This is a genomic window from Enterobacter sp. JBIWA005 (assembly GCF_019968805.1).
GTDB classification, from domain to species: domain Bacteria; phylum Pseudomonadota; class Gammaproteobacteria; order Enterobacterales; family Enterobacteriaceae; genus Enterobacter; species Enterobacter vonholyi.
Genome location: NZ_CP074159.1, coordinates 1211104 through 1326446, shown reverse-complemented (window position 1 = coordinate 1326446; position 115343 = coordinate 1211104). Strand labels below are relative to the sequence as shown.

At 56.5% G+C, this 115343-nt stretch carries 106 protein-coding genes, 7 tRNA genes and 1 pseudogene (2 of these 114 only partly in view); 72 read left to right on the top strand and 42 right to left on the bottom strand.

Annotation, left to right across the window (positions count from 1 at the left end):
• From nei to KGP22_RS06220, 7 genes are all read right to left on the bottom strand, one after another.
• Positions 1 to 180: the start of an endonuclease VIII gene (nei, locus tag KGP22_RS06250; RefSeq protein ID WP_223581620.1), read on the bottom strand. It extends 612 nt beyond the left edge of the window; the window shows 180 of its 792 coding nt (coding positions 1–180); its start codon is at positions 178 to 180; its stop codon lies off the left edge, out of view.
• Positions 181 to 198: 18 nt separating this feature from the next.
• Entirely contained in the window at positions 199 to 939 is a 741-nt protein-coding gene (pxpA, locus tag KGP22_RS06245; RefSeq protein ID WP_223581617.1) for a 5-oxoprolinase subunit PxpA, read from the bottom strand.
• A complete protein-coding gene (pxpC, locus tag KGP22_RS06240) occupies positions 926 to 1858 on the bottom strand; it encodes a 5-oxoprolinase subunit PxpC (RefSeq protein WP_111964371.1) in 933 nt (310 codons plus the stop codon). The genes pxpA and pxpC overlap by 14 nt, the downstream gene beginning before the upstream one ends.
• The gene (pxpB, locus tag KGP22_RS06235; RefSeq protein WP_223581615.1) at positions 1852 to 2508 is read right to left on the bottom strand and encodes a 5-oxoprolinase subunit PxpB; all 657 of its coding nucleotides are present in this window, start codon (positions 2506 to 2508) and stop codon (positions 1852 to 1854) included. Before pxpB ends, pxpC begins: the two co-directional genes overlap by 7 nt.
• 14 nt (positions 2509 to 2522) lie before the next feature.
• Positions 2523 to 3266 (bottom strand): type 2 GTP cyclohydrolase I, encoded by a 744-nt coding sequence (locus KGP22_RS06230; RefSeq protein WP_045909572.1) that lies wholly within the window; start codon positions 3264 to 3266, stop codon positions 2523 to 2525.
• A gap of 10 nt (positions 3267 to 3276) precedes the next feature.
• Complete coding sequence (gene phrB, locus KGP22_RS06225; protein WP_223581607.1) at positions 3277 to 4689, bottom strand: deoxyribodipyrimidine photo-lyase; 1413 nt, start codon at positions 4687 to 4689, stop codon at positions 3277 to 3279.
• 597 nt (positions 4690 to 5286) lie between these two features.
• The gene (locus tag KGP22_RS06220; RefSeq protein WP_008501079.1) at positions 5287 to 5493 is read right to left on the bottom strand and encodes a YbfA family protein; all 207 of its coding nucleotides are present in this window, start codon (positions 5491 to 5493) and stop codon (positions 5287 to 5289) included.
• A gap of 309 nt (positions 5494 to 5802) precedes the next feature.
• Between KGP22_RS06220 and kdpF the strand changes: the two genes are divergently transcribed.
• The 9 genes from kdpF to potE all read left to right on the top strand — a co-directional run bounded on the left by kdpF (position 5803) and on the right by potE (position 17735).
• On the top strand, positions 5803 to 5892 hold the full coding sequence (gene kdpF, locus KGP22_RS06215) for a K(+)-transporting ATPase subunit F (RefSeq protein ID WP_014069365.1): 90 nt from the start codon (positions 5803 to 5805) through the stop codon (positions 5890 to 5892).
• A complete protein-coding gene (gene kdpA, locus KGP22_RS06210; RefSeq protein ID WP_223581604.1) occupies positions 5892 to 7571 on the top strand; it encodes a potassium-transporting ATPase subunit KdpA in 1680 nt (559 codons plus the stop codon). Before kdpF ends, kdpA begins: the two co-directional genes overlap by 1 nt.
• An 18-nt stretch (positions 7572 to 7589) precedes the next feature.
• A complete protein-coding gene (gene kdpB, locus KGP22_RS06205; protein WP_047073918.1) occupies positions 7590 to 9638 on the top strand; it encodes a potassium-transporting ATPase subunit KdpB in 2049 nt (682 codons plus the stop codon).
• A gap of 12 nt (positions 9639 to 9650) precedes the next feature.
• Complete coding sequence (gene kdpC, locus KGP22_RS06200; protein ID WP_223581602.1) at positions 9651 to 10226, top strand: potassium-transporting ATPase subunit KdpC; 576 nt, start codon at positions 9651 to 9653, stop codon at positions 10224 to 10226.
• Positions 10227 to 12914 carry a two-component system sensor histidine kinase KdpD gene (gene kdpD, locus KGP22_RS06195; RefSeq protein ID WP_149366023.1) on the top strand — a complete coding sequence of 896 codons (2688 nt, stop codon included), beginning with the start codon at positions 10227 to 10229 and terminating at the stop codon, positions 12912 to 12914. It abuts the gene before it with no gap.
• Positions 12911 to 13588, top strand: coding sequence for a two-component system response regulator KdpE (kdpE, locus tag KGP22_RS06190; RefSeq protein ID WP_111964377.1), 678 nt, complete (start codon positions 12911 to 12913; stop codon positions 13586 to 13588). The genes kdpD and kdpE overlap by 4 nt, the downstream gene beginning before the upstream one ends.
• 279 nt (positions 13589 to 13867) lie before the next feature.
• Entirely contained in the window at positions 13868 to 13972 is a 105-nt protein-coding gene (speFL, locus tag KGP22_RS06185) for a leader peptide SpeFL (RefSeq protein ID WP_003858645.1), read from the top strand.
• Between the two features lie 254 nt (positions 13973 to 14226).
• Positions 14227 to 16425: an ornithine decarboxylase SpeF gene (gene speF, locus KGP22_RS06180; protein WP_223581600.1), complete on the top strand. Its 2199-nt coding sequence runs from the start codon at positions 14227 to 14229 to the stop codon at positions 16423 to 16425.
• The gene (gene potE / locus KGP22_RS06175; protein WP_008501072.1) at positions 16422 to 17735 is read left to right on the top strand and encodes a putrescine-ornithine antiporter; all 1314 of its coding nucleotides are present in this window, start codon (positions 16422 to 16424) and stop codon (positions 17733 to 17735) included. Before speF ends, potE begins: the two co-directional genes overlap by 4 nt.
• A gap of 104 nt (positions 17736 to 17839) precedes the next feature.
• Here potE and pgm read toward each other — a convergent pair whose 3' ends face one another.
• Together pgm and seqA are read right to left on the bottom strand one after the other, a co-directional pair.
• Positions 17840 to 19480, bottom strand: coding sequence for a phosphoglucomutase (alpha-D-glucose-1,6-bisphosphate-dependent) (gene pgm, locus KGP22_RS06170; protein ID WP_111964379.1), 1641 nt, complete (start codon positions 19478 to 19480; stop codon positions 17840 to 17842).
• A 24-nt stretch (positions 19481 to 19504) separates the two neighbouring features.
• Positions 19505 to 20053: a replication initiation negative regulator SeqA gene (gene seqA / locus KGP22_RS06165; protein WP_008501070.1), complete on the bottom strand. Its 549-nt coding sequence runs from the start codon at positions 20051 to 20053 to the stop codon at positions 19505 to 19507.
• Between the two features lie 183 nt (positions 20054 to 20236).
• On the opposite strand from seqA, the gene ybfF reads away from it, so the two are divergent.
• The 4 genes from ybfF to fur all read left to right on the top strand — a co-directional run bounded on the left by ybfF (position 20237) and on the right by fur (position 22850).
• Complete coding sequence (gene ybfF, locus KGP22_RS06160; RefSeq protein ID WP_223581598.1) at positions 20237 to 21010, top strand: esterase; 774 nt, start codon at positions 20237 to 20239, stop codon at positions 21008 to 21010.
• Positions 21011 to 21138: 128 nt separating this feature from the next.
• Entirely contained in the window at positions 21139 to 21426 is a 288-nt protein-coding gene (gene ybfE / locus KGP22_RS06155) for a LexA regulated protein (protein WP_023334913.1), read from the top strand.
• Positions 21427 to 21581: 155 nt separating this feature from the next.
• On the top strand, positions 21582 to 22112 hold the full coding sequence (fldA, locus tag KGP22_RS06150; RefSeq protein ID WP_008501067.1) for a flavodoxin FldA: 531 nt from the start codon (positions 21582 to 21584) through the stop codon (positions 22110 to 22112).
• Positions 22113 to 22403: 291 nt separating this feature from the next.
• Positions 22404 to 22850 (top strand): ferric iron uptake transcriptional regulator, encoded by a 447-nt coding sequence (fur, locus tag KGP22_RS06145; RefSeq protein WP_014169146.1) that lies wholly within the window; start codon positions 22404 to 22406, stop codon positions 22848 to 22850.
• A gap of 92 nt (positions 22851 to 22942) precedes the next feature.
• Here fur and chiQ read toward each other — a convergent pair whose 3' ends face one another.
• From chiQ to nagE, 4 genes are all read right to left on the bottom strand, one after another.
• Complete coding sequence (chiQ, locus tag KGP22_RS06140; RefSeq protein WP_223582401.1) at positions 22943 to 23269, bottom strand: ChiQ/YbfN family lipoprotein; 327 nt, start codon at positions 23267 to 23269, stop codon at positions 22943 to 22945.
• Between the two features lie 47 nt (positions 23270 to 23316).
• Entirely contained in the window at positions 23317 to 24714 is a 1398-nt protein-coding gene (gene chiP, locus KGP22_RS06135) for a chitoporin (RefSeq protein WP_223581596.1), read from the bottom strand.
• Between the two features lie 446 nt (positions 24715 to 25160).
• Positions 25161 to 26828, bottom strand: coding sequence for a glutamine--tRNA ligase (gene glnS / locus KGP22_RS06130; RefSeq protein ID WP_223581594.1), 1668 nt, complete (start codon positions 26826 to 26828; stop codon positions 25161 to 25163).
• Positions 26829 to 26997: 169 nt separating this feature from the next.
• Positions 26998 to 29019, bottom strand: a complete 2022-nt coding sequence (nagE, locus tag KGP22_RS06125) for an N-acetylglucosamine-specific PTS transporter subunit IIBC (protein WP_111964384.1) — start codon at positions 29017 to 29019, stop codon at positions 26998 to 27000.
• Between the two features lie 328 nt (positions 29020 to 29347).
• On the opposite strand from nagE, the gene nagB reads away from it, so the two are divergent.
• From nagB to KGP22_RS06065, 12 genes are all read left to right on the top strand, one after another.
• Positions 29348 to 30148, top strand: a complete 801-nt coding sequence (gene nagB / locus KGP22_RS06120) for a glucosamine-6-phosphate deaminase (protein WP_013097568.1) — start codon at positions 29348 to 29350, stop codon at positions 30146 to 30148.
• A gap of 55 nt (positions 30149 to 30203) precedes the next feature.
• Positions 30204 to 31352 (top strand): N-acetylglucosamine-6-phosphate deacetylase, encoded by a 1149-nt coding sequence (gene nagA, locus KGP22_RS06115; protein WP_223581592.1) that lies wholly within the window; start codon positions 30204 to 30206, stop codon positions 31350 to 31352.
• Between the two features lie 8 nt (positions 31353 to 31360).
• The gene (locus KGP22_RS06110) at positions 31361 to 32581 is read left to right on the top strand and encodes an N-acetylglucosamine repressor (protein WP_021242995.1); all 1221 of its coding nucleotides are present in this window, start codon (positions 31361 to 31363) and stop codon (positions 32579 to 32581) included.
• 45 nt (positions 32582 to 32626) lie between these two features.
• The gene (gene nagD, locus KGP22_RS06105) at positions 32627 to 33379 is read left to right on the top strand and encodes a ribonucleotide monophosphatase NagD (protein ID WP_023310763.1); all 753 of its coding nucleotides are present in this window, start codon (positions 32627 to 32629) and stop codon (positions 33377 to 33379) included.
• Between the two features lie 249 nt (positions 33380 to 33628).
• Positions 33629 to 35293, top strand: coding sequence for an asparagine synthase B (gene asnB / locus KGP22_RS06100; RefSeq protein ID WP_010428626.1), 1665 nt, complete (start codon positions 33629 to 33631; stop codon positions 35291 to 35293).
• Between the two features lie 226 nt (positions 35294 to 35519).
• Positions 35520 to 35596, top strand: a tRNA-Met gene (locus KGP22_RS06095).
• An 8-nt stretch (positions 35597 to 35604) separates the two neighbouring features.
• Positions 35605 to 35689 (top strand) — tRNA-Leu (locus KGP22_RS06090).
• A 23-nt stretch (positions 35690 to 35712) separates the two neighbouring features.
• Positions 35713 to 35787 (top strand) — tRNA-Gln (locus KGP22_RS06085).
• Positions 35788 to 35819: 32 nt separating this feature from the next.
• Positions 35820 to 35894: transfer RNA gene (locus tag KGP22_RS06080), tRNA-Gln, on the top strand.
• 17 nt (positions 35895 to 35911) lie between these two features.
• A tRNA-Met gene (locus tag KGP22_RS06075) sits at positions 35912 to 35988 on the top strand.
• A 40-nt stretch (positions 35989 to 36028) separates the two neighbouring features.
• Positions 36029 to 36103: transfer RNA gene (locus KGP22_RS06070), tRNA-Gln, on the top strand.
• 36 nt (positions 36104 to 36139) lie between these two features.
• Positions 36140 to 36214: transfer RNA gene (locus tag KGP22_RS06065), tRNA-Gln, on the top strand.
• A gap of 98 nt (positions 36215 to 36312) precedes the next feature.
• On the opposite strand, the gene ubiF is transcribed toward KGP22_RS06065, so the two are convergent.
• A complete protein-coding gene (gene ubiF / locus KGP22_RS06060; RefSeq protein ID WP_223581590.1) occupies positions 36313 to 37488 on the bottom strand; it encodes a 3-demethoxyubiquinol 3-hydroxylase in 1176 nt (391 codons plus the stop codon).
• A 135-nt stretch (positions 37489 to 37623) separates the two neighbouring features.
• Here ubiF and miaB point away from each other — a divergent pair, with 135 nt between their 5' ends.
• The 10 genes from miaB to rihA all read left to right on the top strand — a co-directional run bounded on the left by miaB (position 37624) and on the right by rihA (position 47848).
• Positions 37624 to 39048, top strand: a complete 1425-nt coding sequence (miaB, locus tag KGP22_RS06055) for a tRNA (N6-isopentenyl adenosine(37)-C2)-methylthiotransferase MiaB (protein ID WP_111964387.1) — start codon at positions 37624 to 37626, stop codon at positions 39046 to 39048.
• Between the two features lie 163 nt (positions 39049 to 39211).
• Positions 39212 to 40258: a PhoH family protein gene (locus KGP22_RS06050; RefSeq protein ID WP_008501053.1), complete on the top strand. Its 1047-nt coding sequence runs from the start codon at positions 39212 to 39214 to the stop codon at positions 40256 to 40258.
• Positions 40255 to 40722 carry an rRNA maturation RNase YbeY gene (gene ybeY / locus KGP22_RS06045; RefSeq protein ID WP_008501052.1) on the top strand — a complete coding sequence of 156 codons (468 nt, stop codon included), beginning with the start codon at positions 40255 to 40257 and terminating at the stop codon, positions 40720 to 40722. Before KGP22_RS06050 ends, ybeY begins: the two co-directional genes overlap by 4 nt.
• An 89-nt stretch (positions 40723 to 40811) precedes the next feature.
• The gene (gene corC / locus KGP22_RS06040) at positions 40812 to 41690 is read left to right on the top strand and encodes a CNNM family magnesium/cobalt transport protein CorC (RefSeq protein WP_021242574.1); all 879 of its coding nucleotides are present in this window, start codon (positions 40812 to 40814) and stop codon (positions 41688 to 41690) included.
• Positions 41691 to 41695: 5 nt separating this feature from the next.
• A complete protein-coding gene (gene lnt / locus KGP22_RS06035) occupies positions 41696 to 43234 on the top strand; it encodes an apolipoprotein N-acyltransferase (protein ID WP_111964389.1) in 1539 nt (512 codons plus the stop codon).
• Between the two features lie 354 nt (positions 43235 to 43588).
• Positions 43589 to 44494, top strand: coding sequence for an amino acid ABC transporter substrate-binding protein (locus KGP22_RS06030; RefSeq protein WP_008501049.1), 906 nt, complete (start codon positions 43589 to 43591; stop codon positions 44492 to 44494).
• 155 nt (positions 44495 to 44649) lie between these two features.
• Positions 44650 to 45390, top strand: a complete 741-nt coding sequence (gltJ, locus tag KGP22_RS06025) for a glutamate/aspartate ABC transporter permease GltJ (protein ID WP_008501048.1) — start codon at positions 44650 to 44652, stop codon at positions 45388 to 45390.
• Complete coding sequence (gltK, locus tag KGP22_RS06020) at positions 45390 to 46064, top strand: glutamate/aspartate ABC transporter permease GltK (protein WP_111964391.1); 675 nt, start codon at positions 45390 to 45392, stop codon at positions 46062 to 46064. Before gltJ ends, gltK begins: the two co-directional genes overlap by 1 nt.
• Positions 46064 to 46789 carry an amino acid ABC transporter ATP-binding protein gene (locus KGP22_RS06015; protein WP_014883001.1) on the top strand — a complete coding sequence of 242 codons (726 nt, stop codon included), beginning with the start codon at positions 46064 to 46066 and terminating at the stop codon, positions 46787 to 46789. Before gltK ends, KGP22_RS06015 begins: the two co-directional genes overlap by 1 nt.
• Before the next feature lie 120 nt (positions 46790 to 46909).
• The gene (gene rihA / locus KGP22_RS06010) at positions 46910 to 47848 is read left to right on the top strand and encodes a pyrimidine-specific ribonucleoside hydrolase RihA (RefSeq protein ID WP_223581588.1); all 939 of its coding nucleotides are present in this window, start codon (positions 46910 to 46912) and stop codon (positions 47846 to 47848) included.
• A gap of 63 nt (positions 47849 to 47911) precedes the next feature.
• Here the strand turns inward: rihA and KGP22_RS06005 are convergent, their stop codons facing one another.
• Entirely contained in the window at positions 47912 to 48394 is a 483-nt protein-coding gene (locus KGP22_RS06005) for a zinc ribbon-containing protein (protein WP_111964474.1), read from the bottom strand.
• Between the two features lie 214 nt (positions 48395 to 48608).
• On the opposite strand from KGP22_RS06005, the gene leuS reads away from it, so the two are divergent.
• The 14 genes from leuS (at position 48609) to lipA (ending at position 63571) form a co-directional block, all read left to right on the top strand.
• A complete protein-coding gene (leuS, locus tag KGP22_RS06000) occupies positions 48609 to 51191 on the top strand; it encodes a leucine--tRNA ligase (RefSeq protein WP_146749031.1) in 2583 nt (860 codons plus the stop codon).
• A gap of 14 nt (positions 51192 to 51205) precedes the next feature.
• Positions 51206 to 51775 carry an LPS assembly lipoprotein LptE gene (gene lptE / locus KGP22_RS05995; protein WP_111964394.1) on the top strand — a complete coding sequence of 190 codons (570 nt, stop codon included), beginning with the start codon at positions 51206 to 51208 and terminating at the stop codon, positions 51773 to 51775.
• A complete protein-coding gene (gene holA / locus KGP22_RS05990; RefSeq protein ID WP_223582399.1) occupies positions 51775 to 52806 on the top strand; it encodes a DNA polymerase III subunit delta in 1032 nt (343 codons plus the stop codon). The genes lptE and holA overlap by 1 nt, the downstream gene beginning before the upstream one ends.
• Positions 52799 to 53464 (top strand): nicotinate-nucleotide adenylyltransferase, encoded by a 666-nt coding sequence (gene nadD, locus KGP22_RS05985; RefSeq protein ID WP_136195347.1) that lies wholly within the window; start codon positions 52799 to 52801, stop codon positions 53462 to 53464. The genes holA and nadD overlap by 8 nt, the downstream gene beginning before the upstream one ends.
• Before the next feature lie 269 nt (positions 53465 to 53733).
• On the top strand, positions 53734 to 54051 hold the full coding sequence (gene rsfS, locus KGP22_RS05980) for a ribosome silencing factor (protein WP_023334893.1): 318 nt from the start codon (positions 53734 to 53736) through the stop codon (positions 54049 to 54051).
• 3 nt (positions 54052 to 54054) lie between these two features.
• Positions 54055 to 54522: a 23S rRNA (pseudouridine(1915)-N(3))-methyltransferase RlmH gene (gene rlmH / locus KGP22_RS05975; protein ID WP_003858701.1), complete on the top strand. Its 468-nt coding sequence runs from the start codon at positions 54055 to 54057 to the stop codon at positions 54520 to 54522.
• 28 nt (positions 54523 to 54550) lie between these two features.
• Positions 54551 to 56452 carry a peptidoglycan DD-transpeptidase MrdA gene (gene mrdA, locus KGP22_RS05970; protein ID WP_008501038.1) on the top strand — a complete coding sequence of 634 codons (1902 nt, stop codon included), beginning with the start codon at positions 54551 to 54553 and terminating at the stop codon, positions 56450 to 56452.
• Positions 56453 to 56454: 2 nt separating this feature from the next.
• Positions 56455 to 57567 carry a peptidoglycan glycosyltransferase MrdB gene (gene mrdB / locus KGP22_RS05965; RefSeq protein ID WP_023310746.1) on the top strand — a complete coding sequence of 371 codons (1113 nt, stop codon included), beginning with the start codon at positions 56455 to 56457 and terminating at the stop codon, positions 57565 to 57567.
• Between the two features lie 16 nt (positions 57568 to 57583).
• Positions 57584 to 58696, top strand: coding sequence for an endolytic peptidoglycan transglycosylase RlpA (gene rlpA / locus KGP22_RS05960; protein WP_111964397.1), 1113 nt, complete (start codon positions 57584 to 57586; stop codon positions 58694 to 58696).
• A 139-nt stretch (positions 58697 to 58835) separates the two neighbouring features.
• Positions 58836 to 60047, top strand: a complete 1212-nt coding sequence (gene dacA, locus KGP22_RS05955; protein ID WP_136195346.1) for a D-alanyl-D-alanine carboxypeptidase DacA — start codon at positions 58836 to 58838, stop codon at positions 60045 to 60047.
• Between the two features lie 106 nt (positions 60048 to 60153).
• The gene (ybeD, locus tag KGP22_RS05950; RefSeq protein WP_006177135.1) at positions 60154 to 60417 is read left to right on the top strand and encodes a DUF493 family protein YbeD; all 264 of its coding nucleotides are present in this window, start codon (positions 60154 to 60156) and stop codon (positions 60415 to 60417) included.
• Positions 60418 to 60511: 94 nt separating this feature from the next.
• A complete protein-coding gene (lipB, locus tag KGP22_RS05945) occupies positions 60512 to 61153 on the top strand; it encodes a lipoyl(octanoyl) transferase LipB (protein WP_223581585.1) in 642 nt (213 codons plus the stop codon).
• A 291-nt stretch (positions 61154 to 61444) separates the two neighbouring features.
• Positions 61445 to 62398: a YbeF family transcriptional regulator gene (locus KGP22_RS05940; protein ID WP_223581583.1), complete on the top strand. Its 954-nt coding sequence runs from the start codon at positions 61445 to 61447 to the stop codon at positions 62396 to 62398.
• Positions 62399 to 62605: 207 nt separating this feature from the next.
• Positions 62606 to 63571, top strand: a complete 966-nt coding sequence (gene lipA, locus KGP22_RS05935) for a lipoyl synthase (protein ID WP_028019480.1) — start codon at positions 62606 to 62608, stop codon at positions 63569 to 63571.
• 81 nt (positions 63572 to 63652) lie between these two features.
• Here the strand turns inward: lipA and tatE are convergent, their stop codons facing one another.
• On the bottom strand, positions 63653 to 63856 hold the full coding sequence (gene tatE, locus KGP22_RS05930; RefSeq protein WP_023310742.1) for a twin-arginine translocase subunit TatE: 204 nt from the start codon (positions 63854 to 63856) through the stop codon (positions 63653 to 63655).
• A 125-nt stretch (positions 63857 to 63981) separates the two neighbouring features.
• The gene (locus KGP22_RS05925) at positions 63982 to 64770 is read right to left on the bottom strand and encodes a deaminated glutathione amidase (RefSeq protein ID WP_223581581.1); all 789 of its coding nucleotides are present in this window, start codon (positions 64768 to 64770) and stop codon (positions 63982 to 63984) included.
• 67 nt (positions 64771 to 64837) lie between these two features.
• Here KGP22_RS05925 and crcB point away from each other — a divergent pair, with 67 nt between their 5' ends.
• Positions 64838 to 65221, top strand: coding sequence for a fluoride efflux transporter CrcB (crcB, locus tag KGP22_RS05920; RefSeq protein ID WP_008501029.1), 384 nt, complete (start codon positions 64838 to 64840; stop codon positions 65219 to 65221).
• A 219-nt stretch (positions 65222 to 65440) separates the two neighbouring features.
• On the opposite strand, the gene cspE is transcribed toward crcB, so the two are convergent.
• Positions 65441 to 65650, bottom strand: coding sequence for a transcription antiterminator/RNA stability regulator CspE (cspE, locus tag KGP22_RS05915; RefSeq protein WP_002439184.1), 210 nt, complete (start codon positions 65648 to 65650; stop codon positions 65441 to 65443).
• Between the two features lie 190 nt (positions 65651 to 65840).
• The gene (gene pagP / locus KGP22_RS05910) at positions 65841 to 66458 is read right to left on the bottom strand and encodes a lipid IV(A) palmitoyltransferase PagP (RefSeq protein ID WP_249429395.1); all 618 of its coding nucleotides are present in this window, start codon (positions 66456 to 66458) and stop codon (positions 65841 to 65843) included.
• Between the two features lie 393 nt (positions 66459 to 66851).
• Here pagP and dcuC point away from each other — a divergent pair, with 393 nt between their 5' ends.
• Both dcuC and rna read left to right on the top strand, forming a co-directional pair.
• On the top strand, positions 66852 to 68219 hold the full coding sequence (dcuC, locus tag KGP22_RS05905; RefSeq protein WP_223581579.1) for an anaerobic C4-dicarboxylate transporter DcuC: 1368 nt from the start codon (positions 66852 to 66854) through the stop codon (positions 68217 to 68219).
• A 94-nt stretch (positions 68220 to 68313) separates the two neighbouring features.
• The gene (gene rna, locus KGP22_RS05900) at positions 68314 to 69123 is read left to right on the top strand and encodes a ribonuclease I (protein WP_149366033.1); all 810 of its coding nucleotides are present in this window, start codon (positions 68314 to 68316) and stop codon (positions 69121 to 69123) included.
• Here the strand turns inward: rna and KGP22_RS05895 are convergent.
• On the bottom strand, positions 69117 to 69734 hold the full coding sequence (locus tag KGP22_RS05895; protein WP_111964405.1) for a flavin reductase family protein: 618 nt from the start codon (positions 69732 to 69734) through the stop codon (positions 69117 to 69119). The two genes, rna and KGP22_RS05895, sit on opposite strands and share 7 nt — an antisense overlap.
• A 246-nt stretch (positions 69735 to 69980) precedes the next feature.
• Between KGP22_RS05895 and rnk the strand changes: the two genes are divergently transcribed.
• Both rnk and yldA read left to right on the top strand, forming a co-directional pair.
• Positions 69981 to 70391: a nucleoside diphosphate kinase regulator gene (gene rnk, locus KGP22_RS05890; RefSeq protein WP_033144918.1), complete on the top strand. Its 411-nt coding sequence runs from the start codon at positions 69981 to 69983 to the stop codon at positions 70389 to 70391.
• Positions 70392 to 70530: 139 nt separating this feature from the next.
• The gene (yldA, locus tag KGP22_RS24225; RefSeq protein ID WP_271367125.1) at positions 70531 to 70620 is read left to right on the top strand and encodes a small membrane protein YldA; all 90 of its coding nucleotides are present in this window, start codon (positions 70531 to 70533) and stop codon (positions 70618 to 70620) included.
• Positions 70621 to 70628: 8 nt separating this feature from the next.
• Here the strand turns inward: yldA and KGP22_RS05885 are convergent, their stop codons facing one another.
• Complete coding sequence (locus KGP22_RS05885; protein ID WP_223581577.1) at positions 70629 to 71867, bottom strand: zinc-dependent alcohol dehydrogenase; 1239 nt, start codon at positions 71865 to 71867, stop codon at positions 70629 to 70631.
• A gap of 180 nt (positions 71868 to 72047) precedes the next feature.
• Between KGP22_RS05885 and uspG the strand changes: the two genes are divergently transcribed.
• A complete protein-coding gene (gene uspG, locus KGP22_RS05880) occupies positions 72048 to 72476 on the top strand; it encodes a universal stress protein UspG (protein ID WP_023310731.1) in 429 nt (142 codons plus the stop codon).
• Between the two features lie 61 nt (positions 72477 to 72537).
• Here uspG and ahpF read toward each other — a convergent pair whose 3' ends face one another.
• Positions 72538 to 74103, bottom strand: a complete 1566-nt coding sequence (gene ahpF / locus KGP22_RS05875) for an alkyl hydroperoxide reductase subunit F (protein ID WP_223581575.1) — start codon at positions 74101 to 74103, stop codon at positions 72538 to 72540.
• 126 nt (positions 74104 to 74229) lie between these two features.
• Complete coding sequence (gene ahpC / locus KGP22_RS05870) at positions 74230 to 74793, bottom strand: alkyl hydroperoxide reductase subunit C (protein ID WP_014882974.1); 564 nt, start codon at positions 74791 to 74793, stop codon at positions 74230 to 74232.
• Between the two features lie 622 nt (positions 74794 to 75415).
• On the opposite strand from ahpC, the gene KGP22_RS05865 reads away from it, so the two are divergent.
• The 3 genes from KGP22_RS05865 (at position 75416) to KGP22_RS05855 (ending at position 78320) form a co-directional block, all read left to right on the top strand.
• Entirely contained in the window at positions 75416 to 76315 is a 900-nt protein-coding gene (locus tag KGP22_RS05865) for a LysR family transcriptional regulator (RefSeq protein ID WP_223581573.1), read from the top strand.
• A gap of 170 nt (positions 76316 to 76485) precedes the next feature.
• A complete protein-coding gene (locus KGP22_RS05860; protein ID WP_223581571.1) occupies positions 76486 to 77709 on the top strand; it encodes a phosphoadenosine phosphosulfate reductase in 1224 nt (407 codons plus the stop codon).
• Entirely contained in the window at positions 77694 to 78320 is a 627-nt protein-coding gene (locus KGP22_RS05855; protein ID WP_111964409.1) for a ParB/RepB/Spo0J family partition protein, read from the top strand. Before KGP22_RS05860 ends, KGP22_RS05855 begins: the two co-directional genes overlap by 16 nt.
• On the opposite strand, the gene KGP22_RS05850 is transcribed toward KGP22_RS05855, so the two are convergent.
• Positions 78321 to 79481 carry a pyridoxal phosphate-dependent aminotransferase gene (locus KGP22_RS05850; RefSeq protein WP_223581569.1) on the bottom strand — a complete coding sequence of 387 codons (1161 nt, stop codon included), beginning with the start codon at positions 79479 to 79481 and terminating at the stop codon, positions 78321 to 78323. It lies immediately after the preceding gene.
• Positions 79482 to 79603: 122 nt separating this feature from the next.
• Between KGP22_RS05850 and KGP22_RS05845 the strand changes: the two genes are divergently transcribed.
• From KGP22_RS05845 to KGP22_RS05835, 3 genes are read left to right on the top strand one after another with little or no spacing between them, the layout of a single operon-like run.
• Positions 79604 to 80218 (top strand): methylthioribulose 1-phosphate dehydratase, encoded by a 615-nt coding sequence (locus KGP22_RS05845; RefSeq protein WP_223581567.1) that lies wholly within the window; start codon positions 79604 to 79606, stop codon positions 80216 to 80218.
• Entirely contained in the window at positions 80215 to 80904 is a 690-nt protein-coding gene (mtnC, locus tag KGP22_RS05840) for an acireductone synthase (protein ID WP_149366036.1), read from the top strand. The genes KGP22_RS05845 and mtnC overlap by 4 nt, the downstream gene beginning before the upstream one ends.
• On the top strand, positions 80901 to 81443 hold the full coding sequence (locus KGP22_RS05835) for an acireductone dioxygenase (RefSeq protein ID WP_023293046.1): 543 nt from the start codon (positions 80901 to 80903) through the stop codon (positions 81441 to 81443). The genes mtnC and KGP22_RS05835 overlap by 4 nt, the downstream gene beginning before the upstream one ends.
• A 53-nt stretch (positions 81444 to 81496) precedes the next feature.
• Here the strand turns inward: KGP22_RS05835 and KGP22_RS05830 are convergent, their stop codons facing one another.
• Both KGP22_RS05830 and mtnA read right to left on the bottom strand, forming a co-directional pair.
• A complete protein-coding gene (locus KGP22_RS05830; protein WP_127730001.1) occupies positions 81497 to 81967 on the bottom strand; it encodes an SRPBCC family protein in 471 nt (156 codons plus the stop codon).
• A 42-nt stretch (positions 81968 to 82009) separates the two neighbouring features.
• A complete protein-coding gene (gene mtnA / locus KGP22_RS05825) occupies positions 82010 to 83026 on the bottom strand; it encodes an S-methyl-5-thioribose-1-phosphate isomerase (protein ID WP_223581565.1) in 1017 nt (338 codons plus the stop codon).
• 104 nt (positions 83027 to 83130) lie between these two features.
• Here mtnA and mtnK point away from each other — a divergent pair, with 104 nt between their 5' ends.
• A complete protein-coding gene (mtnK, locus tag KGP22_RS05820; RefSeq protein ID WP_223581563.1) occupies positions 83131 to 84330 on the top strand; it encodes an S-methyl-5-thioribose kinase in 1200 nt (399 codons plus the stop codon).
• Between the two features lie 54 nt (positions 84331 to 84384).
• Here mtnK and KGP22_RS05815 read toward each other — a convergent pair whose 3' ends face one another.
• From KGP22_RS05815 to KGP22_RS05800, 4 genes are read right to left on the bottom strand one after another with little or no spacing between them, the layout of a single operon-like run.
• Positions 84385 to 85626, bottom strand: a complete 1242-nt coding sequence (locus KGP22_RS05815; RefSeq protein ID WP_223581561.1) for an LVIVD repeat-containing protein — start codon at positions 85624 to 85626, stop codon at positions 84385 to 84387.
• Positions 85623 to 86687, bottom strand: a complete 1065-nt coding sequence (locus KGP22_RS05810) for a sugar ABC transporter substrate-binding protein (RefSeq protein ID WP_223581559.1) — start codon at positions 86685 to 86687, stop codon at positions 85623 to 85625. The genes KGP22_RS05815 and KGP22_RS05810 overlap by 4 nt, the downstream gene beginning before the upstream one ends.
• 19 nt (positions 86688 to 86706) lie before the next feature.
• Positions 86707 to 87702 carry an ABC transporter permease gene (locus tag KGP22_RS05805; protein ID WP_223581557.1) on the bottom strand — a complete coding sequence of 332 codons (996 nt, stop codon included), beginning with the start codon at positions 87700 to 87702 and terminating at the stop codon, positions 86707 to 86709.
• Positions 87699 to 89201 (bottom strand): sugar ABC transporter ATP-binding protein, encoded by a 1503-nt coding sequence (locus KGP22_RS05800; RefSeq protein ID WP_223581555.1) that lies wholly within the window; start codon positions 89199 to 89201, stop codon positions 87699 to 87701. The genes KGP22_RS05805 and KGP22_RS05800 overlap by 4 nt, the downstream gene beginning before the upstream one ends.
• A 158-nt stretch (positions 89202 to 89359) precedes the next feature.
• On the opposite strand from KGP22_RS05800, the gene KGP22_RS05795 reads away from it, so the two are divergent.
• The 4 genes and pseudogenes from KGP22_RS05795 to KGP22_RS05780 all read left to right on the top strand — a co-directional run bounded on the left by KGP22_RS05795 (position 89360) and on the right by KGP22_RS05780 (position 92113).
• Positions 89360 to 90448, top strand: coding sequence for an oxidoreductase (locus KGP22_RS05795; RefSeq protein ID WP_223581553.1), 1089 nt, complete (start codon positions 89360 to 89362; stop codon positions 90446 to 90448).
• A gap of 57 nt (positions 90449 to 90505) precedes the next feature.
• Positions 90506 to 91249, top strand: a complete 744-nt coding sequence (locus KGP22_RS05790) for a 3-oxoacyl-ACP reductase family protein (RefSeq protein ID WP_223581551.1) — start codon at positions 90506 to 90508, stop codon at positions 91247 to 91249.
• A 183-nt stretch (positions 91250 to 91432) separates the two neighbouring features.
• Positions 91433 to 91728 (top strand): annotated as a pseudogene (locus tag KGP22_RS05785) (type II toxin-antitoxin system RelE/ParE family toxin).
• Entirely contained in the window at positions 91709 to 92113 is a 405-nt protein-coding gene (locus KGP22_RS05780) for a helix-turn-helix transcriptional regulator (protein ID WP_111964421.1), read from the top strand. Before KGP22_RS05785 ends, KGP22_RS05780 begins: the two are co-directional and overlap by 20 nt.
• Here the strand turns inward: KGP22_RS05780 and KGP22_RS05775 are convergent.
• From KGP22_RS05775 to entC, 7 genes are all read right to left on the bottom strand, one after another.
• Positions 92110 to 92307, bottom strand: a complete 198-nt coding sequence (locus KGP22_RS05775) for a YbdD/YjiX family protein (protein ID WP_006809671.1) — start codon at positions 92305 to 92307, stop codon at positions 92110 to 92112. The genes KGP22_RS05780 and KGP22_RS05775 overlap by 4 nt on opposite strands.
• Positions 92308 to 92411: 104 nt before the next feature.
• Positions 92412 to 94517 carry a pyruvate/proton symporter CstA gene (gene cstA / locus KGP22_RS05770; protein WP_223581549.1) on the bottom strand — a complete coding sequence of 702 codons (2106 nt, stop codon included), beginning with the start codon at positions 94515 to 94517 and terminating at the stop codon, positions 92412 to 92414.
• Positions 94518 to 94666: 149 nt separating this feature from the next.
• Complete coding sequence (entH, locus tag KGP22_RS05765; RefSeq protein WP_136195332.1) at positions 94667 to 95080, bottom strand: proofreading thioesterase EntH; 414 nt, start codon at positions 95078 to 95080, stop codon at positions 94667 to 94669.
• Positions 95081 to 95836 (bottom strand): 2,3-dihydro-2,3-dihydroxybenzoate dehydrogenase EntA, encoded by a 756-nt coding sequence (gene entA / locus KGP22_RS05760; RefSeq protein WP_111964424.1) that lies wholly within the window; start codon positions 95834 to 95836, stop codon positions 95081 to 95083.
• A complete protein-coding gene (locus KGP22_RS05755) occupies positions 95836 to 96690 on the bottom strand; it encodes an isochorismatase (RefSeq protein WP_223581547.1) in 855 nt (284 codons plus the stop codon). Before KGP22_RS05755 ends, entA begins: the two co-directional genes overlap by 1 nt.
• Positions 96691 to 96700: 10 nt before the next feature.
• The gene (gene entE / locus KGP22_RS05750; protein ID WP_223581545.1) at positions 96701 to 98311 is read right to left on the bottom strand and encodes a (2,3-dihydroxybenzoyl)adenylate synthase EntE; all 1611 of its coding nucleotides are present in this window, start codon (positions 98309 to 98311) and stop codon (positions 96701 to 96703) included.
• A gap of 9 nt (positions 98312 to 98320) precedes the next feature.
• Positions 98321 to 99496 (bottom strand): isochorismate synthase EntC, encoded by a 1176-nt coding sequence (entC, locus tag KGP22_RS05745; protein WP_223581543.1) that lies wholly within the window; start codon positions 99494 to 99496, stop codon positions 98321 to 98323.
• Between the two features lie 188 nt (positions 99497 to 99684).
• On the opposite strand from entC, the gene fepB reads away from it, so the two are divergent.
• A complete protein-coding gene (fepB, locus tag KGP22_RS05740; protein WP_223581541.1) occupies positions 99685 to 100644 on the top strand; it encodes a Fe2+-enterobactin ABC transporter substrate-binding protein in 960 nt (319 codons plus the stop codon).
• A 46-nt stretch (positions 100645 to 100690) separates the two neighbouring features.
• On the opposite strand, the gene entS is transcribed toward fepB, so the two are convergent.
• Positions 100691 to 101938, bottom strand: a complete 1248-nt coding sequence (gene entS, locus KGP22_RS05735) for an enterobactin transporter EntS (RefSeq protein WP_223581539.1) — start codon at positions 101936 to 101938, stop codon at positions 100691 to 100693.
• Positions 101939 to 102046: 108 nt separating this feature from the next.
• On the opposite strand from entS, the gene fepD reads away from it, so the two are divergent.
• Genes fepD through fepC form a run of 3 tightly spaced genes read left to right on the top strand, consistent with a single transcriptional unit; the run spans position 102047 to position 104831 of the window.
• Complete coding sequence (gene fepD, locus KGP22_RS05730; RefSeq protein WP_223581537.1) at positions 102047 to 103051, top strand: Fe(3+)-siderophore ABC transporter permease; 1005 nt, start codon at positions 102047 to 102049, stop codon at positions 103049 to 103051.
• Positions 103051 to 104040: an iron-enterobactin ABC transporter permease gene (fepG, locus tag KGP22_RS05725; protein ID WP_127732739.1), complete on the top strand. Its 990-nt coding sequence runs from the start codon at positions 103051 to 103053 to the stop codon at positions 104038 to 104040. Before fepD ends, fepG begins: the two co-directional genes overlap by 1 nt.
• Complete coding sequence (gene fepC / locus KGP22_RS05720; RefSeq protein WP_223581535.1) at positions 104037 to 104831, top strand: iron-enterobactin ABC transporter ATP-binding protein; 795 nt, start codon at positions 104037 to 104039, stop codon at positions 104829 to 104831. Before fepG ends, fepC begins: the two co-directional genes overlap by 4 nt.
• A gap of 87 nt (positions 104832 to 104918) precedes the next feature.
• Here the strand turns inward: fepC and entF are convergent, their stop codons facing one another.
• The 3 genes from entF to fes are packed head-to-tail and all read right to left on the bottom strand — an operon-like array spanning position 104919 to position 110195.
• Positions 104919 to 108776, bottom strand: a complete 3858-nt coding sequence (gene entF, locus KGP22_RS05715; protein WP_223581533.1) for an enterobactin non-ribosomal peptide synthetase EntF — start codon at positions 108774 to 108776, stop codon at positions 104919 to 104921.
• Positions 108773 to 108985: an MbtH family NRPS accessory protein gene (locus KGP22_RS05710; protein WP_149366052.1), complete on the bottom strand. Its 213-nt coding sequence runs from the start codon at positions 108983 to 108985 to the stop codon at positions 108773 to 108775. The genes entF and KGP22_RS05710 overlap by 4 nt, the downstream gene beginning before the upstream one ends.
• 10 nt (positions 108986 to 108995) lie before the next feature.
• On the bottom strand, positions 108996 to 110195 hold the full coding sequence (fes, locus tag KGP22_RS05705) for an enterochelin esterase (protein WP_223581532.1): 1200 nt from the start codon (positions 110193 to 110195) through the stop codon (positions 108996 to 108998).
• Between the two features lie 144 nt (positions 110196 to 110339).
• Here fes and KGP22_RS05700 point away from each other — a divergent pair, with 144 nt between their 5' ends.
• The gene (locus KGP22_RS05700) at positions 110340 to 112589 is read left to right on the top strand and encodes a TonB-dependent siderophore receptor (protein ID WP_115874453.1); all 2250 of its coding nucleotides are present in this window, start codon (positions 110340 to 110342) and stop codon (positions 112587 to 112589) included.
• Between the two features lie 85 nt (positions 112590 to 112674).
• Complete coding sequence (entD, locus tag KGP22_RS05695; RefSeq protein ID WP_149366054.1) at positions 112675 to 113322, top strand: enterobactin synthase subunit EntD; 648 nt, start codon at positions 112675 to 112677, stop codon at positions 113320 to 113322.
• A gap of 111 nt (positions 113323 to 113433) precedes the next feature.
• Here entD and betT read toward each other — a convergent pair whose 3' ends face one another.
• Positions 113434 to 115343, bottom strand: the 3' portion of a protein-coding gene (betT, locus tag KGP22_RS05690; RefSeq protein ID WP_029741651.1) for a choline BCCT transporter BetT. Its footprint extends 124 nt past the window's final position; only the last 1910 of its 2034 coding nucleotides appear in the window; its start codon lies off the right edge, out of view; it ends in the stop codon at positions 113434 to 113436.

Genomic DNA, 115343 nt, shown 5'->3' with positions numbered 1-115343 from the left:
GGAAAAATGCGTGAGCAATGCTTTGCCGCGCGTTTCAATATGCGTTACCGACTGCCCCACCAGCTGTGATTCAAACGGTTTCAGTTGAGGAAAAGCAAACCAGGCCTCCGTCAGCGGTTTGCCCTTTATCGCCGCCTCGAGGCTATCCGCCGCGCGGCGGATCTCCGGGCCTTCTGGCATTTTTCTGTCCTTTTATGATTAATCTGCGCTGACAAGAATGCCCTCTTCAGCGAACGCGGCCCGCAGGCGGCGCGCGAACTGGAGCGCATGCTCGCCGTCGCCGTGTAAACATACCGTATCAGCCTGAACGTGCGCCGTTGTGCCATCCACGGCGGTCACTCGCCCGTAGCGCACCATCTCCAGCGTCTGGGCCAGCGCTTTCGCTTCATCGATAATCAGCGCACCGGCTTGCGTGCGCGGAACCAGACTGCCGTCCGGCATGTATCCCCGATCGGCAAACACCTCCTGCCGTGTGGTCAGCCCCAGCCGTTCTCCGGCACGAATAAGCTCGCTGCCCGCCAGGCCGATCAGAATCAGCTGCGGATTAGAGTCCCGCACCGCACGGGCTATAGCGTCCGCCAGCGCCGGATCTTTTGCCGCCTGGTTATAGAGCATGCCGTGCGGCTTCACGTGGCGCAGCACACCGTTCTCAGCGCGCACCATCGCCTCCAGCGCGCCGATCTGGTAGAGCACCTGTGCGTAGACCGTTTCAGGCGGCAGGTCCATCGCGGTGCGGCCAAAGTTTTCCCGGTCAGGGAAGCTCGGATGTGCGCCTATCGCGACGCCGTTTTTGATGGCGTTACGCACGCTCTCCAGCATGGTTTGCGCATCGCCCGCGTGAAAGCCGCAGGCGATATTGACCGAGGAGACCAGCGTCATCAGCGCCGCATCGGCGCTGCCGCCCTCGCCCAGATCGGCGTTTAAATCAATCTTTACCATCGAGCCTCCACGCCAGCTGTTCGAGATAGCGCTGCTGATCCTGCCGCGCCTTTAGCGCCTCCTCCAGCGAACATTGAACGAAGTGAATCGGCTGTCCGAGGGGAATTTGCGCCAGATGGTAGCGATCGGCTTCAATGATGCAGGCAATTCGCGGGTAGCCTCCCGTCGTCTGCGCGTCGTTCATTAAGACGATCGGTTGCCCGTTGCCCGGAACCTGAATAACCCCTGGCAGTAAACCGTGGGAGAGCAGTTCTCTGTCGGTCGTCCGGATCAGCGGCTGCCCCTGCAGACGATAACCCATACGGTTACTCTGCGGACTGAGCTTCCACGGCGAGCGCCAGAAGGACTCTTTTGAGGCCTCGTCGAACTCATGATATTCCGGCCCCGGTAAGGCGCGGATCTGGTTTCCCCAGAGGAGTTGTTTTACCCCCTGAGCCGTCGAGAAGTGACGCGAAGAGGGCTTAATCGCCAGGCGATCGCCGTCGCGCAATAACCGTCCTTCGTGACCGCCAATCCCGGCTTTCTGATCGGTACTGGATGAGCCCAGCACGTCAGGCACATCAATGCCGCCAGCCACCGCAAGATAGCTACGCACGCCGTGCAGAGGACGCTTTAAGGTCAGACGCTGTCCGGCTTTAGCCCGCAGACGCCAGCCGGTCCACACCGCTTTGCCGTCCAGCGTGGCATCACAGCCTGCGCCGGTGAGCGCGAACCAGGTCTCCTGACCAAACTCAATGACACACTGGCCGAGCGTAATTTCGAGCGCCGCCGTGCTGCCGGGGTTGCCCACCAGCACGTTAGCGATCTCCAGCGCTGGACGGTCCAGCGCACCACAATAGCTCACGCCGGACTGACGCATGCCAAAGCGCCCGGCATCCTGTACGGAGGTGTAAAGCCCGGCGCGAATAAGCGTTAACATACCCCCTCCTTCTGCGGGATAAAGCGAAGGGTGTCGCCGGGCCGCAGGAGTATCGGCGTCTCCAGCCCGGGTTCAAATAACGGGGTGGCGGTATGCCCGATAAGCTGCCATCCACCGGGCGATGTCAGCGGATAAACGCCGGTCTGCTCGCCACCAATCGCGACCGTCCCCGCCGGTACGCTCAGGCGCGGCTCAGCGCGGCGCGGCGTATGCAACCGGGGAGATAATCCCCCCAGATACGGGAATCCGGGCTGGAATCCCAGGAACCAGACGACGTAGTCAACCGAACTGTGCAACTCAACAACCTGCTTTTCCGTGAGTCCGCAGTGGTCTGCGACCACACCAAGATCCGGTCCCCCCGTACCGCCATAAACGACCGGGATCTCAATAGCACGCGATTCCGGCTCCAGCGCCTCGCTCTCTTCCCACCAGCGCTGTAAACGTTCAATGGCATCCAGCGCCAGCGTATGCGGACTACGCAGCACCACCGTGATGTTATTCATCCCCGGAATGGCTTCAACCACGTCCGGCAGTTCGACCAGACGCTGGGTTAGCCGCCAGATACGCTTTTGCGTGGCAAGGGTCACCGGCGGCTCGAGTTCCAGAACCACTGCAGTTTCTCCCAGAAGATAACAACGCGCTCGCTGCACTCAGGCACCTCTCATCAGGCCGGGTTAGGAATATCAATAAAGGTCACATCCAGATCGGTATTTTCCGTCAGCCACTCGCTGAGGGCGCGAATGCCGCCGCGCTCGGTGGCATGATGGCCTGCCGCGTAAAAATGCAGCCCCTGTTCACGCGCCGAGTGAATGGTCTGCTCGGAAACCTCGCCGGTGATAAAGGCATCAACACCGAAGCGCGCGGCGCTGTCGATAAAGCCCTGCCCGCCTCCGGTGCACCAGGCAACACGCTTCACCGTATCCGGACCGGTATCGCCGCTCCACAGCGGACGACGCCCCAGGCGCGCTTCAATCCAGGAAGCCAGTTCCAGCCCCGGAACCGGCATCGCCAGCTCGCCCCACGGCACCAGCGGCTCGATTTCGCCCATTACGGTAATCCCCAACAGTCGGGCAAGCTGAACGTTGTTACCAAGCTCCGGATGTGCGTCCAGCGGCAGGTGGTAACCGTACAGGTTGATGTCATTTGCCAGCAACGTTTTCAGGCGGTTGCGCTTCATGCCGCGAATAATCGGTGATTCGTTTTTCCAGAAATAACCGTGATGGACAATCACCGCATCGGCCTCCTGACGGACAGCCTCGTCGAGCAGCGCCTGGCTTGCCGTGACGCCGGTGATAATTTTCTGTACCGTTTCGCGCCCTTCTACCTGCAGGCCATTAGGACCGTAGTCGCTAAAGGAGGCGGTATTGAGTTTTTCGTTAATCAGGCGTTCCAGTTCACTGTTTTTCATCTTTATGCTCTCAAACTTTTCTGGCGGCTTCGTACGCTGCCAGCGTGGCGACACGCGCCTGTTTATGGTCAACAATCGGGCGGGGATAATCGAGCTTTACGCCCTGTTTATCCGCCCATGCCCACGGGTCGTGGATCGCTTTCGCAGGAACGTTCCTGAGCGCGGGCAACCAGCGGCGGATAAAGTCGCCGTTGGCATCAAATTTTTGTCCCTGAGTGGTTGGATTAAAAATCCGGAAATAGGGAGCCGCATCGGTGCCCGTAGAGGCAGCCCACTGCCAGCCGCCGTTATTCGCGGCGAGATCGCCATCGATCAGCTGAGAGATAAAATAGCGCTCTCCGATACGCCAGTCGATAAGCAGATCCTTCACCAGAAAGCTGGCGGTAATCATTCGCAGGCGGTTGTGCATCCACCCCGTCTCATTCAGTTGGCGCATGGCGGCATCAACAATCGGATAGCCCGTTTCCCCTTTTTGCCAGGCCTGTAAAAGTGCCTCATCGTGCTGCCATTTTACGTTGTCGGTCCATGGAATGAACGGACGATGCTTACAGAGAGCGGGATGATACGTCATCAGATGCCGATAAAATTCACGCCAGATAAGTTCGTTCAGCCACACCGAACCCGCTCCACCGTCCATCGCCTGCGGCTGCTCGGCCAGAAGACGGTGTAGACACTGACGAGGAGAGAGCACGCCCAGCGCCAGGCTTGCCGATAAGCGGCTTGTCCCTTCAATCGCCGGGAAATCCCTGCGCGCCTCGTACTCTCCCGCGCCCTGTTTGCAAAACTGGCGCAGCTTCGCAATTGCTGCCTTCTCGTTTGCGGGGAACAGAAGCTCATCGAATGTCTGTTGGGGATAGTTAAACGTTAATTCAGGCAGCGTGGTTATGGCTTCCTCTCTGGCTGCGGGTGCGGGTACGCACTCCGGCAGCGCCTCTTTCAGACGTTTAACAAAAGCATTTTTAAACGGCGTGAACACTTTATACATTTCATTGCCGCCGGTCATGACGCTGCCCGGTGCCAGCATTACGCTGTCATCAAATCCTTCACAAACCACCTCGCCCAGAATGTTCTCCAGTTGGCGATCCCGCAGCCGTTCGTTCAGCTCGTACTGGTAGTTATAAAAAAGATGCGTGACGCCGTTCTGCTGACATACCTCCCGCAACATCTTAAGCTGCGCGGCAAAGTCACTGACCTCTTTGTAGATCAGGGGGATACCTTTTTCAGCAAGTGAGTGTTGCAGATCGTTCAGATGCGATCTGAGGTAAGCGGCCTGACGCGGGGCCATATCATGCTGCTGCCACTGTTCAGGCGTAGCGATAAATAGCGCCAGCACGCTGGCGTCATCGGAACGGCAGGCTGCCGCGAGTGCGAAGTTGTCATGTACGCGCAGGTCCGCGCGAAACCAAACCAGATGGGTGGGCATAAAACTCCAGGCAAATATCCATTATGTCCGTAAGGGCACGCCACCAAAGGAAAAAGCGGCGCGCTTTTACTGTACTTTGCCATGAAGTGTAGACCGGATGAAATAAAAAAGGCCGCCCAAGGCGGCCTTAACGCTACTTGTCCTGCGCTATCGTGGTAAATGCAACAAACCCGATCGGTTCATCACTTTTAACAACGAGTACGCTGGCGACAATGAACGCGATGCAAAAATAGCGTTTCATTATGCGGTCCCTGCTGCTAACCGCTCCACCGTTCACCACCGGTGATAAGTCGGTGGACACAAGCTCTGACGAGAGCCTGACTTACGGTTGTGGTCACACCTTTCCCGGGACCGGTGCCCATGTGCGAGATGGCGGAAAGGGACGCTGCATAGTAGTTGGCCCTGGCGTAAAACGTAATCCACTGAAAAGGTTTTTAAGAATATATTTAGGGAGTTGCAGTTTGATTACTTAAGGACCCGAGATATTCTTTTAAGTCTCTGACGAGGGCTTGAAAACCACCCAACGGACCGCGAATCCGGAGGGACAAAAAAACCGCCACATTGCTGTTGGCGGTTTTTTTATTGCTGTGTGTAGTCTTAGTAAAAGTCGCAGGTCGCTTTCTCGGCCTGATCCATCCACACCGGCTTCTCGCTGGTTTTCGCCCAGACGCGGTGCAGATAGCTATAAAAACGTGCACGATCTTTCCAGAACAGCATCACCGGCAGAGCCAGCACGCCAGCCACTACGGCGAAAGCGCGGCGCATGAACACGATATGAGCCGGAAACTCTTTATAAAGATCCATATTTTTCTCCCCTATAGTTGGCCGGAAACGTCATCCGGAAAATTCAAAATCTGTGATCTGGCTAAAATAATATCGCTTTGTTTGTAATTTTACTACTCATCCGACCACTTATTTTCGTCCGTTTAGCGAAAATTTACATTCACGCCGTAATTAAGTTACAAAAAAGTTAACGATTTACTTATCAATAGTTAATTTGTGGGATTTGCCATTTTTATACTTTTTTTACACCCGCCCTTCTCATTTTTGCGAAATCTTTGCGCCATAAATCCTACCGTTAGCACAACAACAAAAGTCACCCGGAGGTGGATTGTGAGTGCAGGTCTTATTGCCGGCATCGTGCTGGTGTTCCTGTTATTGGGTTATCTGGTTTATGCCCTGATTAACGCGGAGGCATTCTGATGGCTGCTCAGGCGTTTTTGCTTATTGCCAGTTTCTTAGTGGTGTTGTTCGTTCTGGCAAGGCCACTGGGCTCTGGGCTGGCACGGCTAATCAATAACGTTCCCCTGCCCGGAACGGGAAGCGTTGAAAAAGGGATCTGGCGCGTACTGGGTATAGACGATCGGGAGATGAACTGGCGTGAATATTTGATCGCCATTCTGCTGCTGAATATCGTCGGGCTCATTGCGCTTTTTGCCATGCTGATGTTGCAAGGTATCCTGCCTTTGAATCCGCAACAGTTACCGGGCTTGTCCTGGCATCTCGCGCTTAACACGGCAGTCAGTTTTGTCACTAACACCAACTGGCAGTCCTATGCTGGTGAAACCACACTCAGCTACTTCAGCCAGATGGTCGGGCTAACCGTGCAGAACTTCCTCTCTGCCGCCAGCGGTATTGCGGTGATCTTCGCGCTGACGCGTGCGTTTGCGCGTCAGAAAGTGAGTACGCTGGGTAACGCGTGGGTAGACCTGACGCGCATTACGCTGTGGATCCTGCTGCCGATTGCGCTGCTGATCGCGCTGTTCTTCATTCAGCAGGGCAGCCTGCAAAACCTGCTGCCTTACGCGCCATATACCTCGCTGGAAGGCGCAAAACAGCTCCTGCCTATGGGGCCAGTGGCGTCGCAGGAAGCCATCAAAATGCTCGGGACGAACGGCGGGGGCTTCTTCAACGCCAACTCCTCGCACCCGTTTGAAAACCCGACCGCCCTGACTAATTTTGTGCAGATGCTGGCGATTTTCCTGATCCCCGCCGCGCTCTGCTTTGCTTTTGGTGACGTGGTTAACGATCGCCGTCAGGGCCGCACCGTGCTCTGGACCATGTCGCTGATCTTTGTGGTCTGTGTTGCGCTGGTGATGTGGGCCGAATGGCAGGGTAACCCGCACTTCCTCTCACTCGGTGCCGATAGCGCAATCAACATGGAAGGTAAAGAGAGCCGCTTTGGCATTCTCGCCAGCAGCCTGTATGCGGTGGTCACCACGGCAGCTTCGTGCGGGGCCGTCAATGCCATGCATGATTCCTTTACGGCGCTGGGTGGCATGATCCCGATGTGGCTGATGCAGATTGGCGAGGTGGTGTTTGGCGGCGTGGGCTCCGGTCTTTACGGCATGCTGCTGTTCGTGCTGCTGGCGGTGTTTATTGCCGGTCTGATGATTGGCCGCACGCCGGAATATTTGGGTAAAAAAATCGACGTTCGCGAGATGAAATTAACCGCGCTGGCGATTCTGGTCACCCCGGCTCTCGTGCTGCTCGGCACCGCGCTGGCGCTGATGACCGAGGCCGGACGCAGCGGCATCTTTAACCCCGGCATTCACGGTTTTAGTGAAGTGCTGTATGCCGTCTCCTCGGCCGCCAACAACAACGGTAGCGCCTTTGCGGGCCTAAGCGCCAACTCACCGTTCTGGAACTGCCTGCTGGCGTTCTGCATGTTTGTGGGCCGCTTCGGGATCATTGTGCCGGTCATGGCGATTGCCGGATCGCTGGTGAATAAAAAAATCCAACCGACCACCACCGGAACGTTACCGACCCACGGCGCGCTGTTTATCGGCCTGCTGACGGGCACCGTGTTGCTGGTCGGCGCCCTGACCTTTATCCCCGCCCTCGCGTTAGGCCCGGTCGCGGAATACCTCTCTTTACGCTGATTTTGCGGAGAAATTGTCATGAGTCGTAAACAACTGGCCCTGTTCGAACCGTCATTAGTTCGCCAGGCGCTCATGGATGCGGTGAAAAAGCTGAGCCCGCGCGTGCAGTGGCACAACCCGGTGATGTTTATCGTCTGGGCGGGAAGCGTCCTGACCACCGCCCTGGCGATTGCCATGGGAACGGGCCATATGCCGGGAAATGCGATGTTTACCGGCGCCATCAGCCTGTGGCTGTGGTTTACCGTGCTGTTCGCCAACTTTGCGGAAGCGCTGGCGGAAGGCCGGAGTAAAGCCCAGGCCAACAGCCTGAAAGGGGTGAAAAAAACCGCCTTCGCGCGCAAGCTACGGGAACCGAAATACGGCGCTCAGATGGACCACGTTCCGGCAGATGAACTGCGTAAAGGCGATGTGGTGCTGGTTGAAGCCGGTGACATCATCCCTTGCGACGGCGAAGTCATTGAAGGGGGCGCATCGGTGGATGAAAGCGCCATCACCGGGGAATCCGCGCCGGTTATCCGTGAATCTGGCGGTGATTTCGCCTCCGTGACGGGCGGGACGCGCATTCTCTCCGACTGGCTGGTGATCCAGTGCAGCGTTAACCCGGGTGAAACCTTCCTCGACAGGATGATCGCCATGGTGGAAGGCGCACAGCGCCGTAAAACGCCAAACGAAATTGCCCTGACCATCCTGCTGGTGGCCTTGACCATTGTCTTCCTGCTGGCAACCGCGACGCTGTGGCCGTTCTCTGCGTATGGCGGTACCGCGGTCACCGTCACGGTGCTGGTGGCGCTGCTGGTTTGTCTGATCCCCACCACCATCGGCGGCCTGCTGTCGGCCATCGGCGTGGCCGGCATGAGCCGTATGCTCGGTGCCAACGTCATCGCCACCAGCGGGCGTGCTGTAGAAGCCGCCGGTGACGTGGATGTGTTGCTGCTGGATAAAACCGGCACCATTACCCTTGGTAACCGTCAGGCGTCAGATTTCCTACCCGCCCCGGGCGTGGATGAAAAAACGCTGGCGGATGCCGCGCAGCTCTCCTCGCTTGCTGATGAAACCCCGGAAGGCCGCAGCATTGTGATCCTCGCCAAGCAGCGCTTTAACCTGCGCCAGCGCGACGTTCAGAGCCTGCACGCCACGTTCGTACCCTTCACGGCGCAAACCCGCATGAGCGGCATCAACATCCAGGATCGCATGATCCGTAAAGGCTCGGTTGACGCGATCCGCCGCCACATCGAGGCCAACAACGGTCACTTCCCACCGGAAGTGGACAGCCTGGTCGAAAGCGTGGCCCGTCAGGGGGCAACGCCGCTGGTGGTGGCCGAAGGGGCCCATGTGCTCGGGGTGATTGCCCTGAAGGATATCGTCAAAGGCGGCATCAAGGAGCGCTTTGCTCAACTGCGTAAAATGGGGATCAAAACGGTGATGATCACCGGGGATAACCGTCTTACCGCTGCGGCCATTGCTGCCGAAGCGGGCGTGGATGATTTCCTTTCCGAAGCCACACCGGAAGCCAAGCTGGCACTGATTCGTCAGTATCAGGCGGAAGGCCGTCTGGTGGCGATGACGGGCGACGGAACCAACGATGCCCCTGCCCTCGCGCAGGCCGACGTGGCGGTGGCGATGAACTCCGGTACGCAGGCAGCCAAAGAGGCGGGCAACATGGTCGACCTCGACTCTAACCCGACCAAACTGATTGAAGTGGTACACATCGGCAAGCAGATGCTGATGACGCGCGGCTCGCTGACCACGTTCAGTATCGCTAACGACGTGGCGAAGTATTTCGCCATCATTCCGGCCGCGTTTGCTGCGACCTATCCGCAATTAAACGCCCTGAACGTAATGCACCTGCATTCTCCGGCCTCGGCCATTCTGAGCGCAGTGATCTTTAACGCCCTGATTATTGTCTTCCTGATCCCGCTGGCGCTGAAGGGCGTGAGCTATAAGCCGCTCACGGCGGCCGCCATGCTGCGCCGTAACCTGTGGATTTACGGCCTGGGCGGGCTGGTGGTGCCCTTCGTCGGTATCAAGGTTATCGACCTGCTGTTGACGCTGTTCGGCCTGGTTTAAAAGGTGAATCAAATGACGATGTTACGCCCCGCTATACTTCTGTTTATTCTGCTGTCTCTCATTACCGGCGGACTGTACCCGCTGGTGACCACCGCGCTGGGCCAGTGGTGGTTTAAGGATCAGGCTAACGGCTCGCTGATTATGCAAAACGGTGAAAACCGCGGGTCTCGCCTGATTGGTCAGAACTTTGCGGATGCCCGCTACTTCCAGGGACGCCCTTCCGCCACTGCCGAAAGCCCGTATAATCCGATGGCATCCGGCGGCAGTAACCTGGCGGGCAGCAACCCCGAGCTGGATAAAGCCGTTACTGAGCGCGTGGCTGCCCTGCGTGCCGCGAATCCACAGGCCAGCCGTGACGTTCCCGTGGAGCTGGTGACCGCCTCGGCCAGCGGGCTGGACTACAGCCTGACGCCAGCAGCCGTGGCATGGCAGATCCCGCGCGTCGCCGCCGCCCGTCAGCTGACCATAGAACAGGTGAGCCAGCTGGTTGCCGAGCACACGCAAAAGCCGCTGGTCAGCTTCATCGGCATGCCCGTGGTAAATATTGTTGAGCTGAATCTGGCGCTGGACGCGCTAAGGAAAAACTAAATGACCGACGAGCCCATGCGCCCGGATCCGGACAGGCTGCTCGAACAAACAGCTGAAGCCCATCGCGGCAAACTGAAAATTTTCTTCGGCGCCTGCGCGGGCGTCGGGAAAACCTTCGCCATGCTGACGGAAGCCCAGCGGCTTCGGGCGCAGGGGCTCGATATTCTGATCGGCGTGGTTGAAACCCACGGACGTAAAGAGACGGCATCACTGCTGAAGGGGCTGGCAACTCAGCCGCCCCGCCGCATCAGCCATCGCGGTCGGTTAGTCACCGAATTCGATCTCGATGCCGCCCTCGCCCGCCGCCCCGCGCTTATCCTGATGGACGAGCTGGCGCACAGCAATGCGCCAGGCTCGCGCCACCCCAAACGCTGGCAGGATGTTGAAGAGTTACTTGAAGCCGGTATCGATGTGTTCACGACGGTTAACGTGCAGCATCTCGAAAGCCTGAACGACGTGGTCAGCGGCGTGACCGGCATTCAGGTGCGCGAAACGGTGCCCGATCCCTTCTTCGATTCCGCAGACGAGGTGGTGCTGGTCGACCTGCCGCCCGATGATTTGCGCCAGCGCCTGCACGAAGGCAAAGTCTATATCGCCGGCCAGGCCGAGCGCGCCATCGAACATTTCTTCCGTAAAGGCAACCTGATAGCCCTGCGCGAGCTGGCCCTGCGCCGAACCGCCGACCGGGTGGACGATCAGATGCGCGCCTGGCGCGACCTGCAGGGCCAGGAACGCGTCTGGCACACGCGGGACGCCATCCTGCTGTGCGTGGGTCACGGCAGCGGCAATGAAAAGCTTGTCCGCACCGCCGCGCGCCTGGCGGCCAAATTTGGCAGCGTCTGGCATGCGGTGTATGTCGAAACGCCGCAGCTGCACGCGCTGCCCGAAAACCAGCGTCGCGCGATCCTGAGTTCGCTGCGCCTGGCGCAGGAACTGGGTGCGGAAACCGCCACCCTTTCCGATCCTCAGGAAGATAAAGCCATTCTGCGCTACGCGCGCGAGCACAACCTGGGGAAAATCGTCATTGGCCGTCGTCAGCATCGCCGCTGGTTTAGCCGCGAATCCTTTGCCGACAAGCTGGCCCGTCGCGCGCCGGATCTGGATCTGGTGATCGTGGCGCTGGACGACAAACCTACCCCCTTACCCAATCGTGCGCCGGACAGCCGCACCTTCAGCGATAAATGGCGCATTCAGCTTCGCGGCTGTCTTGTCGCCGTCGTGCTCTGTGCCCTGATTACCGTGATTGCCAGCCAGTGGCTGATTGCGTTTGATGCCGCCAACCTGGTGATGATCTACCTTCTCGGCGTGGTGGTGGTGGCGCTCTTTTACGGGCGCTGGCCGTCGGTCCTGGCGACGGTGATTAACGTCATCAGCTTCGATCTGTTCTTTATTGCTCCCCGCGGGACGCTCGCCGTCTCGGACGTGCAGTACATCCTCACCTTTGCCGTGATGCTCACCGTCGGGCTGGTGATCGGCAATCTGACGGCGGGCGTGCGCTATCAGGCGCGTATCGCCCGCTATCGCGAACAGCGCACGCGCCATCTCTATGAGATGTCGAAATCGCTAGCGGTGGGCCGCACGCCGCTGGATATCGTACAGACCAGCGAGCAGTTTATCCGCTCGACGTTTCATGCCAGCAACCTGATTTTACTTCCGGACGAACACGGCAAGCTGCGCCCGCTGACGTCGGCCTCAGGCATGACGCCCTGGGACGAAGCCATCGCGCGCTGGAGCTTTGACAAAGGCTTACCGGCGGGCGCAGGGACAGATACCCTGCCCGGCGTGCCATATCAAATTCTGCCCCTGCGCAGTGCCGATAAAAATCAGGGGCTGGTCATCGTGGAGCCTTCCAACCTGCGCCAGCTGATGATCCCCGAACAGCAGCGTTTACTGGAGACGTTTACGCTGCTGGTTGCCAGCGCGCTGGAACGACTGGCCCTCACCGCCAGCGAGGAACAGGCCCGTCTGGCGAGCGAGCGTGAAAGCATTCGTAACTCGCTGCTGGCAGCGCTGTCTCACGATCTGCGTACCCCACTCACCGTCCTGTTCGGTCAGTCAGAAATTCTGACGCTGGACCTGGCGGCGGAAGGCTCTAAACATGCCCTTCAGGCCAGCGAGATCCGCCAGCACGTGCTGAATACCACGCGTCTGGTGAATAACCTGCTCGACATGGCGCGTATCCAGTCGGGCGGTTTTAACCTCAAAAAAGAGTGGCTCACGCTTGAAGAGGTGGTGGGCAGCGCGCTGAAAATGCTCGAACCCGGTCTGGGCGGGCGACATATCGCGCTGAACATGCCCGAGCCCCTGACGTTAATTCACGTTGATGGGCCCTTGTTCGAGCGGGTGCTGATCAACCTGCTGGAAAATGCCGCCAAATATGCGGGTGCCAGTGCTCAGATTGGGGTGGATGCGACAGTGGAAGATAACACCCTTCGCCTTAACGTCTGGGATACTGGCCCCGGCATTCCAGCCGGGCAGGAGTTGGCTATTTTCGAGAAATTTGCACGCGGCAATAAGGAGTCGGCCATTCCGGGCGTGGGGCTGGGGCTGGCGATTTGCCAGGCGATCATTGACGTGCATGGCGGCTCCATTTCCGCGGAGAATCGTCCGGAAGGCGGTGCGCGTTTTTGTGTTACACTTCCTCTGGAAACCCCGCCAGAACTTAATGAATTACCAGAGGATTTGTGATTAACGTTCTGATTGTTGAAGATGAGATCGCCATTAGCCGTTTTCTGCGCGCTGCGCTGGAAGGAGACGGTCTGCGCGTTCATGATGCGGGTACGCTTCAGCGGGGTTTAATTGAGGCCGCCACCCGCAAGCCGGACCTGGTGATCCTCGATCTTGGACTCCCGGACGGCGACGGCATCGATTTTATTCGTGAAGTCCGCCAGTGGAGCCAGATGCCGATCCTCGTGCTCTCCGCCCGTACTGAAGAGACGGATAAAATCGCCGCGCTGGATGCCGGGGCGGATGACTATCTGATTAAACCGTTTGGTATCGGCGAGCTTCAGGCTCGCCTTCGCGTGGCGCTGCGTCGCCACAGCGCCACCACGCCTGCCGATCCAACCTACGCGTTTGGGGATATCCGGGTTGACCTGGCCGCGCGGCGCATTTTGCGCGGCGAAGAGGAAATTCATCTTACGCCCATTGAGTTTCGCCTGCTCGCCGTGCTGCTCAACAACCACGGCAAGGTTCTCACCCAGCGCCAGCTGTTAAGTCAGGTGTGGGGACCCAACGCCGTGGAGCATAGTCACTATTTACGCATATATATGGGACATCTTCGTCAGAAACTCGAAGTCGACCCCGCTCGCCCTCGCCATTTATTAACTGAAACCGGTATCGGTTATCGGTTTATGCTTTGAATAACTATTCATTTTATTTTTAAATAAAATCGAAATACCTCAGACAATATTTCATAAATAACCCATACGTTATTTTTACGGGCTATTTTTGCTCATTTAAAACATTGATAATACAACCTGTTAACGCAACATCAACAAATCAGAATTTTGATCTGCGATATTCATCCAAAACGAATATTTATTTCTGATTTGATCGGTTAACGGTGATCTTGTTCACAGTTAATCGCTTTTTCCTGGATAAAATGACCATGCTTTCAATTACTGAAAGGAAAATGAAACATGGAAAACAACAATCGCTTAATGCCCCATATAAGGCGGACAACGCATATCATGATGTTTGCCCACCGAAACTGCTTTGACTTTCATCTCTTTAATGCCCGGTAGTCCTTCGACTTCTGGCGCACTCGCTTACAGGTTATCCTGAAACATCTTATTTTACAGGTCTTTGCCTGTGAACTCGTGCGCTCATTCATCTTGATTCAGACTCATCCGCACCGGGCGGACTGAATTTCAATCTTCAAAAAAGCAATGTACTGATTTTAATCAGCGGCCACCCTTTGCTTTTTTTCCGGAAAATTATCGATTTCTTTCTTGCAAGAAATCGAGGGACGCTTATTACCTAAAATAAAGAGAGAAAGATGAAAAGTTTAAAAATCGCAGCCAGCCGCGCTTGTCCTGATTGCTTTACCACCCAGCGTGAACTGGTGGATGTCAGAGCCTCTGATTATATCGATGTCGCCGCTATTGTTCTGGCGGTCAGTGATATTACCGGCGGGATACTGGACGAAATAGAAGCCACCGGTTTTGGCATTCCCGTATTTGTCGCGACGCAGAAAGAAGAGTTCATTCCGGCAGACTATTTATCGCGCATTCATGGCGTATTTGAGTATTCAGACACCAGCAACGACTTTTATGGACGCCAGCTGGAAGCGGCAGCCCAAAAGTATGAAACCCAGCTGCGCCCGCCGTTTTTCCGCGCCCTGGTCGACTACGTGAAGCAGGGCAACAGTGCGTTCGACTGCCCGGGCCATCAGGGCGGCCAGTTCTTCCGCCGCCATCCTGCCGGCAATCAGTTTGTGGATTTCTTTGGCGAGACGCTTTTCCGCTCCGACCTGTGTAACGCCGACGTGGCGATGGGCGATCTGCTGATTCACGAAGGCGCGCCGTGCATTGCGCAGCAACATGCGGCGAAGGTCTTTAATGCCGATAAGACCTACTTCGTGCTGAACGGCACCTCGTCATCCAACAAAGTGGTACTTAACGCCCTGCTCACGCCGGGCGACCTGGTGCTGTTCGACCGCAACAACCACAAATCCAACCATCACGGTGCCCTACTCCAGGCAGGCGCAACGCCAGTCTATCTGGAAACCGCGCGCAACCCGTACGGCTTTATCGGCGGCATTGACGCCCACTGTTTTGAAGAACAGTACCTGCGCGAGCTGGTGGCCGAAGTTGCACCGGGCCGTGCGCGCGATGCGCGTCCGTTCCGTCTGGCGGTAATTCAGCTCGGCACTTATGATGGCACCATCTACAACGCCCGTCAGGTGGTGGATAAGATTGGGCATCTGTGTGATTACATCCTTTTTGACTCCGCCTGGGTGGGTTACGAGCAGTTTATCCCGATGATGGCCGACTGCTCTCCGCTGCTGCTGGAGCTGAACGAAAACGACCCGGGGATTTTGGTTACGCAGTCCGTGCATAAACAGCAGGCAGGCTTCTCCCAGACCTCGCAAATCCATAAAAAAGACAGCCACATCAAAGGACAGCAGCGCTATGTCCCGCACAAGCGGCTGAATAATGCCTTTATGATGCACGCCTCCACCAGCCCGTTTTATCCGCTGTTTGCCGCGCTGGACATTAACGCCCGGATGCATGAAGGCCAGAGCGGCCGCAACATGTGGATGGACTGCGTGGTGAACGGTATCGAAGCGCGCAAGCTGATCCTGGAAAACTGCCAGTATCTGCGCCCCTTCGTGCCGGAGACGGTGGATGGCCGTCCGTGGGAAAGCTGGGACACAGCGGAAATTGCGACCGATCTGCGCTTCTTCCACTTCGTACCGGGTGAAAACTGGCACGCCTTTGAAGGCTACGCCGAGCATCAGTACTTTATCGACCCGTGCAAGCTCCTGCTAACCACGCCGGGCATTAACGCCCGCACCGGGGAGTATGACGACTTCGGCGTGCCCGCCACTATCCTCGCTAACTTCCTGCGTGAAAACGGCATCGTGCCGGAAAAATGCGATCTCAACTCGATCCTGTTCCTGCTCACGCCTGCGGAAGATATGGGCAAACTGCAGCAGCTGGTGGCGCAGCTGGTGCGCTTCGAAAAACTGCTCGAGAGCGATGTTCCGCTGAAAGACGTCCTGCCTTCTCTCTACAAACAACATCCGGAACGTTACGCGGATTACACCCTGCGTCAGATCTGCCAGGAAATGCATGACCTGTACGCCCGTCACAACGTGAAGCAGCTGCAGAAAGAGATGTTCCGCAAGTCTCACTTCCCGCGCGTGATGATGAACCCGCAGGACGCGAACTACGCCTATCTGCGCGGAGAAGTAGAACTGGTCTCCCTGCGCGACGCGGAAGGCCGCATCGCCGCGGAAGGCGCCCTACCTTATCCACCGGGGGTATTGTGCGTGGTTCCAGGGGAGGTCTGGGGCGGCTCCGTGCTGCGCTACTTCGCCGCGCTGGAAGAAGGCATCAACCTGCTGCCGGGCTTCGCGCCGGAGCTGCAGGGTGTGTACGTCGAAGAGTGCGAGGGCCGCAAACAGGTTCGCTGTAACGTCATCAAACAACCCGCCGCTCAGCCCGCGCTGCTGAAAGGAGAGAAATTATGAGTAAGTCCAATAAGATGGGCGTGGTGCAGCTGACCATCCTCACCATGGTGAACATGATGGGCTCAGGGATCATTATGCTGCCCACCAAGCTTGCCGAAGTAGGAACCATTTCAATTATCTCCTGGCTGGTGACCGCCGTAGGCTCAATGGCGCTGGCGTGGGCGTTTGCCAAGTGCGGGATGTTCAGCCGCAAGTCAGGCGGCATGGGGGGCTACGCCGAGTATGCCTTTGGTAAGTCTGGCAACTTTATGGCCAACTATACCTACGGGGTGTCGCTGCTGATCGCCAACGTGGCGATTGCCATCTCCGCCGTGGGCTACGGTACGGAGCTGTTTGGCGCGACGCTCAGCCCGGTACAGATTGGCCTGGCCACCATCGGCGTGCTGTGGATCTGCACCGTGGCTAACTTTGGCGGCGCACGTATCACCGGACAGCTCTCCAGCATCACCGTCTGGGGCGTGATTATCCCGGTTGTCGGCCTGTGCATCATCGGCTGGTTCTGGTTCAGCCCGACCCTGTACGCCAACTCCTGGAACCCGCACCATGTGCCGTTCTTCAGCGCAGTCGGCTCTTCTATCGCCATGACGCTCTGGGCCTTCCTCGGTCTGGAATCCGCCTGCGCCAACGCAGAAGTCGTTGATAACCCTGAAAAGAACGTGCCGATTGCGGTCCTCGGCGGTACGCTGGGCGCGGCGGTGATCTATATCGTCTCGACTAACGTGATTGCCGGGATTGTGCCAAACATGGATCTTGCTAACTCTACGGCGCCGTTCGGACTGGCCTTCGCGCAGATGTTCACGCCGGAAGTCGGGAAAGTGATTATGGGTCTGATGGTCATGTCGTGCTGCGGTTCACTCCTTGGCTGGCAGTTCACCATCGCGCAGGTGTTTAAATCCTCGGCAGATGAAGGTTACTTCCCAAAAATCTTCTCCCGCGTCACCAAAGCCGATGCGCCGGTGCAGGGCATGCTGGCGATTGTCATCTTCCAGAGTGGATTGTCGCTGATGACCATTAGCCCGTCGCTGAACAGCCAGTTTAACGTGCTGGTCAACCTGGCGGTCGTGACGAATATCATTCCGTATATTCTGTCGATGGCGGCGCTGGTGATCATTCAGAAAGTGGCGAAGGTGGATCCGCGCAAAGCGCGCGCGGCCAATATCGTGGCGCTGATTGGCGCGATTTACAGCTTCTATGCGCTCTACTCATCGGGCCAGGAAGCGATGCTCTACGGGGCAATGGTAACCTTTATGGGCTGGACGCTGTACGGTCTGGTGTCACCACGGTTTGAATTGAAGAACAAGCACAGTTAGGTCAAAGCAAAACGGCAACCCAAGGGTTGCCGTTTTTAATGTTTTCTCCCTCTCCCCATGGGAGAGAGCCGGGGTTAGGGCATCAGCCCGCACCAGAACCGCACTTACGCGTTTTTCAGCACTTCGCTGACAATCTCTACCGCTTCTTTCTCAATCTGCTGACGATGCTCAGCGCCGAGGAAACTTTCGCAATAGATTTTATACGCATCTTCCGTGCCGGATGGACGCGCGGCGAACCAGCCGTTTTCGGTCATCACTTTCAGTCCACCAATGGAGGCGCCGTTACCCGGTGCCGCCGTCAGCCGCGCGGTGATCGGGTCGCCCGCCAGAGTGCTTGCGCTGACCATTTCCGGCGAGAGTTTAGACAGGGCCGCTTTCTGGGCTGACGTCGCGCTGGCCTGAATACGGTTATAGCTTGGTGCACCAAAGCGTGCCGCCAGCTCGTTGTAATGTTCCTGCGGGTTCTTACCGGTGACCGCGGTGATTTCCGCCGCCAGCAGGCACATGATGATGCCGTCTTTGTCGGTTGACCATGGCGTGCCGTCGAAACGCAGGAAAGATGCGCCCGCACTCTCTTCACCGCCGAAGCCAAAGCTGCCGTCGTGCAGACCGTCAACAAACCATTTGAAGCCCACCGGCACTTCCACCAGCTTGCGGCCCAGCGCCTCAACCACGCGGTCGATCATCGCGGAGGAAACCAGCGTTTTACCGACGGCCACCTCTTTACCCCACTGCGGGCGGTGCTGGAACAGATAGTTAATTGCGACCGCAAGATAGTGGTTCGGGTTCATCAGCCCGGCAGGGGTGACGATACCGTGGCGGTCGTAATCCGGGTCGTTAGCAAACGCCAGATCAAATTTATCACGCAGCGCCAGCAGGCCCGCCATCGCGCACTCGGAGGAGCAGTCCATGCGGATCGCGCCGTCTTTGTCCAGGTGCATAAAGCGGAAGGTCTGATCGACGTGATCGTTCACGATGGTCAGATCCAGCTTGTAGTGCTCGGCGATACGTTTCCAGTATTCGATACCGGAGCCGCCCAGCGGATCCACGCCCAGCTTGAGGCCGGCTTTCTGGATGGCCGCCATATCGACGATATCCGCCAGGCCTTCCACGAACGGCTGAACCAGATCCAGCTCTTTCACGTGACCGGACGCCATGGCCGCATCCAGAGAGATACGCTTCACGCCTTTCAGGTCATCAGCCAGCAGCGCGTTCGCGCGATCCTCCACCACTTTGGTGACGTTGGTATCTGCCGGGCCACCGTTAGGCGGGTTATATTTGATACCACCGTCTTCCGGCGGGTTGTGGGATGGCGTGATAACGATACCGTCAGCCAGCGCGCCACCTTTTTTGTTGTGCACCAGGATGGCGTTAGAGACCGCAGGCGTTGGGGTGAAGCCGTTGTTCTCCTGAACAATCACATCGACACCGTTTGCCGCCAGCACTTCCACCACAGAGATGAACGCCGGTTCAGACAGGGCATGGGTATCTTTCCCCACGTAGCACGGACCGGTAACGCCGTTTTTAGCGCGCTCTTCCGCAATGGCCTGAGCAATGGCCAGAATGTGCGGTTCGTTAAAGCTATGGCGCGCCGCGCTGCCGCGGTGACCAGATGTACCAAACTTCACTGCGTGTTCTGCGTTGCCCACGACCGGCTTCAGCACGTAATACTGCGCGGTCAGCTGAGCGACGTTAATCAAATCGCTTTGTTGTGCAGGTTGGCCTGCACGGCTGTGATTTGCCATTACCGGGTCCTTCTGATGCAAGGGTTAAATTGTACCGCAAACCTTTTCAATCAATTCCGCCGGGAACTGCATGGACTGCATGATGTGTTCAATCATGCTGCACTTGCGGCCCGTATTGGTATTGGTGATCACCCAGTACGGGGTGCCAGGAACATGTTTGGGTTTGGTTTGATTGCCATTTTGCAGCAGCGTCTGCTCGTCGCCCGCGAAATAGACGCGAGTACGACCGTGCAGCGACTCGGTCGCTTCAGCAAACGCTTTGTTATCCAGTGAGTAAAGTGTAGACAGCACCAGCATAAAGCGGTTAACCGCCTTTTTCTGCTCCGCGTATTCATCGGAAAGGAGCAGCTCGCGCATCGCGCGCACTTTATCTTTTGCCGGCGTCACGGCAGGTTTTGCTTGTGCAACAACGCTTGGCTGAGACACGACATCTTTGGTGACTGGGGTAGCAGGCTGTGAAGCGGCGGAAATTTTAAGCATGCGCCGTAAAATGTCGGACGCGCTCTCCCCGATATGCCGCGTCTGGCTGGCAATATACTGATAGAGTTCGTCATCAACTTCGATTGTTTTCATCTTAATCCAGTGCGATATCTTATCTGAATACAAGTCATTGGGATTATAAGGTCAAATCCCAACAGCGGATAGCGTCAAACCAGGTTGGCGGCAAAAGTCAGATTAAACTGGAACCTTGCAGCCGGGCGGCAGAATGGTCAACATGATACCCTAACCTGACATACGTAAAAAAAGAACTTTGCCATGAAATTGAATACCCGAGCGCAAACTGCACAATCGCCGAACAATAATTCTCCCATCGTACTGGTTCACGGGCTTTTTGGCAGCCTGGATAACCTGGGCGTGCTGGCGCGCGATCTGATTACCGACCACGATGTTTTACAGGTCGATATGCGCAATCACGGTCTTTCCGGCCGTTCCGACGAGATGACCTACGCGGCAATGGCGCAGGATCTGCTGGATACGCTGGATGCCAACGACCTGCAAAAGGTGACCCTCATAGGGCATTCAATGGGTGGCAAAGCGGTGATGGCCCTGACGGCACTGGCCCCGGAGCGTATTAACGGCCTGGTTGTAATTGATGTTGCGCCCGTGGATTACGATGTCCGCCGCCACGACGAAATTTTTGCCGCCATCAATGCGGTCACCGAAGCGGGCGTCGCGACTCGCCAACAGGCGGCTGCCGTCATGCGTGAGCATCTTGATGAAGAAGGCGTAGTCCAGTTCCTGCTGAAGTCGTTTGTTGACGGCCAATGGCGTTTTAACGTGCCGGTGCTATGGAACCAGTACAACAACATCGTGGGCTGGGAAACCGTCCCCGCCTGGCCGCACCCTACCCTCTTTATTCGCGGCGGTAACTCTCCTTACGTTACCGACGCGTACCGCGACACGCTGCTGGCCCAATTCCCGCAGGCTCGCGCCCACGTGATTGCCGGTGCCGGACACTGGGTGCACGCAGAAAAACCCGATGCCGTGCTGCGCGCCATTCGCCGCTATCTCGCTGATACGACAAATTGATTAAAAAGAAAGCGACTGGAAGGTTGCGGGCTTCCAGTCGTTGGCGTGCCGTTTTTGGTGATGTATGATGGCGCGCTTATCGCCCGGGCATTAGCAGGGCGGCGTGTTTCCCCCGAAGTCTCAGAATCATGGCCAAAGAACAAACGGACCGTACGACACTAGATCTGTTCGCGAATGAGCGTCGCCCGGGACGACCGAAGACGAATCCGCTTTCGCGCGATGAACAGCTGCGTATCAATAAACGCAATCAGCTTAAACGCGATAAAAATCGCGGGCTTAAGCGTGTCGAACTGAAGCTTAACGCCGACGCCGTCGATGCGCTGAACGAGCTGGCTGACGCGCGAAATATCAGCCGCAGCGAGCTCATTGAAGAGATGTTAATCGCCCAGCTTGAGACGTTGCGCAGCCAGGCATAAGTCTGAAAATCCCCTTTATTACCCTTTTCATGTAGCACAGAGTGCAGTCCTGCGCGATAGCTGTTTCCGCAGGGTTGCCAGTTCTGCTATTATTGCCCTTATCCGTGGCCGAATTGCGCCACCATACTATTAAGTTTCAAGAGGTTATTTTACTCATGGCAATCATCGGCATTTTCTTTGGCAGTGATACCGGCAATACCGAAAATATCGCAAAAAACATTCAAAAACAGCTCGGTAAAGACGTTGCTGATGTGCATGACATTGCCAAGAGCAGCAAAGAAGATCTGGAAGGCTATGACATTCTGCTGCTGGGTATCCCAACCTGGTACTACGGTGAAGCCCAGTGCGACTGGGATGATTTCTTCCCGACGCTGGAAGAAGTGGACTTCAACGGTAAGCTGGTTGCCCTGTTTGGCTGCGGTGACCAGGAAGACTACGCTGAGTATTTCTGTGACGCGCTGGGTACCATCCGCGACATCATTGAGCCGAATGGCGCGGTTATCGTAGGCCACTGGCCGACCGCTGGTTACCACTTCGAAGCGTCTAAAGGCCTGGCCGATGACGATCATTTCGTGGGTCTGGCCATCGACGAAGACCGTCAGCCAGAACTGACCGCAGAGCGCGTTGAGAAGTGGGTTAAGCAGATCCGTGAAGAACTGCACCTGGACGATATTCTTAACGCCTGATTTTTCTCGCGGCGCAACGGCGGTTGCGCCCGTGCACCAGGTCAAACCGATTAAATTAATTGCTACAATCTTTTAACTTTTTCGCCCAGACCTGTACAATGTCTCCCTGATAAAATGTGGTTTTCCATTGAGCAAGTTTGTTGGTGATACCCCATTTTTATAAGCATATTTTGCCTGAGACTTGCAGTTTTCATTTAGCCATGGCAGTTCTATAATGAGACGCATTATCCCAGGTGCATTTTCTGTCACTTCCTACAGAAGTGAATCGTTTAGCAACAGGACAGATTCCGCATGACTGACAACAATACCGCATTAAAGAAGGCTGGCCTGAAAGTTACGCTTCCTCGGTTAAAAATCCTCGAAGTGCTTCAGGGTCCAGACAATCACCATGTCAGTGCGGAAGACCTTTATAAACGTCTTATCGACATGGGTGAAGAGATTGGGCTGGCTACCGTCTATCGCGTGCTGAACCAGTTTGATGACGCGGGCATTGTCACCCGTCATAATTTCGAAGGCGGTAAATCTGTTTTCGAACTGACCCAGCAGCAGCACCACGATCATCTGATCTGCCTCGACTGCGGCAAGGTCATTGAATTCAGCGATGATTCCATCGAAGCGCGCCAGCGTGAAATCGCCGCGCGTCACGGTATCCGCCTGACCAACCACAGCCTGTATCTTTACGGTCACTGTGCTGAAGGCGACTGCCGCGAAGATGACCACGCGCACGACGCAAAATAAGCAAGTGTTCATACTCTGAGCCAGCCGAAAGGTTGGCTTTTTTTTACCAGAAAAAAGCCCGGTAAGCGCAGCGCCACCGGGCGTAAAACAACTTATTTATCATTGTTGCGTATCTCGTTCCAGATCTTATCGCAACGCTTGGCCACTTCCTGATCGTTACCGGTTTTACGCGCCTGGATACAGGCCTGGTAATCCATCACGCGGACATTCTCCTGCGTCGCAAACTGCTCATGCGCTTTCTCTTTCTTCAGCACGTTCAGCACGCTCTGACAGGCTTCAATTTTCTCCGGCGATCCTTCTGCTGTATTAATACAGGCGCTATAGGCCTCCTTCAGCCGGGAATCTTCTTTCGGTGCCTCACTCTGAGCACACGCCACCAGCCCTGATGCCAGTAACGCGACGATTACGATTTTTTTCATCATATGCAGTCTCCGGTCCGGCGGGATCTAACCCGCCGGAATTTTCATCAAAAGATAGTGAACGGTGCGATAACCATGAATTTCACGTCACGTTCATCCTGGAAGATGTTGCCGTAACCGCCCGCGTAGCTCGGGATATCGGAGTGGTTGTCATACTGAGTGAAGTGCAGTTTGAACATTGTGCCTTTCGCGCGGCCATCCTGCAGGGTATAGATAGCATCGAGGCTGTAAGAAGACTCTTTCAGGCGATAGTTGGGATCGTAGTATGCGTCCGGAGTTGCCATATCGGCAGGTTTTGCATCCCAGGCGTAAGCGTAAGAAGCGCCCACCGCCCAGCCAGGCAGGTTCCAGTTTTTCAGGTCGTACATTGCGCCGAAGAAGACCGCTTTCTCGCCGTCGGCGTTGAAGTCTGAGCGGTTATCCCACCAGATATCAAGACGACCGTTGGATGAGGCATAGGTCGGGGTCATACGCTGCAGGAAGAAGCCCTGCTGCCCTTCCGCCTTCACCCATGTTCCTTCCAGACGTAAATCAACCTGACCGACCTTATAGCCGAAGGTTAGCGCCTGCAGCCACGCGGTGCCATCATAAATGTCATTGACGCCACCGTTGCTGACTTTGTCGCGCGTACCGTAGAACTGATAGCTGGTACTCAGCGGGCTACCCGCGACATCAAACTTATAGCTGGCCTTGGCAAAGTACTGATCGATATACCCTTGCGCCTGGCCAAATGCTGCTTCGAGAACCAGATCGTTTTTGAAGTCGTATTTCGCCCCCAGCGAGTGGAGATAATCGACTTTGGTTTTCTTATCGTTCTGGTAGAACTTGTCCATCTCGATGTGCCAGGGTGCTTTGTACTCGTTGGTCCACATATAGGAGAAGCTCAACGCACCCGCATCACCGTAGTCAAAGTTCGCCCCGGCTTCCGCACCCTGATAGGTACCCGGCATAAAACTCCAGTGCGGTGCTAACAGGGTCTGGCCAGTTGGCTGAATATAACCACCGCGCGCCCATACCGGACCGTACTTAAATTTTGCAGCGGCTTTGTAAAGGCTGATGCCGCTCTTATCCCCGGACCAGTCTTCTTTATATGCTTTATTGCTGGAGGAGAAGGCAATTTCGTTCGGGTGGGCGCTGTCGCCGTTTTCCGCCATTTCAATCGCGGTAAACGCAGCAATATCCAGACCGAACATATCCGCGGCATAGCCTGACTGGAAGTCCAGGTTGGCGTTCCAGGTGGAATGAGAAAGGTTGGTTTTGTATTTGTCTTCGGTGACGTCTTTACGGTCACGTTCACGCTGCCAGTAATAGATACCGCCCGTGAGGGTAGAATCGTCGATGAAGCCCGCCGCTTTCGCCTCTGGTGTCACCACCAGGCCCGACATTGCTGTCACACCGGCAATAGCCAGCGACAGCGCACTACGTTTGCCACTGAACGTACGCATAGATTATTCCTCTTTGACGAATTAAAACGCCTGAAACGGCGTAAATAAAAAAGACCAAATGGTCAGGGGTAGTTTTAAATACCCTCGAATTAACTACCGTCGTTAGGTTATTTTTCGCGACGCGAATTATCAATGCTTTTTAGCGGACAAAAGTCAGGATTATGACGAAGTGCACATAATTAGTAGTGCTTTGTAACATTTGCAGGGAGGCGAGGAATGGCGGGGAATTTTCAAGTATTTCAGTGGCTAGACGAGAAACATCATCCCTTTCTTATAACCTTTTTGTTTTTCCTAATGACACAAACTTTTTTTTGAAAAATAAGTAGCACCTCATTGACCTGATATTTTTATCACACCTTTTTAGGCCCTGGCTTAATACCCTGATCGTTAAATAAAAAAACGCCGCATAGTGCGGCGTTTGTCTCTCATTGACCAGACCAGCAATATTATTCGCCGATCTTCGTCCAGGTATCACGCAGACCTACGGTACGGTTAAATACCGGTTTTTCTGCCGTGCTGTGACGGCTGTCCAGGCAGAAGTAACCTTCACGTTCGAACTGGAACGCTTTGCCTGCTTCAGCGTTTTTCAGAGAAGGCTCCGCATAACCCTGCTTGATCACCAGAGATTCCGGGTTGATGGTCGCCAGGAAGTCTTCCGCAGCACCAAGGTTAGGCACGCTGAACAGACGATCGTACAGACGAATTTCTACCGGCAGCGCGTGGGATGCGCTCACCCAGTGGATAACGCCTTTCACCTTGCGGCCATCCGCAGGATCTTTGCTCAGCGTTTCAGCATCATAAGAACAGAAGATGGTGGTGATATTCCCTTCTGCATCTTTCTCTACGCGCTCGGCTTTGATGACGTAGGCATTACGCAGACGCACTTCTTTACCCAGCACCAGACGCTTGTACTGTTTGTTGGCTTCTTCGCGGAAGTCAGCGCGGTCAATCCAGATCTCGCCGCTGAACGGCACGTCACGGCTTCCCATTTCCGGTTTGTTCGGATGGTTAGGCATGGCGACCAGCTCGCTTTCACCCTGCGGATAATTTTCGATAACCAGTTTCACCGGATCGATAACCGCCATCGCGCGCGGAGCGTTTTCGTTGAGATCTTCGCGAATGCATGATTCAAGGGACGCCATCTCGATGGTGTTGTCCTGCTTGGTCACGCCGATACGTTTGCAGAACTCACGAATAGAGGCGGCAGTGTAACCACGACGACGCAGACCAGAAATGGTAGGCATACGTGGATCATCCCAGCCCTCAACGTGCTTGTCGGTCACCAGCAGGTTCAGCTTACGCTTGGACATCACGGTGTATTCCAGGTTCAGGCGAGAGAACTCGTACTGGCGCGGATGCACAGGAATGGTGATGTTATCCAGAACCCAGTCGTACAGACGACGGTTGTCCTGGAACTCCAGCGTACACAGGGAGTGCGTAATGCCTTCCAGCGCATCGCTGATGCAGTGGGTAAAGTCGTACATCGGGTAGATGCACCACTTGTTGCCGGTCTGGTGGTGTTCCGCAAACTTAATGCGGTACAGCACCGGATCGCGCATCACGATGAACGGAGACGCCATGTCGATTTTGGCACGCAGGCACGCTTTGCCTTCTTCGAAGCCACCGGCACGCATTTTTTCAAACAGCGCCAGGTTCTCTTCCACGCTGCGGTCGCGGAACGGGCTGTTTTTGCCCGGTGCGGTCAGCGTACCGCGATACTCACGGATCTCGTCAGCAGACAGCTCGTCGACATACGCCAGACCCTTGTTGATAAGCTCTACCGCATAGGCGTACAGCTGATCAAAATAGTCAGAGGAGTAGCAGATATCGCCAGACCAGTTGAAGCCCAGCCATTGCACGTCGTTCTTAATGGACTCAACGTATTCGATGTCTTCTTTTACTGGGTTGGTGTCATCGAAACGCAGGTTGCACTGTCCCTGGTAGTCTTGCGCAATGCCAAAGTTCAGGCAGATGGACTTCGCATGCCCGATATGCAGGTAGCCGTTCGGCTCCGGCGGAAAGCGGGTATGAATTGTGGTGTGCTTACCACTGGCCAGATCTTCATCGATGATCTGACGAATAAAGTTACTCGGGCGGGCTTCAGCCTCACTCATCGTGGATTCCTCAAAGCGTAAACAACGTATAACGGCATATGATCTTATAAGCCGGACGTAGTGACAACCCTTAAAACGTCTCTGAAGAAAATAATGGGGGCATTTGCTGCAAAAAAAAGCGGCGGAGGATCTCCCCCGCCGCTTAAGGCATGACTCTACTCAGGAGCGATTACTTGCCTTTAATCTCGTACAGCGGTGTTTGACCCGCAACAACCTGACCTTTCGCCTGAATGACCAGGCCGCTGAAGTCGTCGATGTTGCTGCAAACGACCGGACTTATCATGGAGCGCGCGTTGGCGTTCAGGAAGTCCAGATCCATTTCCAGAATCGGCTGCCCAGCCACCACTTCAGCGCCCTCTTCCACCAGACGAGTAAAGCCCTGGCCGTTCAGCGCAACGGTATCGATACCCATATGGACAACGATCTCCGCGCCATTTTCGGTTTCGAGGCAGAACGCATGGTTGGTGTTGAAGATTTTCACGATGGTACCGGCAGCCGGAGACACAACGGTTTTGTCCGTTGGTTTCACCGCCACACCGTCACCGACCGCTTTGCTGGCGAAGGCTTCGTCAGGCACCTGCTCAATCGCAACGACTTCACCGGTTACCGGTGAAACCAGCGCGGCTATCGTTTTGGCGTTGGGTACCGCCTGCGGTTTTGCAGCCGCTGGCGCGGCGGCAGGTGCGACAGAAGCTTCTGCTGCGGCTACCGGGCCGGTAGTTTTCATGGCATTAGCAATTTTCTCTGCCACAAAGCCAACGATAATCTGCACGCTGGTTTTGTTCAGGCGGATAACACCGGACGCGCCCAGACGTTTGGCCAGCGCTTCGTTCACCAGGGAAGAGTCTTTGACGTTCAGACGCAGGCGAGTGATACAGGCATCGATACCGGTCAGGTTGTCAGAACCGCCTACTGCGGCGATGTACTGACGCGCCAGACCTGAAACGTCCTGGTCCTGAGCACCGCTCACGTTCACATCCTGACCATCCGCTTCGCTACCGGCCACGGCCAGTTCACGACCCGGTGTCATGAGGTTAAATTTGGTGATAGTGAAACGGAACACTACGTAGTAGATCGCGAAGAACACCAGACCTTGCGGGATCAGCATCCACCAGTGGGTCGCCAGCGGGTTACGGGACGAAAGCACCATATCCACCAGACCGGCGCTGAAGCCGAAACCGGCAATCCACTGCATGCTGGCAGCGATGAACACGGAGATACCGGTCAGCACGGCGTGGATCACATACAGAACCGGCGCCACGAACATGAAGGAGAACTCCAGCGGCTCGGTGATACCGGTGAAGAAGGCCGCGAACGCGCCCGCCATCATGATACCCAGCACTTTCGCTTTATTCTCTGGACGCGCGCAGTGGTAGATAGCCAGCGCAGCACCCGGCAGACCAAACATCATGATCGGGAAGAAGCCCGCCTGGTAACGACCGGTGATACCGACAACCGCTTTACCTGCTTCGATGGACTGTGCACCACCCAGGAAGTTAGGGATATCGTTAATACCGGCAACGTCGAACCAGAACACGGAGTTCAGCGCGTGGTGCAGACCAACCGGGATCAGCAGACGGTTGAAGAACGCGTACACGCCCGCACCGACAGAACCCAGTTTCTGGATGTGCTCACCGAAGTTCACCAGACCGTCGAAAATCATCGGCCAGACGTACATCATGATGAACGCGACAACGATCATCACAAACGAGGTCAGGATAGGGACCAGACGGCGGCCGCTAAAGAAGGAGAGCGCTTTTGGCAGCTCTACGCTGCTGAAGCGGTTATACAGTTCGGCAGAGATGATACCCACAAGGATACCGACAAACTGGTTGCTGATCTTACCGAATGCCGCCGGAACCTGGTCCGCCGGAATTTTTTGGATCATGGCCACTGCTGCAGGTGAGCAGAGAGTGGTTAAGACGAGGAAACCGACAAAACCGGTCAGCGCAGCGGCACCGTCTTTGTCTTTGGACATACCGTAAGCCACACCAATCGCGAACAACACGGACATATTGTCGATAATGGCGGAACCTGACTTGATAAAGAACGCCGCCAGCGCGCTGGTATTACCCCAGCCGTTGGGGTCGATCCAGTAGCCGACACCCATCAGGATGGCTGCGGCAGGCAGCGTGGCGACCGGCACCATAAGTGCGCGGCCAACCTTTTGTAAATAACCTAGAATACTCACTTTCTTCCCCCTATGAGACCCCGTTTAAGGCATGTTCTCAGCTCTGTTTTTTATTGTGTCACGAACTATAGATACAGTTGATGCTTCACTGGCATTGTGAGTGTGTGAAAAATTAATTCGCATCGCAAATTAAACGCGTACTTTTTGTGATTTTTGTCACCAAATATCGTTATTAACCCTCCCTTACACTGGCTAACGGTGAAAACTTATTTTATCATTCAAAAAATCAAGACGGATTGATCCGGCCTGAAAGTTTCCAGGTTACGCTTAAGTATCAGGTTCCGATAGCTATCCGCCCACTCTTCTACTTTAACTCTTGAGGTGAACAATGAGACTGATTCCCCTGGCAACTGCTGAACAAGTTGGTAAATGGGCCGCTCGCCATATCGTTAACCGTATCAACGCCTTTAAACCAACTGCCGATCGTCCTTTCGTTCTTGGACTTCCGACAGGCGGCACACCGCTGACCGCCTACAAGGCGCTGGTTGAGATGCATAAAGCAGGCCAGGTTAGCTTCAAGCATGTTGTGACATTCAACATGGATGAATACGTTGGCTTACCGAAAGACCACCCGGAAAGCTACCATAGCTTTATGCACCGTAATTTCTTTGATCACGTTGATATTCCTGCTGAAAATATTAACCTGCTGAATGGAAACGCGCCTGATATTGACGCAGAATGCCGTCAGTATGAAGAAAAAATCCGTTCTTACGGTAAGATCCACCTGTTTATGGGTGGTGTAGGTAATGATGGTCACATCGCGTTTAACGAACCGGCGTCATCTCTGGCTTCCCGCACCCGTATTAAAACGCTGACCCATGACACGCGCGTGGCAAACTCCCGCTTCTTTGACGGCGATGTTAACCAGGTTCCAAAATACGCCCTGACCGTAGGCGTAGGCACCCTGCTGGATGCTGAAGAAGTGATGATTCTGGTGCTGGGCAGCGTGAAAGCCCAGGCGCTCCAGGCTGCCGTTGAAGGCAACGTAAACCATATGTGGACCATAAGCTGCCTGCAGCTGCATCCGAAATCAGTCATCGTCTGCGACGAGCCGTCCACGATGGAGCTGAAGGTTAAAACGCTGAAGTACTTCAACGAGTTAGAAGCTGAGAACATCAAAGGTCTGTAATTGAATAACCGCCTCTTCATCAAGAGGCGGCCGCTTTTTTTAACCGGGGGTCGTTATGTACGCTTTAACCCACGGTCGGATTTATACCGGCCATGAAATTCTGGATGACCATGCGATTGTTATCGCTGATGGCCTGATTGAACGTGTTTGCCCGCTGGCAGAACTGCCGCCGGAGATTGAACAGCGCTCACTCAATGGAGCAGTAATCTCCCCCGGTTTCATCGACGTGCAGCTCAACGGCTGCGGCGGTGTACAATTCAATGATACCGCGGATGCGGTGACGGTAGAAACGCTGGAGATCATGCAGAAAGCCAACGAGAAATCGGGCTGCACCAGCTATCTGCCAACGCTCATCACCAGCAGTGATGACCTTATGAAGCAGGGTATCCGCGTGATGCGAGAATACCTGGCCAAACATCCTAACCAGGCGCTAGGTCTGCACCTTGAAGGGCCATGGCTGAATATGCTCAAGAAAGGAACGCATAACCCGGACTACGTGCGTAAACCTGATGCAGAGCTGGTTGACTACATGTGTGCCAACGCCGATGTGATCACCAAAGTGACGCTGGCGCCTGAAATGACGGGTACGGATGTCATCAGCAAGCTGGCCGCCGCCGGGATTATCGTTTCAGCAGGCCACTCAAACGCAACGCTAAAAGAAGCGAAAGCCGGTTTCCGCGCGGGAATTACTTTCGCAACTCACCTTTACAACGCCATGCCGTATATCACAGGCCGTGAACCGGGTCTGGTCGGGGCGATTCTGGATGAGCCAGACGTCTACTGCGGCATTATTGCTGACGGCTTACACGTCGATTACACCAACATTCGCAACGCTAAGCGGCTGAAAGGTGACAAGCTTTGTCTGGTGACGGATGCCACCGCACCGGCAGGTGCAAATATTGAGCAGTTCATTTTTGCCGGTAAAACAATATACTACCGCAATGGACTGTGTGTGGATGAAAACGGTACGCTGAGCGGTTCCTCTTTGACCATGATTGAAGGGGTGCGTAACCTGGTGGAACATTGCGGGATTGCGCTTGATGAAGTCCTGCGTATGGCAACCCTGTATCCGGCTCGCGCGATGGGCGTGGATAAACAGCTCGGCGGAATTGCACCAGGTATGGTTGCAAACCTGACGGCATTCACACACGATTATAAAATTATTAAGACCATCGTTAATGGTAACGAGGTCGTCACTGAGTAAGTAAAAGTATGACACCTGGCGGACAAGCTCAAATCGGTAATGTCGATCTCGTTAAACAACTTAACAGTGCGGCAGTATACCGCCTGATTGACCAGCACGGCCCCATCTCGCGGATTCAGATAGCCGAACAAAGCCAGCTTGCTCCCGCCAGCGTGACAAAAATTACCCGCCAGCTCATTGAGCGCGGTCTGATCAAAGAAGTCGATCAGCAGGCCTCCACCGGGGGCCGCCGCGCCATCTCTATTATTACCGAAACCCGCAATTTTCAGGCAATTGGCGTCCGTCTGGGCCGCCATGACACTACCCTCACGCTGTACGATCTGAGCAGTAAAGCCATTGCGGAAGAACACTACCCTCTTCCGGAACGCACCCAGGAGACGCTGGAACATGCGCTGCTCAATACCATCGCGCAGTTTATTGAAAGCTGTCAGCGCAAGATCCGCGAACTCATTGCCATCTCCGTGATTCTGCCCGGCCTGGTCGACCCGGAGAGCGGCGTGATCCGCTATATGCCGCACATTCAGGTTGAAAACTGGGGGCTGGTCGACGCGCTGGAAAAGCGTTTTAAAGTGACCTGCTTTGTGGGTCACGACATCCGCTCTCTGGCGCTGGCAGAGCACTACTTTGGTGCGAGCCAGGACTGTGAAGACTCTATTCTGGTGCGCGTCCACCGCGGTACGGGTGCAGGCATTATCTCTAACGGCCGGATTTTTATTGGGCGCAACGGTAACGTCGGAGAGATCGGCCACATTCAGGTTGAACCTCTCGGGGAGCGCTGCCACTGCGGCAACTTTGGCTGCCTTGAAACCATCGCCGCCAACACGGCCATCGAGCAGCGCGTTCGCCATCTGCTTGAACAGGGTTATCAAAGCCGCGTCACGCTGGACGACTGCAAGATAGGCACCATCTGCAAAGCCGCTAATAAAGGCGACGCGCTGGCCTGCGAAGTGATCGAGCAGGTTGGACGTCATCTGGGGAAAACCATCGCCATCGCCATTAACCTGTTTAACCCACAAAAAGTGGTGATCGCCGGTGAAATTGTGGAAGCGGAGAAGGTTCTGCTCCCTGCGATTGAAGGCTGTATTAACACCCAGGCGCTGAAAGCATTCCGCCAGAATCTTCCGGTGGTTCGTTCAAAGCTTGACCATCGCTCGGCGATTGGCGCGTTCGCGTTGGTCAAACGCGCCATGCTCAACGGAATTCTGCTCCAGCATTTGCTGGAAAGCTGATCGAACCTTATAGTAACGCCTTCTTTTTTTGATGTCGGAATATCCATGACCATTAAGAACGTAATTTGTGATATCGACGGCGTGCTGATGCACGACAACGTTGCCGTGCCGGGTGCTGCGGAGTTTCTTCACCGCATCATCGACAAAGGAATGCCACTGGTTCTGCTCACGAACTACCCTTCTCAAACCGGTCAGGATCTGGCAAACCGCTTTGCCACCGCAGGCGTCGACGTCCCGGACAGCGTGTTTTATACCTCGGCGATGGCCACGGCGGATTTTCTGAAGCGTCAGGAAGGAAAGAAAGCCTACGTGGTGGGTGAAGGTGCGCTGATACACGAGCTCTACAAAGCAGGCTTTACCATCACTGACGTGAACCCGGACTTTGTGATTGTCGGCGAGACGCGTTCCTTTAATTGGGAGATGATGCATAAAGCAGCATACTTTGTCGCCAGCGGTGCGCGCTTTATCGCCACCAACCCGGATACGCATGGCCGTGGTTTTTATCCGGCCTGCGGCGCGCTCTGCGCCGGTATCGAGAAAATCTCAGGGCGTCAGCCGTTCGTAGTCGGTAAACCGAGCCCGTGGATCATTCGTGCCGCGCTCAACAAGATGCAGGCCCACTCTGAAGAAACCGTTATTGTCGGCGACAACCTGCGCACCGATATTCTGGCCGGTTTCCAGGCGGGTCTGGAGACGATTCTGGTCCTGTCCGGCGTCTCTCAACTTGATGACATTGATTCGATGCCGTTCCGGCCGAGCTGGATTTACCCCTCCGTCGATGAAATTGACATCATCTGATACCGAACCACGCCTCAGGGCGTGGTTTTTCATTTATGGCCTACACAAATAAAACTCCATCTAACAAAAAGCACATTTCATTGCATAATCATCAATAAAAGAACTCATGGCGTACTCTTTTTTCACTATTCTGCAATCACTATTGCACTATTTCCGTTTTCACCCGTAAAACGCTTGCGCGCCCTGCCCCTTTGCGGCATTTTCATAAGCAAGCAACATTACAAAGCAACAGGGTTAACGGAGAAGGTTATGTGTTCAATTTTTGGCGTACTGGATATTAAAACTGACGCGGGCGAACTGCGTAAAAAGGCACTCGAACTGTCCCGCCTGATGCGCCATCGCGGCCCGGACTGGTCAGGCGTTTACGCCAGTGACAAAGCAATTCTGGCTCACGAACGTCTGTCTATTGTTGACGTCAACGCCGGTGCACAGCCGCTGTATAACGAGAAAAAAACGCACGCGCTGGCTGTCAACGGTGAGATCTATAACCACCAGGCACTGCGCGCCGAATACGGCGACCGCTACGCATTCCAGACCGGCTCTGACTGTGAAGTGATCCTGGCGCTGTATCAGGAGAAAGGTCCCGAGTTCCTGGACGACCTGCAGGGCATGTTTGCCTTTGCCCTGTACGACAGCGAAAAAGACGCTTACCTGATTGGCCGTGACCATATCGGTATTATCCCGCTGTACATGGGTCACGATGAGCACGGCAACTTCTACGTTGCCTCTGAAATGAAAGCCCTGGTACCGGTCTGCCGCACCATTAAAGAGTTCCCGGCAGGCAGCTATCTGTGGAGCAAAGACGGCGAGATCCGTCAGTATTACCAGCGTGACTGGTTCGACTACGACGCGGTAAAAGACAACGTCACGGACAAAGCCGAGCTGCGTCAGGCCCTGGAAGATTCCGTGAAAAGCCACCTGATGTCAGACGTACCTTACGGCGTGCTGCTCTCAGGCGGCCTGGACTCCTCCGTGATCTCGGCAATCACCAAGAAATTTGCGGCTCGTCGCGTGGAGGATCAGGAGCGCTCAGAAGCCTGGTGGCCACAGCTGCACTCTTTTGCCGTGGGCCTGGAAGGTGCTCCTGACCTTAAAGCAGCGCAGGAAGTGGCAAACCACCTCGGCACCGTGCACCACGAAATTCATTTCACCGTGCAGGAAGGTCTGGATGCGATCCGCGATGTGATCTATCACATTGAAACCTATGACGTGACCACCATCCGCGCCTCAACGCCGATGTACCTGATGTCGCGTAAGATCAAGGCGATGGGCATCAAGATGGTGCTCTCCGGTGAAGGTTCTGACGAAGTGTTTGGCGGCTACCTGTACTTCCACAAAGCGCCAAACGCTAAAGAGCTGCATGAAGAGACCGTGCGTAAGCTGCAGGCGTTGCACATGTTCGACTGCGCGCGTGCCAACAAAGCAATGTCGGCGTGGGGCGTAGAAGCACGCGTGCCGTTCCTGGATAAGAAATTCCTCGACGTGGCAATGCGCATCAACCCGCAGGACAAGATGTGCGGCAACGGCAAAATGGAAAAACATATCCTGCGCGAATGTTTTGAATCCTACCTGCCGGCGAGCGTCGCATGGCGTCAGAAAGAGCAGTTCTCCGATGGTGTAGGCTATAGCTGGATCGACACCCTGAAAGAGGTCGCGGCGAAACAGGTTTCTGATCAACAGCTGGAAACCGCAAGCTTCCGCTTCCCGTACAACACGCCGGGCTCGAAAGAAGCGTATCTCTACCGTGAAATTTTTGAAGAATTGTTCCCGGTGCCGAGTGCTGCGGAGTGCGTACCGGGTGGCCCTTCCGTCGCCTGCTCTTCTGCCAAAGCGATTGAATGGGATGAATCGTTCAAATCCATGAACGATCCATCAGGACGCGCGGTAGGCGTTCACCAGTCAGCCTACAAATAATCACCTAGATCGCAATCAGGCCCCTCAGGGGCCTGTTTTTTTTGCCTCACATTTCACCGCCTAAATCTGATTAATAACCAATAATTGCCGAATATTCGGTCACGCTGTTCGCAACCTAACCAAACAGTCACATTCCGGCTATTTTCGTTGAAAAAGGTGTTGACGCTGCAAGGGTCTATACGCATAATGCGCCCCGCAACGCCGATAAGGTAACGCGAAAAAAGATGGCTACGTAGCTCAGTTGGTTAGAGCACATCACTCATAATGATGGGGTCACAGGTTCGAATCCCGTCGTAGCCACCATCTTTTTTGCGGGAGTGGCGAAATTGGTAGACGCACCAGATTTAGGTTCTGGCGCCGCAAGGTGTGCGAGTTCAAGTCTCGCCTCCCGCACCATTCCCGGGTAAGCGTTGCACGGATGGGGTATCGCCAAGCGGTAAGGCACCGGTTTTTGATACCGGCATTCCCTGGTTCGAATCCAGGTACCCCAGCCATACTTCTTCGATTTTGCGGTTCTCCGCGGTATTGGGGTATCGCCAAGCGGTAAGGCACCGGTTTTTGATACCGGCATTCCCTGGTTCGAATCCAGGTACCCCAGCCATCGAAGATTGCAGTACTGGCTACGTAGCTCAGTTGGTTAGAGCACATCACTCATAATGATGGGGTCACAGGTTCGAATCCCGTCGTAGCCACCAAATTAAGATTGTCGATTTTTCGGTAATCAAAACAAATTGTTGGGGTATCGCCAAGCGGTAAGGCACCGGATTCTGATTCCGGCATTCCGAGGTTCGAATCCTCGTACCCCAGCCAATTTAAAAAGTCGTTAAGCAGTCTGTTTAACGCAATTGGGGTGTCGCCAAGCGGTAAGGCTCTGGTTTCTGATACCAGCATTCCGGGGTTCGAATCCCTGCACCCCAGCCACTTAAGTAACAAAAAAGCCCGCTCTGCGGGCTTTTTTGTTTTTGTTGTTCAGAATCGAGTAGCCTGATGCCCTCTCCCACGGGGAGAGGGCATCAATATTAAAGTCCCAGGGCGTATTTCAGCGCCTGACGCTTCAGACCACCGGCACGCTCCGCTGCCATCAATCCAAGATTACGCAGAATGCGCACCGGGGCTAAATCATTGCTGAACCCGGCATAGAACAGATCCATCCCCGACTGCATGATAAAGTTATCCGCCATGCGTCGCGTCTGATAACGCTTCAGGACCTGATGGCTGGCCCAGTTTTCCGCGTGTCCGCGGGCACTGCCCAGCACATCCAGTAACGCATCGACATCACGATACCCCAGGTTGACCCCCTGCCCGGCCAGCGGATGAATGGTGTGTGCCGCATCGCCCACCAGCGCCAGCCCTTCACGGGCATACTGCAAAGCGTGACGTCGCGTGAGGGGGAGCGCCCCGGCAGCGACCGGCGTGACGTTGCCCAGACGGCTCGGGAAGTGCAGGCGGATTTCCCGCTGCAATTGCTCCATTGAAAGCCCCTGCAGCTGGCGAATGCGCGCCGGTTTGTCGTACCACACCAGCGATCCCCAGTTATCGAACAGCGGTAAAAAGGCGTGCGGGCCATTCGGGGTAAAGTGCTGCCAGGTACTCTCGCCCGGTGCATTCTCGCACTCGACGGTAATCAGCATGCAGGACTGCTCATACTGCCAGGCATGAATCCCAATTCCCGCCATCTGTCTAACCTGCGAGTTAGCACCGTCCGCCCCAATGACCAGCTTCACGGCCAGCTCATCGCCGCTATCGAGCGTCAGTAAATACCCACTCTCGTGAGGATGCAGCGCCTTAAGCGACGCAGGCACGCGCAGCGTCACCTGCGGATGCGCCTCCAGCGACTGCCAGAGCGCCCGCTGGAGCACGTTGTTTTCCACCATATAGCCCAGGCGCGGCAGCTTCAGCTCAGCGGCATCAAACGCGACGTGGGCATTTTCCCACTCCCAGGTTTCAAGACGGCTATAGGGGTGCGCGCGCATTTCCAGCACCGCCTCCCAGACGCCCAGCCCGCGCAGCAGATCGACGGACGCCGCGCTGATCGCGGATATGCGCACATCAGGTTTGCTAGCGGGATCGAAGGCCGGCGGAGCAGCCTGTTCAATTATCGTTACCTCAAATCCCTGCTTCGCCAGCCCCAGCGCCAGCGCGCCGCCGACCATACCGCCGCCGACAACGGCAACTTCGGTGTGTAGGAGTGTCATGGTCAATTTTCCTTATTGGAGAATCCCTTAAGTTTACCGGATTTTTGCGGTCCTGAGACACACAACCTTCATACTGGTCACAACCCCACCAAAGCATTACAATACGCGGCTTGCAATCCTGAGCTGAGCAAGTCGATGACTAAAAAACTCCATATAAAAACCTGGGGCTGTCAGATGAACGAATACGATTCATCCAAGATGGCCGATCTGCTGGATACCACCCACGGATACCAGCTGACTGAAAATGCGAAAGAAGCGGACGTGCTGCTGCTGAACACCTGTTCGATTCGTGAAAAAGCGCAGGAAAAAGTCTTTCACGTATTAGGGCGCTGGAAACTTCTCAAACGAAAAAATCCGGACCTGATCATCGGGGTGGGCGGCTGCGTCGCGTCGCAGGAAGGCAAGCTGATCCGCCAGAGAGCCCCGTATGTGGATATTGTCTTTGGTCCTCAGACCCTGCACCGCCTGCCGGAGATGATCAATCAGGTTCGCGGCAACCGTAGCCCGGTCGTTGACGTCAGCTTCCCGGAAATCGAAAAATTCGACCGTCTGCCAGAGCCGCGAGCCGATGGCCCAACCGCCTTCGTCTCCATCATGGAGGGCTGCAACAAATACTGCACGTACTGCGTGGTGCCTTACACCCGTGGTGAAGAAGTCAGCCGTCCGGCAGACGATATTCTGTTTGAAATCGCACAGCTTGCCGCGCAGGGCGTTCGCGAAGTTAACCTGCTGGGCCAGAACGTTAACGCCTGGCGCGGGGAAAACTACGACGGTACCACCGGCAGCTTTGCTGAGCTGCTGCGCCTGGTGGCCGCGATTGACGGCATCGACCGCATTCGCTTTACCACCAGCCATCCGATGGAGTTTACCGATGACATCATTGACGTCTATCGCGATACGCCAGAGCTGGTGAGCTTCCTGCACCTGCCGATTCAGTGCGGCTCTGACCGCGTGCTGAACCTGATGGGCCGCCCGCATACGGTGCTGGAATATAAGTCCACCATTCGCAAGCTGCGTGAAGCGCGTCCGGATATCCAGATTAGCTCTGACTTTATCGTCGGCTTCCCTGGCGAAACCGCTGATGACTTCGAGCGCACCATGAAGCTCATCGGCGAAGTGAATTTTGACGTCAGCTACAGCTTCATCTTCTCTGCGCGTCCCGGGACACCGGCGGCCGATATGGTTGACGATGTGCCGGAAGAAGAGAAAAAGCAACGTCTGTATATTCTGCAGGAACGTATTAACCAGCAGGCCAACGCGTGGAGCCGCCGCATGCTCGGCACCGTTCAGCGCATTCTGGTGGAAGGCACTTCCCGTAAGAGCATTATGGAGCTGTCCGGTCGTACTGAAAACAACCGCGTGGTGAACTTTGAAGGCACTCCGGATATGATCGGTAAATTCGTGGACGTCGAGATTATCGAAGTGCTGACCAACTCGCTGCGCGCGAAAGTGGTCCGCACCGAGGATGAAATGGGCCTGCGTATTGCCGAGTCACCGGAATCCGTCATCTCTCGTACTCGCAAAGAAAACGATTCTGGCGTTGGGATTTACCAGCCATAATCCTTCTGGCCTGCCCTTCCGGCAGGCCTTGTATTTCCTCTCATCGTCCCCAATATCTTCCGCAACGCTTGCGCCTTTATTCTGTGGCGTGAATAATTTCGGTAATGACCGTTTTATTACGCCGTGTGGCAGCGGGTCAGTTAACCAATCAAAGAGGAACAGTTTGAACATAGATACGCGTGAAATTAGCCTTGAGCCAGCAGACAACGCTCGCCTGCTGAGCCTGTGTGGGCCGTTTGATGACAACATCAAACAACTGGAGCGACGTCTGGGTATCGAAATCAATCGTCGCGATAATCATTTCAAACTTACCGGACGCCCTATCTGCGTCAATGCCGCTGCGGACATTCTGCGTAGCCTGTATGTCGACACCTCCCCCATGCGCGGCGAAATTCAGGATATCGAACCGGAACAAATTCACCTCGCTATTAAAGAGGCGCGCGTGCTTGAGCAAAGCGCGGAAAGCGTTCCGGACTACGGTAAGGCAATCAATATCAAGACGAAACGTGGCGTCATTAAGCCGCGTACGCCAAACCAGGCACAGTACATCGCCAATATCCTCGACCACGACATCACCTTCGGGGTGGGGCCGGCGGGCACGGGTAAAACCTATCTGGCCGTTGCCGCGGCGGTCGATGCGCTGGAACGCCAGGAGATCCGTCGAATTCTGCTGACCCGTCCGGCCGTTGAAGCGGGCGAAAAGCTGGGCTTCCTGCCGGGCGATCTGAGCCAGAAGGTCGACCCGTATCTGCGTCCTTTATACGATGCGCTGTTCGAAATGCTGGGCTTTGAGAAGGTCGAGAAGCTCATTGAGCGTAACGTTATCGAAGTTGCCCCGCTCGCCTACATGCGCGGCCGTACGCTGAACGATGCGTTCATCATTCTCGATGAGAGCCAGAACACCACCATCGAACAGATGAAGATGTTCCTGACGCGTATCGGCTTTAACTCGAAAGCGGTCATCACCGGCGACGTCACCCAGATCGACCTGCCGCGCAGCACCAAATCCGGCCTGCGCCACGCCATCGAGGTGCTGGCCGAGGTCGACGAAATCAGCTTTAACTTCTTCCACAGTGAAGACGTGGTACGCCACCCGGTGGTCGCGCGTATCGTAAACGCCTATGAAGCCTGGGAAGAGGCGGATCAGAAGCGTAAGGCCGAACTGGCCGCAGAACGTAAGCGCGAAGCGCAGGAGCAAGAACAGAAATGAGTCAGGTGATCCTCGATTTACAGCTGGCCTGTGAAGACAATTCCGGCATGCCAGATGAGGCACAGTTTCAGAAATGGCTGGATGCCGTTATTCCTCAGTTTCAGGAAGAATCAGAAGTTACGATTCGCCTGGTGGATGAAGCGGAAAGCCATGAGCTTAACCTGACCTATCGCGGGAAAGATAAGCCGACCAACGTGCTCTCTTTCCCGTTCGAAGCGCCGCCGGGTATCGAGATGCCGCTGCTGGGCGATCTGATCATCTGCCGTCAGGTGGTTGAACAGGAAGCGAAAGAGCAGCAAAAGCCGCTTGAGGCCCACTGGGCGCATATGGTGGTACACGGCAGTCTGCATCTGCTCGGCTACGATCACATTGAAGATGACGAAGCGGAAGAGATGGAGTCCCTCGAGACAGAGATAATGCTTGCTCTGGGCTATGAGGATCCGTACATTGCCGAGAAAGAATAGTCCGTCACCTGACTGACTCCCCTGCCGCCACGAAAGGATATCGCGTGGCGGTAAACGTTGAACTAACAAGAGAACCCTTAACAAACGCCATGAGCGACGACAATTCACACAGTAGCGACACGACAACCAGTAAAAAGGGATTTTTCTCCCTCATTCTGAACCAGCTTTTCCACGGCGAACCCAAAAACCGTGATGAACTGCTGGAGCTGATTCGTGACTCCGGGCAGAACGACCTTATCGACGAAGATACGCGCGAAATGCTCGAAGGGGTTATGGACATCGCCGACCAGCGCGTTCGCGATATCATGATCCCCCGCTCGCAGATGATCACCCTGAAACGTAACCAGACCCTGGACGAGTGCCTCGATGTGATCATCGAATCCGCCCACTCGCGTTTCCCGGTCATCAGCGAAGATAAAGATCACATCGAAGGGATTTTAATGGCGAAAGATCTGCTGCCGTTTATGCGCAGCGATGCCGAAGCCTTCAGCATGGAAAAAGTGTTACGCCAGGCCGTGGTTGTGCCGGAAAGTAAACGTGTGGATCGGATGCTGAAAGAGTTTCGCTCTCAGCGTTACCACATGGCGATTGTTATTGATGAATTTGGTGGCGTCTCCGGTCTGGTCACGATCGAGGATATTCTTGAGCTGATCGTGGGCGAAATCGAAGACGAGTACGACGAAGAAGAGGATATCGACTTCCGTCAGCTCAGCCGCCACACCTGGACCGTGCGCGCGCTGGCCTCCATTGAGGACTTCAACGACGCCTTCGGGACCCACTTCAGCGATGAAGAGGTCGATACCATTGGCGGGCTGGTGATGCAGGCCTTTGGCCACCTCCCTGCGCGCGGTGAGACCGTTGACATCGACGGTTACCAGTTCAAAGTGGCAATGGCCGACAGCCGACGTATTATACAGGTTCATGTCAGAACGCCGGACGACTCACCGGTGCCAAAACTGGAAGATTAATGTAAATGGCATTTGCCCCATTGCTTGAACGCCAGCGCGTCCGTTTGCTGCTGGCGCTGTTACTCGGAGCCAGCGGTACGCTGGCTTTTTCTCCTTACGACATCTGGCCTGCGGCCATACTCTCCCTGATGGGGCTTCAGGGTCTGACCCTGCATCGTCGTCCGGTACAGGCTGCCGCTATTGGCTACTTCTGGGGACTGGGGCTGTTTGGCTCAGGTATTAACTGGGTCTACGTCAGCATCGCCCAGTTTGGCGGTATGCCGGGCCCGGTTAACGTCTTCCTGGTGGTACTGCTCGCCGCGTATCTCTCGCTCTATACCGGTCTGTTCGCCGGCATCCTTTCTCGCCTGTGGCCCAAAACCAGCTGGCTGCGCGTCGCCATTGCCGCACCGGTGGTCTGGCAAATCACGGAATTCCTGCGCGGCTGGGTGCTGACCGGCTTCCCGTGGCTGCAGTTCGGCTACAGTCAGATTGACGGCCCGCTTAAAGGCCTGGCGCCGGTAATGGGCGTTGAGGCCATCAACTTCCTGCTGATGGTGGTGAGCGGCCTGCTGGTCCTGACGCTGGTCACGCGCGGCTGGAAGCCGCTGGTTATGGCGCTGGTGCTGTTCGCCCTTCCCTTCCCGCTGCGCTATATCCAGTGGTTCACGCCTGAGCCCGCGCGCGCCATGCAGGTTTCCATGGTGCAGGGGAATATCCCGCAGTCCATGAAGTGGGACGAGAAAGAGCTGCTGAACACGCTGAAGATCTACGCCAACGCCACCGAAGAGGTGATGGGTAAATCGCAGCTGATTATCTGGCCGGAGTCTGCCATTCCCGATCTGGAAATCAATCAGCAGCCGTTCCTCAACATGATGAACGACCTGCTGCTCTCTCGTGGCAGCACGCTAATCACCGGGATTGTCGATGCGCGTCTGAATCAGCAGAACCGCTACGACACCTACAACACCATCATTACGCTCGGAAAAGACAGCGAATACAGCTACCACTCCAGTGACCGGTACAACAAGAACCATCTGGTGCCGTTCGGTGAATTTGTCCCGCTGGAGTCGATTCTGCGCCCGCTGGCCCCGTTCTTCGACCTGCCGATGTCCTCCTTCAGCCGCGGCCCGTACGTACAGCCTCAGCTGCACGCGCACGGCGCAGCCCTGACGGCGGCTATCTGCTACGAAATCATCCTCGGCGAGCAGGTGCGCGATAACTTCCGCCCTGATACAGACTATCTGCTGACCATCTCCAACGATGCCTGGTTTGGTAAGTCTATCGGCCCGTGGCAGCACTTCCAGATGGCACGTATGCGCTCTCTGGAGCTGGCGCGTCCGCTGCTGCGCAGCACCAACAACGGCATCACCGCTGTGATTGGTCCGCAGGGTGAAATCCAGGCGATGATCCCGCAGTTTACCCGAGAGGTGCTGACCACGAATGTCACGCCAACCACAGGCCTGACGCCATATGCGCGCACCGGCAACTGGCCGCTGTGGATCCTGACCGCGCTATTCGGCTTTGGCGCGGTGCTGATGAGCCTGCGCCAGCGTCGTAAATAACCTTCCCTTCTGTTGCCGGGTGGCGGCTACGCCTTACCCGGCAATCCCTCCCAAATCTTAAAACTGGCACGCCTATTGCTTTGTTTATTCAGGTAAACGCAGTTTGGCTTAACGTGCAACTTTGTCGCACCAGCGTAGATCACCGGCAGCACCGTAACGGTGCAACGGGAGATATTTGCCTCTGAATGGTGCGGCGCGCTTCGCAAAAATAAACAATAACGCAGCAAAATCTTTACATTAAGCCAGACTAAATGTTAACAAGCTTGCATAACACTGCACTCGCATTGCGCGAGATATAACAACATCACAATGGGTATCAATGCGTCACTGGCGCTGATAAAAAAGGAGTTGGGTATGCAATTACGTAAACTGGCCACAGCAATGCTGGTTATGGGAATGTCTGCAGGCGTGGTTCACGCTGAAGATGCGCCTGCAGCAGGCAGTACTCTCGACAAGATTGCCAAAAACGGCGTTATCGTGGTCGGCCACCGTGAATCTTCTGTCCCGTTCTCTTACTACGACAACACGCAAAAAGTCGTGGGCTATTCACAGGATTACTCCAACGCCATCGTTGAAGCCGTGAAGAAAAAGCTGAACAAACCTGACCTGCAGGTGAAGCTGATCCCAATCACTTCACAGAACCGTATTCCACTGCTGCAAAACGGCACCTTTGACTTCGAGTGTGGCTCCACCACTAACAACCTGGAGCGTCAGAAACAGGCTGCTTTCTCTGACACCATCTTTGTCGTGGGTACCCGCCTGCTGACGAAGAAAGGCGGTGAGATCAAAGACTTCGCTGACCTGAAAGGTAAAGCGGTCGTTGTTACCTCCGGTACCACGTCAGAAGTGCTGCTCCACAAGCTGAACGACGAGAAGAAAATGGACATGCGCATCATCAGCGCGAAAGACCATGGCGACTCCTTCCGTACCCTGGAAAGCGGCCGTGCCGTCGCGTTTATGATGGATGACGCCCTGCTGGCGGGCGAGCGTGCGAAAGCGAAAAAACCAGACAACTGGGATATCGTCGGTACCGCGCAGTCGAAAGAAGCCTACGGCTGTATGCTGCGTAAAGACGATCCGCAGTTTAAAAAGCTGATCGATGACACCATCGCTCAGGTGCAGACCTCCGGCGAAGCGGAAAAATGGTTCGACAAATGGTTCAAGAACCCGATTCCACCGAAAAACCTGAACATGAATTTTGAACTGTCTGACGACATGAAAGCGCTGTTCAAATCTCCAAATGACAAGGCTCTTAACTAATTAGAACAACAGGGGCGGGATCTCCTGCCCTCTCGATTGTCGGGAAGCATGGACAGACTATACGTTGAGTGGTCGTTCCCCACTCAGCGCGAAAAATGAGCTTCTCACCAATCTTCGAGGGTAGCGCTGCTACCCTTTTTTTTCTGGAGTTTATTATGTCAATCGACTGGAACTGGGGCATATTCCTGCAACAAGCCCCGTTCGGCAACACCACCTATCTTGGCTGGCTGTGGAGCGGCTTTCAGGTCACCGTGGCATTATCGATAACGGCGTGGATTATCGCGTTTCTTGTCGGTTCTTTGTTCGGTATTCTGCGCACCGTCCCTAACCGCTTTCTTTCAACACTTGGCACCCTGTATGTGGAACTGTTCCGTAACGTTCCGCTGATCGTGCAATTCTTTACCTGGTATCTGGTTATCCCGGAACTGCTGCCGGAAAATATTGGCATGTGGTTCAAGTCTGAACTGGATCCGAACGTGCAGTTCTTTGTCTCCTCCATGATGTGTCTGGGGCTGTTTACCGCTGCGCGCGTTTGCGAGCAGGTGCGTGCCGCCATTCAGTCATTGCCGCGCGGACAAAAAAATGCGGGCCTGGCGATGGGCCTGACGCTGCCCCAAACCTACCGCTACGTGCTGCTGCCAAACGCCTACCGCGTTATCGTTCCACCGATGACCTCAGAGATGATGAACCTGGTGAAAAACTCGGCCATCGCCTCGACTATCGGCCTGGTCGATATGGCCGCGCAGGCGGGCAAACTGCTGGATTACTCCGCTCACGCGTGGGAATCCTTCACCGCGATCACGCTCGCGTATGTTCTGATTAACGCTTTCATCATGCTGGTGATGAACCTGGTTGAACGCAAAATTCGCCTGCCGGGCAACATGGGGGGCAAATAATGTACGAATTTGACTGGAGTTCTGTCGTTCCATCCATGCCTTACCTGCTTGATGGACTGATGATTACCTTAAAAATCACCGTCATTGCCATCATCGTCGGTATCGTCTGGGGCACCCTGCTGGCCGTCATGCGCCTGTCGAGCTTTAAGCCGCTCGCATGGTTTGCGACCGCCTACGTTAACGTGTTCCGCTCCATCCCGCTGGTAATGGTGCTGCTGTGGTTTTACCTGATCGTGCCCGGCTTCCTGCAAAACGTGCTGGGGCTGTCGCCGAAAACCGATATCCGTCTGATCTCCGCCATGGTGGCGTTCTCAATGTTTGAGGCCGCTTACTACTCTGAGATTATCCGAGCGGGCATTCAGAGTATCTCCCGTGGGCAATCCAGCGCCGCGCTGGCCCTGGGGATGACGCACTGGCAGTCCATGCAGCTCATTATTCTGCCGCAGGCGTTTCGCGCCATGGTTCCGCTCCTGCTTACCCAGGGTATCGTGTTGTTCCAGGATACCTCGCTGGTCTACGTGCTGAGCCTGGCAGACTTCTTCCGTACCGCGTCAACCATCGGTGAGCGTGATGGTACGCAGGTTGAGATGGTGCTCTTTGCGGGTGCGGTCTATTTTGTGATTAGTTTAAGCGCGTCGCTGTTGGTCAGCTGGCTGAAGAAAAGGACGGTATAATGATTTCCCTGAAAAATGTTTCTAAATGGTATGGGCACTTTCAGGTGCTGACAGACTGCTCCACCGAGGTAAAAAAAGGTGACGTGGTAGTGGTGTGCGGGCCGTCCGGTTCCGGTAAATCGACGCTGATCAAAACCGTTAACGGACTGGAGCCGGTCCAGCAGGGTGAGATCGTCGTCAACGGCACCAAAGTCAACGACAAGAAAACCAATCTCGCCCAGCTTCGCTCTCACGTTGGCATGGTGTTCCAGCATTTTGAGCTGTTCCCACACCTCTCCATTATTGAGAACCTGACGCTGGCTCAGGTAAAAGTGCTAAAGCGTGATAAAAAAGCGTCGCGCGAGAAAGGCCTTAAGCTCCTGGAACGCGTTGGGCTCTCGGCGCATGCCGATAAGTTCCCGGCGCAGCTCTCCGGCGGCCAACAGCAGCGTGTGGCGATCGCCCGCGCGCTGTGCATGGATCCGGTGGCGATGCTGTTTGATGAGCCCACGTCGGCGCTCGATCCAGAGATGATCAACGAAGTGCTGGACGTAATGGTCGAGCTGGCGCACGAAGGGATGACCATGATGGTTGTGACCCACGAAATGGGCTTCGCCCGTAAGGTGGCCAACCGCGTGATCTTTATGGACGAAGGGAAAATTGTCGAAGATTCTCCGAAAGAGGAGTTCTTCGCCAACCCGAAATCTGAACGTGCGAAAGATTTCCTCGCCAAAATCCTGCATTAATCTTCCCGGTGCGCAATCTGCGGATTGCGCACTGCTTCACGCTTTAACTCTCTTTGTCTATTCGGCGTCACATTGCAGCGTTAACCTTGTCACAAAATAACGCTATGAATGGAGAACGCTATGGCACAACCTATCATTTTCGATTGCGATCCGGGTCATGATGACGCGATCGCGCTCGTTCTTGCACTTGCCTCCCCTGAACTCGACGTCAAAGCCGTCACCTCTTCCGCCGGAAACCAGACGCCGGATAAAACCCTGCGTAACGTTTTGCGCATGCTGACGCTGCTTGGGCGCACCGATATTCCCGTCGCCGGTGGCGCCCTCAAGCCCCTGATGCGTGAATTAATTATCGCGGATAACGTGCATGGTGAAAGCGGGCTGGACGGTCCGGTACTGCCGGAGCCGGGCTTTACGCCGCAAAACTGTACCGCCGTGGAGCTGATGGCGAAGGTGCTGCGCGAGAGCGCGGAGCCCGTCACGCTGGTGGCAACGGGACCGCAAACCAACGTCGCGCTGCTGCTGAACTGCCATCCTGAACTGCACGGTAAAATCGCCCGTATCGTCATCATGGGCGGAGCCATGGGGCTGGGAAACTGGACGCCGTCCGCAGAATTCAACATTTTTGTCGACCCGGAAGCGGCGGAGATTGTGTTCCAGTCAGGCTTGCCAGTTGTGATGGCAGGGCTGGACGTGACCCATCGCGCACAGATTATGGCAGACGACATTGAGCGCTTCCGTGCCGTGGGTAATCCAGTCGCGACAACCGTGGCTGAGCTGCTCGACTTCTTTATGGAGTATCACAAAGCCGAGAAGTGGGGCTTCCACGGCGCGCCGCTGCACGATCCGTGCACCATTGCCTGGCTGTTAAAACCGGAGATGTTTACTACGGTTCACAGATGGGTTGGCGTCGAAACGCAGGGGAAATACACCCAAGGCATGACGGTGGTGGACTACTACTCTCTGACGGGGAATAAACCGAATACCACGGTGATGGTGGATATTGACCGGGAGGCGTTTGTGGATTTGCTGGCGGAGAGGCTGGCTTACTATAGTGCGTAGTGCGGCCTGATGCCCTCACCCCGGCCCTCTCCCACAGGGAGAGGGCGCAAACCTGCGCTTTACTTAGGGCTCAAACGGCCGACGCTGGAACTGATCGTGGCCGCATTTCGGACACAGCGGCAGCACGTCCGGCGTATAGACCGCAATATGGTGGTGGCAATTCTCGCACACCAGATTTCCCAGCCCGACCACCTCACCGCTGTGGTACACACCGTGGTGGTTCAAATCCTGAAAGACCTCGCGCCATTCCAGCTGCGTTTTATCCGTGATGTCGGCCAGCTCTTGCCACAGGCTCTCTTTGATCACCCGCATGAAAACGCTGTCCGTGACCTCCTCCTGGCTCTCCTGGTAGCTGCGCGCGAACTCCTCCAGATCGCGACGCACGGCACGCGTCACCTCTTCCACTTCGGTTCGCGTTAACTCACCCGTTTGCGACACGCGGGCACGCGCCTGCTCCACCAGCGCATCGATATCGCGCTCGCCGTTACGCAGCCGTTCCGTCAGTGTCGCCACCAGTTCGCGGTAAAATTGAGCAACCTTGTTCATCATTTTGCCTCCCGGGTAAGTAACTATTTCTAATAATAGACCTTATTTCATCGCCGCTTTGTCAGGTGAAGCACAGACCCGGTAAATTCCTGCAAAGCGCATTTGTGCGAAAGGCTGTTTTGACGCGGGCGTTTGGGCTATGCTATGCGGATCTGAATTACCACATCCATTGGCTACATTTGTAGCTGTATTGAAAACAGGACCACTGGCTGCCATGCAAGAGCAATACCGCCCGGAAGAGATAGAATCAAAAGTCCAGCAACACTGGGACGAGAAGCGCACCTTTGAAGTAACCGAAGACGAGAGCAAAGAGAAGTATTACTGCCTGTCGATGCTTCCCTATCCTTCTGGTCGACTACACATGGGCCACGTGCGTAACTACACCATCGGCGATGTGATTGCGCGTTACCAGCGCATGCTCGGCAAAAACGTGCTCCAGCCTATCGGCTGGGATGCGTTCGGTCTTCCTGCGGAAGGCGCGGCGGTAAAAAATAATACGGCGCCGGCACCGTGGACGTACGACAACATCGCGTACATGAAAAACCAGCTCAAAATGCTGGGCTTTGGCTATGACTGGAGCCGCGAGCTGGCAACCTGTACGCCAGAATACTATCGCTGGGAGCAGAAGTTCTTCACCGAGCTGTACAAAAAAGGGCTGGTGTATAAGAAGACTTCTGCCGTTAACTGGTGTCCGAACGACCAAACCGTTCTCGCGAACGAACAGGTTATTGATGGCTGCTGCTGGCGCTGCGACACTAAAGTTGAGCGTAAAGAGATCCCACAGTGGTTTATCAAAATCACCGCTTACGCTGATGAGCTGCTGAACGATCTGGATAACCTGGACCACTGGCCAGATACCGTTAAAACCATGCAGCGCAACTGGATCGGCCGTTCTGAAGGCGTAGAAATTACCTTCAACGTTGAGAACTACGACCAGACCCTGACCGTCTACACCACCCGTCCGGACACCTTCATGGGCGCGACCTACCTGGCCGTGGCCGCAGGTCACCCGCTGGCGCAGAAAGCGGCAGAAAACAATCCGGAACTGGCCACCTTCATCGACGAGTGCCGCAACACCAAAGTGGCCGAAGCCGATATGGCAACGATGGAGAAAAAAGGCGTTGATACCGGCTTTAAAGCCATTCACCCGCTGACTGGCGAAGCGATCCCTGTCTGGGCCGCCAACTTCGTACTGATGGAATACGGCACAGGCGCCGTGATGGCCGTTCCGGGTCACGATCAGCGCGACTACGAATTTGCCACCAAATATGGCCTGACCATCAAGCCTGTTATCCTGGCGGCTGACGGTTCAGAACCAGACCTGTCTGAACAAGCGCTGACCGAAAAAGGTACCTTGTTCAACTCCGGCGAGTTCAGCGGTCTGAGCTTCGAAGAGGGCTTCAACGCCATCGCCGATAAGCTGGCCTCTCTGGGCGTGGGTGAGCGTAAGGTTAACTTCCGTCTGCGCGACTGGGGCGTATCCCGTCAGCGTTACTGGGGTGCACCAATCCCAATGGTGACGCTGGAAGATGGCACCGTGATGCCAACGCCGGAAGATCAGCTGCCGGTGATCCTGCCGGAAGACGTCGTCATGGACGGCATCACCAGCCCGATCAAAGCCGATCCTGAGTGGGCAAAAACCACCGTCAACGGTCAGCCTGCGCTGCGTGAAACCGACACCTTTGACACCTTTATGGAATCATCCTGGTACTATGCGCGCTACACCTGCCCGCAGTATCAGGAAGGCATGCTGGATTCCAAAGCGGCAAACTACTGGCTGCCGGTAGATATCTACATCGGCGGCATTGAACACGCCATCATGCACCTGCTCTACTTCCGCTTCTTCCACAAGCTGATGCGCGATGCGGGCATGGTGAACTCTGACGAACCGGCCAAACAGCTACTGTGCCAGGGCATGGTGTTGGCAGATGCATTCTATTACGTCGGCGCCAACGGCGAGCGTAACTGGGTTTCTCCGGTTGATGCCATTGTCGAGCGCGACGAGAAAGGCCGTATCGTGAAGGCGAAAGACGCCGAAGGTCATGAACTGGTTTATACCGGCATGAGCAAGATGTCCAAGTCGAAAAACAACGGTATCGACCCACAGGTGATGGTTGAGCGCTACGGTGCAGACACCGTTCGTCTGTTCATGATGTTTGCCTCTCCGGCTGATATGACTCTGGAGTGGCAGGAATCTGGCGTTGAAGGCGCTAACCGTTTCCTGAAACGCGTCTGGAAACTGGTTTACGAACATACTGCTCTGGGTGATGCCCCAGCGCTGAACGCCGCCGCACTGACTGAAGATCAGCAGGCGCTGCGTCGTGATGTTCATAAAACGATTGCAAAAGTAACCGATGATATTGGTCGTCGTCAGACCTTCAATACCGCAATTGCGGCTATTATGGAACTGATGAACAAGCTGGCGAAAGCCCCGCAGGACGGTGAGCAGGATCGCGCCTTAATGCGTGAAGCACTGCTGGCTGTTGTTCGCATGCTGAACCCGTTCACTCCACACGTTAGCTTCACCCTGTGGCAGGAGCTGAAAGGCGAAGGAGATATCGACAACGCGCCGTGGCCGCAGGCTGACGAAGCAGCGATGGTGGAAAACACGACGCTGGTAGTGGTTCAGGTGAACGGTAAAGTCCGCGGTAAAATTACCGTGGCGGTCGATGCAACCGAAGAACAGGTTCGCGAGCGCGCGGGTCAGGAACCTCTGGTCGCAAAATATCTTGAGGGCGTTACCGTACGTAAAGTGATCTACGTACCGGGTAAACTGCTCAATCTGGTCGTTGGCTAAGCGCGGGAGGAAACGTGCGACAACTGGCAACAATACTCTTATCACTGGCGGTGCTTGTCACCGCTGGCTGCGGATGGCACCTGCGCAATACCACGGCGGTGCCTGCTGAGATGAAAACGATGATTTTCGACTCATCAGATCCGAATGGCCCACTCAGCCGGGCAATTCGTAATCAGCTACGTCTGAACGGCGTTGAGCTTGTTGAAAAACAAACGCTGCGCCAGGATGTACCGTCTCTGCGTATTATAGGAGGAGGTCTGTCGAGAGATACCGCTTCTATCTTCCAGGATGGCCGTACAGCTGAATATCAGATGGTGCTGACGGTCAGCGCAGCGGTCCTGATCCCGGGTAAAGACATCTATCCGATCAGCACGAAAGTGTACCGTTCGTTCTTCGATAACCCGCAGACGGCGCTGGCAAAAGATGCCGAACAGCAGATTATCATCAACGAAATGTACGACAAGGCGGCGGAACAGCTAATCCGTAAACTGCCAAGTATTGCAGCGTCTACCAAACAAGGCTCTGACATTGTTGAAAAACCGGTTGCCGGCACGCTTCCTGCTGCTAACTCTCTGGGTAAATGATGATCAGGCTGTATCCTGAACAACTCCGCGCGCAGCTCAAAGAAGGGCTGCGCGCGGCGTATCTGCTTCTTGGAAACGATCCGTTATTACTTCAGGAAAGCCTTGATGCCGTGCGGCATGAGGCCGCTTCTCAGGGCTTCGATGAACACCACACCGTCCAGCTGGATAACAGCACCGACTGGAATGCCCTCTTCTCACTCTGTCAGGCGATGAGCCTTTTTGCGTCGCGCCAGACTATTCAGATCCTGCTGCCGGAGAACGGCCCTAACGCGGCCATCAATGAACAGCTGGCCACGCTAGTCAGCCTGCTTCACAGCGATCTGCTGCTGATTGTGCGCGGTAACAAGCTCACCAAAGCGCAGGAAAACGCGGCGTGGTTCACCCAACTCGCAGCCCACGCGGTGCAGGTCACCTGTCAGACGCCTGAACAGGCGCATCTGCCAAAATGGGTCGCAGCGAGAGCGAAGCAGAACAACCTTCAGCTGGATGATGCGGCGAACCAACTGCTCTGCTACTGCTATGAAGGCAATCTGCTTGCACTGGCACAGGCGCTGGACAGACTCTCCCTGCTCTGGCCGGATGGCAAGCTGACCTTGCCGCGCGTCGAGCAGGCCGTTAACGACGCGGCACACTTCACGCCGTTCCACTGGGTGGACGCGCTGCTGTCGGCGAAAAGCAAACGCGCCCTGCATATTCTGCAACAGCTGCGTCTCGAAGGGAGCGAACCCGTTATTCTGCTGCGTACGCTGCAGCGCGAATTACTGCTGCTGATTACGCTCAAGCGTCAGTCTGCCCATACGCCGCTGCGTTCGCTGTTTGATAAACACCGCGTGTGGCAAAATCGCCGGGCTTTGACCACAGAGGCCGTCAACCGCCTGAGTCATGAACAGCTTCGTCAGGCTGTACAGCTTCTGATGCGCGCAGAGCTCACGTTAAAACAAGATTACGGCCAGTCGGTGTGGGCGGAGCTGGAAAGCCTTTCTCTGCTGCTCTGCCACAAGGCGCTGGCAGACGTTTTTATTGATGGATAGCATGCATTCTTTACAGGCCTTATATGGCGGCACCTTCGACCCGGTACATTACGGGCATCTGAAGCCGGTTGAAATTCTGGCGAATCTGATCGGCCTTCAGCGCGTCACCATTATGCCCAACAATGTCCCGCCCCATCGTCCACAGCCCGAGGCGACCAGCGAGCAGCGAAAAGAGATGCTTGCCCTTGCCATAGCGGATAAACCCCTCTTCCGACTTGACGAGCGTGAGCTGCGTCGCGACACACCCTCCTGGACATCTCAGACGCTTCAGGAGTGGCGCGCCGAACAAGGGCCAGACCAGCCGCTGGCGTTTATCATCGGCCAGGATTCCCTGCTGAATTTCCCCACATGGCATCAGTATGAAACTATTCTGGACAACAGCCATTTGCTGGTCTGCCGCCGTCCGGGCTATCCGCTGACCATGCGCGAAGCGCAGTACCAGCAGTGGCTGGAAGACCATCTCACCGATAATGTTGAAGATCTTCACAATCAGCCTGCCGGGAAGATCTATCTGGCGGAAACGCCGTGGTTCGATATCTCTGCGACCCTCATTCGTGAGCGTTTACAGCAGGGTTTAGCCTGTGACGATCTGCTCCCCGCACCGGTGTTAGCCTATATCCATGCGCACGGTTTGTATCAGAAAAGCGCAGATGAATAGCCGGAGGGCATAAAAAGGGGCTTATTGTTTATCCTGCCTTGACAGGGTAAGCCATACTGTTATTCTCCGCTGCCAGACTTTCCCGCCGATAATTGCTTTACAGAAATTGTTTTACAAAAATGGCGATGCAATCTCAGGCGGAGGGTGGGATGATACCCGCCTTCTGAAGCCCGACCGGAGACATTTGTCCCGACACAGGCGTGAGTTCAGGTATACTGTCTGGCTACGAATTCAAAGTTTTACAATCTCATTCACCCCAGGGGGAAAACTTGCAGGGTAAAGCACTCCAGGATTTTGTTATTGACAAAATTGATGACCTGAAAGGTCAGGACATCATCGCTATCGACGTTAAGGGTAAATCCAGTATTACCGACTGCATGATCATCTGCACCGGTACATCGACGCGTCATGTTGTTTCAATTGCCGATCACGTGGTTCAGGAATCGCGTGCAGCAGGGCTGTTGCCGCTGGGCGTTGAAGGTGAAGCGACGGCTGACTGGGTGGTGGTCGACCTCGGCGATGTGATTGTCCACGTCATGCAGGACGAGAGCCGTCGCCTGTATGAGCTGGAAAAGCTCTGGGGTTAATGCGTGAAGTTGCAGCTGGTCGCCGTCGGCACCAAAATGCCGGACTGGGTACAAACCGGTTTTACTGAATATCTGCGTCGTTTTCCAAAAGACATGCCGTTCGAGCTGGTGGAAATTCCCGCCGGTAAGCGCGGCAAGAACGCTGATATCAAACGTATTCTCGATAAAGAGGGCGAACTGATGCTGGCTGCCGCAGGCAAGAACCGCATCGTCACCCTCGATATTCCAGGTAAGCCCTGGGATACGCCGCAGCTGGCGCATGAACTGGAGCGCTGGAAGCAGGATGGCCGTGACGTCAGTCTGTTGATTGGCGGGCCAGAAGGGTTATCCCCTGCCTGCAAAGCGGCGGCTGAACAAAGTTGGTCCCTCTCCGCGCTGACGCTTCCCCACCCGCTCGTTCGGGTACTGGTGGCTGAAAGCCTGTATCGCGCGTGGAGCATTACTACCAACCACCCCTATCACCGCGAGTAATGACTGACCAGGGTAGATTAAGCAGCGGATGAAACTACAGAATTCTTTTCGCGACTATACGGCTGAGTCCGCGCTGTTTGTGCGCCGGGCGCTGGTCGCCTTTACCGGGATTTTGCTGCTTACCGGCGTGCTGATCGCCAACCTTTATAATCTGCAAATTGTCCGCTTTACCGACTACCAGACGCGTTCAAACGAAAACCGTATTAAGCTGGTGCCTATCGCACCCAGCCGCGGCATTATTTACGATCGTAACGGCACCCCGCTGGCGCTAAACCGCACCATCTATCAAATCGAGATGATGCCGGAAAAAGTCGATAACGTTCAGGATACGCTGGAAGCGCTAAAGAGCGTTGTCGACCTTAACGATGACGATATCGCCGCCTTCAAAAAAGAGCGCGCCCGCTCCCACCGTTTTACCTCCATTCCGGTTAAAACCAATCTGACGGAAGTTCAGGTGGCCCGCTTTGCGGTGAACCAGTACCGTTTCCCCGGCGTGGAAGTGAAGGGCTATAAGCGTCGCTACTATCCCTACGGCTCCGCCCTAACGCATGTAATTGGCTACGTCTCCAAAATTAACGACAAAGACGTTGACCGTCTTGATAAAGACGGCAAGCTGGCCAACTACGCCGCAACGCACGATATCGGTAAGCTGGGGATCGAACGTTACTACGAAGACGTTCTGCACGGGCAAACCGGCTATGAAGAGGTTGAGGTTAACAACCGTGGCCGCGTGATCCGCCAGCTGAAAGAAGTGCCGCCTCAGGCGGGGCATGACGTCTATCTGACGCTCGACCTCAAGCTTCAGCAGTATATTGAAACCCTGCTGGCGGGCAGTCGTGCAGCCGTTGTGGTCACCGATCCTCGTACCGGCGGCATCCTGGCGATGGTCTCCATGCCTAGCTATGACCCGAACCTCTTCGTTGACGGCATATCCAGTAAAGACTATTCCGGTCTGCTGAACGATCCGAACACGCCGCTGGTGAACCGTGCAACGCAAGGGGTTTACCCGCCAGCATCAACGGTTAAACCGTACGTCGCGGTTTCTGCGCTGAGTGCCGGCGTCATCAACCGTAATACCAGCCTGTTTGACCCGGGCTGGTGGCAGCTACCTGGCTCAGATAAGCGCTATCGTGACTGGAAAAAATGGGGCCACGGTCATCTGAACGTCACCAAATCGCTGGAGGAGTCTGCGGATACCTTCTTCTATCAGGTGGCGTATGACATGGGGATCGACCGCCTGTCAGAATGGATGAGCAAATTCGGCTACGGACACTATACCGGCGTTGACCTTGCAGAAGAACGCTCCGGCAACATGCCGACGCGCGAATGGAAGCTGAAGCGCTTTAAAAAACCGTGGTATCAGGGCGACACCATTCCGGTGGGTATCGGTCAGGGCTACTGGACGGCAACGCCGCTTCAGATGAACAAAGCCATGATGATCCTCATCAATGACGGCGTGGTGAAAGTGCCGCATCTGCTTCAGAGTACGGTTGAAGACGGCAAAAAAGTGCCGTGGAACCAGCCGCATGAAGCCCCGGTGGGTGACATACATTCAGGCTTCTGGGAAATTGCGAAAGACGGTATGTACGGCGTGGCAAACCGCCCGAACGGTACCGCACACAAGTATTTCGCCGGGACGCCGTACAAAGTGGCGGCGAAGTCCGGTACTGCGCAGGTGTTTGGTCTTAAGGCCAATGAAACCTATAACGCGCACCGCATTGCTGAACGTCTGCGTGACCATAAGCTGATGACGGCATTTGCTCCTTATGACAACCCGCAGGTCGCGGTGGCGATGATTCTCGAGAACGGCGGTGCCGGGCCTGCAGTAGGGACCATCATGCGCCAGATCCTTGACCACATTATGCTGGGTGATAACAACACCGAACTGCCGGCTGAAAACCCGGCCGCCGCTGCGGCGGAGGACCAATAATCATGACGGATAATCCAAATAAAAAATCGCTGTGGGACAAAATCCACATCGACCCAGCCATGCTGCTGATCCTGCTGGCTCTGCTGGTTTACAGCGCGCTGGTTATCTGGAGCGCCAGCGGCCAGGACATCGGGATGATGGAGCGCAAAATCGGCCAGATCGCCATGGGTCTAATTATCATGGTGGTGATGGCGCAGATCCCGCCGCGCGTCTACGAAGGCTGGGCGCCCTATCTCTACATCTTCTGTATTATTCTGCTGGTTGCGGTCGATGCGTTTGGCGCCATTTCAAAAGGGGCGCAGCGCTGGCTGGATCTGGGCGTTGTCCGCTTCCAGCCCTCTGAAATTGCCAAAATCGCCGTTCCACTGATGGTGGCACGCTTTATCAACCGCGACGTCTGTCCGCCGTCTCTGAAGAATACCGCTATCGCGCTGGTGCTGATTTTCCTGCCAACGCTGCTGGTTGCGGCACAGCCTGACCTGGGAACCTCAATCCTTATTGCCCTCTCCGGCCTGTTTGTCCTGTTCCTGTCGGGACTGAGCTGGCGCCTGATTGGTATCGCGGTGGTGCTGATTGCGGCTTTCATTCCTATCCTGTGGTTCTTCCTGATGCATGACTACCAGCGCCAGCGCGTTATGATGCTGCTCGATCCGGAAACCGATCCGCTGGGCGCGGGCTATCATATTATTCAGTCAAAGATTGCGATTGGCTCCGGCGGGCTGCGCGGTAAAGGCTGGCTGCACGGCACGCAGTCTCAGCTGGAATTTTTACCGGAACGCCACACCGACTTTATCTTTGCCGTACTGGCGGAAGAACTGGGACTGGTTGGCATCTTAATATTGCTGGCGCTTTATGTACTGCTGATCATGCGTGGATTGTGGATTGCAGCACGCGCGCAAACCACCTTTGGTCGCGTCATGGCTGGCGGGTTGATGCTGATTTTATTCGTTTATGTCTTCGTAAATATTGGTATGGTGAGTGGTATTCTGCCGGTGGTAGGCGTACCGCTGCCGCTGGTGAGTTACGGAGGCTCGGCACTGATCGTGTTGATGGCCGGGTTTGGTATCGTAATGTCGATCCATACCCACAGAAAAATGTTGTCAAAAAGCGTATAAAAATAAGGGGATCGGAATGCGTAAGCAGTGGCTGGGGATCTGCATTGCGGCAAGTTTACTTGCGGCCTGCACAAGTGATGATGGTCAGCAACAGGCAACCGTCGCGCCGCCGCAGCCTGCGGTGTGTAATGGCCCGATCGTTGAAATCAGCGGTGCCGATCCCGTTTATGAACCGCTCAATGCCAGTGCCAATCAGGATTACGAGCGCGACGGCAAAAGCTATAAAATTGTTCAGGACCCTTCCCGTTTCAGTCAGGCGGGCTTTGCCGCCATTTATGATGCCGAGCCAGGCAGTAACCTGACGGCATCCGGGGAAGCGTTCGACCCAATGCAGCTGACGGCAGCACATCCGACGCTGCCTATCCCGAGCTACGCCCGTATCACCAACCTGGCGAACGGCCGTATGATCGTCGTGCGCATCAACGACCGCGGCCCGTACGGGAATGACCGGGTGATTTCCCTGTCGCGCGCGTCTGCCGATCGCCTGAACACCTCGAACAACACCAAGGTCCGTATTGACCCGATTATCGTCGCGCAGGATGGTTCGCTCTCCGGGCCGGGAACCGCGTGTACGACGGTCGCAAAACAGACCTATGCCCTTCCTGACCGCCCAAATCTTGACGGCGGAATGGGAAGCGTCTCGTCTCCGGCAGAGCCTGCTCAGCCGGGGGGAGAAATACGCCCGATCAGTAATGATACGCTGCAAAGCGAGGATTCTACCGGCGCGCCGGTAAAGAGTAGCGGTTTTCTTGGCGCCCCAACGACCTTAGCCTCGGGCGTGCTGGAAGGCAGTGAGCCTACTCCAGCCCCTGCTCCCGTTGCCGCGCCAGCAACCCAGCCGGCTCCCGTAACGGCGCCCGCGGCCACGCAAAGTGCGGCGGTGGCGGCTCCAACAGCAGCCAGCGGCAGCTATGTGGTTCAGGTCGGTGCAGTGAGCGATCAGGCCCGGGCCAAACAGTATCAGCAGCGTCTGAGCCAGCAGTTTGGCGTACCTGGACGCGTTGAGCAGAACGGTGCGGTCTGGCGCATTCAGATGGGGCCGTTTGCCAGCAAATCGCAGGCCGCATCCTTGCAGCAGCGTCTGCAGAATGAAGCTCAGCTTCAGTCATTTATCGCTGTTGCAAAATAATTAACCGGCGGTATCCGAATTGTCAGTTTGTGTAAAACGCATTCACAAACTCATGCTTAAAGTCGGATGCCTGCCTGAATAGCATTTGCTATAGTAAGGCACTTTTTTTAATTCCATCACGGATGTCGTAGTTCTGACCATGAAGACCACTTTTTCTGCTCGTTTTGTGCAGCGCATGGCGCTGACCACGGCCCTTTGCGCGGCTGCGCTCTCTGCAGCTCACGCCGATGACCTGAATATCAAGACCATGATCCCTGGCGTTCCGCAAATCGACGCGGAATCCTACATCCTGATCGATTACAACTCTGGCAAAGTGCTGGCAGAACAGAATGCCGATGCCCGCCGTGACCCGGCCAGCCTGACCAAAATGATGACCAGCTACGTTATCGGCCAGGCGATGAAGGCGGGTAAATTCAAAGAATCGGATCTGGTCACCATCGGTAACGATGCGTGGGCAACCGGGAACCCTGTTTTCAAAGGTTCCTCTCTGATGTTCCTGAAGCCGGGTATGCAGGTTCCTGTTTCCCAGCTGATTCGCGGTATCAACCTGCAGTCGGGTAACGACGCCTGTGTGGCAATGGCCGATTTCGCCGCCGGTAGCCAGGACGCCTTCGTGGGCCTGATGAACAGCTACGTGAACGCGCTGGGTCTGAAAAATAGCCATTTCCAGACCGTACACGGCCTGGATGCAGAAGGCCAGTACAGCTCCGCACGTGACATGGCGCTGATTGGTCAGGCGCTGATCCGCGATGTCCCCAATGAATACTCTATCTATAAAGAGAAAGAGTTCACCTTCAACGGTATTCGTCAAACCAACCGTAACGGTCTGCTGTGGGATAACAGCCTGAACGTTGACGGCATCAAAACTGGCCACACCGACAAAGCGGGTTACAACCTGGTGGCCTCTGCCACTGAAGGTCAGATGCGTCTGATCTCTGCCGTGATGGGCGGCCGCACCTTTAAAGGCCGTGAAACAGAAAGCAAGAAGCTGCTGACCTGGGGCTTCCGTTTCTTCGAAACCGTGAACCCACTGAAAGCAGGCAAAGAGTTTGCATCTGAACCCGTCTGGTTTGGCGACAATGACCGTGCTTCACTCGGTGTTGATAAAGATCTCTATCTGACCATTCCGCGTGGTCGTATGAAGGATCTGAAAGCCAGCTACGTACTGAACAGCACCGAGCTGCACGCCCCGCTGCAGAAAAACCAGGTTGTGGGCACGATCAACTTCCAGCTGGATGGCAAAACGATCGATCAGCGTCCGCTGGTGGTCCTGCAAGAAATTCCTGAAGGCAATTTCTTCGGAAAAATCATTGATTACATTAAATTGATGTTCCACCACTGGTTTGGTTAAAAATTGAACACTTGAAAGTGTGATTTTGATCCCCATATACTAAGTATCCTGATAACTCCCACCTGACGTGGGAGTTATTATTTTTTGACGTTACGCCGGAGCTGACATGAAAACCAAACTTAACGAACTGCTTGAATTCCCTACCTCATTTACCTACAAAGTAATGGGTCTGGCGAAACCTGAGCTGGTTGATCAGGTGGTTGAAGTGGTACAGCGCCATGCGCCCGGTGACTACTCTCCGTCAGTAAAACCAAGCAGCAAGGGCAACTACCACTCGGTTTCTATTACCATCACTGCGACACATATTGAGCAGGTTGAAACGCTTTACGAAGAACTCGGCAATATCGAAATTGTTCGTATGGTGCTGTAGCCCCTTCGCGGTTACCCGGTTTGCCGGGTAACCCCTCTCCCCGCTGTGATATAATCCCGCACACCTTTTGTCCCTCGTCTTCGGAGACGCAGTTTTGTATCAGGATAAAATTCTGGTCCGTCACCTCGGGCTGCAACCTTATGAGCCTGTCTCCCAGGCTATGCATGACTTCACCGATTCACGCGATGACAGCACCCCGGATGAGATCTGGCTTGTCGAACACCTGCCGGTATTTACTCAGGGTCAGGCGGGTAAAGCAGAACATTTGTTAATGACGGGAGATATCCCGGTTATTCAGAGCGATCGCGGCGGTCAGGTCACTTACCATGGACCCGGGCAGCAGGTGATGTACGTCCTGCTCAACCTGAAGCGCAGAAAGCTGGGCGTCCGCGAACTGGTTACCTTACTGGAACAAACTGTCGTCAACACGCTGGCGGAATATGATATTGATGCGCATCCGCGAGCCGATGCGCCTGGGGTGTACGTTGGGGAAATGAAGATCTGCTCTCTGGGGCTGCGTATTCGTAAAGGCTGCTCGTTCCACGGCCTGGCATTGAACATTAATATGGATCTCGCCCCTTTCCAGCGCATAAACCCCTGCGGCTACGCCGGCATGGAAATGACGCAAGTGCGTCAGTGGGTTGAAACCGCTACGCCAGACAGTATTCGTCCCGTGCTTTTGAAGAATGTTTTAGCACTACTTAACTATCCCCCACACGAATATATCGCTGCTTAATATATCATACAACATGGCTCGCTAATTTGGCGGGCCACCGTTTATTTACCGTTTTTGCGCTTTACAATAATCCACAGATTCTATATTTTCGAAGCGCCCGAATATTACCGCTACATATTATTTAGCCTCCAGCAAGTACGGCAAACACGGCATAAGTAACGTGAGCAATTATCACACAAGTGTTTGCTTTTGATAAACAAGTGAAACAAAACCAACACTTTACGAATCTCTACAAGCATAATAAATAAATTCAACTATCATTCATATTGTGAATGTATACGGAGTGAAAGCGTGGAGTATAATAATTTACCAGCCAAACGACTGAATGAACCTGGTGGCGAAGACAAGCCGCAAATTTTTCGGACTTTACGTAATATTGATCTCAATTTATTGACTATTTTTGAGGCAGTATATGTCCATAAGGGTATCGTTAACGCTGCGAAAATTCTTAATCTCACGCCTTCAGCAATAAGCCAGTCAATCCAAAAGCTGCGCGCTATATTTCCTGACCCGTTATTTATCCGTAAGGGCCAGGGGGTAACGCCGACGGCTTACGCCACGCATCTGCATGAGTACATCAGCCAGGGTCTGGAGTCGATTCTGGGCGCACTGGATTTAACCGGGAGCTATGATAAGCAAAGAACCATCACCATCGGCTGTTCCCCTTCTGTGGGTGTACTGGTCATGCCTGCGATCTTTCAGGCCGTGAAAGAGCATGCTCCGCAACTCCTGCTTCGCAATGTGCCTCTCAATGAACCTGACATTCAACTTGCCCAGTTCCAGACGGACCTGATTATAGAAAGCGGCAGCTTCAGTGCCAGAGCTCTGGGTCAAAATGTGCTCTATGCAGATAATCTGGTGCTGGTTTGCCGCCAGCAGCATCCTGCTCTTAGCGAGCCGTTGACCATCGAAAACCTTCGCAACTACGACCATTCGTCTTTCATGACCGAAGGGCAGTCTAACCATACACTTCGTCAGCGCATTGATGAAATTTTCCCTGAACGACAGATCAGCTTCAGCAGCTACAATATGTTTACCACCGCATCCCTGATCGGTAGCAGCGACATGCTGTGCGTTATGCCATCACGCCTGTACGGTCTGCTACGAAAATGCTGGCCGCTGGAAAGCATTCCGCTCAGCCAGCTTAATGCGGAATCTATCGAGATTTCACTGCATTATAACAAGCTGAGTTTGCGCGATCCGGTCCTGGAAAACATCATCCGCATTATCCGTCAGGCCTTCTGACAGGTTTACCCAGCACAAGTCCCTGCAACGGGCAGGGCAAAAGGCACAAAACAACAACTATTTTACAAATTGGCGATCTGGCAGGCTGCTTTAACGACCGTTTCAATGATATACTGCCTGTCGTTCGTTCAAAAATAGTTGATAAATACAACATTCCCTTGAATTGAAACGCTTTCCTTCGATATTCGCAACTGGAACACGCACGCTATGAGTAAACCCATTGTGATGGAACGCGGTGTTAAATACCGCGATGCCGATAAAATGGCCCTTATCCCGGTTAAAAACGTGGCTACAGAGCGCGAGGCGCTGTTAAGAAAACCGGAATGGATGAAAATCAAACTTCCGGCCGACTCTTCGCGTATCCAGGGGATCAAAGCGGCGATGCGCAAGAATGGCCTTCACTCCGTTTGTGAAGAAGCCTCTTGTCCGAACCTTGCTGAATGTTTCAATCACGGTACCGCGACGTTTATGATTCTGGGTGCTATCTGTACCCGTCGCTGCCCGTTCTGCGATGTTGCTCATGGCCGTCCAGTCGCACCTGATGCTAACGAACCCCAGAAGCTAGCGCAGACTATCGCCGACATGGCGCTGCGTTACGTAGTTATCACCTCCGTTGACCGTGACGATCTGCGTGACGGCGGAGCGCAGCACTTCGCCGACTGTATTACGGCCATTCGCGAGAAAAGTCCAAACATCAAAATCGAGACGCTGGTGCCAGACTTCCGTGGCCGTATGGACCGCGCGCTGGATATCCTCACCGCTACGCCGCCAGATGTGTTTAACCACAATCTGGAGAACGTGCCGCGTATCTACCGTCAGGTACGCCCGGGTGCTGACTATAACTGGTCTCTGAAACTACTGGAGCGTTTCAAAGAAGCGCATCCACATATTCCGACTAAGTCTGGTCTGATGGTGGGTCTGGGTGAAACTAACGACGAAATCATCGAGGTTATGCGCGATCTTCGCCGCCACGGTGTGACCATGTTGACCCTGGGACAGTATCTCCAGCCAAGCCGTCACCACCTGCCGGTACAGCGCTACGTGAGCCCGGACGAGTTCGATGAAATGAAAGCCGAAGCGATGGCTATGGGCTTCACCCACGCAGCATGCGGCCCATTTGTTCGCTCTTCATACCATGCCGATATGCAGGCTAAAGGCGAAGAAGTGAAATAATGCTGTAATATTCATTTACAGTAATACAAAAAAACCGGCCACATGAGCCGGTTTTTTTTCGCAAGCCCTTGGGCGATGCTGTCACTCTTTGTGAGAAAGCTTATCTGCCGGGACGTCATCCTCGGCGCTTTTCTTCGCCGCTGCATCATCATCGTTCATCGCTTTCTTAAAGCCTTTGATGGCAGCCCCCAGATCACCACCCAGCGTGCGTAACTTCTTGGTACCAAACAGCAGGACGACCAGAGCGGCAACCACCAGCAGTTTGGTAATACTAATCTCACCCATAGATACCTTCTTTACTTATAACAGGCTGCATTCAGCGCCGAAACCTGATTGTATTAACGGTCATTTAGCGCGTGCACACAATAGCAATCTGTAACAAGGTGAATCAAGCATTGTTGAAAAAAACATCACAATAATTGCGGTGGCGCAAACCGACGATTAAGAAGAACGGGTAATTGCTGACGCGCAAGCGCAATTCTCTCTGGTTTTATCTCCGCAACCAGCAAGTCCGGGGCTTCAGCGGCGGCGGCTATCGTCACCCCCAGCGGATCAACCACCCTGCTTTGCCCGATGTTTTTCGTGCCACATTCTCCTGCGGCAACGACATAGCAGGTGGTATCCAGCGCGCGTGCCGCAAGCAGCGTTGCCCAATGGTGCTCTTTTAACGGCCCTTTGACCCACGCGGCAGGCAGCACCAGTAAGTCCGCACCCTGCAGCGCCAGATGCAGCGCCAGCTCGGGAAAACGCAGGTCATAGCAGGTCATCAGCCCGATCCTGAATCCGTCAATCTCCAGCAGCGGTGGGATATTGTCTCCGGGGTCAACGAGCCTCGACTCCTGGATGCTGAACGCGTCATAGAGATGAAGCTTGGCGTAACGTGCGACTATGGCCCCGTCACGAATGGCCACCAGCGTATTCACTGCGCGACCCGGCGTGGAGGGGACATGGATCGTTAAGATTGTCGTCATCGTATTGCCCGCGCTCTGGGCGAGCAAATGCTGTAAAAATTCGCCGTCCAGCGACTGCGCGGACTTCACGGATAAATCCGGGTCATTATCATCCCTGGCCAGCAGCGCCTCGGGGAGAACCAGCAGCGACGCGCCTTTCAGCCCGGCCTGCTTCATCAGGTTGACGCACGTGAGCGCATTTTTATGCCACTCAGGCGTGACCACAAACTGCCCTACCGCAACATACATATTTGTCCCTTTATCATAAACGGCGTTAAACTCGCTTCTCTTACACATCAAATAGCAGGTATTTAGCGTGTTACAACTACTTTTAGCCGTTTTTATTGGTGGGGGAACGGGTAGCGTTGCGCGGTGGTTTCTGAGTATGCGGTTTAATCCCCTGCATCAGGCGATTCCCATGGGGACGCTTGCCGCTAACCTGATTGGTGCTTTTATCATTGGCATGGGGCTGGCCTGGTTTAACCGAATGACGCACATCGACCCAATGTGGAAGGTATTGATTACCACCGGATTTTGCGGCGGTTTGACCACCTTCTCAACCTTTTCTGCGGAGACAGTTTTTCTCTTTCAGGAAGGCCGTATCGGCTGGGCGCTGATGAATATGGCGATCAATATGCTCGGCTCTTTTGCGATGACGGGGATCGCATTTTGGCTATTTTCTTCCGCAAGCGCACATTAACAGCCGAACCGTTAATGTTGGCTTAATTTTTCTCTGTCACTCTGAATGCAGTACTGAACGAGGGTGACAGAATGAAACAGAGTCTGATGAGCGCAGGAATGGTGTTATTGAGCGTGCTGATCGTTGCCAGCTTCCTGAAAATGTATCTGCTTGGCTGATTCAACACGAAAAAAACCCGCTCGTTGAGCGGGTTTTGAAATTCTTGCTGACGCGTCTGAATTACAGAGCGATTACGTTAGCAGCAGAAGGGCCTTTGGCACCGTTAGTGATTTCGAACTCTACACGCTGACCTTCAGCCAGAGTTTTGAAACCATTAGACTGGATTGCAGAGAAGTGTACGAACACGTCTTTGCTGCCATCTTCAGGAGTAATGAAACCGAATCCTTTGGACTCATTAAACCACTTAACGTTACCTTTAATCTTAGACATCAAAATTACCTTTACATTAAAAAACGACACAAATGCTGTGTCGGTTATCAGTACATCAATTGTGGGACCTTTTGTCCAGCGGATCTTTGATAAAAAGTGACTAAAGTCGCGTTAATTTTCACTGACAGATTTTTATCGCTTATGAATCAACGTCTGCGCGTTTTTTCACCAGCATGTAACGTTTTGTCAGTTAAAACTGAAAACGCATCCAGGCGAAGTAAACGTTACCGTTGTTATACGTGCCCGGAATGTAGGTCATCTGGAACGTTGCGGGACCGTAGCCAATAGAGGCCAACGGCAGCAGCACTGGGATCGGGATGTAGTTCCAGTTGTCACGTGCAGTGACCCCGGCGGTATAGCCCAAACCGACGTGGAAGTTTTCGTCCGCTAGCGGGCGCCAGGTTTTCTCCCAACCATAACCCCCAATAGGCTCCCATTTATTAAACGAGTCTTTGAAGGCCATCAGATAGATGCCATGCCAGTTTCCCTTTTCATCCCAGCGCGACTGACCAAAACCCGCACCCCATGGACGCTCGTTGTATTTATCGGTTTTCTCTTTGTCATAAGCAAACCGCGCATGCCACGTTATTGCCGGAACATAGAGATCATAATGTTCAGGTGCAGTCCATGTCTGGGAAACATTATCCGTAAAGGTTGAGAACCAGCCTTTATCCGCCTCTTTGCCTTCTGCCTGTGCAACAGAAGAAAACGTTAACTGCCCAAAAATAAACAACAAAATAGAGAAAAATGTATTACGTACGATCACAATGCAATTACCATTCTTAGTATTCGAAGCAAAGTTTACCATAAAGTAGTTGAATCAAGTCTTAACGACATCGGCGTTATTCCTAATTATTCGGCCTCTTTCCGGGAATATTCTTAGAGAAAGCATGCAGCACGCTCAAATAAACCCATTCGGAGTGTGGGCTTATACTTTAACCTTCTTAATCAGTGACATGCAAAACCACACAAAGCATTAACAATTTGTTATCATTATTGGGACATGTTGCGCTATTTCTGACGGTCAAGGGCCTCATGACATAAATGTATGAACCATGGCAAAAACACGGTTGTTCTGTTCTCTAGTCGTCTGTTTATTGATTTTAATCAGCAAGAACAGGCCAATTATTCGGCACATTTTCATCCTTCTTTTTTTTATTGATTTTTTGTGCTCCATTGCAGCAGAGATACAGGGGAAATCATGCTTACGCTATTCGAACTCCTTATTGGAGTCGTCGTCATTGTCGGCGTCGCACGCTACATCATTAAAGGTTACTCGGCCACGGGCGTATTATTTGTTGGCGGTTTAACACTGCTGATTATCAGCGCAATAATGGGGCATCAGGTGTTACCTGCCAGCGCGACCAGCACCGGTTACAGCGCTACAGATATTGTTGAATACATTAAAATATTGCTCATGAGCCGCGGCGGCGATCTTGGCATGATGATCATGATGCTGTGTGGTTTTGCGGCCTATATGACCCACATCGGCGCTAACGATATGGTCGTTAAGCTAGCCTCCAAACCTCTGCAATACATCAATTCGCCATATCTGCTGATGGTCGCGGCCTATTTCCTCGCCTGCCTGATGTCGCTGGCCGTTTCGTCGGCTACCGGACTTGGCGTACTGCTGATGGCCACGCTGTTCCCGGTTATGGTGAACGTGGGCATTAGCCGTGGCGCGGCCGCGGCAATTTGTGCGTCTCCGGCAGCCATTATTCTCTCCCCAACATCCGGCGACGTTGTGCTGGCGGCAAAGGCGGCGGAGATGTCACTCATCGACTTCGCCTTTAAAACCACGTTACCGATCTCAATCGTTGCCATAGTGGGCATGGGGATCGCGCATTTCTTCTGGCAACGCTATCTCGATAAGAAAGAAAACATTAGCCACGAAATGATGGATGTGAGTGAAATCACCACCACCGCTCCCGCGCTCTATGCCATTCTGCCGTTCACTCCGATCGTCGGAGTGCTGATTTTTGACGGCAAATGGGGTCCACAGCTGCACATTATCACCATTCTGGTTATCTGTATGCTGCTTGCCGCCGCGCTGGAGTTTGTGCACGGTTTTAACACGCAAAAGGTCTTCTCGGGTCTGGAAGTAGCGTATCGCGGTATGGCGGATGCCTTCGCTGGCGTGGTGATGCTGCTGGTTGCAGCGGGCGTTTTTGCCCAGGGTCTGAGCACGATCGGCTTTATCCAGAGCCTGATCTCTATCGCCACCTCGTTCGGCTCGGCCAGTATTATCCTGATGCTGGTTCTGGTGGTGCTGACCATGCTGGCGGCGATGACCACCGGTTCCGGCAATGCCCCTTTCTACGCTTTCGTTGAGATGATCCCGAAGCTGGCTCACTCGTCCGGTATTAACCCGGCCTATCTCTCCATTCCTATGCTGCAGGCGTCAAACCTGGGCCGAACCATTTCGCCGGTGTCGGGCGTGGTCGTTGCCGTTGCCGGAATGGCGAAAATCTCGCCATTTGAAGTCGTCAAGCGCACCTCAGTACCCGTTTTGGTTGGTCTGATTATCGTGATTATCGCCACGGAAGTGCTGGTTCCCGGCGCGGCCTAAGCTAAATTACTGATATCCAAAAAGCGCCTGCGGGCGCTTTTTGTGCTTTAATAACTTCCAGAAATTAATCGTGCTCATTCGATCAGGAAATCATATGTTCAGGAAGGATATCGTCATCCCGTCTGGCGCAATGGCGCTTGCTCTCTGTATCTTCTCCGCACAGGCGGAACCGCTGAAGGCAACACAGTACGGCGATTTCGATCGCTATGTGTTGGCTCTGTCCTGGCAAACCGGTTTTTGCCAGAGCATGGTCGAACGCAACCGCAATGAACCTGACGAATGTCGCCTGCAAAAAGAGCGTGATAATAAAGCCGATTTTCTGACCGTTCACGGACTATGGCCCGGTCTGCCGAAATCCATCGCCGCACGCGGGGTAGATGAGCGTCGATGGATGCGTTTTGGCTGCGCCACGCGCCCCATTCCGAACATGCCGGAAGTGAAGGCCAGCCGCAAATGCGATGCCGCCGAAACCGGGCTGTCGCTTTCCGCTGCCGCAAAGCTCAACGACGTGATGCCGGGTGCAGGCGGTAATTCCTGCCTGGAACGCTACGAATACGCCAAACATGGCGTCTGCTTTGGTTTCGATCCGGATGCCTATTTCGGCACGATGGTGCGAATGAACCAGGAAGTTAAAAACAGTGCGGTCGGTAAATTCCTTGCCGATAACTACGGAAAACCCGTCAATCGCAGCGACTTTGACAGTGCCGTTGCCAAAAGCTGGGGCAGGGAGAACATCAAAGCGATCAAGCTGACATGCAACGGCAACCCGGCGTATCTGACCGAGATGCAGATTTCGCTGAAGGCTGACACTATCAACAACCCGCTTTCTGCAGCGTCATTTGCGCCGCAGCCACATCCAGGTAACTGCGGAAATCAATTCGTGATTGATAAAGCCGGTTACTGACCCACAGTCGGGCGCACCATATCAAACCGGTTTTCGTCACTGATGCCATAATACGCCGTCGGCCCACCTGCACGCAGGATGGGCTGCGCTTTCGCCGTCTGGTATATCCCCTCTTCCAGCAGCGTTTCGGCAATATGGATACCGACCACCTCCCCCAACACCAGCCAGGTATCGACCGGTGTGCCGTCGGCACCGGTAAGCTGAATGCACTGCGACAGGCGGCACTCAAAGTTCACCGGGCTTTCTGCGACGCGGGGCGCGTTAACCAGTTGACTTGCCGCTGGCGTGAGCCCGGCAAAGCTAAATTCATCCCGATCGTGCGGAAGCATTGCAGAGGTTTGATTCATAGCGTGCGCGAGATCGCGCGTTGCCAGGTTCCAGACAAATTCCTTTGTTTCGGTAATATTACGCACGCTGTCCTTCCAGCCGTTGCTGGAAAAGCCGATGATCGGCGGGCGATAGTTAAAGCAGTTAAAGAAGCTATACGGCGCGAGATTGAGCTGACCGGCCTTATCGCAGGAGGAGATCCAGCCAATCGGACGTGGACCAATAATGGCGTTTAGCGGGTCATGCGGCAGGCCGTGCCCCTGGGACGGTTGATAGAAGTACATAGTGCTCTCTCGTTGGTGGGCAACGCCCGGATTCAGGACACTCAGCGTAACGTATTCCGCCGGGAATGAAGACTGAATAAATTTCAGTGAAAATTCATATGGACCATGAATGTGACCTTCATCACTTCAAACTTGCGCGCTCAGCCAGTATCATCGGGAGAGTTAAACCCTCGCTGCCAGACGGCGAGGGTTTTCTTTTGGATCAGTTTCTGCGTTAGACGCAGCATTAACGACATGGAGTAAAAAATGTCCAGACCTACCATTATCATCAATGAGCTCGACGCAGAACGTATCGACAGACTGCTGGAAAAAGCGGAATTCGCCTCGCTCCCCGTGGCCGACGCCCTTAATGAGGAGCTCGACCGGGCACAGATGTGCACGCCTGAGACGATGCCGCATGACGTGGTCACTATGAACAGCCAGGTGAAATTCCGCAACCTGACCACCGGGGAAGAGCTGACCCGCACGCTGGTTTACCCGGCTCAGATGACCGACAGCAGCACACAGCTTTCTGTTCTGGCTCCTGTGGGCGCCGCACTGCTGGGGCTGCGAACGGGGGATACGATCCACTGGGAATTGCCGGGCGGCGCCTCTGCCCATCTGGAAGTACTGGCGTTGCTCTACCAGCCAGAAGCTGCGGGCGATTACCTGCGTTAAACACTTCTGAACAAGCGCCCACCCGCTTTGCACAGAGGATGCAGCCGCATCCTCTTTCCGTAAATTCACCCCATTTTCTTATATCGCGTAAAAGACCCTTAACCCACGCTTAATCTGTTTTGGTGCCGCGGGGACGGTCATGAGTGAGATACTGGCTATCACACTTATTTTTCTCATTATTGTGGCGATTATCGTCGCGGCCGTGCTTTATCTTGAACGCCACAGTTAAGCGAGAACTCATGCAACCCCACCCGGGAAAGCATTTACCAGGCCCTTAACTTTCTGCTCTGCGGCCTCGGGCGTTTCCGCACCAGGGACCAGAATCACCTTCCGGCACTCTTCCTCCCGTTTTTCGAATACCTTATAGGCGCGTTCCGCATCCGCAAGGGGAAGATAATGGGTCACGATCTCTTCCGGGGTAAGCAGCCCTTTTTCGATCAGCGGTAACAGTTCACCCAGCCAGGCATGGACGTGCGTCTGGCCCATCTTAAACGTCAGCCCCTTATCGAAGGCATCGCCAAACAGGAAGCCATGAATAAACCCAGCGTACACGCCGGGTACGCTGACCACCCCACCGCGCCGTACGGCAGCAATGCACTGACGCAACGCTTTGCCGCTACTACCTTCAATTTTAAGATTGCTGAGGATCGTTTCAGTGGTGCTACCTTTCGCTTCAAACCCGACTGCATCAATCACGGCGTCAACGCCGCGATGGCCCGCGGTCTGTTCGATGATTTTTTCCGCCGCGTCGTTATCATCATCAAAGTTGATAGGGATTGCGCCGTAACGCGCCTCTGCAAATCGCAACCGGTACGGATGATGATCGATAACAAAGATCTGCTCAGCCCCCAGCAGTCGCGCGCAGGCAATGGTCAGTAGCCCCACCGGCCCGGCACCGAAAACCGCTACGCTTGAGCCTTTTTCAATCTGCGCATTTTTTGCCGCCTGCCAGGCCGTAGGCAAAATATCGGAAAGGAATAACGCTTTATCATCGGAAAGAACCTGCGGGACCTTAAACGGCCCGACGTTGCCTTTTGGGACGCGGACATATTCCGCCTGCCCCCCCGGCACGCCGCCGTAGAGATGGCTATAGCCAAACAGCGCGGCCGGTGCGGGAATTTGCTTTTTGTTCAGCGCGGCACCCTGCCCGGCATTGGTATTCTCACAGGCCGCGTATTGCTGCAGACGACAGAAGAAACAGTCTCCGCAGGCGATGACAAAGGGGATCACCACGCGATCGCCTTTTTGCAAATTCTTCACCTCTGTGCCGCACTCGACGATTTCCCCCATAAACTCATGGCCAAAAATGTCGCCGTGCTGCACCTTCGGGATCTTTCCGCGATAAAGATGCAAATCGGAGCCGCATATAGCCGTGGCCGTAACGCGCAGAATGATATCGTCAGGCTGTTCGATGATGGGATCGGGGACATTCTCGACGCGAACATGGTGCGGACCGTGATACGTAAGTGCTTTCATGCGACCTCCGAAAGGCTTCAGGTAAGTGTATAAGGGTAGCTACCCCTGAAGGTCTGCCCTGGAATACGGGGCTTTTGAGATTTATCCTGGTGAGATAAGAAAACTGACGGAGCGCTTACAGAAACCATTAATATTTTATGGTTAAATGAGTTCAGCGTTTATAAACAAGGAGAAACGGGTATGTATCAGAGAATCATTATGCCGGTTGATGTTTTTGAGATGGAGCTGAGCGACAAGGCCGTTCGCCATGCGGAGTTCCTGGCGCAGCAGGACGGTGTTATCCATCTTTTACACGTACTGCCAGGCTCCGCCAGCCTGAGCCTGCACCGCTTTGCCGCCGATGTACGCCGCTTCGAGGAGCATTTGCAGCATGAAGCGGAAACTCGCCTGCAAACCATGGTCAGCCACTTCAGCATCGACCCTTCACGAATCAAAACGCACGTCAGATTCGGCAGCGTTCGCGATGCGGTAAACGAACTGGCGAACGAACTGAAGGCAGACGTGGTGGTCATCGGTTCGCGCAACCCTTCCATTACCACGCATCTGCTGGGCTCTAACGCCTCCAGCGTCATCCGCCATACCCATATACCGGTGATGGTCGTCAGATAAAAAAAAGAGGCCACCTTTCGGTGGCCTCTCGCTATTGCAGGTGTAGCCTTACTTTCTTTTCTTATGCGGTTTTGGTGCGAATCAGATAGTCAAATGAACTCAGAGACGCCTTCGCCCCTTCGCCCGTGGCGATAATGATCTGTTTGTACGGCACGGTGGTGCAGTCGCCCGCCGCAAACACGCCTTTCACGCTGGTTTCACACTTCGCATCAATGATGATTTCGCCCATGCGGTTGCGCTCAATCGCGCCTTCCAGCCAGGTGGTGTTTGGCAGCAGACCAATCTGCACAAAGATCCCTGACAGCTGAACGCTGTGCACGTCGCCGCTCACGCGGTCGCGATATTCCAGACCGGTCACTTTGCTGCCGTCGCCCTTCACTTCCGTCGTCTGCGCGTTCAGTACGATGTCGACGTTTTTCAGGCTGCGAACTTTATCCTGCAGAACCTGGTCGGCTTTCATCTCCGGAGCGAACTCCAGAAGGGTTACGTGTTCAACAATCCCCGCCAGGTCAATGGCCGCTTCCACGCCGGAGTTACCGCCGCCAATCACCGCCACGCGTTTACCTTTGAAGAGTGGACCGTCGCAGTGCGGACAGTAGGTCACGCCTTTGGTGCGATACTGATCTTCACCCGGGACGTTCATGTTGCGCCATTTCGCACCGGTGGCAATGATAATGCTGCGGGCTTTCAGCACCGCGCCAGAGGCGGTTTCAATCTGGTGTAAACCACCCTCGACCGCTGCCGGAACAAGCTTGCTGGCGCTCTGGCTGTCGATCACGTCCACGTTATAGTCGCTGACGTGCGCCTTCAGCGCCCCCGCCAGCTTCTGGCCTTCGGTCTTCGGCACGGAGATATAGTTTTCGATGTCCACGGTATCGAGCACCTGGCCGCCAAAGCGTTCGCCCATCAGGCCGGTACGAATACCTTTACGCGCGGAGTACACCGCTGCTGCCGCGCCGGCAGGGCCAGAACCGACGATCAGCACGTCGTAGGCATCGCGTTTGTTCAGCTCTTCCGCCGCACGTTTTTCAGCACCGGTATCCACTTTGGCAACGATTTCAGTCAGCGTCATGCGGCCCTGGCCGAACTCTTTGCCGTTCATGTAGACCGCCGGAACGCCCATCACGTTGCGATCGGTGATTTCATTCTGGAAGGTACCGCCATCAATCGCCGTGTGCTTGATGCGGGGGTTCAGGACCGACATCAGGTTCAGCGCCTGCACCACGTCCGGGCAGTTGTGGCAGGAGAGCGAGTAGTAGGTTTCAAACTCGAAATCACCGTCGATATCGCGGATTTGCTCCAGAAGCGCCTGCGCTTCTTTTGACGGATGACCACCGGTCCACAACAGCGCCAGCACCAGTGAGGTAAACTCGTGACCCAGCGGAGAACCAGCAAAGCGTGGTCCCCGATCGGACCCTGGGTTGGTAATCAGGAAAGAGGGCTTACGGACCGGCAGCGCGTTGTCTTCTTTGAAGGTCACTTTCGGCGACAGCTCGGCGATCTCCGCCAGCAGTTCCTTGATCTCTGCCGATTTGGCGCTGTCGTCAAGCGTAGCAATCAGCTCAACGGGTTTGGTCAGTTTCTCAAGGTAGGCCTTGAGCTGGGTTTTCATGTTTGTGTCGAGCATTGTTCTTCCCTCTCTTAAGACGTCATCATGCAAGCTGCCTTATACGGGCGGCCTGAATGCAACTTGCATCATGGTGCTGGAATGAAATGGGCGCGGTGCGCCCATTGATTACTGAATGGGCAAAACTTAGATTTTACCAACCAGATCTAAGGATGGAGCCAGCGTTGCTTCGCCTTCTTTCCATTTTGCCGGGCACACTTCGCCTGGGTGAGAAGCCACGTACTGAGCGGCTTTCACTTTACGCAGCAGGTCAGAAGCATCACGGCCGATACCTTCAGCGGTAACTTCGATAGCCTGGATAATGCCCTGCGGATCAACAACGAAGGTGGCGCGGTCAGCCAGACCTTCATCTTCACGCATGTTGTCGAAGTTACGGGTCAGGGCGCCAGTCGGGTCGCCGATCATCGCGTATTTGATTTTGGCGATGGTTTCAGAGCTGCTGTGCCATGCTTTGTGGGTGAAGTGGGTATCGGTAGAGACAGAGTAAACGTCTACGCCCAGCTTCTGCAGTTCTTCGTAATGGTCTGCCACGTCGCCCAGTTCAGTCGGGCAAACGAAGGTAAAGTCAGCCGGATAGAAGAAGAAGACGCTCCAGCGGCCTTCGGTATCTTTCTCGGTAACTTCGATGAACTCACCGTTTTTGAACGCCTGGTTTTTGAAAGGTTTAATTTTGGTATTAATCAAAGACATCTGTACTTCCTCCGTGTTTTCGTTGAGATGTAAGGTAACCAACTTTATTCATCGGGGCTAATGCGTATGCTTTATCAAATCAATCAGCCAAACCTTACAACGTCGACAAGACAACAAGGTGAACCTTTTACAGGAAAGCCTGAAAGTAAAAAGGCCGCCTCAACGGGCGGCCCTGATACCTGAATTCCCCGCAGGTACATTCAGTGCCAGCCGAAACTGGCGTTGCGTTGCGCTCTACAACCCTTTATATCAAGGCGGTAACAGCCGTTTGATTACACCACCCGCGCAGGGATTGAGCAATCCATAAGAGAGGCATTCCTGCCTATGGCTGTGATAGGCTATGTCGAACATCATTGCGGAGCGTTATAAATTTATTTTTATTATAAAACCATCACAATATATAAGTGACAATTGTCATTTAATACGTTTACTCCCTACTCGAGGATAAAATTACCCTAATCGTCTTCGAAGCGCTATTTCAATAATCTGGCACCGTGATATATTAAGATGATTTTAATTTAAAACTACGAAAGTTAACCGAACGGATTGTTAATGGTTAGCTTCAAACTATTGTTATCAGTTATATGATAACCAAAGCAAACGCAGCATCTCAGGACGGAACATGGCAAACCTCTATGATCTTAAAAAATTCGATCTTAATCTGTTAGTCATTTTTGAGTGTATTTACCAACACCTTAGTATCAGTAAAGCCGCCGAGACGCTGTATATCACGCCCTCTGCCGTGAGCCAGTCACTGCAACGCCTGAGAGGACAACTTAACGATCCTCTGTTTATCCGTTCCGGAAAAGGGATCACACCCACGACCGTCGGCGTCAATTTGCATCATCATCTGGAACAGAACCTGAACCAGCTAGAGCAGACTATCAATATCATGCACAGCAGCGGGTTGAAGAAGAATTTTGTCATTTATTGCCCGCATTTTATGAGTACGAAAGCAACCCTTGATCCTATAAAACTGCTCATGAACAACCATAACTATTCGATTGAATTACATGATGTTTTTCTTTCTCCTGATTCAGCGGAAGATCTCCTGGCCTACAGAAGGGCGGACTTGATATTCTCGTATTCCTCTTCTAACAATCATTCTGTCGCCTGTAGCCTCTACCATAAACTTCCTTTCGTTCTCGTTTGTCGGGAGGGTCACCCCCGTCTCGGTGAAAATCCTACACGTGAAGAAATTCTGAATGAAAACTTCACCGCCTGCCTGAACGGTGAGAACAGCTTCAAAGGCTATCAGAACAAGGCCGATAACCTGTTATTCGAAAGAAATATCGTCTATCGTAGCGACTCTTTTATATCCCTTCTGTCGATGATCGGTTCATCCGATCTCATAGGTTTAGTACCCACGTCGGCCTTCGAACAATATGGGCCCGCCCTCAATCTGCGCAAAGTGGAAACAGACATTCATTTCCCCAGCATTGATATTTACATGATGTATAATCGTTCTGCACTCAATAGCTCGGCATTCGCCAGTTTTATTGGAGAAATATCATCACCGTGAATATTGATGTAGTTTTCGCACCAAATGGGAAACATACTGCAAAACATACACCACCGTTATAGAACTACGCGACATGACCGTCATATATCCATTTAATTGTTGACTGATATAATCCTCTCTTTAGTTTTGACGCTACAGTCTGGTATTTATTCCTCAGGATGAGAATAAACATGTCAATTTATAAATACCCTTTAAACCAGGATGTTCTTACTGCTGCTCGGGAACGAATAAAATGGACTCTCGAAAATTTTCCCAGAACCTGTGTTTCTTTTTCAGGTGGAAAAGACTCCACCGTCATGCTGCATCTGGTTGCCCAACAGGCGCGACAGATGAAAGTCAAAATAGATGTGCTCTTTATTGACTGGGAGGCGCAGTTTTCCCATACCATTAACCATGTGCAACATATGCGTGAATTGTACAGCGATGTCATTAACCATTTCTGGTGGGTCGCGCTTCCCCTGACAACGCAAAATTCACTGTCGCAATTCCAGCCGGAATGGCAATGCTGGGAACCCGGCACCCAATGGGTCCGCCAGCCTCCCGGCGATGCGATAACCGATCCCGCTTTTTTTCCTTTCTACCAGCCTGGAATGACGTTTGAAACCTTTGTCCGCAGTTTCTGCGACTGGTTCTCTCGCAATCGCCCGGCGGCGGTACTGATTGGCATCCGCGCCGATGAGTCTTACAACCGTTTCCTGGCTATTGCATCGGCGCGTAAGCAGCGGTTTGCCGACGATAAACCCTGGACTACCGTCGCACCGGGAGGACATGCCTGGTATATCTATCCTCTCTACGACTGGAAAACCGCCGATATATGGACCTGGTTCGCCAAATCAGGTTGTTGCTATAACCCACTTTATGACCTGATGTTTCAGGCTGGCGTGCCGCTACGCTACATGCGTATTTGTGAACCCTTTGGCCCGGAACAGCGCCAGGGACTATGGCTCTACCACGTTGTTGAGCCCGATCGCTGGGCGGCCATGTGCGAGCGCGTGAGCGGTGCGCGCAGCGGAGGAATGTACGCCGGACACGATAATCATTTTTATGGTCACCGAAAAATTTTGAAACCCGAACACCTCTGCTGGCGCGAATATGCCATGTTGCTCCTCGAAAGCATGCCGCAAAATACGGCTGAGCATTACCGCAATAAAATCGCCATTTATCTGCACTGGTATCAGAAGAGAGGCATGGAGGATATTCCCGATACCCAGGACGGTGATATCGGAACCAAAGACATTCCCTCATGGCGCCGTATTTGCAAGGTTCTCCTGAATAACGACTACTGGTGCAGGGCGCTATCTTTCAGCCCGAATAAACCCAAACATTATCAGCGCTACAGCGACAGAATGAAGGCTAAACGCAAGGAGTGGGGCATATTATGCGACAAAGACTAATCACCGAGATGGAAACGTACCTTCAGTCACTTTCAGAAGAGGACCGCATTAACGCAATAAATGCTTTTCGTGAGGCGATCCATAAACACAGTCCGTTTCGCGAGCAACCGATAGACTGCGTCCTCTGGATAAGACAGGACGCTATTACCGCTAACGATTACAACCCCAATAACGTTGCTCCACCAGAAAAACGACTGCTCAGTAAGTCGCTGGAACTCGATGGATTCACCCAACCTATCGTTGTGACAGAAAGTGAACCGCAACACTACGAAATCGTGGATGGTTTTCATCGCCATGAAATCGGTAAAAATCGGGCGGCGTTGAAGCGTCAGCTTAAGGGTTATCTCCCCGTCACCTGCCTGCGTCGGGATCGGCAGGATAAACATAACCGTATGGCCGCAACCATTCGCCACAATCGGGCGCGGGGTCGACACCAGATTAACGCCATGTCGGAAATCGTTCGCGAGCTGGCGCTGCTTGGCTGGAATGATGAGAGAATAGGCAAAGAGCTGGGCATGGACAGCGATGAAGTCTTGCGCCTCAAGCAAATCAACGGCCTGCTGGAGCTCTTTGCAGACCGCCGTTACTCAGAAGCCTGGACGGTGAAATAATCAGAGCGTGTTCAGGCGCTCTGCCGCCGCCAGCAGCGTCGATTCCTGCTTCGCAAAGCAAAGACGGATCAGCTTATGCGGGAAGGGATCGGCGCAGAACACCGACAGCGGAATGGCGGCCACGCCGACCTCTTTCGTCAGCCACTGGCAGAAACTCACGTCGTCCAGCGCCGATATCGCGCTGTAGTCCGCGAGCAGGAAATAGGTCCCTTCTGAGGGCAAAATTTCCAGACGGCTTTTGCTTAATGCCGTCACAAACAGATCCCGACGTTCACGATAGAAGTGCGGCAGCTCGCGGTAATGTCCGGGCTCAGCGCGCAGCATATCCGCCAGCGCAAGCTGGGCCGGCGTGTTCACGGCAAAGGTCAGGTACTGGTGCACCATGCGCAGCTCAGCGCTGATAGCCGCCGGTGCGACGCAGTAGCCCACTTTCCAGCCGGTCATATGGTAAGTCTTACCGAATGACGAGACGGCGATAGCACGCTCGCGAAGCTGCGGATGGGCCAGCACGCTGGCGTGTCCCTCTTCAGCAAAGCAAATGTGCTCATAGACCTCATCGCTCAGCACGTAAATTTCGCGTTCCGCAATTGCCTGCCACAGCGCGGCGAAATCGGCTTTCTGCCACACCGTCGCCGACGGATTGTGCGGGGTATTCAGGATCACCAGGCGGGTTTTGTCGCTCAGCAGCGCAGCAAACGCCTGCCAGTCAGGGCGGAAATGCGGCGGCTGGAGCGCCACGCGTTTCACCACGCCGCCGGAGAGTTCAACCGCAGGCGCATAGCTGTCGTAGCTCGGATCAAAGCAGATGACTTCATCGCCCGTACGCACCAGCGCGGTGATGGCGGCATACAGCGCTTCGGTCGCCCCTGCCGTCACCGTAATGTCGCTGTTCGCATCGGGCTTATAGCCATACAGCTCCGCCGTTTTATCCGCAATGGCTTCCCGCAGCGCCTGCACGCCCGTCATCGGTGCATACTGATTTGCCCCCTGCGCCACGTGGTACGCGAGACGCTCCTGCAGATACGTCGGGCCATCGAAATCCGGGAACCCCTGAGAAAGGTTAATGGCGTTGTGCTTTTGTGCCAGAGCGCTCATCTGCGTAAAGATGGTGGTACCGAGATTGGGAAGTTTACTCTGCGGAATCAATGCGTTATTGCTCATTGTGTCGTGCCTGCCTGTAATACTTATGTTGCTGCCACTATAACACGATGTTAGTCTTTGGCAATCAAGACGCTTAGACGTCTAAACCATATGAATATTCCTGGCCGAGAGGGTAAAAGGAAATGAGAGATAACCTGCAACTCACGCATCTGGTCGACGCCTGCCGCTGGATTGGTGCCAAAGGCTGGGCCCCCGCCACCGGCGGCAACATGTCGGTGCGTCAGGACGAACATCTGTGCTGGCTCAGCGAATCCGGAAAGGACAAAGGCAGCCTCACCACCGATGACTTCCTGCAGGTCGAGATTGCCACCAATCGCGCCCCGTCCGGTCGTAAACCGTCGGCGGAGACCGGGCTGCATACCCTCATCTATCGCTTGTTCCCTGACGCCAACGCCGTCCTTCACGTTCACACGGTTAACGCCACGGTGCTGTCCCGTCTGGTCAAAGAAGCCGAGCTCAACATCAGCGGCTTTGAGATGCAAAAATCCCTCACCGGGCAGAGCACGCATATGGACACGGTGGCTATCCCGATCTTTGATAACGACCAGGATATCGACGCCCTCGCCTCCCGAATCGCCCATTACGCAGAGGAACGCCCGCTTAATTATGGTTTTCTTCTGCGCGGTCATGGCTTAACCTGCTGGGGACGCGACGTGGCCGAGGCCCGCCGTCATCTGGAAGGGCTAGAATTCTTATTTGAATGCGAAATGCGTTTACGACAACTGGAGAGAATATGATTCGCGCGATTGTGACGGATATTGAAGGGACCACCAGCGATATTCGTTTTGTCCATAACGTTTTGTTCCCCTACGCGCGTGAGCGGCTGGCGGCCTTCGTGACCGCGCAGCAGTACGCCGAGCCGGTCAAATCCATTCTGGACAACCTGCGTGATGAAATCGATAACCCGCACGCCAGCGTCGGCGAACTTATCGACGCTCTGTTTGCCTTTATGGACGAAGACCGCAAATCGACCGCGCTCAAAGCCCTGCAGGGGATCATCTGGCACGACGGCTACGTTAACGGCGATTTTACCGGACATCTCTACCCGGACGTGCTGCCTGCGCTGGAAAAGTGGAAAGCGCAAGGGATTGATCTCTATGTTTATTCCTCTGGCTCCGTCGCCGCGCAGAAACTGTTATTTGGCTACAGCGACGAAGGTGATATTACTCATCTGTTCAGCGGCTATTTTGATACCCACATCGGCGCCAAGCGCGAGGTGCAGTCTTATCAGAACATCGCGGCGCAAACGGGCATTGCCCCGTCGCAGATCCTGTTCCTGTCCGATATTCATCAGGAGCTGGATGCGGCTGAACAGGCAGGTTTTCGTACCCTGCAGCTGATTCGCGGTGATGATGACGGCGCAAGCCACCACCATCAGGTCCACCAGTTTGACGAGATTAACCCGGAGCAGATCCCTTCATGAGCGCATTGACCATTTATTCCGACAAAGACGCCAGTCAACACCAGTGGCACAGTACCGACGCCGCCGAGATTGCCCAACAGCTCAACGCGAAAGGCGTTCGGTTTGAACGCTGGGCTGCGGATCGCGATTTAGGACACGATCCCGCGCCTGAAGCAGTGATCGAGGCGTATCAACATGCGATCGACAAACTGGTGGCAGAGAAGGGTTACCAGAGCTGGGACGTGATCAGCCTGCGCGCCGACAATCCGCAGAAAGATGCGCTACGCGCGAAGTTCCTGAACGAACACACCCACGGCGAAGACGAGGTACGCTTTTTCGTGGAAGGCGCGGGGCTGTTCTGCCTGCACATTGGCGATGAGGTGTATCAGGTGCTGTGCGAGAAAAACGACCTGATCTCCGTCCCCGCGGGCACGCCGCACTGGTTTGATATGGGCTCAGAGCCGAACTTTACCGCCATTCGTATTTTCGATAACCCGGAAGGCTGGGTGGCCCAGTTTACCGGTGATGCCATCGCGGATGCGTATCCACGCCTGGCATGATCTTTTCTCCCTCTCCCTGTGGGAGAGGGTAGGAGTGAGGGCATCCGCGCGCGTTACACCTTCAATCCCTTCACATATCCCACCAGCTGATCCAGCACAATCCCCCATCCTTCGTGGAAGCCCATCTGTTCATGCTGCTCGCGGATCTCCTTCGTCGGATGACGCGCAATCGCCGTATAGCGGGTCTTCCCCTCCCCGACATCTTCCAGCAATAAAATCGCCGTCATAAACGGCTTCTCGGCCGGTTTCCAGCCTTCGGTATAGCCGTCGGTAAAGACCAGCTTTTTACCGGGATCGATTTCCAGGAAGACGCCCCGGTTATCCATCCGTTGACCGTCCACCTCAAACACAGTGTTGAACCGCCCGCCCACGCGGAGGTCGAGATCGCATTCGGTCACCTTATGGGGAGCAGGAATGAAGAAGTTTTTGATGTGTTCCGGCGTAGTCCAGCAGAGCCAAAGCAGGTCGCGCGGTGCATCCACCACGCGCTCCAGTTTTAAGTCAGTTTCAGGATCGAGCGTCACGATGTTGTCCTCTTAAGGGAGCCCCTTAAAGGATAGCCGGACTCAGGCAAATTTCCCTTCCGCAACCTCTTCCGGCGTGACCACGCCCGTATCCAGCACCCAGCCGCTAATCAGCGAGGCTGGCGTAACGTCAAACGCCGGGTTGTAGACCTGCGCGTTTTCCGGCGCCCACTGCACCGCGCCAAAGCTACCGGCGACGCCCGTCACCTCGCTGGCGGCGCGTTGCTCAATCGGGATCGCGTCACCGTTCGGGCATTCCGGGTCGAGGGTCGTTTGCGGCGCGGCCACATAGAACGGAATGCCGTGGAATTTTGCCAGCACCGCCAGGGAGTAGGTGCCGATTTTGTTCGCCACGTCGCCGTTAGCCGCAATGCGGTCTGCGCCCACCCACACGGCGTCTACCTGCCCTTTCGCCATCAGGCTGGCGGCCATGGAATCGGTAATCAGCTGATACGGCACGCCCAGCTCGCCAAGCTCCCACGCGGTCAATCTACCGCCCTGTAGCAGCGGGCGGGTTTCATCGACCCAGACGTTGCTGACGTTGCCTTCCCGGTGCGCGCGAGCAATGACACCAAGCGCCGTACCGACCCCCGCCGTTGCCAGTCCGCCGGTGTTGCAGTGGGTCAGCAGGCGGCTGCCGGGCTTCACCAGCGCGCTGCCCGCTTTCGCAATGGCATCACAGAGTCGTTTATCTTCATCAATCAGGCGCAGCGCCTCCGACACCAGCGCCGGAACATACTCTTCCTGCCACAGCGCAATCTTCATGCGGTCGAGATTGTTCATCAGGTTCACCGCCGTCGGGCGGGACGCGCGCAGGGTTTCCAGCGCAATCGCCAGCTCGTCACGGTTTTTGCCGTTTTCCGCCAGCAGCGCCAGCAGCAGGCTTGCAGAGAGACCAATCAGCGGCGCGCCGCGCACGCGCAGGGCGTGGATATGCCCAACCAGCGCCTCTACGGTCGAGGCATCCAGCCAGCGTTTCTCCTGCGGGAGGGCCTGCTGGTCGAGAATAAAGAGCTGATTATTCGCCACCCGCAGGCTGGTCGTCTGTAATGTCTGCATGTCGTTAATTCCCTGTTGCGTTGTTGTAGCACATTGTGTCAGGATGAAATCCAGATGTATAGACGTCTACATGTCTTAATTTAAAAACTCGTGAGGAGCAGGCCATGTCGCAATACCGTACCTTTACCGCTCAGGATGCCGTGGAGTATGCCAGGCAGTTTGGCGGACTTGACGATCCTTCATCGCTGGTAGAGGCGCAGGAGATTGGCGACGGCAACCTCAATCTGGTCTTTAAAATTTTCGACAGCGCGGGCGTGAGCCGCATCGTCGTTAAGCAGGCGCTACCCTACGTGCGCTGCGTCGGCGAGTCCTGGCCGCTGACGCTGGACCGAGCCCGTCTGGAGGCGCAAACCCTGGTCGAGCACTACCGGCACAGCCCGCAGCACACCGTGAAAATCCACCACTTTGACCCGGAACTGGCGGTGATGGTGATGGAAGATCTCACCAGCCATCGCATCTGGCGCGGCGAGCTGATCAAAAATAATTATTACCCGCTGGCGGCGCGCCAGCTGGGTGAATACCTCGCGCACGCGCTGTTCCACACCAGCGATTTCTACCTGCACCCGCACGAGAAAAAAGCGCAGGTGGCGAAATTCATCAACCCGGAGATGTGCGAGATCACCGAAGATCTGTTCTTCAACGATCCGTACCAGATCCACGAGCGCAACAGCTACCCGGCCGAGCTGGAAAATGACGTCGCGGCGCTGCGCGACGACGCCCAGCTGAAAATAGCCGTGGCCTCCCTGAAGCACCGCTTCTTCTCGCACGCCGAAGCGCTCCTGCACGGCGATATTCACAGCGGGTCGATTTTTGTGGCGCACGGCAGCCTGAAGGCCATCGACGCCGAGTTTGGCTACTTTGGCCCGATTGGCTTTGACGTCGGTACCGCCATCGGCAACCTGCTGCTGAACTTCTGCGGCCTGCCGGGGCACCTGGGCATTCGCGATGCCGCCGCCGCGCGCGAGCAGCGCCTGACCGATATTCAGGAGCTGTGGAACACCTTCGCGGAACGCTTCCAGGCACTGGCACACGAGAAAACGCGCGACGCCGCACTCGGCGCGCCGGGTTACGCCTCTGCGTTCCTGAAAAAGGTCTGGCATGACGCCATCGGCTTCTGCGGCACCGAACTCATTCGCCGCAGCGTCGGGCTTTCCCACGTCGCGGATATCGACACCATTCAGGACGAGGCCATGCGACACGAATGCCTGCGCCACGCGATAACGCTCGGTAAAGCGCTGATTGTGATTGCCGACCGCATCGACAGCGCGGAAGAGCTGGTAGCACGAGTGCGGCAGTACAGCTGATTTTTCCCCTCTCCCCTTTGGGGAGAGGGTCAGGGTGAGGGGCAACAACCGCCCTCACCCCAAATACTCAATCACCGACAGTCCGCCGTTATAGTCCGTGCTGTAGATAATTCCCTGCGCATCCACAAACACGTCACACGACTGGATCACCTGCGGGCGATTCGGGCGGGTATCCATCATTTTCTCCGGTGCCGCAGGCACCAGCGCGCCGGTTTCCACCGGACGATACGGATTGGAAATGTCATACGCGCGCACGCCCGCGTTCTGATACGTCGCAAAAATCAGCGTCGAGCTGACGAAGCTCCCCGGCCGGTTCTCGTGCAGGTTATGCGGCCCGAAATGCGCCCCTTTCGCCACGTAGTCGGTTTCATCCGGCTGCGGGAAGGTCGAGATGCTTACCGGATTCGACGGCTCGCGGATATCAAACAGCCAGATCAGCTTCTCGCCGTCTTCCTGGTTATCGAGCACCGCTTCGTCCAGCACCACCAGCAGATCGCGGTCGGGCAGCGGCAGCGCTGTGTGCGTGCCGCCGCCAAACGGCGGGCTCCAGTTACGGTGGCTAATGAGCTTAGGCTGAGTGCGATCCTTCACGTCCAGCAGCGTCAGGCCGCCGTCGCGCCAGCTGCCGTACGCGGTATCGCCGGCAATAATCGCATGGTGCAGCGCGTAGCGTTTCCCTTCCGGCCAGTTCGGCTTCTCACCTTTGTCCTGGTTCATCCCCGGCAGCCACCAGCGCCCTGCCACCTCAGGCTTACGCGGGTCGGCCAGGTCGATCGTCAAAAAGATGTAGTCGGTAAAGCCGTCGATCAGCGCCGACACGTACGCCCAGCGTCCGCCGATGTACCAGATGCGGTGGATGCCGATACCGCTCAGCGACAGAAAGCCTATTTCGCGCGGCTTGTCCGGCGTGGAGATATCAAAAACGCGAAGCCCCGCGCTCCAGCCTTTGTCCTGCACGTCGCTGACGGTCTCGCCCACCTGCCGGGTGTAGTAGACCTTCTCGTCGGCAAAACGCGCATCGGCAAAAAGATCCCGCGCGTTGATGACCAGCAGGAGATCGTCATGCGCCTGGAGGTGCACGTTCCAGGTGCCCGGCGGTGCGGGCACGTATCCCGCCGCTTTCGGGTTTTTCGGATCGCGCACGTCGACAATCGAAAAGCCCTGCGACACCATATGGCCTATATAGGCGAAACCGCGATGCACCATCAGCTGCACGCCGTCCGGGCGACCACCCTGATCGCTATGGCCAATCAGCCGCATATTGCGGCTGTATTCGGGCGTAGGGAGCTCGCTCATTTATTCTTCGCTTCCAGCGTCGCAAACCACGGCGCGATAAAATCTTCCGTCTGGCCCCAGCCCGGAATGATTTTGCCCAGCGACGCCACGTTCACCGCGCCCGGCTGGGCGGTCAGCAGCGCCTGAGGAATGGCGGCTGCCTTAAAATCGTAGGTCGCAGGTGTGGTTTCCCCGGCAATTTTGTTCGCCACCAGACGCACGTTGGTCGCGCCAATCAGCTTCGGATCCACCGCCACGCTCACCTTCCACGGGCTGCCCGGCTCGCGCATCAGCTGCAGATCCTGGTTAGAGATGTCGATGCTGTAGAGCTTAATCTCGGTGCGGCCGTTCTCTTTCAGCGCCTTATACGCGCCCTGGCTGAAGGCGTCCCAGGTTCCCCAGATGGCATCGATTTTGCCTTTCGGGTATTTAGCGAGGATTGCGCCCACCTTGTTGGCGGTGTCGCCCTGCACGTCGGAAGAGACCGCGCCGATAGACTCCAGCTCTTTAATGTCCGGATACTGTTTTTGCAGCTCTTTATAGGCCGCCTGACGACGCTCCATCGGCGGGAAGCCCGCCACCCATAGCTTGACGATATTGGCCTTGCCGTTGAAATCTTTCGCCAGCTGGCCGAAGGAGAGGTTCGTCAGGGAGGCATCGTCCTGCTGGGTAACGGTCACGCCCGGGATCTCGCCGTTGACGGCGGTATCAAATACCGCGACCTTAATCCCGGCGTCCACCGCCTTCTTCACCAGCGCGGTGGAGTACGGATCGCGGCCCTGAGACAGGATAATCCCGTCGTACTTCTGGCTGATGGCCTGGTTCACGAAGTCCTGGAATTTGGCGTCGTCCCCATTGCTTAAAAAGGTGCTGACCTTAAAGCCGAGCTTCTTCCCTTCCTGAATGGCCCCGGAAATAAACTGCGTGGTGTTGTCGTCTGAGCCGAGGTTACGGATCACCGCGATGCGGATCGGGCCGTCATGGTTCGCAATGGCAGCCGGAAGCGGTGCAGGCGTGGCCGCGAAGCCAGGCAGAGCGGTTAATAACCCTAATGCCACCAAAGAGAGTGCAATCTTTTTCATTTTTTATCCCGTTGTGTTGTCAGCGTTTTTGTATGTAGGTAATCGCCAGCGCTACCGCGAGCACCAGCCCTTTTATAATGTCCATGGCGTAATACGGCACGGAGAGCATCACCAGCCCGTTCGATAGCACGCCGAGAATCACCGCCCCGACCAGGGTCCCCAGCGCGTTCGGCTTGCCGGACCCGGCCAGCGAGAAGCCAATCCACGCCGCCGCCACCGCATCCATCAGATATCCGCCGCCTGCGTTCACCTGCGACGAGCCAATGCGCGAGGCCAGCAAAATCCCGCCCAGGCCCGCCAGCAGGGAGGCAATCACGTAGGCCGCCACCTTGTAGCGGGTGGTGCGAATGCCGGAGAGACGCGCCGCTTCCGGGTTACCGCCAATGGCGTACATCCGGCGTCCGTGAGTGGTGAGCGACAGCCCCAGCTGTGCCAGCACGGTCACCACCAGCATGACGATCACAATGATCGGCACCTGTCCCAGCAGGCTGAACGCCGCCGGAATAGTCCCTTCCGCCATATCGCCGCTCGGCAGCACCATGTTTTCGGTAATCGACCCGCCGTAGCTGTAGGTCATCGCCACGCCCTGGATCACAAACAGGCTGGCCAGCGTCGCGAGCATGTCCGGAATGCGCAGGATGACGATCAGAAAGGCGTTAAACAGCCCCACCAGCGTGCAGAGCGCGAGGGTAATCAGAATCGACTCGGTGGTGCCGAAGCCGTGCCAGACGAAAAGGGAAATCACCAGCGCGTTCGCCAGCGACGCGGTAGACCCCACGGAGAGATCGAATCCGCCGATGGTCAGCGAAATCGACACGCCTATGGCAATCACCGTCACGATGGCAATCGAGCGCAGAATGTTGATGATGTTGTTCGGATCGAGGAAGCTGTCCGACGCCAGGCCAAAGACGGCCACCAGCGCGACGACGGTCAGCAACATGCCCCACCTGTAGAGAAAATCGAAAATCTGCTGACGGCCAGACGCCGTCGCGTTTACTGAAAGGGCCTTGCTCACGACGCCGTTCCTCCGGTTGAATAATAAAGTAGTGTCTCTTCACGGGCCTCGGTCCCGGCGATTTCCGCCACGATGCGCCCGTCCCACAGGACGCAGATGCGGTCGCACAGCCCGACCAGCTCGGCAAATTCGCCGGAGGCGTAAATCACCCCTTTGCCCTCGCGCGCCAGGCCGTCAATCAGCTGGAAAAGATCGGTTTTGGCCTTCACGTCCACGCCTTTGGTCGGCTCGTCGAAGATCAGCACGCTCGCGTCATTGCGCAGCCACTTGCCGATAGCCACCTTCTGCTGGTTACCGCCGGAGAGACGTCGCAAAACCTGCCCGGGACCGCGGGCGCGAACGCCGACGCGGGCGATCACCTCCTCCGCCCAGCGCCACGCCTGACGATGACCGAACAGGCTCCAGCGCGAGAAGCTGTTATCGGCGCACACGGCAAGGTTCATGCTTACCGGCTCGTCGATAAAAATACCCTCTTTGCGCCGCTCTTCCGGCACCAGCGCCAGCCCGCGCAGCACCGAGTCCGCCGGGTCGCGCGGCTGCCAGGGCTGTTGATTCAGCTCACCGCGCGCCACGCGGCTTTTGCTGGCGCCAAACAGCGCCTTACAGAGTTCGGTTTTTCCCGCCCCCGCCAGCCCGGCAATACCAAGAATTTCGCCCTTGCGCAGGTGCAGGGAGATATCTTTCAGCAGCGCGTCGTCGTGCAGACCTTCTACCCGCAGGAGCGTCTCTTCGCCGTGCGGCGGCCGCGCGGGCGGATAGATATCGCTCAGCACGTGGCCGAGCATCTTCTCGACGATCGCTTCTCCGCTAAGATCGGCCATCGGTCCGGACTCAATCAGCTTGCCGTCGCGCAGCACCGTCAGGGTGTCGCAGATGGCCTTCAGCTCGTGAATGCGGTGGGAGATAAACACCACGCCGATGCCCTGCTGCTTTAAGCGTCTGACTACCGCAAACAGGCGCTCGCTCTCGTGCGCGTCCAGCGGCGCGGTGGGCTCATCAAGAATCAAAAAACGGCAGTGGTGGGATAGCGCCCGCGCCAGCAAAATCTGCTGCTTTTCGGCAAGCGTGCAGCTGTCGATGGAACGGCGTACGTCCAGAGAAACATCCAGCTGCGCCAGCGCCTGTCTCGCCTGCTGACGGATCGCGCGCCAGCTGAAGCGATGCCCCGGCTGCGCCAGCTGGTCGAGCATGATGTTCTCGGCGATGCTTAACCCCGGGATCAGGGCCACGTCCACCTCCTGCTGCACAAGGTGGATCCCCAGCCGTTTGGCATCGAGCGGTTCGCGGATGCTTACCGGCTGGTTGTTAATGCTGATCTCGCCCTCATAGTGGTCGTGCGTCCCGCACAGTACCGCCATCAGCGTCGATTTTCCCGCGCCGTTGGCGCCGGTCAGCGCGTGTACGGAGCCGCCGGATAAGGTGAAATTCACGCGCGACAGCGCCTGAAAGCCGGAAAAGGCCAGGCTGATACCGCGCATTTCAAGGCGACTGGAAACCATCCGCGTAAATCCTTCATTACTCTTCTGATTTATCGAATTTTTCACAGCTCCGGTTGACTGACAACGACGGAAAAGGCATAAGTTAAAGCGAAATATTATTAGCCATCCGGATGTCCAGACATAACATCGGGTTAGCGCTTCCCAAAAAGGACACCATCATGAGCAACACCGATATTCGCGTCGTGCCTGGCCCGGCGAACTACTTCTCTCATTCTGGAAGCCTTGCGCATCTGAATGACTTCTTTACCCCTGAACAGCTTTCCCGCGCGGTGTGGATCTACGGCGAGCGCGCGATCGAAGGCGCGCGCCCTTTCCTGCCGGAGAGCTTTAATGCGCCGGGGGCGAAACACCTGCTGTTTAAAGGCCACTGCAGCGAGCGCGACGTCACCCATCTGGTGAATGAATCCGGCAGCGACGCCAGCGTGGTGATTGGCGTTGGCGGCGGCGCGGTGCTCGATGCCGTCAAGGCCGTGGCGCGCCGCTTAGGAGTGCCGTTCGTGGGCATCCCCACTATTGCCGCCACCTGCGCTGCGTGGACCCCGCTCTCCGTCTGGTACAACGATGCCGGTCAGGCGCTGCATTTTGAGATCTTCGACGACGCCAACTTCCTGGTACTGGTGGAGCCGCAGATCGTCCTTAACGCACCCGCGGAATACCTGCTGGCGGGCATCGGCGATACGCTGGCGAAGTGGTACGAAGCGGTAGTGCTCGCCCCGCAGCCTGAAAAGCTGCCGCTGACCGTGCGGCTGGGCATCAACGGCGCGCTGGCTATCCGCGACGTGCTGCTGGAGCGCAGTGAGGAAGCCCTGGCTGACCAGCAGCGCGGTGAACAGACGCAGGCGTTCCGGGACGTGGTGGATGCGATTATCGCAGGCGGCGGGATGGTCGGCGGTCTGGGCGAACGCTATACCCGCGTGGCGGCGGCGCATGCGGTGCACAACGGTTTGACCGTGCTGCCGCAGACGGAAAAATACCTCCACGGCACCAAGGTGGCCTACGGCATTCTGGTGCAGAGCGCCCTGCTCGGCCAGGACGACGTGCTGGCACAGCTGGTCTCGGCGTATCGGCGTTTTAACCTGCCGACCACGCTTCGCGCGCTGGAGGTCGATATTAACAACCGAGAGGAGCTGGATAAGGTGATTGCCCACACTCTGCGTCCGGTGGAGTCAATTCATTATCTGCCGGTGACGTTAACGCCTGAGGTTCTGCGCGCGGCGTTTGAGAAGGTGGAATACTTCAGCCGTTAATCTCCCTGACCGTCTATACCTAATGATGATTCTTACCACTCTCGTAACGAGGTCATCATGCAGATCGATTTAACAGGTAAAAAGGCGCTGGTTACCGGTGCCAGCCGCGGGTTGGGTCGGGCTATTGCACTGTCGCTGGCGCGCGCCGGTGCGGATGTGATTATTACGTATGAAAAATCTGCCGATAAAGCCCAGGCGGTCGCCAATGAGATTAAGGCGCTGGGACGACACGGCGAAGCCGTGCAGGCGGACAGCGCCAGCGCGCAGGCGATTCAGGATGCCGTCACCCATGCGGCGCGTTCCCTTGGCGGGCTGGATATTCTGGTCAATAACGCCGGGATCGCGCGCGGCGGCCCGCTGGAGTCTATGACGCTGGCGGACATCGACGCGCTCATCAACGTCAACATTCGCGGCGTGGTGATCGCCATTCAGGAAGCGCTGGTGCACATGTCTGACGGCGGGCGCATTATCAACATCGGCAGCTGTCTGGCCAACCGCGTGGCGATGCCGGGTATTGCCGTTTACTCGATGACCAAGTCTGCCCTCAACTCCCTCACCCGCGGCCTGGCGCGCGATCTGGGGCCGCGCGGTATTACCGTTAACCTTGTCCACCCCGGCCCCACCAACAGCGATATGAACCCGGAAGACGGCGAACAGGCGGAAGCTCAGCGCCAGATGATCGCCGTCGGCCACTACGGCCAGCCGGAAGACATCGCGGCGGCGGTCACCTTCCTTGCCAGCCCGGCCGCCGGACAGATCTCCGGTACCGGCCTGGATGTGGACGGCGGGTTGAACGCCTGATCGCACCTTTTCTGCAAGCCTCTGCTGCCCGGCAGAGGCCTTCTCGAGCTACCTCGACGGTTTGCGTTTTGCCTCTTACCTGTATTTTTTCTCCGCTCTACAGTACCCCATAAGAAATTCGGAATTTATCTAATAGTCTTATTATTTCCTTATATTTTGTGCGGGCGTACAGTGGAGGTACGGATGAAGATTGTCTGGTCAAAGAATGCAAAGAAAGAGTTTTCCAAAATCGATGGCCGATATCAGCGAAGAATCAAAGCAAAACTTGCTGAGCTGGACGATCGCTCTGCTCCCCGGCCCGATATCAAAAAATATCGGCAACAGAAAATCATTTTCGGCTACGCGTTGGCGATTACCGCATTCTGATTACACTTCGGGACGATCCCGATAACCATTGTTATGTTTTGGCCGTCAAGCGCAGAACATTAACGACCTACCTTCACGAGGAGAAAGCCCCCTATGGCTGTTCAGCTAATTAAGGACGATGACGGAAAAGCGCAGTACGTCGTTATTCCCTATGATGAATACTTTCGTATGTGCTTAAAGATGGCAGAAATTGACGACGAAACCGATGATGATCTAGAGGATATTGAAGTCGAACACGATTGTTATGATGACGTAGGATTACCTGGTGAAGTATGCGACGTCATGCATAACGAGAACGTCAGCCTGCAGGCCGCGTGGCGTATCCTGCGCGGGCTATCCCAGCAGGAGGTGGCGGAGAAACTCGGCATCAGCCAGTCCGCCGTATCACAGCTGGAAGCGCTGGACTCCCGTCCGCAAAAGCGCACCCGCAAAAAGCTGGCGGCGATCTACGGCTGTAAGCAGGAACAGATCAGCCTCTATTTACCGAAAGAGGGTTAACAGCACTTCGCTCCGCCCTTGCCGCCGTAGCGGGCATCCTGGCGGTCGCGGAAAAATTCTTCGTAGGTCATGGGCGTCTGGTCCGGATGGTTGACGCGCATATGCTCGACGTAGTTGTCGTAGTCCGGCACGCCAATCATCATTTTGGCGGCCTGGCCCAGGTACTTACCTGCTTTGGATAGAGTGTCGAACATAGGTCATTTCTCGTTTGTTTCCCTCACCCCGCCCCTCTCCCAAAGGGAGAGGGAGGATAAGAAATGTAGGCCGGGTAAGGCGAAGCCGCCACCCGGCACACAGGTTAATGCGCCCCTTTCGCCTGGGTCACAATCTCTTCCAGGTTTTCAGGCATCGGCTCGTACGGCGTCTCTTTCGCCGTTGGCTTATCGTTTTTCAACGCCGCCAGCGCGGTCCTGAGAGAATACAACGCCAGCACCACGACCACCACCATAAAGAAGATGGTTAGCCCGGCGTCCAGACGGTTGTTAAACACCAGCTGCGACAGCTGTGATTCGGTGTACTGTGCCGGGATCTTGCCGCTGTCGATCATCGCCTGGAACTTGTTGGCAATCGCCAGGAAGCCCACCTTATTATCCGGGCTGAAGGCTTTCTGCCAGCCCGCCGTCAGGGTACAGATAAGCAGCCACGCGGTTGGCACCAGCGCCACCCAGGCGTAACGCTGGCGCTTCATCTTGAACAGCACCACCGCGCAGAGCATCAGCGCCATGCCCGCCAGCATCTGGTTGGCGATACCGAACAGCGGCCACAGGGTGTTAATCCCACCCAGCGGATCGACCACGCCCTGATGCAGGAAATACCCCCACGCCAGCACGCATAGCGCCGTCGCCAGCAGGTTCGCCGGGAGCGAATCGGTCCGCTTCAGGTTCGGGGAGATGACGCCCAGCAGATCCTGCAGCATAAAGCGCGCCGCACGGGTTCCCGCATCCACCGCCGTCAGGATAAACAGCGCTTCAAACAGGATGGCGAAGTGATACCAGAACGACACATCCATCAGCCCGCCCAGCGCGCCGTGAAGAATATACGCCATGCCGACCGCCAGCGTCGGCGCGCCGCCTGCACGGGAGATAATCGACTGCTCGCCCACTTCGCTGGCGATGCTCGTCAACGTTTCAGGCGTAATCGCAAAGCCCCAGCCGCTCACCACCTGCGCGGCAGACGCTACCACGTCAACGGTGCCGGCCGGGGCCAGGACCGCCATCGGGCTGTTCATTGCGAAATACACGCCCGGGTCGATAATGCAGGCGGAGACCAGCGCCATAATGGCCACGAAGGACTCCATCAGCATACCGCCGTAGCCGATCAGGCAGGCCTGATTTTCATTCGCCAGCATCTTCGGCGTGGTACCGGAGGCAATCAGAGCGTGGAAGCCCGACACCGCACCACACGCGATGGTGATAAACAGGAACGGGAAGAGATTGCCGGTCCAGACAGGGCCGGTACCGTCGATGAATTTGGTTAATGCAGGCATGGTCAGGGTCGGGCGCATAATCAGAATGCCGATCGCCAGCCCGACGATAGTGCCGATTTTCAGGAACGTTGAGAGATAGTCACGCGGAGCCAGCAGCAGCCATACCGGCAGCACCGCCGCCACAAAGCCATAGCCCACCAGCATCCAGGTCAGCTGTACGCCGGTAAAGTCGAAGAACGGCGCCCAGGTCGGGCTTTCCGCCACCCAGCCGCCGGAGATAATGGCGAACACCAGGAATACCAGGCCAATCACCGACACTTCACCAATCCGGCCCGGACGCAGGTAGCGGATGTAGATCCCCATGAACAGCGCCAGCGGAATGGTAAAGGCAACGGTGTACGTCCCCCACGGGCTGTGGGTCAGCGCTTTCACCACAATCATCGCCAGCACCGCGAGGATGATCACCATGATCATAAAGGTCGCCACCAGCGCAATCACCCCGGCGGTTGCCCCCATCTCCTCTTTCACCAGCTCACCCAGCGAACGTCCGTCGCGGCGGGTAGAGACGAACAGCACCATAAAGTCCTGTACCGCCCCCGCCAGCACCACGCCCGCGAGGATCCAGATCATCCCCGGCAGGTAGCCCATTTGCGCCGCCAGCACCGGCCCCACCAGCGGCCCTGCCCCGGCAATCGCCGCAAAATGGTGACCGAACAGCACTTTCTTATCGGTCGGCACGTAGTCCAGACCGTCGTTATGGCGAACGGCAGGCGTCATGCGCGTTGCGTCAACGCCCAGGACGTTCTTCGCGATATAGCGGCCATAAAAACGATAGGCGATCAGGTAAACGCAGACCGAGGCGACGACGATCCAGAGCGCATTGATCTGTTCCCCCCGGTTGAGGGCGATAAAGCCCAGGGCAAAGGCTCCCACAACGGAGAGCCCTGCCCATGTAAGGTATTTCCCTGAGTTGTTCATAGTTGTTGTCCGTTGTTGTGAAACAGTGAGATGTTACATTTTGTTTCTAGAACAACCGGAAAAATTTAACAACTTTGAAACGCAATAATGCGTGGTCAAACCAGAGATTTACACCACAGTGTTAAGCCGATCACTTTGATCTGCCTGGGCTAGCCCAGCACCATCGTACTCAACCGGCAGGTGCAGCACCGCCGCCCCTGCTCGTCGAAGACCACAATCTCCCAGCTCTGGCTCGAACGCCCAAGATGCAGCGGCTGACACACGCCGCGAACCTTGCCGTGGGAAACTGCCCGATGATGCGTGGCGTTCAGCTCCGTTCCCACCACGCTCTGCCCGTCGCGGGTCATCAGAAATCCGGCCATTGAGCCGAGCGTTTCCGCCAGCGCCGCCGAGGCACCGCCGTGAAGCAGGCCAAACGGCTGATGGGTTCGCGCATCTACCGGCATCTCCGCTTCCAGCGTGTCATCCCCGAGGCGGGTATAGACGATGCCCAGGTTCGCCACCAGGGTATTCACGCTGGTGGCGTTCAGTTCTTCAAGCGATAAATGACGTTTCCAGATCATTTACGCCCCCAGCGTGGAGCCGCCGTCCACCACGATATCCTGCAGGGTGATGTGGCTGGCGGCATCGGAGGCAAGGAACAGCACGGTCGCAGCTATCTCCTGCGGGCGGGCAATTTTGCCCAGCGGAATGCCGAGCTTAAACTGCTCGCCGAAGCCGCGGATGCGCTGCTGCTCCGCGTCGTCGCTTTTCCACAGGGTGCGCTGCATATCGGTATCCGTTGAGCCCGGCGACACCAGATTACAGCGCACGCCGCTGCCCGCCAGCTCCAGCCCGACGGTCAGGGACAGGCTTTTCAGCGCTGCTTTCGATGCGCCGTAGGCGCTCATGCCGATGCGCGGCGTGTGCGCCGCGTCGGACGCCACGGTGACTATCGCCCCGCCCTGCTGGCGGCGAAACTGGCCCATCGTCTGCTGGAAAAGGTTGAACGCGCCGCCGACGTTGACCGCGAAGGTATGCTGCCAGTCATCCTGCGAGAGCTGGTCCGTCGCCCCCATGCGCAGAATGCCCGCGGCGTTGACCAGCACGTCCAGCCGTTCGAGCGAAGCCAGCGCGCGCCCGCACACCTCATGTACCTGTGCGGCATCCGCCACGTCCAGCGTTTCGGTGGCAAACGGATAATCATCCTGCGGGAAGGCCAGATCGAATCCGGTCACCTGCGCGCCTGCTTCGGCAAACGCCAGTGCAGTCGCGTAGCCAATCCCCTTCCCCGCGCCCGTCACCCAGACGGTTTTGCCGGTAAAATCGAATCCCGCCATTACTTCACCTCGCGGGAAAGCAGCGCCCACCAGGCGTCGAGAGTGGGATTTTTTGCCAGCATCACGAAGTCGATATCGCCGTGCACTTTGCGCCAGCGGGCGGCCAGCGCCATCATGCGCACTGAATCCAGGCCGTAGTCGATCAGGTTTTCGTCATCCATCGGCTCGTCGGACTCGTCCAGCAGCGGAAGGATCAGCTCGCGCAGCGCGGCTTTCGAGGCCGGAACGGACGGCAGCAGCTCGTCGGTCATCACCACGCGGCCAGAACGCCCGGCCACGTAGTTCAGGGACATCAGGTGCTCGTCACGGGTGAAATCTGCCAGCGCGTCGGCAATAAAGAACGGCTTAATGTCGCGCATAAAGGCGTCGGTGGCGGTGGTCATGCAGCCGATGTGAGCGTACACGCCGGTAATCAGCAGCTGGTTGCGGCCCGTCTCTTTCAGCATCTGCTCCAGCGGCGAGCGGTGAAATGCGCTGTAGCGCCACTTCACCAGCACCGTGTCCGCTTCGTCCGGGGTCAGCTCAGCGACGATGCGCTGCTGCTCCGGCGAACGGGTCAGGCCCGGCCCCCACATGTCGTTCAGCAGGGCGCGGTCTTCATCGCTCTGCTCTTTTGGCTGCGCGGTGTAGTAAACCGGGATATTGTGTTCTTTGCAGTACGCGCGCAGTTTAGCGATGTTCGCTACTACCTGCTGCATCATCGTGCTATTTTCGCCCCAGAAGTTCAGGAAATACTCCTGCATATCGTGGATCAGCAGCGCCGCGCGCTCGGGCTCAAACGCCCAGTTCACCTTGTTGGTCGGCAACTCTGCGGCGGTTGGCAGCGCGTAAGCGGTTAATTTTGGGATGGCCATACTCTGTTCCTCAGCCCCGGGCGCGTTCAGCAAGCCACAGGCGCAACTGTTTCTTATCGACTTTGCCGACCGGCGTCAGCGGGAGCGCATCCACGCTCTCCACGCGGTCCGGCAGCTTGAATTCGGCAACGCCCTGCTCGCGCAGGAAGCGACGCACCTCGACCGCGCGCAGGGGCTGTTTCACTACCAGATACGCGCAGCTCTTCTCGCCCAGCAGGCTGTCCTCCATGCTCACCAGCGCGGCGTGGATCACCGACTCATGGCGCAGCAGCAGGTTCTCGATCTCTTCGGCGGCGATCTTCTCCCCGCCGCGGTTGATCTGATCTTTCTCTCGACCCTGCACGGTGATGTAGCCCTGCTCGTCGATGGCGATCAGATCCCCGGAGCAGTAAAAGCCGTCGGCGTCAAAGGCGCTGGCATTGTGTTCCGGGCTGTTGAAATAACCGCGGAAGGTATACGGCCCCCGCGTCATCAGGCGTCCGACTTCCCCTCGCGGCAGCGGGTTGCCGTGCTCGTCGGCCACCCACACTTCGTCGTCCGGGCACATCGGGCGGCCCTGGGTGTTGATGATGCGCTCCGGCGCATCGTCGAGCGCGGTATAGTTCACCAGCCCTTCCGCCATGCCGAACACCTGCTGAAGCTGGCAGCCGATTTCCGCCGGAATGCGCGCCGCGAGCGTGGCGGAGAGGCGCGCGCCGCCCACCTGCAGCAGCTTCAGTGATTTAAGCTGCGCGCTGCCCGCGCCGTCGGCAATCGCCTGCAGCCAGAGGCTCACCGCCGGCGGGACCAGCGAGGTGACGTTAATCTGATGCCGTTCAATCAGCGGGAAGCAGAGCGTAGCGCTCGGATCGTTCGCCAGCACCACGCAGCCGCCCGCGGTGAAGACGCCCAGCGATCCCGGCGAACTCATGGCGTAGTTGTGCGCCGCGGGCAGCGCGTTCAGGTAACGCGTTTCGGCGGTAATGCCGCAGATCTCGTTGCTGCGGCGGATGCTGTAGTCGTAGTCGTTATGCGTGCGCGGGATCAGCTTCGGCGTGCCGGTGCTGCCGCCGGAGAGCTGGAAGAAGGCCACTTCGTCGGCGGGCGTCGGGTTCGGGATGAAGTTGTCGGCCGGACGGGCCATCGCCGCTTCCAGGGCATGTTCACCCTTATCGCCGCGCAGCAGCACGACGCGTACCGAACGGTGTTCATCCACGAAAGCGTTGAGGAAGTCATCGCCCGCAAACAGCGCGTGGTCGCGATCGGCGATCAGCACGGCGGGGTTGATCTGCGCGGCGTAGGCGTTCAGCTCGCTGCGCTGGTGGCTAAAGAGCGCGTTGACCGGCGCGACGCCGATTTGCAGCAGCGCGAAGAAGGTGATGTAGAACTCGGCCACGTTGCCGAGCTGCACCAGCGCGGTCTCGCCGCGGTGCAGCCCTCGCCCCTGAAGGGCTGAGGCCAGGTTGTTTACGGCCTGATTCAGCGCGCGGTAGGTAATGTGCCGCTCGCCGTCAATTATCGCCACGGCATCGCTGTCCGCGCGATCCGTCAGGATGTGGGTCAACGGCAGATCCTGCCAGTAGCCTTTTTCACGGTAGCGGCGGGCGAATTCCTCAGGCCAGCGGGTAAAAGGGATGGTCATGAGTCTTCCTTAGTGCAAACCAAATACGTTGAGCATGGTGGAGAGCTTCACGCCCGTCTCGCGCCACTCGCCCACCGGCGAGGAGGCGGTAACAATGCCCGCGCCGGCAAACAGGCGAACGGTATTTTTATGCAGACGCGCGCAGCGGATGGTCACCACCCACTCGCCGTTGCCTTCGCTGTCACACCAGCCGACGATGCCGCCGAACAGCTCGCGGTCGAACGGCTCCAGCTCGGCGATCAGTTCTTTCGCCGCCTGATGCGGGAAACCGCTCAGCGCCGGGGTCGGGTGCAGAAGGCAGGCCAGGGTCAGGGCGTTTTCGTTTTCACGCGCGTCACCTTCAACCGGCGTCGCCAGATGCCACAGCGTCGGCGTGGTGATCAGCTGAGGAGAATCAGGCATGGTGAGATGATGGCTGCGCGGTGCCAGAATGGCCTTCATCGCCTGGGTCACCAAATCGTGCTCGTGGCGATCCTTTTCAGAGGCCAGCAGCTTATTGCCCGCTTCGCGATCTAATACATCATCGGGCTGACGACGCGCCGAGCCTGCCAGCGGCAGCGAACTAAAGTGCGCGCCCTCTTTGCGCAGCAGCAGTTCAGGGCTGGCGCCGAGCAGCACGCCGCCGTCTTCCAGCGGCACGTGGAAGTTGAAGCTCGCCGGGTTCTGGGCGATCAGGCGCTCCATCAGGGCGCCGCTATCCATGCGTTTGTCGGTCGCGATATCAATCAGGCGCGACAGCACCACCTTGTTCACCTGCGGTGTGGCGGTGAGCGACGCGGCGCGAGCCACCATCTCTTCGAAAACGGGCTGCGGCGGGATCTCGGTGCGTTGTTCCACCTTCAGCGCCTGCGAGCCGGAAAAATAGCGTGCAGACTGCTGACGTGCCGGACGGGAAAAGGTCTGCCAGCGTTGGGGAATAAACAGAGAGGACGGCTTGCGGGTATCGAACGGGATAGCCCCTACCATCACCGGATGAGCGATACCGCTGGCTTTCGCATTCAGGAAGGCCTGGGCTAATTTTTGCTGGAAGCGACCCGCCGGATCGTCACCGCCAACTGCGGGTTCACTGAAGCGGGCAAAGCAGCCGGACGTGGTAAAGCTGCGGTAAGGCGACATAAAGAAAAAACGGTCTGATTCCAGCGTGGTTGCGGCGTGCTGAACTTCCTCAGCCAGGGACGTATCCATATCATCCTCCTTGAAATGATAAAAGAAGCAATAATGATTATCATTTATATTTTCGTCGGCTAACCTAATCCCACATCGCTCCGCTGTCAACCGTCGGGCAAATAACTTGTGCGACAAAAGCTTGCATCCAGATGCTGCAGCCATGAAAATGAGAAGCATTATCTTCAACAAAAACAGGATCCCGCGCTGTGAAATTCCCTGCCATTTTCCGTAATCCCCTGCTTTTATTGGCGCTTTTTGTGTTAGGACTTACCTCAGCCGCTGCCGCCGACTGGCCGCGTCAGGTGACTGACAGCCGCGGCGTTCACACGCTAGAGAGCAAACCGACGCGCATTGTCTCTACCAGCGTGACCTTAACCGGCTCCCTGCTGGCGATTGACGCCCCGGTCGTCGCCAGCGGCGCGACCACGCCGAACAACCGCGTGGCCGATGCGCAGGGCTTTTTGCGCCAGTGGGGCGATATTGCGAAACAGCGTCAGGTTGCACGGATGTATATTGGCGAACCGAGCGCCGAAGCGGTCGCCGCACAAATGCCGGATCTGATTTTGATTAGCGCCACCGGCGGTGATTCCGCGCTGGCGCTGTACGATCAGCTCTCCGCCATCGCGCCGACGCTTATCATCAACTACGACGACAAGAGCTGGCAGGCACTGCTGACGCAACTGGGCACCATCACCGGGCAGGAAAAACAGGCCGAAGAGCGCATTGCCGCGTTTGATAAACAGCTCGCGCAGGTGAAACAGCAGATGAAGCTGCCGCCGCAGCCGGTGAACGCCATCGTCTACACCGCCGCCGCGCACAGCGCCAACCTGTGGACCGCGGAATCAGCGCAGGGCAAGCTGCTGCACCAGCTGGGCTTTACGCTGGCGGACCTGCCCGCCGGGCTGCACACCTCTAAAAGCCAGGGAAAACGGCACGATATTATCCAGCTGGGCGGTGAAAACCTGGCAACGGGACTGAACGGCGAAGGGCTGTTCGTGTTTGCCGGCGACCAGAAAGATGTGGATGCGATTTACGCCAACCCGCTGCTGGCGCATCTGCCGTCGGTGAAAAACAAACGGGTTTGGGCATTGGGAACCGAGACGTTCCGCCTGGATTATTACAGCGCGATGCTGGTGTTAGACAGATTGAATACGTTGTTTAAGTAGGCATTTTCCCTCCCTCTCCCTGTGGGAGAGGGCCGGGGTGAGGGCATCAGGCCACACCGTCGTTCAACACAACCTCCTGCCTGAACCGCCGCAATTTCACCAACGCCACTAACAAAATCACGCCAACCATCGCTAACGCAAACCCGCTGCTGCTCGCCGACGCCGCCGGGGTCATTATCGCCCCCAGCCCGCCGAGGATCGCCGCGCCAATGGCATCGCCCGTGACGTTCTGCGCCGTCCACAGGCCGTTGATGCGCCCGAGCATCCCTTCCGGCGTCTGGGTCTGGATCAGGGTGTACTGCAGCAGCGAACTGATGGCGCTCAGCCAGCCGAAAATCACCAGGCACAACACCCCGAGCGCCCACGCCGGCATCAGGCTAAAGAAGCCGATGGCGATAAACGACGCCAGAGAGGTAAGCAGCATAATCAGCCCCGGACGCGCGCTCTGCGCCAGGTTGCCGCTGGTCAGCGCCCCGCACGCCGCGCCGAGCGGAATGGCCGCGTAGAGAATGCCAATCTCCGAGGCGCTCATCTGCCACTCTCCCGCTAATGCCGGATACAGCACGCGCACGGCGCTCGCCATGGTCAGCAGGCCGCCGAGCAGCGCAATGCCGCCAATCAGCGGGTTGCTGAACAGGAAACGAATCGCGGCCATCAGCGATTTCAGCGGGTGCTCACGCGGCTGCGGCGGAGGCGGCAGCCGCGGCAGGCGCAGCAGCGTCAGCGTGGTGATAAAGGTCCCTGCCGCCGCCAGCCCGTAATTCCACGCCACATTGCCGGTCGCCAGCAGCAGGCCGCCCACCATCGGTGAAATCACCGAGCCGAGGCGCACGGTGAGCATGGTGATCGCCCCCGCCTGCATCAGATTTTCTCGCCCGACCAGCGCGGGCGTCGCCGCCAGCAGCGCCGTCACGCCCAGCGAGGCGAAAAAGCCGTCCCACAGCCCCAGGGCATAAATGGCGATCAGCGACGGCTCAGGCAGCATGGCGTTCAGACACAGCCCGATAAAGCCCACGCCGCAGGTGCCGCGCGCCAGCAGGATCAGCGTCTTGCGCTCGTAGCGGTCCGCCAGCACGCCGCCAACCATCAGGCCGATAAACATCGCCCCGCCGGTTAAGGTAACCGATAACCCCACCAGCCAGCTGGAGTGCGTCATGGTCTGGATCTGGACCGGCACGGCCACGCCGAGCAGGCCGAGGGATAAAATGGAGATAAAGCGAGCGATAAACACCGCGCGATAGGCCGGGTGCGTTTTGAGCAGGCTGAGGTTAAGCAGCCAGGATTTTTGATTCATGACAAAGCCTTGAGTGTAATTCTACCCATTCCATGGGCGCACATGCTAACATAGCCAAATAAGATAGATAACGATAATCACTATCATTATCAAATCATGGATGTTGCTATGTCGTTTTCCTCTTCTTCGGTGCGCGCCATTGCCGTGCCCGTTTTATTGCTGCTGTTGATCCTTGCGACTGCACTCAGCCTGCTGGTCGGCGCGAAGCCGCTTCCCGCTTCCGTCATCGTTGATGCACTTACTGGCACCTGCCAAAGCGCTGACTGCACTATCGTGCTCGACGCTCGCCTGCCCCGCACCCTTGCCGGGCTGCTGGCCGGTGGTGCACTCGGCCTTGCCGGTGCCCTGATGCAAACCCTCACCCGCAATCCGCTGGCGGACCCCGGTATTCTCGGCGTTAACTCTGGCGCCAGTTTTGCCATCGTCCTCGGCGCGGCGTTGTTTGGGTTTACTTCTCCCTCTGAACAGCTGGCGATGGCTTTCTGCGGCGCGCTGGCCGCCTCGCTGCTAGTGGCATTTACCGGCAGCCAGGGCGGCGGCCAGCTGAGTCCGGTACGCCTGACGCTGGCGGGCGTGGCGCTCGCGGCGGTGCTGGAAGGCTTATCTAACGGCATCGCCCTGCTCAACCCGGACGTCTACGACCAACTGCGCTTCTGGCAGGCCGGTTCGCTGGATATCCGCACCCTTGAAACCCTGAAAGTGGTGGCGTTCCCGGTCATTATTGCTGCCGCCGTGGCGCTGTTTTTAAGCCGGGCGCTCAACAGCCTGAGCCTCGGCAGCGACACCGCTACCGCTCTAGGCAACCGCGTGGCGCGCACGCAGCTGATTGGCCTGCTTGCCATCACCGTCCTGTGCGGCAGCGCGACCGCCGTGGTCGGTCCGATTGCCTTTATCGGCCTGATGATGCCGCACATGGCGCGCTGGCTGGTGGGGACGGATCACCGCTGGTCGCTGCCGGTCACGCTGCTGGCTACTCCTGCGCTGCTGCTGTTTGCCGACGTGCTGGGTCGCCTGCTGGTGCCGGGCGAGCTGCGCGTCTCGGTGGTCAGCGCCTTTATCGGCGCGCCGGTGCTGATCTTCCTGGTTCGTCGTAGACGCGGAGGTGGCGCATGATGGCCCCGTCCCGTCGTTTACTCACCAGCGTCTCGCTGCTAAGTATCCTCATTCTGCTGCTGGCGGTCTGGAGCCTGCGCAGCGGCGCGGTGACGCTCGATTTTTCTCAGGTGCTTAACGCCCTGCTCGGCAGCGCGCCGCGCAATATCACCATGGTTGTCACCGAATGGCGCCTGCCGCGCGTGGCGATGGCGATTCTGGTAGGTGCGGCGCTCGGCGTCAGCGGTGCGATATTCCAGTCGCTAATGCGCAACCCGCTCGGCAGCCCGGACGTGATGGGACTCAACACCGGGGCCTGGAGCGGCGTGCTGGTGGCGATGGTGCTGTTCGGCCAGCACCTGACGGCCATCACTTTTACGGCAATGGCGGGCGGTATTCTGACGTCGCTGGTTATCTGGCTGCTGGCCTGGCGCAACGGCATCGATACCTTCCGGCTGATCATTATCGGTATCGGCGTACGTGCGATGCTGATGGCCTTCAATACCTGGCTGCTGCTGCAGGCCTCGCTGGAAACGGCGCTTTCCGCCGGGCTGTGGTACGCAGGTTCCCTTAACGGCCTGACGTGGGGCAAAACCTGGCCCGCCGCGCCGCTGATTGTGCTGATGTTTATCGGCGCGCTGCTGTTGGTTCGCCGCATGCGGCTGCTGGAGATGGGCGACGACAGCGCCTGCGCGCTGGGCGTGAGTGTCGAGCGCTCGCGCCTGATGCTGATGCTGGTCGCCGTACTGCTGACCGCAGCCTCTACGGCGATCGCCGGGCCAATCTCGTTTATCGCCCTCGTGGCACCGCATATCGCGCGACGTCTTAGCGGGACGGCGCGCTGGGGATTAACCCAGGCGGCGCTGTGCGGCGCGCTGCTGCTGCTGGCCGCCGATCTCTGCGCCCAGCAGCTGTTTATGCCTTATCAACTGCCGGTGGGCGTAGTGACCGTCAGCCTCGGCGGGATTTACCTCATCGTCTTGCTCGTTCAGGAGTCACGCAAGAAATGACAGACACAACCACCCGCTTGCGCGGCGAACATCTCACCCTCGGCTACGGCAAAAAAATCATTGCCCGAGACTTAACCGTTGCCATTCCGGACGGACACTTCACCGCGATTATCGGCCCGAACGGCTGCGGCAAATCGACCCTGCTGCGCACGCTGAGCCGCCTGATGACGCCAGTGGAGGGCTTCGTATTCCTCGACGGGGAGCAGATCCAGCGCTTCGCCAGCAAAGAGGTGGCACGCCGCATCGGGCTGCTGGCCCAAAACGCCACTACGCCGGGGGACATCACGGTGCAGGAGCTGGTCTCTCGCGGGCGCTACCCGCACCAGCCGCTGTTTACCCGCTGGCGTAAAGAGGACGACGAGGCGGTGAACCGCGCGATGCAGGCGACGGGGATCGCCGATCTCGCCCGGCAGAGCGTGGACACCCTCTCCGGCGGCCAGCGTCAGCGAGCGTGGATTGCGATGGTGCTGGCTCAGGAGACGTCGATCATGCTGCTGGACGAGCCGACAACGTGGCTCGACATCAGCCATCAGATTGACCTGCTGGAGCTGCTGAGCGAGCTGAACCGCACGCAGGGCTACACCCTGGCGGCGGTGCTGCACGATTTAAACCAGGCGTGCCGTTACGCCACGCACCTGATTGCCTTGCGCGACGGGGAGATAGTGGCCCAGGGCGCGCCGAAGGAGATTGTCACGCCGGAGCTGATCGCGCGGATCTACGGTATGCGCTGCATGATTATTGACGATCCGGTGGCGGGAACGCCGCTGGTGGTGCCGTTAGGTCGGCGGTAATTGCCGGGTGGCGGCTACGCCTTACCCGGCCTACACTCGGCTCCCGTAGGCCGGGTAAGGCGTAGCCGCCACCCGGCGCTTTTGACGTTACCCCAAAATATTCCTCAACACTGGCCCAATTTTCTCAAACGCCTGCGGTGAAATGATATCCACGTGGGCGCAATCCTGGCTGTACACCTCCAGCTCCCCCACCCACGGTGCCCAGGCGGCCTGCGGATCCATCGTTCGCGTGTGTTCGGCAACGAACAGCGTCGCTTTACCGTTAAAGCGTGAACTGTGCGCCGTGGTGAGCAGCCGCACCGCATCGGCGTAGTTGCCCTCAATGGCGTTAAACAGCTCGCTGGAGCCCTGCCCCTGCTGCGCGGCGATAAACGCCTGACGCTCGCGCTCAATTTCCGCCAACACCGCCGGGTCGAGGCCGTTGGCCTCTTTCTCCGCCCAGTTCTGGGTTTCCGGCGGCCAGGTGTCCAGCAGGCCGAGGAACGCCACCGCTTCACCCTGCTCGCGCAGGCGGGCCGCAATGCCCTGCGCCAGCGTGCCGCCGAGGGAATAGCCGAACAGGTAATACGGCCCCTGCGGCTGCTGCTTACGCAACGTGTTCAGATGATGTTCGATCACCCCATTGAGATCCGCGCACTGCTGCATCGGGCCGTCCGGACGCGGCGACTGAACGCCGATGATTGACCAGCGCGGGCTGAGATAGCGCGCCAGGACGCTAAACTGCCAGGCGAAGCCGGACGCCGGATGGAAGCAGAACAGCGTCGGGCCGTCGCTCTCACGCAGCGGCAGAAGCGTTTCAAACCCCAGACGCTGCGCCTGCTCGTCGCTTATCGCCGAATCCAACAGCGCGCTAAGCTTGCTCACCGTGGAGGCGACCATAATTTGCCCCGGCGTCACCTTGCGGTTGAACGTGCGGCTAAGCTGCGCCGCCAGACGCATGGCCAGCAGCGAGTGGCCGCCGAGGGCAAAGAAATCCGCCTCGATGTCATTGATCTCGCAGCCCAGCAGCGCGGTAAAAGCCCGCGCGACGGCGATTTCGGTTTCGCTTTCCGGCGCCCGCCCGGAGGTATTGCGGGTCAGTTCCGGCAGCGGCAGCGCCTTGCGGTCAAGCTTGCCGTTGGCGCTCAGCGGCAGCGCGCTGATTTGCAGCAGCACAACCGGCACCATATGCGGCGGCAGCTGGGCTTTGAGCGATTCCAGCAGCGCGTCGCGATCCAGCGGTAAACCGGATCCAGAAACCACGTACCCCACCAGCTGACGGGCATCGCCGCCCGTTGCAGCCGCCAGGTTGAAGACGCAGGCGTGCGCCACGGCCTGGGCCACGTCCGGCAGCGACAGCATCGCCCGGTCGATTTCGCCCAGCTCAATGCGCTGACCGCGAATTTTTAGCTGATCGTCGCTGCGGCCGAGATATTCCACCGCGCCGTTATCCAGCCAGCGGGCAACGTCGCCGGTACGGTACATGCGCTCGCCGGGAGCGAACGAGTCAGCAATAAAGCGGCTGGCGGTGAGGTCCGGACGGCCCAGATACCCCTGCGCCAGCTGAATGCCGGTGAGGTAGAGATCGCCCGCCACGCCGAACGGCACCGGGCGCATCATCGCATCCAGAATGCGCAGGCCCGTGTTCCACACCGGGAAGCCGATCGGCACGCTGTTGCCTGCAACTGCCGCCAGCTCAGGGCCATACGCCGGATACCAGCTGACGTCTACCGCCGCTTCCGTCGGGCCGTAAAGGTTATGCAGCGGCACATGGGTCAACGCTTCCCACTCACGGCACAGCGCCGTCGGCAGCGCTTCACCGCTGCAGAACACCTGCTTAAGCGTGTTGCAGCACCCGACGTTTTCCGGCGTCAGTGAGGCAATAAACGCCGCCAGCATCGACGGCACGAAGTGGGTGGTGGTCACGCCGTAGTGGGCGAAGAAGCTTTGCATTGCCTGCGGATCGCGGTGCGCGTCCGGCTCGGCCATCACCAGCTTCGCCCCGGCGATAAACGGCCACCAGAACTCCCACACCGACACGTCAAAGCTGCACGGCGTTTTCTGCGCCACCACGTCGCCCGCGTTCAGAGGGTAGCGATCCTGCATCCACTTCAGGCGGTTGACGATAGCGGTATGGCCGACCATGACCCCTTTCGGACGCCCGGTCGAACCGGAGGTAAAGATGATATACGCCGTCTGCTCCGGCTTCGCCAGACGCAGCGGTTCAGCAGCGGTGGCCGGTAAGAGTGTGTTGTAACTAAAGGGAGTAATCGGCAGATCGCTAAAGCGCGGAAGCTGTTCGTCAGTGGTAATGAGCAGGGACGGCTTCGCGTCCTTGAGCATCATCCGCAGGCGGTCGTCCGGGTAGCCGGTGTCGAGCGGCAGCCACGCGGCGCCCGCCTCCACAATGCCGTGTAATGCTAACGTCAGGAATACCGAACGCGGCAGGGCCACCGCCACGCTGTCGCCCGGCTTCACGCCGCGCTCGCGCAGCTGGTTTGCCAGCGCGACGACCTGCTCGCGCATCTGGCTATAGTTCAGCGCAATATGCGCATCCGCCAGCGCCGGGGCGTACGGCGTTTTGCTCGCTTGTTCCGCCACCAGATCCGCGAGCGTGGTGGACGGCAGCGCCAGTCCTGTATCGTTGATGCGCGCAAGCTGCGCGTATTCCTGTTCAGAAACGGTTTCCACTTCACCACAGCGCAGGTCCGGGTTGGCCGCAAACTGAATCAGCATCTCGTTCAGGCGAGCGACGTGACGCTTCAGCGTCGCTTCATCGTAACGCTGCTTATTGGCGAGGATCTCAATGCTTAATCCGCCCTGCTCGTCCGGGAACAACGCCAGCTCCAGATCGTTCACCGGTCCGGTCGCCAGCGTGTGGGTGATAGCCTCTACGCCGTCGATATCCAGCTGATAATCAAACAACTTAACGTTCAGCACGGGACCAAACAGCGCTTCATCACCCGCCGCTTTCCCGCTGTCTCGCACGATCTGCTCGGCGTCGTAACGCTGGTGGCGGCGCATTTTTTTCAGCTGGTTCGCCAGGCGCAGCGCCAGCGAGGGCAGGCTCTCCTGGGGATCGATATTGACCGCCAGCGGCAGGACGTTAAGCACCGGGCCGGTCGCGGTCAGCGCGGCAGACCCCATGCGGCGCATAAAGATAAACCCGGCGGCGTAGTCCAGGCGTCCGGTAAGACGGCCCAGCCACAGCGCCACCAGCGCAAGCGCCAGTTCAGTACGCTGCGTCTGCCCTGCCGCCTGCGCAAGCTGGCTAAAGGCGCGACCGTCGGCGTCAACCTTCAGGCGAAGAATATCGGTCGTGGCGGCGCGTCCAGGCAGCGGCGCGGAAGAGAGCGAGACCGGAGAAGGCAGCTGTTTACGCTGCTCGGCCCAGAACGCGCCGTCGCGCCGGTACGCCTCGCTGTCGCGATAGCGCTGGTACTCGCCCACTACCTCTTCAAAAGGCGTAAACGGGGATTCAGGCGTGGTTTCGCCCTTTTTCCACGCGGCATAAATTGCGGCGATCTGGCGGGTAATGGCCGGGAAGCTGAAGCCATCCACTACCAGATGATGATAGCGCTGATACCAGTACCAGTGGTTTTCACCGACCTGAATCAGCTGGTGAAACGCCAGCGGCTGGCCGCTGTCGACGCGCAGGTTCTGTTTAAGATCGGATTCCATCAGCGCCACGGCGGCGGCGTGGGAATCAACGCGAACAACGGGCGGTTCCGGCAGAATGAAGGTGTCATCCACCCACTGCCACACCTCACCGTTTTCTTCCGCAAAGCGCATGCGCAGGGTATCGGCCTGCATCATGCCTGCGGCAATGGCTTTTGCCAGCAGTGGCGCATCAATATCGCCTTTCAGCTCGGTGTAGTGCGCCACGCTCCAGGCGTTTGGCAGCGTGGACAGCTGTTCCGCCATCCAGATACCCGGCTGGGCAGCGACGAGAGGAAGACGGTTCATGCGTTCTCTCCCGCAAAGTGAGACGGCTCAAGCGTTTGCCAGTATTCCGCCAGCCACTGCTGGCACGCCTCCTGAGACTGTGCTTCGCACACTACGCGCCACCCTGCCGGCAGTTCGCACTGCTGCGGCCACAGGCTGTACTGCCCCTGGTCATTTTGCAAAATGGCGAACTGTCCCTGCGGATTATCGAAAGGATTGCTGAATTCCATACAGACTCCGTTAGTGAATAAGCGGCTGCCAGAGGGTCATCAGCCCCTGCGTCAGCCCACCGCGCCAGCAAAGCGCATCGTGTCCGCCGTCAACCTGACGCCAGATAACCGGTTGGTGCGTGTGCAGTTCGGCGTAAATCGCCTGATTCGCGCGGAAGATGAGCGGCTCGTTGCGCCCGGCTTCAAGAATGATGCGTAGCCCGCGAGGGGATATTTCACCGGCTTTAAGTTGTTCGATTAACAGCCCGTCCTGCTGCCCGCCGCGGTGCGGCCACCAGTAGGAGCCGGACTGGCTGAGCACGCAACCAAAACGCTGCGGCCAGTTGAGGCCTGCATAAAGAGACGCGAGCCCGCCAAAGCTTTGCCCTGCGACCACCGTACGGTCGGCGCGGTCGCTGAACGGCGCGCTTTTTTGGACAAGGGGGAGAAGTTCTTCCTGCACCGCCAGCCAGAAATCGGGATTGCACGGCAGCTCGCGGTTGCGATGCTGCATGTCGATAACATCGATTAAGACGTAGACCGCAGGCGGTAATTTGCGCTCGGCGGTGAGAGACGCCAGCGCAGGCCAGACCGGCATGCTTTCGGCCCAGAACTGCCCGTCGAGCAGCACCGCCAGCGGACGTTCCGGGTTGTCGCCCCCGGAGGTGAAAATCCAGATGCGGCGGCGATTTTTCAGGCGCGCGCTTTCCCACTCAATGCAAATCGGAGGTTGATACGGCGTATCGGGATGATTCCAGCCCGGCTGAACCGGCGCGTCCGGCATCTCCAGCGCGGAGACGGCATGGCCGCGCCCGCCGCGCCAGCTCTGCGGATTCAGCGGGTCTGAAACCGCGTGCGGCAGCAGCTTGCGCCAGCCCTCGCGCAGCGCCATGCGTTCCGGCTGCTCGCCTTCAAACACGACGCTGGCAAAATCGTTTTCATTCACGGAAGGGATAAAGCAGTAGCTTCCGCGCCACTCGGGGCTGAACTCACCCTGCCACTGCCAGACGTCGGTATCGGGAATGCGTTTGAGGGACTGCGGACGGGCATTTTGGTGATGATCGGTCACGCCGGTGACGTAGAGCCAGACGCGTTTGATCGGTGACGTTGTTTGCGTTCCTGCCGGGTCACGCCACCAGAACGTGACGCGATATTTTCCCTTTTCCGGCTTCCATTCAGGCCCGTTTTTAGACTGCCACCACGCCTCACTTCCCGTTGTTAACGCCGTCACCCTTATAACCTCATGTTTAACAGTCTTTTTTGTTTCAGAGCAAATTTTATTGATAATATTATTGATAACTATTTGCATTTGCAATAGCGTAGTGCCCGCGCTGTGGGAAGCGCTCATAAAACAACCACAAAAGCAGGACGTACAATGAATAAGAAGATTCACTCTCTGGCCTTGCTGGTCAATTTAGGGATTTACGGCGTCGCGCTGCCCGCTCTGGCAGACGACAACACCGCCTCTGCGCAGCACGAAGACACGATGGTGATCACCGCCGCCGAGCAGAATCTGCAGGCGCCGGGGGTATCGACCATCACCGCCGATGAGATACGTAAAAACCCGCCCGCGCGGGACGTGGCGGAAATCATCCGCACCATGCCGGGCGTTAACCTGACCGGTAACTCCACCAGCGGCCAGCGCGGGAATAACCGTCAGATTGATATCCGCGGCATGGGGCCAGAAAACACCCTGATCCTGATCGACGGCAAGCCGGTGACCAGCCGTAACTCCATCCGTCTGGGCTGGCGCGGCGAGCGCGACACCCGCGGCGATACCGGCTGGGTGCCGCCGGAGATGATCGAGCGCATCGAAGTGATCCGCGGTCCGGCCGCCGCGCGCTATGGCAACGGCGCGGCAGGCGGCGTGGTGAACATCATCACCAAAAAATTCGACGACCAGTGGCACGGCTCCTGGAACACCTACCTGAATGCGCCTGAGCACAAGGATGAAGGTTCCACCAAACGCACCAACTTCAGCCTGAGCGGCCCGCTGGGCGGCGACTTCAGCTTCCGCATGTTCGGTAATCTGGACAAAACCCAGGCCGACGCGTGGGACATCAACCAGGGTCACCAGTCTGACCGAACCGGTGCCTACGCCGACACGCTGCCCGCGGGCCGTGAAGGGGTGGAAAATAAAGACATCAACGGCGTGGTGCGCTGGGACTTTGCGCCGATGCAGTCCCTGGAATTTGAGGCGGGCTACAGCCGTCAGAATAACCTCTACGCCGGTGATACCCAGAACACCAACAACGACAACAGCTCCAGCGGCCTGGTGAAGAAGAACTACGGCAAAGAGACCAACCGTATCTATCGCCAGAACTTCGCGGTGACCTGGAACGGCGGCTGGGATAACGGCATCACGACCAGCAACTGGGCGCAGTACGAGCACACCCGCAACTCCCGTCTGGGCGAAGGGCTGGCGGGCGGTCTGGAAGGGCTGTTCAACAGCAATAAATTTACCGACACCGACCTAGCCGACGTGATGCTGCACAGTGAAATCAACCTGCCGATTGATTTCCTCGTTAACCAGAACCTGACGCTGGGCACCGAGTGGAACCAGCAGCGTATGAAGGACTCCACCTCCTTCACGCAAACCCAGCAGGGCGGCATCATTCCGGGCATGAGCAACGACCGCAGCCCGTACACCTCGGCAGAGATTTTCTCGCTGTTCGCCGAGAACAACATGGAGCTGACCGACAGCACCATGCTGACCCCTGCCCTGCGCTTCGACCATCACACCATCGTCGGCAACAACTGGAGCCCGTCACTTAACCTGTCGCAGGGTCTGGGGGATGACTTCACGCTGAAGATGGGGATCGCCCGCGCCTACAAAGCGCCGAGCCTGTACCAGACCAACCCGAACTACCTGCTCTACAGCAAAGGTCAGGGTTGCTACGCCAGCTCCGACGGCGTGGGCTGCTACATGATGGGTAACGACGACCTGAAGGCCGAAACCAGCATCAACAAAGAGATTGGCCTGGAGTGGAAACGCGACGGCTGGCTGGCGGGCGTGACCTGGTTCCGTAACGACTACCGCGACAAGATCGAAGCGGGCTACGCGCCGATCGGTCACACCTCGTCCGGTAAAGTGAAGACGGATATCTACCAGTGGGAAAACGTACCGAAGGCGGTGGTCGAGGGGCTGGAAGGCTCCCTGAACGTACCGGTCAGCGACACCATTAACTGGACCAACAACATCACCTACATGCTGCAGAGCAAGAACAAGGAGACCGGCGATCGTCTGTCGATCATTCCAGAGTACACGCTGAACTCGACACTGAGCTGGCAGGTTCATCAGGACGTGTCGCTCCAGTCGACCTTTACCTGGTACGGCAAGCAGCAGCCGAAGAAGTACAACTATAAAGGTCAGCCTGTGACCGGGTCTGAAAAAGACGAGGTCAGTCCGTACAGCATCGTTGGCCTTAGCGCGACCTGGGACATGACCAAAAACGTCAGCCTGACCGGCGGCGTGGATAACGTCTTCGACAAGCGCCAGTGGCGTGCGGGTAATGCCCAGACGACCGGGAACGCCACCACCGGCGCGTATATGTACGGCGCGGGGGCTTATACCTATAATGAGCCAGGCCGCACGTGGTATATGAGCGTAAATACGCGATTCTGATAAAGGCAACAACGCCTCCCTCTCCCTGTGGGAGAGGGCTGGGTGAGGGCATCAGGCCGCACTATTTATTGATAGAGGGGAAACCATGCACACCACCCACCGCACGTTCATTCTCGCCGGCCATACCGTACACCACGTCACCTTCGACCCAACCACCTTCACCGACGCCGATCTTCTCTGGCTCCCCCATCACGCAGAGCTTTCAAAAGCCGGACGCAAACGCAAAGCCGAGCATCTGGCAGGCCGCATTGCCGCCGCACATGCCTTACCTGAGCACACCGTCCCCGGCATCGGCCCCAGCGGTGAACCGCTCTGGCCGGAAGGCGTCTCAGGGAGCATCACCCACAGCGGCACGCAGGCGATTGCGGTTGCCGTGCGTTATCCAGACGCGCTTGTGGGTATTGATTGCGAAGCCATTCTTCCTGACCGTGAAGCCCGAGAAATCCAGGACGGCATCATTAATGCACAGGAAGCGATGTGCCTGACGCGCTCAGGCTACCCCTTTGCGCTGGCGTTGACGCTTGCATTCAGCGCCAAAGAAAGTTTGTTTAAGGCGTTCTTTCCGCAGGTGAAGACTTTTATGGGGTTTGAGTGGGCGAGAGTCACAGAGTTAACGGAAAAAACAATCACGCTGGCGCTTTCGCACCCGGCTGGAGACTATCCTGAGGGTAAACGCTTCACCCTCATCTGGCAGAATAATGATACGAGCGTGTGGACACTGCTAAAAGCCTGATGGCGCAACGCTTATCAGGCCTACAGTAAAGCGGTTTGTAGGCCGGGTAAGCGCAGTGCCACCCGGCATGAGGACAGCGGCGATGCCTTTATACGTTCTTCAGATCAAGGCTCAAACATCCGGGAACATCACGCTATTACCCGGCGCTTCCCTGTGGAGATGGATAAAGTTCAGGTGCCGTTCATACTGATCCAGGATGTCGGTAATCACCTGCTCCTTGCTGTAGTCCATCAAATCATTCCCCTGGCTTCCTTCCAGCAGGAAGGTCTCCAGCCGGTAGTAGGTCGACTTCCCGCTGCGCGCCCGGTAGGTAAACCCGGGCACCGAGTACTGCTGCGGCCAGATCTGGTAGACAAAGTTCTGCTCGTCGCCCATGTGCACCAGCAGATCCAGGTGCCCCAGGGTCTCGCCCTCCTCCGGCGGCAGATTTTTGAGCTCCACGTAGGCGCCACGCAGCTTCAGCTCCTGCGCCACCTCTTCCATCGCAGGGAAGCAGACGGTCTCCATCATCTGTTTGGTGTAGCGCGTGCCCGGGTAATTCATCAGGCGCGACAGGCGTTTCTTCCAGCTCAGTCTGTCCTGCGCCCCCATCGGACGCGGTGCGGTATCGCGGCTGGCGCTGACGCGGCGGTAGTCTTCCACCTTGAGCGATTTATACAGCCCGGCCATCACAAAGAAGATAACGAAGCTGAACGGCAGCCCCATGATCACCGTGGTGTTCTGCAGCGCCGAGATGCCGTTGGTCATCAGCATGCCGAGCGTCAGCAGGCCGATGGCGACGGACCAGAAGATGCGCAGCCAGTTCGGCGCGTCGCTGTTAATATCCTTCAGCTTCGAGGTGAAGTTGCCCAGCACCAGCGCGCCGGAATCGGCCGAGGTGACGTAAAACAGCAGGCCGGTGATGGTCGCCACGGAGGCGCTAAAGGTGAACGCCGGATACTGTGCCAGCAGGCTATAGAAGCCGCGCTCCGGGTGCGCCATCGCTTCCTGCGCGAAGGTCGCATTGCCGTGGATAATTTCGTGCAGCGCGCTGTTGCCGAAAATCGACAGCCACAGCAGGGTAAAGGTGAACGGGATAATCAGCGTACCCATTACGAACTGACGAATGGTGCGGCCACGCGAAATGCGCGCGAGGAACAGGCCAACAAACGGCGACCACGCGACCCACCACGCCCAGAAGAACAGCGTCCAGTTGTTCATCCACTCTACCGGGCGGTCGAAGGCGAAGCTGTTCAGCGTCATGCCCATAAAGCGGTTCACGTAGTCGCCCACGTTCAGCACTAAGGCATTGAGCAGGAACGAGGTATCCCCCATAAACAGCACGAACAGGATCAGGCCCAGCGCCAGCGCCACGTTCAGCTCGGAGAGCACGCGGATGCCCTTATCGACGCCCGACGTCACCGAAATGGTGGCGATAATGACGGAGAGCGCAATCAGCGCCGCTTTCGCCGCCATCGAGTCCGGAATATCAAACAGCACGCTCAGCCCGTAGTTGAGCTGCACCACGCCGATCCCCAGCGTTGTCGCGATGCCGAAGATGGTGCCGATCACCGCCGCAATGTCGACGCTGTGGCCAATCGGGCCGTTAATCTTTTTACCGAAGATCGGGTAGAGCGCAGAGCGAATGGTGAGGGGTAAATTATAACGATAGCTAAAGTATCCGAGCGCCATGCCCATCAGGGCGTACATCGACCAGCCCGTCAGTCCGTAGTGGAACAGCGTCCAGACCATCGCCTGGCGCGCGGCCTCCATCGTCTGCCCCGCCCCTTCTGGCGGCTGCATATACTGCGTGACCGGTTCCGCCACGGAGAAGAACATCAGGTCGATGCCGATGCCTGCGGCAAACAGCATCGCGGCCCAGCTCAGCAGGCTGAACTCGGGCTTGGACTGCTCAGGCCCGAGCTTTACCGAACCAAAGCGCGAGCAGGCAATGCAGACCACGAAGACAATATAGAGCGTCGCCGCCAGCAGGTAGTACCAGCCGAAGGTCTTCGACACCCAGTTCAGGGTGCGCCCAATCC

Excerpts from the sequence above, each read along its gene's own strand:
- mrdA (WP_008501038.1), top strand. The coding sequence starts at position 54,551 with ATGAAACTACAGAATTCTTTTCGCGACTATACGGCTGAGTCCGCGCTG.
- KGP22_RS05855 (WP_111964409.1), top strand. The coding sequence starts at position 77,694 with ATGCGACAAAGACTAATCACCGAGATGGAAACGTACCTTCAGTCACTT.
- KGP22_RS06015 (WP_014883001.1), top strand. The coding sequence starts at position 46,064 with ATGATTTCCCTGAAAAATGTTTCTAAATGGTATGGGCACTTTCAGGTG.
- KGP22_RS05835 (WP_023293046.1), top strand. The coding sequence starts at position 80,901 with ATGAGCGCATTGACCATTTATTCCGACAAAGACGCCAGTCAACACCAG.
- KGP22_RS05865 (WP_223581573.1), top strand. The coding sequence starts at position 75,416 with ATGGCAAACCTCTATGATCTTAAAAAATTCGATCTTAATCTGTTAGTC.
- kdpD (WP_149366023.1), top strand. The coding sequence starts at position 10,227 with ATGACCGACGAGCCCATGCGCCCGGATCCGGACAGGCTGCTCGAACAA.
- corC (WP_021242574.1), top strand. The coding sequence starts at position 40,812 with ATGAGCGACGACAATTCACACAGTAGCGACACGACAACCAGTAAAAAG.
- rnk (WP_033144918.1), top strand. The coding sequence starts at position 69,981 with ATGTCCAGACCTACCATTATCATCAATGAGCTCGACGCAGAACGTATC.
- ahpC (WP_014882974.1), bottom strand. The coding sequence starts at position 74,793 with ATGTCTTTGATTAATACCAAAATTAAACCTTTCAAAAACCAGGCGTTC.
- kdpC (WP_223581602.1), top strand. The coding sequence starts at position 9,651 with ATGACGATGTTACGCCCCGCTATACTTCTGTTTATTCTGCTGTCTCTC.
- asnB (WP_010428626.1), top strand. The coding sequence starts at position 33,629 with ATGTGTTCAATTTTTGGCGTACTGGATATTAAAACTGACGCGGGCGAA.
- speF (WP_223581600.1), top strand. The coding sequence starts at position 14,227 with ATGAAAAGTTTAAAAATCGCAGCCAGCCGCGCTTGTCCTGATTGCTTT.
- pgm (WP_111964379.1), bottom strand. The coding sequence starts at position 19,480 with ATGGCAAATCACAGCCGTGCAGGCCAACCTGCACAACAAAGCGATTTG.
- KGP22_RS05815 (WP_223581561.1), bottom strand. The coding sequence starts at position 85,626 with ATGAGCGAGCTCCCTACGCCCGAATACAGCCGCAATATGCGGCTGATT.
- KGP22_RS05710 (WP_149366052.1), bottom strand. The coding sequence starts at position 108,985 with ATGGAATTCAGCAATCCTTTCGATAATCCGCAGGGACAGTTCGCCATT.
- entS (WP_223581539.1), bottom strand. The coding sequence starts at position 101,938 with ATGAATCAAAAATCCTGGCTGCTTAACCTCAGCCTGCTCAAAACGCAC.
- holA (WP_223582399.1), top strand. The coding sequence starts at position 51,775 with ATGATCAGGCTGTATCCTGAACAACTCCGCGCGCAGCTCAAAGAAGGG.
- kdpB (WP_047073918.1), top strand. The coding sequence starts at position 7,590 with ATGAGTCGTAAACAACTGGCCCTGTTCGAACCGTCATTAGTTCGCCAG.
- nagA (WP_223581592.1), top strand. The coding sequence starts at position 30,204 with ATGTACGCTTTAACCCACGGTCGGATTTATACCGGCCATGAAATTCTG.
- KGP22_RS05700 (WP_115874453.1), top strand. The coding sequence starts at position 110,340 with ATGAATAAGAAGATTCACTCTCTGGCCTTGCTGGTCAATTTAGGGATT.
- chiQ (WP_223582401.1), bottom strand. The coding sequence starts at position 23,269 with ATGAAAAAAATCGTAATCGTCGCGTTACTGGCATCAGGGCTGGTGGCG.
- dcuC (WP_223581579.1), top strand. The coding sequence starts at position 66,852 with ATGCTTACGCTATTCGAACTCCTTATTGGAGTCGTCGTCATTGTCGGC.
- KGP22_RS05780 (WP_111964421.1), top strand. The coding sequence starts at position 91,709 with ATGGCTGTTCAGCTAATTAAGGACGATGACGGAAAAGCGCAGTACGTC.
- seqA (WP_008501070.1), bottom strand. The coding sequence starts at position 20,053 with ATGAAAACAATCGAAGTTGATGACGAACTCTATCAGTATATTGCCAGC.
- rihA (WP_223581588.1), top strand. The coding sequence starts at position 46,910 with ATGGCACAACCTATCATTTTCGATTGCGATCCGGGTCATGATGACGCG.
- entC (WP_223581543.1), bottom strand. The coding sequence starts at position 99,496 with ATGGATACGTCCCTGGCTGAGGAAGTTCAGCACGCCGCAACCACGCTG.
- rlpA (WP_111964397.1), top strand. The coding sequence starts at position 57,584 with ATGCGTAAGCAGTGGCTGGGGATCTGCATTGCGGCAAGTTTACTTGCG.
- entA (WP_111964424.1), bottom strand. The coding sequence starts at position 95,836 with ATGGCGGGATTCGATTTTACCGGCAAAACCGTCTGGGTGACGGGCGCG.
- entF (WP_223581533.1), bottom strand. The coding sequence starts at position 108,776 with ATGAACCGTCTTCCTCTCGTCGCTGCCCAGCCGGGTATCTGGATGGCG.
- pxpC (WP_111964371.1), bottom strand. The coding sequence starts at position 1,858 with ATGTTAACGCTTATTCGCGCCGGGCTTTACACCTCCGTACAGGATGCC.
- fepC (WP_223581535.1), top strand. The coding sequence starts at position 104,037 with ATGACAGACACAACCACCCGCTTGCGCGGCGAACATCTCACCCTCGGC.
- nagB (WP_013097568.1), top strand. The coding sequence starts at position 29,348 with ATGAGACTGATTCCCCTGGCAACTGCTGAACAAGTTGGTAAATGGGCC.
- KGP22_RS05810 (WP_223581559.1), bottom strand. The coding sequence starts at position 86,687 with ATGAAAAAGATTGCACTCTCTTTGGTGGCATTAGGGTTATTAACCGCT.
- mtnK (WP_223581563.1), top strand. The coding sequence starts at position 83,131 with ATGTCGCAATACCGTACCTTTACCGCTCAGGATGCCGTGGAGTATGCC.
- entD (WP_149366054.1), top strand. The coding sequence starts at position 112,675 with ATGCACACCACCCACCGCACGTTCATTCTCGCCGGCCATACCGTACAC.
- ahpF (WP_223581575.1), bottom strand. The coding sequence starts at position 74,103 with ATGCTCGACACAAACATGAAAACCCAGCTCAAGGCCTACCTTGAGAAA.
- entE (WP_223581545.1), bottom strand. The coding sequence starts at position 98,311 with ATGACCATCCCTTTTACCCGCTGGCCTGAGGAATTCGCCCGCCGCTAC.
- KGP22_RS06005 (WP_111964474.1), bottom strand. The coding sequence starts at position 48,394 with ATGAACAAGGTTGCTCAATTTTACCGCGAACTGGTGGCGACACTGACG.
- miaB (WP_111964387.1), top strand. The coding sequence starts at position 37,624 with ATGACTAAAAAACTCCATATAAAAACCTGGGGCTGTCAGATGAACGAA.
- pagP (WP_249429395.1), bottom strand. The coding sequence starts at position 66,458 with ATGGTAAACTTTGCTTCGAATACTAAGAATGGTAATTGCATTGTGATC.
- tatE (WP_023310742.1), bottom strand. The coding sequence starts at position 63,856 with ATGGGTGAGATTAGTATTACCAAACTGCTGGTGGTTGCCGCTCTGGTC.
- KGP22_RS05795 (WP_223581553.1), top strand. The coding sequence starts at position 89,360 with ATGAGCAACACCGATATTCGCGTCGTGCCTGGCCCGGCGAACTACTTC.
- potE (WP_008501072.1), top strand. The coding sequence starts at position 16,422 with ATGAGTAAGTCCAATAAGATGGGCGTGGTGCAGCTGACCATCCTCACC.
- yldA (WP_271367125.1), top strand. The coding sequence starts at position 70,531 with ATGAGTGAGATACTGGCTATCACACTTATTTTTCTCATTATTGTGGCG.
- KGP22_RS05845 (WP_223581567.1), top strand. The coding sequence starts at position 79,604 with ATGAGAGATAACCTGCAACTCACGCATCTGGTCGACGCCTGCCGCTGG.
- ybfE (WP_023334913.1), top strand. The coding sequence starts at position 21,139 with ATGGCCAAAGAACAAACGGACCGTACGACACTAGATCTGTTCGCGAAT.
- lnt (WP_111964389.1), top strand. The coding sequence starts at position 41,696 with ATGGCATTTGCCCCATTGCTTGAACGCCAGCGCGTCCGTTTGCTGCTG.
- KGP22_RS05885 (WP_223581577.1), bottom strand. The coding sequence starts at position 71,867 with ATGAAAGCACTTACGTATCACGGTCCGCACCATGTTCGCGTCGAGAAT.
- fepD (WP_223581537.1), top strand. The coding sequence starts at position 102,047 with ATGTCGTTTTCCTCTTCTTCGGTGCGCGCCATTGCCGTGCCCGTTTTA.
- KGP22_RS05895 (WP_111964405.1), bottom strand. The coding sequence starts at position 69,734 with ATGTACTTCTATCAACCGTCCCAGGGGCACGGCCTGCCGCATGACCCG.
- leuS (WP_146749031.1), top strand. The coding sequence starts at position 48,609 with ATGCAAGAGCAATACCGCCCGGAAGAGATAGAATCAAAAGTCCAGCAA.
- KGP22_RS06030 (WP_008501049.1), top strand. The coding sequence starts at position 43,589 with ATGCAATTACGTAAACTGGCCACAGCAATGCTGGTTATGGGAATGTCT.
- KGP22_RS05925 (WP_223581581.1), bottom strand. The coding sequence starts at position 64,770 with ATGTATGTTGCGGTAGGGCAGTTTGTGGTCACGCCTGAGTGGCATAAA.
- fepG (WP_127732739.1), top strand. The coding sequence starts at position 103,051 with ATGGCCCCGTCCCGTCGTTTACTCACCAGCGTCTCGCTGCTAAGTATC.
- KGP22_RS05850 (WP_223581569.1), bottom strand. The coding sequence starts at position 79,481 with ATGAGCAATAACGCATTGATTCCGCAGAGTAAACTTCCCAATCTCGGT.
- KGP22_RS05755 (WP_223581547.1), bottom strand. The coding sequence starts at position 96,690 with ATGGCCATCCCAAAATTAACCGCTTACGCGCTGCCAACCGCCGCAGAG.
- rna (WP_149366033.1), top strand. The coding sequence starts at position 68,314 with ATGTTCAGGAAGGATATCGTCATCCCGTCTGGCGCAATGGCGCTTGCT.
- KGP22_RS06220 (WP_008501079.1), bottom strand. The coding sequence starts at position 5,493 with ATGGATCTTTATAAAGAGTTTCCGGCTCATATCGTGTTCATGCGCCGC.
- chiP (WP_223581596.1), bottom strand. The coding sequence starts at position 24,714 with ATGCGTACGTTCAGTGGCAAACGTAGTGCGCTGTCGCTGGCTATTGCC.
- lipA (WP_028019480.1), top strand. The coding sequence starts at position 62,606 with ATGAGTAAACCCATTGTGATGGAACGCGGTGTTAAATACCGCGATGCC.
- kdpA (WP_223581604.1), top strand. The coding sequence starts at position 5,892 with ATGGCTGCTCAGGCGTTTTTGCTTATTGCCAGTTTCTTAGTGGTGTTG.
- ybeY (WP_008501052.1), top strand. The coding sequence starts at position 40,255 with ATGAGTCAGGTGATCCTCGATTTACAGCTGGCCTGTGAAGACAATTCC.
- ybeD (WP_006177135.1), top strand. The coding sequence starts at position 60,154 with ATGAAAACCAAACTTAACGAACTGCTTGAATTCCCTACCTCATTTACC.
- mtnC (WP_149366036.1), top strand. The coding sequence starts at position 80,215 with ATGATTCGCGCGATTGTGACGGATATTGAAGGGACCACCAGCGATATT.
- KGP22_RS06110 (WP_021242995.1), top strand. The coding sequence starts at position 31,361 with ATGACACCTGGCGGACAAGCTCAAATCGGTAATGTCGATCTCGTTAAA.
- mrdB (WP_023310746.1), top strand. The coding sequence starts at position 56,455 with ATGACGGATAATCCAAATAAAAAATCGCTGTGGGACAAAATCCACATC.
- glnS (WP_223581594.1), bottom strand. The coding sequence starts at position 26,828 with ATGAGTGAGGCTGAAGCCCGCCCGAGTAACTTTATTCGTCAGATCATC.
- KGP22_RS05775 (WP_006809671.1), bottom strand. The coding sequence starts at position 92,307 with ATGTTCGACACTCTATCCAAAGCAGGTAAGTACCTGGGCCAGGCCGCC.
- phrB (WP_223581607.1), bottom strand. The coding sequence starts at position 4,689 with ATGCCCACCCATCTGGTTTGGTTTCGCGCGGACCTGCGCGTACATGAC.
- mtnA (WP_223581565.1), bottom strand. The coding sequence starts at position 83,026 with ATGCAGACATTACAGACGACCAGCCTGCGGGTGGCGAATAATCAGCTC.
- entH (WP_136195332.1), bottom strand. The coding sequence starts at position 95,080 with ATGATCTGGAAACGTCATTTATCGCTTGAAGAACTGAACGCCACCAGC.
- dacA (WP_136195346.1), top strand. The coding sequence starts at position 58,836 with ATGAAGACCACTTTTTCTGCTCGTTTTGTGCAGCGCATGGCGCTGACC.
- KGP22_RS05860 (WP_223581571.1), top strand. The coding sequence starts at position 76,486 with ATGTCAATTTATAAATACCCTTTAAACCAGGATGTTCTTACTGCTGCT.
- pxpA (WP_223581617.1), bottom strand. The coding sequence starts at position 939 with ATGGTAAAGATTGATTTAAACGCCGATCTGGGCGAGGGCGGCAGCGCC.
- gltK (WP_111964391.1), top strand. The coding sequence starts at position 45,390 with ATGTACGAATTTGACTGGAGTTCTGTCGTTCCATCCATGCCTTACCTG.
- nagD (WP_023310763.1), top strand. The coding sequence starts at position 32,627 with ATGACCATTAAGAACGTAATTTGTGATATCGACGGCGTGCTGATGCAC.
- KGP22_RS06230 (WP_045909572.1), bottom strand. The coding sequence starts at position 3,266 with ATGAAAAACAGTGAACTGGAACGCCTGATTAACGAAAAACTCAATACC.
- fldA (WP_008501067.1), top strand. The coding sequence starts at position 21,582 with ATGGCAATCATCGGCATTTTCTTTGGCAGTGATACCGGCAATACCGAA.
- cstA (WP_223581549.1), bottom strand. The coding sequence starts at position 94,517 with ATGAACAACTCAGGGAAATACCTTACATGGGCAGGGCTCTCCGTTGTG.
- gltJ (WP_008501048.1), top strand. The coding sequence starts at position 44,650 with ATGTCAATCGACTGGAACTGGGGCATATTCCTGCAACAAGCCCCGTTC.
- ybfF (WP_223581598.1), top strand. The coding sequence starts at position 20,237 with ATGAAATTGAATACCCGAGCGCAAACTGCACAATCGCCGAACAATAAT.
- KGP22_RS05800 (WP_223581555.1), bottom strand. The coding sequence starts at position 89,201 with ATGGTTTCCAGTCGCCTTGAAATGCGCGGTATCAGCCTGGCCTTTTCC.
- fur (WP_014169146.1), top strand. The coding sequence starts at position 22,404 with ATGACTGACAACAATACCGCATTAAAGAAGGCTGGCCTGAAAGTTACG.
- ubiF (WP_223581590.1), bottom strand. The coding sequence starts at position 37,488 with ATGACACTCCTACACACCGAAGTTGCCGTTGTCGGCGGCGGTATGGTC.
- cspE (WP_002439184.1), bottom strand. The coding sequence starts at position 65,650 with ATGTCTAAGATTAAAGGTAACGTTAAGTGGTTTAATGAGTCCAAAGGA.
- KGP22_RS05790 (WP_223581551.1), top strand. The coding sequence starts at position 90,506 with ATGCAGATCGATTTAACAGGTAAAAAGGCGCTGGTTACCGGTGCCAGC.
- uspG (WP_023310731.1), top strand. The coding sequence starts at position 72,048 with ATGTATCAGAGAATCATTATGCCGGTTGATGTTTTTGAGATGGAGCTG.
- nadD (WP_136195347.1), top strand. The coding sequence starts at position 52,799 with ATGGATAGCATGCATTCTTTACAGGCCTTATATGGCGGCACCTTCGAC.
- speFL (WP_003858645.1), top strand. The coding sequence starts at position 13,868 with ATGGAAAACAACAATCGCTTAATGCCCCATATAAGGCGGACAACGCAT.